Below are 96648 nucleotides of genomic sequence, written 5' to 3' on the forward strand. Positions count from 1 at the left end.
ACCCTGCAGTACTTCGACGGCTGCCCGAACTGGGAAGTACTCGACCGCCGGCTTGCTGAGCTGCTCGACGGTCGATCAGATATCCGCGTCACACGACAGTTGGTCGAGACCGCCGAGGACGCCGAGCGCCTCGGATTCCACGGGTCACCGACCGTCCTCGTCGACGGCGTCGATCCCTTCGCCGACGAGCACACGCCGGTCGGGCTCGCCTGCCGGGTGTTCCGTACCCCTGCCGGGCTGGGAGGCTCTCCGACCGTCGAGCAACTGTGCGAAGCGATTTCCGGCCCGGCTCTGACGGGTGATGCTTGATCAGGGGTGGGTGGAGCGGAGAGCCGGGTAATCGGACCACTCGCCACCGGCGAGACGCGACCATGAGGCAGCGGATGCCGTCGTGATGCCGAGGAGATCCGAGACGATCCGGGGATGCAGTTGCCGGGTGAGCTCGATGAGCGCTGTCGTGCGGGCGCTCCCGGCAAGCAGGCCTTCGGCGCGAAGGCTACGGCTGAGCGGCCCCGGGGTGAGGTGACGGCCCGGGTTCCGGCCGGGGAAGGGCCATCCCTGGGGATGCCTCATGGATGCGTCGACGAGGTTGACTATCGCATTCGCGAGGATTTCGGGGAGTTCGATAGGAAACTGGCGTTGGCGCGGCTGGCGGTCGAGCGACTAAGCGACTAAGTGGCCGCTTCCGGGGGAAGCTTCGACTGAGCGTTCGCACTTGAAACTAGCGGCCCTACTTCATCCAAGAGGTACTCTCGGCTGCGATGGCGAATGGAGGGCTGAGACGATTATGGCGATGCGATTCTACGTCGGCAACAACACGAGTGGTGACCCAAGTTGGTGGCTGTTCGGAGCAAACGACGAAATGGCCGCTTGGGCTGGGGAGACTTTCGCTTCGGAGTCGAACGCCAGGAGGGCAGCACTCGCGTTCAAAGCGGGCGCTGCCACGGCAAGTTACGAGGTCTACGCCGACACCGGAGGAAACTGGCGTTGGCGCGCGCGGCGGGCGAGCGACAAAGTGGCCGCCTCCGGGGAAAGCTTCGACTCGAAGTCCAACGCGGAGCGGGCCGCTGTGAACGTGAGAGACAACGCACGATATGCGCCTGGGCCCTAACGCTGGCACCTACTGCGCTCATGGCATCGGGTTTGAAGCCCCGAGGCCCAACTAAGAGATCTTCTCGATTGCGGCTGTGGCACCATGCTCTGAAGGTCTAAATGTTTCTTTGGCCATTTATGTTTCGATAGTTGCGACCATGTTGGTAGCCGTTTTCGGGAGAATTTGCCGTCCATAGAACCCGGGGCGATTCCGTATTCGACTCTCAGCCGCTTCGGATCCACGATCGTGGCCCTCGCCGTCGAGACCGCCGCGCATCAGGTTCGTGCTGTAGAAATGTAGACATGATGCTCAAGACGCTGGCCGAGTGGGACGATCAGCAGGTGTCAAAATTGGACTTGTTCGGTACCTTCTCCGAGGAGCACGGCCTGGACACGGCCGCCTCCGATCAGACCGTCGCCGACACTGCCACGACCACTCGGATCGGGGAAGATGTCGCCGAGGGGAATGCGATGCAAGTACGGGGCACCTCGATGTTTTGCGTGGACGGCGAAAAGCGCGAGCTGAACTCCCTCACCGATGTCACCGATGTTCTCAGCCGCGCCATCGCCAACTGACACGGCCCACCCCCCAGCAGTGACGGCCCTTGCCCGCCCCCTGCTGCCATGGTGGGCGGCTGTGCTGGTCTCGGCTGTCGCGGGGTTCTCGTTGGATCTGGCGACCCCCGCGGTTGGGTGGTGGCCGCTCACTTTCGTCAGCGTCACCCTCGCCCTGATGACACTGATCGGCCGCAGCGCCGGTGGGGCGATGCTGGTCGGTACCGTATATGGCGTCGTGTTTTACGCCACCCACTTGGTGTGGGTCGGCGTCTACCTCGGCCCGGTCCCCTGGGTCGCTCTCGCGGGCCTAGAAGCCGTCCTGTTCGGATTCGGCGCGATCCCGATCGCGCTCGCCTACCAGTGGAGCGCACGCTACCGGGAGCGGGGCACTGTGCAGCTGGTCGCAGTTCCCGCGCTGATCGGCGGGTTGTGGACGGCCAGGGAAGTGGTGATGGGTGCATGGCCGTATACGGGGTTCCCGTGGGCCCGGCTCGGGATGACTCAAGTCGACGGGCCGTTCCCGGAGGTAGCGTCCTGGACCGGCGTCACCGGGCTGTCGTTTCTCATTGCGGTTGGGTGCGCCGCCCTTCTGCAGTGGGGCCGCGCAGGCGGCATCCACCACCCGGCCAGCGCGCTACCCGCCGCCGTGATTGGGATGGGTCTGCTGCTAGTGCCGGCGTTCCCCACCAGCGACGCCGGATCGTTTCAGGTTGGGTGGGTGCAGGGGAACGGACCCACCGGTTACTTTGACGACCGCTCATCTGGTGACGTGCTCACCGCGCAGACCGCCGCGACCGTACCCGTCCTCGGGCAACCTATGGACCTACTGGTGTGGCCGGAAGGCAGCGTCGACAGTGACCCGCTCCAGGACCGCCGCACCGCGGCGGCGCTCGACGAGCTGACCGCTAGGGCGGGCGCCCCTGTGTTGGTGAATGCCGCCACCGCCCGAGGGGGCAACGTGTTCAACACCTCGATTCTGTGGACCCAAGGCGACGTGGGGCGGCAGCTGCACGACAAGGTAAACCCGGTCCCGTTTGGAGAATATGTACCCGACCGCTGGTTTTACGAACTTCTCGCCCCCGACCTGATCGGTCTCATCCAACGCGAATACACCCCCGGCACGAACCCGCCCGCTGTCACCGTGAACGGAATCGGGGTGGGATTGGCGATTTGCTTCGACGTGATCTACGACTCTGTGATCTGGGAGGGTGCCCGTCAGGGTGCGCAGGTGTACGTGTTCCAAACGAACAATGCTGACTTCCGCGGCACCGACGAGAACCTCCAACAGCTCGCCTTCGCGCGCATGCGCGCGATCGAGACTGGCCGCTCCGTCGTCAACGTCTCCACCGTGGGCACCAGCCAGGTCATTGCCCCCGACGGCACCACTATCGCCTCCGCCGGAGTGGACATTGCCGCCGCTGCCGTGACAACCGTCCCCTTGCGCACCGGACTGACCCCCGCCAGCATCCTTGGACCTGCGATCACCACCGGAATCACCCTCATGGCGATCGGCGGACTGATGGTGTTCGGCATCCTGCACCGCATCCCACGCCCGAATGCCTCGACCCCGAGAAGACGAATCGCACGCCCGCACCCGATGCTCGGTCTCTCGACGGAATCGACCTGCTGACCTAGTTTGCAGCGCCCAGGCAGGTTGTACAGCCGTGTGATGGGTGGGGCCTTGCTGATCGCAGGCCCAATGCCCCTGCTCACGTGCCACTGAACGACGGAATCTTGTTCGAAAGTGCTGGTACTTGCGTCGACCGATGCCTGAAAACTGAAGGCGGCTGGAAGATCGCCCATGGAGCGGCAGGGCGTGAGGAACGAATCGGTGACAACTGATCGTTAGTGCCGCAGGGCTCTGACGGGAAGGATGTCATCATGCCCAGTCCCTATCCCAGAGAGTTCCGCGAGGACGTCGTCGCGGTCGCCCGACGCCGCGAAAGCGGCGTCACGCTCAAACAGATCGCCACTGATTTCGGTATCAGCGAAGCGACGTTGCAGAACTGGTTGCGCCAAGCCGACATTGAAGAAGGCAACCGCCCCGGTCAAACGGCCGACGAGGCAAGCGAGATGCGAGAGTTGCGTCGCCGGAATCGTCTCCTCGAGCAGGAGAACGAGGTCCTGCGCAAGGCTGCGGCGTATCTGTCGCAGGCGAATCTGAAACTCGGTGGCTCCCCAAAATGATCTACCCGCTCGTTGCTGAGCTCGCCGAAGCGGGGATCCCTGTGACGGTGTCGTGCCGGGTCTTGAAGCTCGCCCGCCAGCCCTACTACCGGTGGAGAAAGGATCCCGTCCGGGATGCGGACGTGGTGCGCGCGTATCGGATCAATGCGCTCCACGACGCCCACGCTGAAGACCCGACGTTCGGCTATCGATATCTCGCTGACGAGGCCCGTAGGGCGGGCTGGCGGATGAGCCGGCGGACGGCGTGGAAGTTGTGTTCCCAGGCCGGGATTCTCTCCTCGGCACAGCGACGCAGGCGCGGCAAAGGCAAGAAGGTTGGCCCGCCGGTGTTCGACGATCACGTGCAGCGCGTGTTCCGTGCGGACGCTCCGAACCGCCTATGGCTGACCGACATCACCGAGCACCGCACGATGGCCGAGGGCAAGCTCTATTGCTGCGCGATCAAGGATGTGTTCTCGAACAAGATCGTCGGCTACTCCATCAGCGAGCGAATGACGGCGAAGCTTGCCGTCGACGCTCTGCGCAATGCCGTCGCCCGACGCGGGGACGTCGCGGGCTGCATTCTGCATGCCGATAGGGGCAGCCAGTTTCGCAGTCGAGCGATGGCCAGGGAGTTGCGCCGTCACGACATGGTCGGCTCGATGGGTCGCGTCGGTGCCGCCGGGGACAACGCAGCGATGGAGAGCTTCTGGTCGCTGCTGCAAACGAACGTCCTCAACCAGCAACGGTGGGCGACAAGGCAAGAGCTGCGCCTGGCGATCGTGGTCTGGATCGAGCGGAAGTATCACCGGCAACGCGCCCAGGACACTCTCGGAGGGTTGACCCCGATCGAGTTCGAAGCGAAGCTAACCGAGTCGCGATCCTTCGCGGCCTAAACCGAACCTGTCACCGATTCGTTCCTCACGCCCGCACGCGTCCAATCGCGATCAAGAGGTGTCGAGCGTAGTGACGCTCCTATTGGCGATTCCCACCCTGGAAACCAGGGAAAAAACCGAACGTGCGGGATCTAGTTGCCAGTACTGCCGCTGACTGTGGGGGATTGGGAACCACGAACGAGTGCTGGCACCAGCCGCACGAATAGCACCATGACGACAAGCTCTACGAGAGTCTGGGTGACGACGGCCAGCGGAGCGATAGCCAGCTCCACGGGGAGCGCGAGGGCAAGTGGGAGTACGACAAGTGAGTTTCGGGTCACACCACTGAAGATCACTGCTCCCGTGCCCGGAGTGTCGAGCTTTGCAACCCGGCTCGCACCGACTCCCACGAGGAGCATGATGATCGCGAAACCCGCGTACAGCGGCAGCAACCTGAGAAGCGTGAGCGCCTCGCTACCGACTGCGGCGATCTGAGATCCGATGATCACGGCGAGGGTCAGCATCATGAGGGGTACCATCGCCGCCGCCATCACCTCTTCGATTCGGCGACCGATCGCAAAGCGACGAGCAATGGCTTGCACGTAGGCCGCCCCGACGAGCGGAATGACAATCAGAACGACGAACGCCTCGACGAAAGGCTCGATCTCTACCAGTCCGGTGAGGTCCGGGCCGGCGATCACCAAGAGATAAAGCGGCAGCAACATGATCTGCAAAAGCATCAGCAATGGCGTAGCTGCCAACAATCGAGCTTTCGATCCCCCCGCTAAACCAGTGAAGACGATGACGTAGTCGACGCACGGCGTGAGCAGCACCAGCAGCAGCCCGAAAAACAGCCCCTGGTCATCTTCCACAAACCGAGATAGCCCAAACACAACAATCGGAACGACGACAAAGTTGACGACCACCACAGTGCTGAGGAACTTCCAGTCACGAAAGGCCCTACCGAGCTCGATGATCGGCACGCCAAGGAAGGTCGCGAAGAGGAGAAGAGCAAGCACCGGGTTCGTCGCGTCTCGAGGACTGGCGCGACGCCCGGCGTGACAAGTCCGATGATGCCCCCGACAGCGATCGCCAACAGATAGAGCGCGACCTGATGTGAGTCCCACCAAGAGATCACGCGGCGTAGCGACACGGTGGTCACATCACGAAAACGTAGGGAAACCGCACGACGATCGTCACGACGATGAGCGCGTAGTTCGCGACGATGACGGCCACCACATACGGCTTGAGGGCGAGACCAAGAGTGCGCGTCGCTCCTCCGCTCCACTGCCCGTTGGCCATCGTGACCACCAGGGCGGCCCACCACAGAGGAATTGTCGCCGCCCACACCACCAAGCAGTAAGGGCACAGCACTCCGATGACGAATGCGCTCTGCACGAACAGCCAGGTGACGAAGGCCCACGCTCCGAACAACCCCAGAACTACGATTCGCCAAAACCACGGCGCGAACCTGGCACCAGCAAGCAACGCGAGGCCGACCACGATCGGGGCGACGAAACCCGCCACCCCGATCACAGGGTTCGGAAATCCGAGCAGAGATGCCTGCCAACGGTCGAAGAGAGCACCGCACGACACGAAGGGGCTGATGTCACACGCAAGAGCCTCCTGCGGGTTCTGCAAAGAACGAACCCGCTCGATCAACAGTGCGGTCGATGCCAACCAGCCGATCGCTCCACCAATGATCAACAAGATTGACAATGGAAGCCATGAGCGCACGTCGCTCGCGGCTCGAACATCAGCCTGAAGATCGACCATCGATGGTTCTCTCGTTGTGACCACTCGCCACCTCACCTCTCGCTTCGAGTCTAAGGTTTGCCCCTCCGCAGACGACTCGAAGGTCCACGGGTACGATAGAGCGGTGGAAGCCTTGAACGGAGAGCGCCGTGCGGCGCACGAAGCTTTCGTCTTCGCTCGTCGCCTGCTTCTGGTTTTTGTCGCAGGGATCCTGTTCGCTGTCGGAGCTATGACAGCCGACCACATCGAAAACATCGGCGCATCAGTTAGCCCCGGCTCTGCGACGGTCTTTGACGTTCGAGACGCGAGTGGCGTCAAAACCGACTTGTCGATGTCGACGGCCGGCGCCGCCAGTGAGGGCAATGAGTGGTCCACCGGTGACTTGGTACTCCTGACGTGCTCGATCGTCGCCCTGCTCGTGTTGCTTGTCCACATCTTTCGAGCTGGATCGACTGTGGGCTCACCGCGACGACGCATACACGAGCACGCAACTCATCTGCTGTCCGCGCGCCTTCGCATCAATATCGACGGACCTGACCGACTAGCACTCTGCGTCATTCGCACTTAAGAGCCACCGGGCCGTCCGTCGTCGCTCATCACGTGACGCCAGCGGCACCCTCCTCTCGCGCCGTCGAAGTCGGCGTCTCTCTTTCGTGCGCTCTCCATACTCTGAAAGGTTCTTCCGTGAACGCCAACACCAACGTCAAGATCTCCCTCTTGCTGACAGGCCTCATGATCGTCGTCGTCGTCGCCTTCATCATCGTCGCCATCGTGCAAGCGCCCTCTCCCGCCGCGGCGCCCGGCACCGACGAGGTCACACCGAGTGAATCTGTCCTCCAACCCGACACCCACATTCTCGATGACGCCGGCGAGGGCGCTGCGACCCTCGTCGAGTTTCTCGACTTCGAATGCGAGGCATGCGGCGCCTTCTACCCCGTCGTCGAAGAGCTTCGCGAGGAGTTCGCGGGCGAAGTGACATTCGCCTTCCGCTACTTCCCTCTACCGGGCCACGTCAACTCGACAACCGCAGCGCTCGCAGTGGAAGCGGCCGCGCAGCAGGGCAAACTTGAAGAGATGTTCGCCCGTATGTACGAGACGCAGACCCAGTGGGGCGAATCGCAAGAGTCGAAGGCGGATCTCTTCCGCCAGTACGCCGACGAGCTCGGACTCGACCTGGTCGAGTACGACGTGGCGGTGGCTTCACCCGAGACACTTGAGCGGGTGAAAGCAGACTTCGAGGACGGCGTTTCGCTCGGAGTGCAATCGACCCCGACGTTCTTCCTCAACGATCGGCCAGTGCAGCTGACATCGTTTGACGACCTCCGGGCAGCCATCGAGGCCGAGCTGCAGCGATGACGATCAGGCGACTACTCTGATGACCCTCGTGACGACTCCCCTGGCGCCCCCCGGCCTTGACGAGTTCTTGGGCCTGTCAGCGACGACGTCCTTCGCTCTTCCGATCGCGGCGATGACGATTGCCGTGCTATACCTCATCGGCGCGATCGGGATGTGGGCTACTGGCCGACGTTGGTCGGTCGCACGCACCATATCTTTCGTCATCGGGTGTGGGGTGATCGCGGCCACGACGGGTTCGGCTCTTGAGGATTACAGCCAGGTGATGCTGTCGGTGTTCATGTTCGAGCAGCTGACACTGATGATGCTCGTTCCGCCGCTTCTGGTGCTCGGCTCGCCCGGGCGCCTGTTGCTGCGGAGCGTGCCGCACCGCGGGCTGGGCAGAGTCGTGCTGGCCGTGTCTCTGTCATCGCTGCGCAGCAGGTCAACGCGATGGCTGCTGCACCCAGTGTTCAGTGTCTCGATCTTCCTGCTGCTGTTCTACGGCCTCTACCTTGGGGACCTTCTCGATCCCATCCTCGGGCTTCCCATCGGGCACGCTTCTCTCGAACTCGTCTTCTTGATTGCTGGCATCGTGTTCACCATTCCCATCCTCAGCGACGGTCCGCTTCCGATCCGCATGTCGTACCCGGCGCGAGCGTTAGACCTCGCAGCCGAGGTGGCCCTGCACGCGTTCTTCGGGGTCTTCCTGATGATGAGTCCAACGCTCTTCACCGACTATTTTGCCAACCCGCCGGCATCACTCGGTATCGATCCTCTTGTCGACCAGGGGGTGGCCGGCGGTTTGGCGTGGTCGTACGGCGAGGCGCCGACTGTGCTCGTGCTCATGTATATCCTCCATCGATGGTTCCGAGACGACACCGACAAGGCGACAGCGGCGGATGCTCGCGCAGACCAGCACGGAAATGCCGACCTCGACGCCTACAACGAGTACCTGGCGCGTCTGCGCAGCCGCGGTGGCTCAGATTCCTCTCCTGCTGGTGAACCCGGATGACACGGTCGCAGCGCGCGAACGAGCCTGAGCCTCTCCGCCGCATGGCGCTCGCACCCGGCCTGCTGGGGGCCATCGCAGCTATTGTCGGGGTCTTCGCCATCGGCAATGAACTGTTTTTCGTCGTCAGTTTCGTGATCGCCGTGCTCGCGCTCATTATCGGATGGTTTGCGGTCCAGTCGCGCCAGTGGTGGTGGTTGCCACTTCCGGCCGCGATCGCAGTGGTGTGGAACCCGGTGATTCCGCTCGCACTCGCGGATGCGGTCTGGCTCCCGTTGCAGTACGCGGCTGCCGCCGGGTTCATCGTCGCTGGTCTTGTCATTCGCGTGTCGGACCACGATCGATAGTGAGCAGATCGCGGAAGTCACTCTGATTTGGGGCAACGAGCCTAGCATCGGGCGGGGTCGGTCTCGCGCTAATGGTGTTGCCTCCTTTATGGGCAGGTTGGCGACGAAGTTGGTGTTGTTGCCGCCCAGAGACCCGGAGGCCAAGGGCATCGTGGAGCGACGCAGGCGTCACGCCGCCACGGGCTCGGGCTTCTTGCGCGGTGGGGCATCCTCGTGGTCGATGCCCTGGTGCTCCTTATCGCGCTCGAAGTTCAGCAAGCGCAGCGCATTGGCGACCACGATGAGGGTCGAGCCCTCGTGGATGAGCACGACGGCGCCGATGTTGAGCCCGGCGAATGTGGCGATGATGAGGAACGCCACGACGGCGAGGCTCGCGATCAGGTTCTGGCGAATGATGCGGCTCGCGGCACGGCTGAGGCGTACGGCGAACGGCACGCGGCCTAGGTCGTCGCTCATGAGGGCGATGTCGCAGGTCTCGAGGGCGACGGTCGAACCGGCGGCACCCATCGCGATGCCGACGTCGGCCCGGGCCATGGCCGGGGCGTCATTCACGCCGTCGCCGATCATCGCGATCGGTCGCGATTGCTCGGACAGCAGGGTGATGTGGGTCACCTTGTCCTCTGGCATCAGGTCGCCGAGCGCGGTGTCGATGCCCACCTCGCGGGCGACGGCGTCAGCGACGCGCTGGTTGTCGCCGGAGATCATGACGAGCTGGTTCACTCCGGCGGCGCGCAGAGCAACCAGCACCTGCGCGGACTCGGCGCGCGCGACATCCATCACGCCGACGATGCCGAGGAAGCGGTCGACGCGGCGCACGATTATGATGGTCTGCCCGGCGTCGAGTACGCGCTCGTACTCGGCGCGCAACGGCTGCGGCAGAGTGAGTCCCTGCTCGTCGAACATGCGGAGGTTGCCGACCTCGACCAGCTCGCCCTCGACCGTCGCGCGCACGCCACGGCCGACGACCGACGTGATGTCCGTGACCTCGAGGCGGTCGCGTTCGCCCAGCTCGGGAGCGAGATCGCGAAGGATGGCGGAGGCCAGCGGATGATCACTGAGCGCCTCGACCGCGACGAGGGTTGGCACCAGCAGCTCGCCAGCTTCGCCTTCGGAACGGATCACCGAGCTGACGCGCGGTTCGCCCCAGGTGAGGGTTCCGGTCTTGTCGAAGGCCATAGTCGTGACGCGGCCGAGTGTCTCGAGCGGGCCGCCGCCCTTGACGAGCACACCGGCCCGCGCGGCGCGCGCGACCCCGGCGAGCACGGCGCTCGGTGTGGCGATCGCGAGCGCACACGGGCTCGCGGCGACCAACACAGTCATAGCGAGATAGAACGCGTCGGGGAACTCCTGCCCGAACCCCCAGAGCGATGCCCCGAGCGTGACTGCCACTCCGACGATGACGATCGGCACGTACCAGCGTTGGAACGTGTCAATGAACTGCTGAGTCGGCGACTTCGCCTGGTCCGCGGTGCGCACCATCTCGATAACTTTGCTGAGCGTCGAGTCGGCGGCGGTAGCCGTCACCTCGATCTCGAGCGCTCCTGCGCCGTTGACCGTGCCAGCAAACACGCGGTTTGCCGCCGGCAAGGTGTTGGAGTTGCGCAACGCGCGCTCGGGGTCGTCGACCGGCGATTTCTCGACCGGGATCGACTCGCCGGTGACGGCGGACTGGTCGACGGCCGAGACGCCCAAAACCACGAACCCGTCGGAGGGGATGCGCGAGTTGGGGCGCACCACCACGATGTCGCCGATATTGATCTCTTGCACGGGCAACTCGACGGGCTCACCGCCGTTGCGTCGCACCAGCGCCGTGCGCGGTGCGAGTTCGGCGAGGGACTCGATCGACTTCTTCGCCCGGCTCAGCGCATACTCCTCGAGCGCGTGACCGAGGCTGAAGAGGAACAGCAGCACGGCACCTTCGGCCCATCTTCCGATCAGGGCGGCGCCGATCGCTGCGACCAGCATGAGGAAGTCGACCTCGAACTTACCCCGCAGAGTCGAGGAGATCGCGCCGCGGATCGTGAAGAACCCGCCGAAGAAGTAGGTGCCGAGGAAGAAGGCAAGCGGCAGACCGACCGTGGGCAGGCCGAACGCTAGTTCTGAGATCATGCCAGCCCCGTAGGTTGCGCCTGCGGCGATAGCGAACCACAACTCGATGCGGGAGGAGCCGTGAGCATGTTCTTCGTCGGGCTTCGCCGCGGCGGTGGTCGTCGTGGTGGATCTGGGTCGCGTCATGATTGCCACTATACATCACAACATCTTGATGTATTGGGAGTAATCACTCCCGTCACTGGCTCGTCGGGCAGAATGGTGCGTGTGAGAACGCCGGAGGCAGCACACCAGCATGATCTGCTGAGCAAGTATGACGCGGAACGACTTGCCGAGCTTATGCAGGCCCTCGCCTCACCGGTGAGGCTACGGATTCTGAGCGCACTGCGCGGGGGACCAATCACCGTCACTGAGCTGACCGAACGGCTCGGAATCGGGCAGACGACGGTGTCGAACCACCTGCGACTCTTGCGGCACCTCAGCCTGGTGGACGGCGACCGCCAGGGGCGCCACATCTTCTATTCGCTGTTCGACGAGCACGTCGTCGACCTGCTCGACGACGCGGTTGGTCACGTGGTGCACCTACCGCGGATTGGCGAGCGAGGCTCCGGCGGTCTATCGATTTAGTCCGAGGGTCCAGACCCGATTGTCGGTCCCTGCACGACGCTAGTTCAGTCCGTATCGAGCTCGACCGCGCGCCACGACCTCATCGAGGTCACTGCGACCAGCGGCGTACTCTTCACCGTGTGCGCGAGTAGCCGCCGGGGAGGGGCTCGGGTCTGATCGCGCTCGGCTGAGTCGTCCCTCAACCACTGCAATCTCTGCGCGGGACTCACCCGTTTTGTAGCCTGTCGCACGAATCCAAATAGTCTGATTTCTGCTGGGGAAGCGCGTTATCTGTTTTCACGATAGAAGGCGGCAGCGAATCACGCTGAGACGGCGTCGGCATCGCTTGACAGTTTGCGAACCGACCAGGCCGTCTGCCGTCACCGTGAGTTGCTTTTGCAGAGGTGAAGTGGTCGCGGGGCCCTCTTGCCGTCGACCGCAATCGATGCCGTGGGGAAACTGATCTTCGGCGTGGCGGCAGCCTCCTCGAGCTTCTCGGTGGCTTCGGCCTATTTCTCGCGAGCCGCTTTCGTCTCGGTGAACGGCCTGTCTATTCGAGCTTGGAAGCCCGCATTGCGGGCGGCGTCACTTCGAGTCTTCTCGGCCGTGTCGTGGTCAATTTTCGCCACGGACCGCTCCTCAATGGAGGGCCAGCGCATCGCCATGGTCGACGATGACTCCCGGCAAGATGGCGTCACGGTCGCACAGCAGTGCGATGCGGTGAGAGCGTCTCGCTACAGCCCCAACAGTGCCCGCCGGAATCGGGACCTCCAGCCGCGGCAGTGCAGTTCAGCTTCGGTGTCTATAGGCCCGAATACGAGTGCAACCCCTTGAAGAAGAGGTTGACGATCGTGTAGTTGAAGATCACGGCGGAGAAGCCGACGATCGCCAGCCACGCCGAGCGCTCACCACGCCAGCCACGCGTGGCACGTGCGTGAATGTAGCCGGCGAAGAGTGTCCAGATGATGAAAGTCCACACCTCTTTGGTGTCCCAGCCCCAGTAGCGACCCCAGGCGCGCTCGGCCCAGATCGCTCCGGCGATGAGGGTGAAGGTCCAGAACACGAATCCGACGACGTTGACGCGATAGGCGAGCGACTCGAGCGTCGTCGCCCCGGGCAGCGTGTCGAGAAAGCGCAGGCCTTCGGTCTTGTGCGCGGCGCGGCGAGCGCTCAACAGTTGCATGATCGAGAGCCCGGCGCCAATAGCGAAGAAGCCCGTCGCTAGTGAGGCAACAAAAACGTGGATGACGAGCCACACAGACTGCAAGGCCGGCGGAAGCGGGATCACATCAACGTAAAAATTCACTGTCACGATCCCGAGTGCCAACACGGTCATGCCAGTGATGTAGGCGCCGAGGAAGCGAAGGTCTTTCCAGACTTGTGCGATCAAGAAGACGCCCATGCCGATCGCGGTTGCGGTCAGGCCGAACTCGAACATGTTGACCCACGGAACACGACCCGCGGCGACCCCCCGCAACACAGTCGCGCCGACGTGCAGCACCCAGCCGAGGAGCGCGAGTGCGAACGCTACGCGCTGGAACCGGGTCGCGCCTGTCGGCGGGGCGTCCATCGTCGTTGTCGCCCGGACCGCTGTAGAAACGGTGCCCGCCTGCCGCACCGACGCCTCTGATTCGGTAACCCTCGCGGCTGGCGCGGGCTGATCCGCGCTGCGTTTCGCGAGATCGAAGGTAAAGAGAATAAACGCGAGGGTATACACGCCCATAGCCGAATACACGGCGACGAGCGAGAGGGCAGCGAAAGTTTCCATGAGGATCCTATTCTACGCGCGGGATGCTGGGAGCTGGGTCGACTGAGCTGCTCGTTCGCCGCTCACATCACGAAGCGTGGCCACGTGCGCGTCGGCGAGCTCGCCCACGGCTCGCTCGAGCCCGGGGTCGTCGCCGCGCGCGAGCCCCGCGTACTGCAGGCGCACGCCGCCCTCGGTGCTCTCGGCCACGATCCACAAGCGACGGCGCGGCACGAAGAGGCTGGTGAGCAGGCCGAGGAAGGCAAGCACGACGGAGATCAGTACACCGACTTGCGTCGGATCGTGATGCACTTCGAGACTCACGAACCGGGGGAGGCTCGTGAACTCAACCGAGCCAAGTCCGTCGGGCAACTCGACTGCGTCGCCCAAACCGAGAACAAGTGACTCGACCCCCGTGTCGCCGCCCGTGATTTGCGTCAGTTCGTCCGTCTTGAGCGAGTAGACACTGCGCGGCACCCCCTCGTTCAACTTGAGGTCGCCGACGAAGGCATTGAGCGTCAGCACCGGCTGGTCTGGCTGCGGAAAAATCGATGTTAGGGCGCCCGATTCCAGCGGAACGGCGGAGGGATAGAAGAACCCGATCATGCCGAGTTGTTCGTCAAGCCCATCAGGCACTTTCACGACACCGAGACTCGTGAGATTCGAATCCTGTGGCAAGAACGGCACGGGTTGACTGAAGACCGCGATTCCCTCAGCATCATAGACCGTGATCCACGGCGCGAACCCGTTGCCCAGCAGGTACGTCGTCGTCCCGGCGATATCGATCGGCTCGTTCACCTTGATGTCCTCGGTGCGTTCGACTCCGTTCTCGACCACCGTCACTGATGCGGTGAAGTCGAGAGCGATTGGGAAACCTGTCGTGGTATCGAGGTCATAGACGGGCACGAAGTCATCAAGCCGAATCGAGAAGGGATCGAGCCTTGTCTCGTCAAAAAAGCGACCGGGGCTGAATGAGTCGAAGCTCGTGAGTTGGTTCGTGAAGCTCTGGCCTTGAACAATGACCCGCTGACCGTTGTAGCCGAACCCTCCAGCGACCCCCACGGTCACCAGAACACCGAGCAGTGCGAAGTGGAAGACGAGGTTGCCGGTCTCGCGCAGATAGCCCCGCTCGGCGCTGATCGAGTCGCCATACCGCGCGACACGGAAACCCTCTCGACGCAGCACCCGTTCGCCGGCCTCAAGAGCCGCCGCGACATCGCCGGCCGCCTGGCGCTCGGTGTACCCGACCAGCCGGTTCAAACGCGCAGGGGTCGCGGGCGGTGCGGCCCGCAGCGCCCGCCAGTGGTGCTGGGTGCGCGGGATCACGCAGCCGATGAGCGAAACGAACAGGAGCAAGTAGATGGACGAGAACCAGACCGAGCTGTAGGTGTCGAAAACCTGCAGGGTGTCCAAGACAGCGAACAACTCGGGGTTGTTTCGCTCGTATTGCACGACGCCGTTGGGGTCGGCCGAGCGCTGCGGCACAAGCGACCCAGGAATCGCCGCGACCGCGAGCAGCAGCAGTAGTACGAGTGCCGTGCGCATGCTCGTGAGCTGACGCCAGGCGAACCGCAACCAGCCGAAGGCATTCAGCTTCGGCTGCGCGATCGTCGCCGACCGTGTCGGTGCCTCGCTGTCGAAATGGTCAGAGGGGCGTAACGGTTCCACTGATCACCGCCCCGAGGCTCGAAATGAACTGCTGCCAGAGGCCCGTGACCATGGCGATACCGATGACAATCAACAGGGCGCCGCCGACGATGTTGATGACTCGGATGTTGCGCTTGAGCCAGTCGGTCGCGCCCGCCACCCAGCGGAAACCGAAGGCGACGAGGAGAAACGGGATACCCAGCCCGAGACAGTAGGCGAGCGCGATGATCGCTGCGCGCCCGATATCGCCCTCGTTGATGACGAGCGCGTTGACCGCGATGAGCGTGGGGCCGATGCACGGCGCCCAGCCGAGCCCGAACACGATGCCGAGCAGCGGGGCGCCTCCGAGCCCCGTGGCGACCTGGATGCGCGGCGCGAGCGAGCGCTGCAGGAACGACACCTGTCCGATGAAGACGAGCCCCATGAGAATCACGATGACGCCCGCGACGCGGGTGATGACATCGATCCAGGGCAGCAACAGCAGACCCGCTGTGGCGAAGACGATCGAGAAGCTCACGAAGACGAGGCTGTACCCCACCACGAAGAGCATCACACCCAGCAGCAGGCGGCCCCGCCGTTGCTCGAGTTCGCTGCTGCTCGTGACGCCGCCGATGTAGGCGAGGTAGCCAGGTACGAGTGGCAGCACACACGGCGAGGCGAAAGCGAGAAACCCGGCGGCGAGCGCGATGGGCACGGCGAGTAGGAGGTTGCCGCTCAGCACGATCGCACCGATTGGGTTGACCGCGCCCGCGAGAGTGCCCGCGATGCCGATCACGAGTCTTCGGCGAGCACGTCGGTGATCATCGAGCGCAGCACACTCGGCTCGCTGATGACCCCTGAGATACGAGCGGCGACGCGGCCCTGCTGGTCGAGCACGAGCGTGGTCGGCACGGCGTTCGGCGCGACCTGCCCCGCGAACGCGAGACGCACCGACCCGTCATTGACGTCGAGAATCGAGGGGTAGGTCACCCCGAACTCCTCGGCGAACGACATCGCGGTGGGTGCCTGGTCGTAGATGTTCACCCCGAGAAAGCGCACACCGTCGGGCGCGAACTGCTGCGAGATCGCCTCAAGATCGGGGGCCTCAAGCCGGCAAGGCGGGCACGCGGCGTACCAGAAGTTCACAACGAGCACCTCGCCGCGATAGTCATCGCTCGAGACCGTGTCGCCCGTCTCGATGACGCCCTCGAACTCGATCGGCTCACCTCGGTCGGCCTCGGCAATGACCGTGTAGGCGCCGTCGCCCGAAATGTACCCCTGCCCGTTGCCTGAGCGGTACTGCTCGGCGAGGCCGTCGTTGGCAGTGCATCCAGAGAGCACGACGGCGCTCGCGACCGCGAAGGCGACGACGAGGCGGCGGGTAGGTCGGCTGGTGCGGGCACTCATACTTCTCCTAGATCGGTGGCCTTCGCGAGCAAGTTTGCGCCGCGCTCCTGATAGCTAGTCTCAGCAAAGCGGGACTCTGCCCACGCGAAGCTCGTGCTCGAATGCTTGAGGCCAGCAATGCGTCTCGAACCGCCCTCGCGCAGCCCGCACTTCATGATGTGACGAGCTCATGTCCTGCATGCCTGTGCGGCTTGGGCTGTTCACAGGCCGGCGAAGTTGTGCCGGACGAGCTTCCGCCACTTGCGCTGACGATGCCGATAGAACATCTCTGCGTAACACCAATACAGAAGCGTGAATACACCAGCGTCGATCTCAATCGTGTCGGAGTAGCGCGACCCGTCGCCCTCCGGCTTGACCGCGATCAGGTGGTCCCACTTCTTCAACCCGATCTCACCATGCTCGCGTGACTGAATTGTCATCGAGCGGTCATCGACGCTCTCGATGAGGATTGTCCTGGTCCCCACCGGGATGATCGAGAACATGAAGCTTCGGCCGTCATACGCCGTTCCGGGAATCCAGGCGCCTCGGGTTATCCCATCGAGGGGCGAGAACTTGCCCATCGGTGCGATGACGTAATGAAGCAACTCCTTGCGCTTAACCGTGCTCCACACCGTGGTGGGACTCGCGTTGAGGAAGGTAGAAACGTGGACCTTCATCTGCGTGCCTCCGAAGTGTCGCGCGCAGCGGCGGTCTTAACGCTGCCGGCGATCCGATCGATGATGACCTTGGCATCGGTGCCGACGCCACCAATGAGGGCAGAGTTTCGTGAACGAAGCCATCCCAAGCCGAGGAAGTACAGCCCGCTGACGGTTTCGGACTGTCCACCCTTGTGTGAGGGCATGCCGTTCTGATCGAGAGCGTCCGGGATCTGCATCCACCCATAGTCAGCGGTAAAGCCGGTGCAGTAGATGATCGTGTCGTACTGACCACTCGTCTTGTCAGCGAAGAACACCGTTCCCTCTGTCATGGACATCGCCGCAGGCTTCAGCCTGACGGCACCGCGCTGCAGGAGGCGCTTGAGGGATGTGCCGATGACCGGGTCTCCCCGTCGTCGAAGCGTCGTGGCCCTGAAGCTGTCAGAGGGGGCGTTGAGGACGCCCAGTGCGTCGAGCCACCAGAACAAACTCTTGCCGAGTATCTTCGCGGGCATGAACCGCGTTGGTGCATTGACGGCCATATCAATCTCGTACTCAGCGGCCAGCTCCTCAGCAATCTGAGCTCCGGAGTTTCCACCACCCACGACCAGTACTCTCTTGCCCTGGATCTGAGCGGCGTTTCGGTAGGCCGAGCTATGCAGCTGCCGTACGCCGTCGGTTAGTGAAGCCCATGCCGGTACTCGAGGCGTCGGGAAAGGGCCGGTGGCAACCACGACGGCCGGTGCGGTGTAGGTTGCCGACTGCGTCGCGACGGTGAACTGTTCGCCATCTTTCGTGACCTTGCGCACTGGCTGATCAAGTACGACATTGAGGTCGAAGCTTTGGACGTAATGCTGCAGATAGTCGACGACTTCGTCCCTGGTCGGGTACCCATCCTGGTCGCCGGACAACCGAAGGTCAGGAAGGCCACTAAACGATCGTGGGGTGAAGAGAGTCAGGCTGTCATACCTTTCACGCCAGGCACTCCCGACAGCGTTGCTCGCTTCCAGAATGATGTAGTTCAGTCCCTGCGACTGGGCGTGACGGCCGGCGGCGAGCCCTGCCTGACCTCCCCCGATAATGACAACTTCGTGATCGTGAATCATTAGCGTTATTTTTACTCGCAGTTCTAGAGAAGTAGATGAGTTGAATTCCGCGCCCACGGATAAACAGAGGTTACGGGTGCGCGATATCGGGTTTGTCAGTGCATGTCGTGCGCCTGGACCGCTCCTGCTGGTTCGAGCTGGAATGTTGCATGGTCGATCGCGACCGGGAAGTGCTCGGCGACACAGCGCTGCAGCGCTTGAGTGATCTCGGGTGCGTGGCCGTCGTGGAAGCAACCTGCCTCCACGACAACGTGGGCAGTCAGTACGGGCAGCCCAGTAGCAATTTGCGTGATGTGCAAGTCATGAACGTCGACGACATGCTCCTCATCCAGCAGGTGCTGTCGCACATCGTCGAGGTCGATGCCGCGCGGTACTGACTCGAGCAGAACATCGACGGCGTCCCGGAGCAGGCGCAACGTGCGGGGAATAATAAGCACGCCCACCAGCAACGCAGCGATCGAGTCAGCCTGCTGGAACCCGGTCGTCATGATCACCACAGCAGCGACGATGACGGCGAAGGATCCCAGGGTGTCGTTGAGCACCTCCAGGAATGCGGCCCGCATGTTGAGGTTGTCCCCGCGTCCGCCGGGGAGCACCACGATCGCGACGATGTTCGCGACGAGGCCAACGATGCCGAAGAAGAGGAGCTCGACGCTGGCAATCTCTGCCGGTTGGCTGAATCGCTGCACAGCTTCGATGACTACGAAAACACCTACGCCCAGCAGGACAGCGGCTTGCACGGTGGCAGCGAGCACCTCCGCACGACGGAGGCCCCAGGTGCGGCGTGATGTTGCGGGTCGTTCCATAAGCTTGGCCGCGAAGAGTGCGACAAGCAGTCCACCCGCATCGGTCAGCATGTGGGCCGCGTCCACGAGCAGCGCGAGCGACCGGGTGATGATCGCCCCGATCACCTCAGCGACGAGAACGCTGGCGGTAAGGCCAAAAGCGATCGCCAGGCGCCGACGATTAATCGTGCCGCCGGCATGAGTGTGCTCGTCGGCGCTCACGGGTGGATTTCCTCATCGTGGTCGTGCTCGTGAGTGGTGGAGCCTTCCATGAGTTCGCCGATCGCGGTAGCGCAGGTGTCACCGTTCCACGCCTCGACGCCTTCTCGAATGGCGAAGGCTCCGATCACCAGGGCAGCAAGCGCATCGGCCCAGGTCCATCCGAACGCGGCGTTCGCGACGAGGCCGAGCAAGACCGCGGCCGAAAGCAACGAGCAGATCAGGGTCTGCTTGGAGTCGGCCACCACAGTGGCCGAGCCGAGGTCTCGACCGGTGCGTCGTTCAAGAACCGAGAGGAAGGGCATCACAATCACGCTGACGGCAGCGAGCACGATTCCGACGTTGCTGGATTCGGGAGTCGTCACCCCGGTCAAAGAGAGGGTGGAGCCCACGATCGTGTAGGCGGCGAGAGCGAAGAAGGCGAACGCGATCACGCGACGCACCGGCTTCTCATATCGCTCGGGGTCGCGACGCGTGAACTTCCAAGCTACCGCGGTCGCCGAAAGCACCTCCACGCCAGAGTCGAGCCCGAAACCAATAAGCGCAGCCGAGTCTGCGGCGGCGCCGGCAAGGAGGGCGATGATGCCTTCGATCACGTTGTACCCAATGGTGACGGCAACGATGATCTTCACTCGTCGGCGCAAGAGAGCGACGCGACTCGCCTTCGGCTTCGCTCCAACCATGGCCGTCACGCGCGCGTCACCAGCTCGTTCTCGTTCGTGTCCAATGCGTCGACCGGATTGACGGCGAGGACGACGCCTACGAGATCCTGAAGCGCGTGACGCAACCGAGCATCCGAAATCTCATACAGAACCCGTCGACCAGATGGCTCGGCAACTACAATTCCGCAGTCGCGCAGGCAGGCGAGGTGATTCGACACGGTTTGCTTCGTGACACCCAGCTCGTCCACCAGCTCCGCCGGGTAGCGAGACCCATCAAGGAGCGCCAACAGGATGGCGGCACGCGTCGGATCGGCGAGGGCTTTGCCGACCCGACGGATCGCGTCAAGTCGAACAGCAGTCGAAGTGATCATCGTCTCATGGTGCACCCTGCGATGTACCCAGAAGCCTTCGCTTCGAGTGCGATTGGTGCGACAGCTAGCCGATCGTGAGCCCTTTGTTGCGCAGGTACGTCACCGGGTTCGTCGCAACCCCGTTCTGACGCACCTCGAAATGCAGATGATTGCCCGTGGAGTACCCCGTGGTACCCATCCGCCCAATATTCTGACCCACCGTCACCTGCTGCCCCACACGCACCAAGATGCCGCCGTTCTGAAGGTGCGGATACCCCGTGGTCACTCCATTGCCGTGACTGACCCGAATGTAATTGCCGAAGCCACCACTCCACCCCGCAAACTCCACCACTCCGCTCGAGGCCGCATAGACAGGTGTTCCGGCGGAGTTGGCAATATCAACCCCGGCGTGAAACCTGACGGTGCCGCTGATCGGGTGCACGCGGTTGCCGAAGTGCGACGAGATCCATCCTGTAGTCGGAACCGCCCACCCGTTCGAGATCTGCCCCGCGCTAAGGCTCGAGCCCGCGCCGTACTGCGCGGCGATGCCGGCTGCGTAGTCTTTCTCGGTCGCCGCGCGGTTCTCGACGAGCACGGCGAGCTGGGCCTCGAGCCGCGCCTGGTTCTCTTGCTGCGCGACGAGAGCGTCTTGCGCTTGTTGGGCCGCGGCCTGCGCCTCTTCATAGGCGGCCTGCGCTTCGATGCGCAGCTCGTCGCGAATCTCTGTGGCGACGTTCGCCTGGTCGGTGAGCGACTGCGCGGCGTTCTGGTCTTGCAGCGCCGCGGCGTAGATGCCGTCGGCCTGCTCGGTGATCTTGCTCGCGAACCCGAGTCGCGAGAGCAGCGAGTCGGCCTGCCCGGGGTTGGTGAACAGGGCTGCCGAGATGTCGCTGCCGCCCGAGCGCGCGAGCTCGGCGACGAACTGGCCGGCGCGCTGGCGCGACTCGTCGGCGCGGGCCTGCGCCTCGTCGGCCTGCAGCTGCAGCTGCTCGGCGTTGTAGGCGGCCTCGTCGAAGGCGAGCTGCGCCTCGTAGTAGATGGTGCCCTTTTCTTCGGCGATCGCCTGCGTGCGCTCGACCTCGGCGGTGATGGCTTCGATGGCGGCGCGAATCTCGCGGATCTTGGCCTGGGCGGCCGCCACATCGCGCCGCGCTTCGAGCACGTCGTTCCACGACGGATAGTCGACGGCGTAGGCGGGCTGTTCGGTCGTGGCGATGGAGCCCGTCACGAGCAGAGCGATGGCCGCGATCGCAGCGGTGAACGCGCGAGGTCCCCGTAGTCTCCTACCTCTCGCCTGAGCGACCATCGTTGCCCTTTCGGCTCCTGTCGACTAGAACAAGCCAACTAGACCACGTGATCTCACCAGGTTGCTGTTGCCACACTCGAGTACCCGCAATATTCAGCTTCAAAACCAACCGCTTTCCGAAGACGGAGAATTCGCTAGCTTGCGTTGGATTGCAACCAAGCGAACGGATCGATGGCGATGTCGTCGATGTGAATCTCAAAGTGGAGATGGGCACCCGTAGTAACTCCCGTGTTCCCTACGGTCCCGACTAAGTCGCCCGCGCGTACTTCTTGCCCGGCGACGAGCGGCGAGCTGCCGCCAGTCATGTGAGCGTAAATGCTTTGAACGCGTTGACCATTGATCGTGTGTTCGATTATCGCGTGTTGACCGAAGCCACCGCTGTACTCGGACTGAATCACAACCCCATCAGCAATCGAGAAAATCGGACTTCCTGATCCCGCGCCAAAGTCAAGCCCCTGGTGGTAACTCGAACAGGAACGACATGGAGCCACACGCTCGCCAAATCCCGAATTGATCGGCACTGGCGCGGCAAAAGGCCAGCGCACTGCGCCGGAGCCGCTGGTCGAGTAGGAGAAGTCGCGGCTACCGTACTTCAGGCGCAGCATCTCCGCGTACGAAGTGACGCTCCAGTCGTCCCGCGAGGCGTCCGGAGTGTTCAGTGCAGTGCTTGCCTCGAGAGTGAGGACCTGCTCGGCGGCGAGCGTGAGGTCGGAATCATTGTTGGCCGATGAGGCGATCGACGCCATGACAGTGGAGGCCGGAGGGGCATCGGGGTCGAATAGTGCCGTCGCGGGCAGTGAGGTGCTGACTAGCAGGGCGGTTGCGGCAACCAAGACGACGGGCGGAAAAGCCTTCTGGGCGACACGGAGATGTATCGGCGCCCGCTCAGCGGCGCTGAGCGCCACCAGGGTCCTCGCCGCAGGCGCGGCGACCGGACGCGGCAAGGCTGCCGTCGCGACTTTCTGGGCCACGCTTCCGATCGGTGATGCCGCCACGACGGGTGCGCTTTCCGTCCTGCGGGGAGCACGGCGGTTCGTTCGCAGCGAGCGCTCTGTCTCGCGCATTTCGCGACGGCTTTGGGTCTGGAAGTCGGTCGAGTGGCTGGAGGGCGACTGGCTTAATGCGAGGGTCTGCGCCTCGTCGGAACTCATCACCGCTGGCACGTGATTGAAGGAGGGCGGAGTGTGGGAGGAGCCGGGCACCTCGAGCGCGTCGTTCGTAGTTGTCGAGGGACCCTCATTGGAGCGGGTCGCCGCCCAGGGGAATTCGTTCGTCACTGTCGTTGTCAGCCTCAGATGTCAATTGTTGGGTTTAGCGATCCTCTTGAAGGTCTCGATTGTAACAGATTGGTAACTTCAAGGGCTGTGCGTCGGCTACCCGAATCAGCGAGCTCGATTCACGGGTCGCACTGTGATGCTATGGCGACTCGACTGTGCTTGCTAGTGAAGGCACCGCGGCCGTTGAGATCGATGGCCGAGCCACGCGACCGACGTCGGGCATCTTGAAAATTACGAGCCGTACACTCGAGAGTCGCCCTGGTGACCTGTCCCGGGTTCATGCACCTAGAGCCCAAGCCCCGCGTTTCACGAGGGCGATTCGCACGCGGCATAGCGGGATCGAGTGTGTTCTCGCCGTAGGTCGCCCAGAGCGCGACCGTGGCCGTCTGGCTACGCTTCGATGTCATGAAAGCATCACATGTTGTTTCGGCAGCGGCCCTCGCAGCGCCCGCGTTGGTGTGGTTGGGCATTCATGCTCACTCTCCAGAGGTTCGATCCTGGCAACTGGGTAAGGGAGAGCGCGCCCGGATTGCGAACCTCGGTGTGCGCATTCATGGCAAAGGCGAAGTGGTCGTCGTGCTCCTTGCGGGCCTTGCCTCAAGCGAGCGTTTTTGGGGAAGAGCCTACGACGTTCTTGGACAGCATGCCCGCGTGCTAGCCATCGAACCGATTGGATTCGGCGCCTCGATCCACCATCCAGCGCTTAGGGCGACCGTTGACGCTGATGTGCACGTTGACGCGGTGCTGGCGACTCTAAGGGCGCTCGGTGTGCACACAAATCCGGTCGTGATTGTCGGGCATTCCATGGGCGCATCTCTGGCTCTCAGGGTTGGTGCACGACACTCACCTACACGCGCTGTTGTGGCCTTCGACGCTCCACTGTATCGATCCGTCGACGAGGCCAGCGACCGGATTCGGCACATGGGTTGGTTCGAGGCGCTGCTCGCCCAAGGCCCGCTTGCCGAACGGGTATGCCAGTGGATGTGTCACAACCGAACGGTGGCTCGCGGGGTTGCCATTGCGATCAGCCCGGGACTCCCGGTGGCGGTCGCCCGGGACTCGGTCGAACACACCTGGTCGGGGTACATCGCAGGGTTCGACTCGCTGGTGCGCGATCCGGGCTGGTCGGACGCGCTTGGAGACCTAGCTGCGCGCAATGTGCCCGTTCACTTGGTCGACGGTGAGAAAGACCCGGTGCAAGTTCCCGGTCGCGCCGAGGAGCTCGAACGCACGCACCCGAACATCACCGTCACACGCCTGCCCGGCGGCCATCGCTTGCCCCTTAGCGACCCGGAGCGTTGTGCATCGATCGTGCGCTCTGTTCTCAGCGAATACGCTATTTCGACTGAGGGAGATGTGAGACCATACCCCCTGGAGGTATGAGTGATGCTTCGGCGTCTAGGGTACGTGGTGCTGATCGCGACATTCACGGTCGTCGGAATTGCCATGGGCGCCCACGGCTCGACCCCCGTCGGTCACTCCACTGCCGTGACGAGCTCCGCGGCTGGGTCTGCAATGCCCCTGGAGCACGACCACTCTGCGCCTGTCGCTCCTCATCTCGACGCGAACTTCTCTGACGACGAAAACTCCACGTGCGTGGATTGTGCTGGCGATCACGCCGGGCTGTTGATGGCGTGTGTGTTCCTGGCGCTCATTGTGGTCATCAGCCTGGTCCTGCCACTCGTTGCCTTTCGTCATGGGCTGCTAGCGCCGGGAGTGTCGAGGGTCGACACCACACCCCGTCGGCTCGCTGAGCCGCGCCCGCCTGAGCTCACGGAACTCTGCATCATTCGTCAGTGATTCGCCGCCCGATGTCTGCGTGAATACGCACCATCACTGCGACCGAACAACCAACACTGACGAAAGAAGTAGAACCATGAAGAAGTCATTCGGCATCCGCGCGCTCGCGTCTGGTGCCTTCGCCCTGATCACCGTGATGGGGCTTGCTGCATGTTCGACCACTACCGAGCCGTCCGAGAGTTCCGGCGCCAACATGGCAGACGTCATGTTTGTTCAGATGATGATTCCGCACCACGAAGGAGCCATCGAGATGAGCGACGTGTTGCTTGCCAAGTCGGGCGTCGACCCTGAGGTTGTTGAGCTGGCTGAGCAGATCAAGGCTGCCCAGGGTCCCGAGATCGAGCAGATGAAGCAGTGGCTCGATGACTGGGGCATGCCCGGCATGAGCGACAGCATGGACGGAATGGATCACGGCGGCATGGGCGGAATGGACGGCATGGCAGGCATGACCGAGGAGGACATGCGGGCACTTGAGGACGCCAGTGGACCTGAAGCCGGGGACCTGTTCCTCGAGCAGATGATCGTGCACCACGAGGGCGCTATTGAGATGGCCGACGATGTTCTTGCTGATGGCGAGCACCCCGGTGTGCGCGAGCTGGCGGAGAACATCATCGCCAGCCAAACGGCGGAGATCGAGCTCATGCGCTCGATGCTCAACTCCTAATGCAGCGGACAGGAGCGGCGGCCGCGATGGCGGTCGCCGCCCTCTCCGTCACCGTTGCGGGATGCACATCACCGGCAACGGACGTGCCCATTGCTGAGGAGCCCATCGTGGTGTCGCACGTGCACGCCGTCGATCTTGACCAGCGAACGGGAGCGGTGTACGTGGCGACTCATGACGGAGTTCTGCATGTGGCGGCCGACGGGTCGGTGGAACGTCTCGGCGAGTGGGGAGGCGACGTCATGGGAATGGCGCGACTCGGAGACACGATCTACTTCTCTGGCCACCCAGCGCTCGACGAGAATCTCCCAGCGAACATCGGCGTCTACGAACTCGACCTCGTAGGCGAAGGGTTCGCCCCGATCTCCCTCGTCGGAGACGTGGACTTCCACAGCATGACCATCAAGGAATCACCGGGGGGATCAACACTGGCGGGCATTGATTCGGCGACCGGTCAGGTCATGGTCAGTCGAGACGGAGCGGGAAGCTGGATGACTGGCGCGTCGATTGGCGCCCGCTCACTCAGTTGGGATACCGCCGCCGAGGCGCTCTATGCAACGACAGAACAAGGCCTCCTGGTCAGCAGAGACGATGGGATGACGTTCACGCCACTGGACGAGGCGCCGCTCCTGGTTTTGATTGCGTCAAGCCCGGAGGGCGCGTCGACTGATGCGTTCCTCGTCGGAGTTGATGTCGATGGATACATCCACACCAGCGCTGACGGCGTGACTTGGACATCGATCGGGTTGCGCCGCCCCTCACGGATGCCCTCTCTGTCGGAAGTGATGGCGCGATCGTTTCGGCTGGGATCAGCGGTGTCAGTCGATCCGATGATGGCGGGGCAACTTGGGACGTGATCGCTGGGTTCTAGCTGACCTGGGGTGCGGCGGTTCGCCGTACCCCAGGTCGGAATGTACTTCACGCCAGCGCCGCACGATAACGAGGCAGTGGTGCCGCTCATTCTGGTCTTCGGTAGACATGCGTAGACGCTTCGACGCGGTCTTTGATAGCGGAGCGGAAGCCGTGAAGCGGGGTGCTGGATAGTGCCAGCGGGGTTCGCACGCAAAAGCATTGAACGCTTCACACTCATTGCTCGACGCACCTCTGACCGCTCTTGGACTGGCTTAGGAGCGGCGATTGCTTCGTCGCAGGTGCGTCCGTGGCGGCCCGGCGGCACTGTCGTTCCCACGCCGGTGGTCGATCCCGGCGCGCGACGCGCTCGGAAACTGTGCGCGGGGTACCGCAGTGTTGGGGTGATGTCCACCCCTCGTCCTTGCTGCTCGATCTGCATATCGTGGCGCATGATCACGCCATCAGCACTTCCAGCGGAGGGGAGAATTCATGTCGACCGACCATAGCGAACATGATTCCACAGGGGAAACGCCGGCGAAGCAGTACTGGCGTTTCGCGGCAATGGTGCTCACAGGAGCCGTCGTCATGTACGCCACCATGTACGCCGGCACCTGGGAGTGGAGCCACGTGCGGTTCAGCGAGAGCCGGGTCTTCATGGCGCTGACGATGGCGGGCACGATGGGGCTCGTCATGCTCGCGTGGATGCTGCACATGTACCGCAGCACTCGCCGAAACATCGCCGTGGTTGTCATCAGCCTGCTCGCGCTCGGGGTCGGCATCGCACTTGACCGAAGTCAGGTGACCGTGGACGATTCCAGCTTCATGAACTCCATGATCCCGCATCATTCATTGGCGATAACCCGGTCAGAACGTGCCGGCATCACCGACGTGCGCGTCTGCGAACTCGCGAAGGAGATTAGCGAGGCACAGCGACGCGAGATTCTAGAGATGGAGTGGCTGATCGACGACATCGCTCGCAATGGCGAGGCGACGACGGTCACTGAAGCGGAAGCTCGTGCTGTGCCCGACTTTGATCGACCTGCACTGCGCGCCTGCCAAAGCTAGCAACGCATCAGTCCGCACGAGGCGGCGTGTGCGATGGCCACTAGCTAGTTGCCTCTCCAGACCAAAGATCGCAGTGGCAGGGCGGCGGGAGTTTCGCAGGTCGACTGCCCGCATGCGGCCGTCACGCGTCAGCTGCACGATGGGGATCGCGCCGGGGCGCTGGCAAACACCGGCCCGGGAGCGCTCCGGCAGAGGTGCCTGAAGGTGGTTTGAAATCATCCATCGTGTTCGTCGCCCGACTTCTAGATTGATCGGGTAGATCACCCCCAAGAAGAAGGCGTTCCGAATTGCCAATATCGTCCGCTTAGTTCTGAATCTTGACCGGGATCGAGCTGTCTCGGCCTATGTGCATTGTGCATTGGATGTCTCGCCGTAGGCCCTCTCAAGGGGGCATGCAATCTGCGCGCTCCTCGACATCTCCGTGTAGGCGGAGGCTCACACGTCGTGAGCCTCCATATCTACGTGGAGGAGTGCTTCGGTGGCTCGCAGGCGGGGTCCGAATGTCGGTGACATGCAGTTGTCTTTCGACCTGTGGGGGCTCGAGGACTCAGCTCCCGATGACGCAGAGCCGGCAGTCGCGGGCGATGAGGAGAGGAATGTCGATGAGCGATCAGTTCAGTCCGGACCCGCAGCGGGTGCGGCAGGTGGAGATCGACCTGAACCGTCGAACGGTGTCGGCCGACGACCCGTATCTGAAGCGGATGGGGTTGTTCACGAACGACCGGATGGTGGCGAACGAGATCGGGGCCGCGGAGCAGACTGCGGAATACTCCGAACTTGGGTACTGGACCACGAAAGCGGAGCGCAACTACTTTCTGACCGCGAGGCCGACCGCGTTGGAGGCGTTCCAGCTGCTGTATCGGCACGCGAGGAACGCGCCGATCATGTCGAGCCCGATCGCGGTGGAGCTGCTGGAGTACGTGGAGGACTCGGAACAGATGGACGAGCTGAAGTTCTCCAGCGAGTACCGGTCGCTGAACCTGTTCTGGCTGTCGAAGGAGCAGGAGCAGTCGCTTCGGAAGGCGCCGGAGGTGGAGGTGGCGCTGGCGAAGGTGTTGGAGCCGGTAGCGAAGGCGCAGGGGCTTTCCTGGCCGATGAATCCGATGCAGTTGCGCGTGCTGTGGCGGATGCTCCGGCTGTGCGAGGACGAGCGCGCGTTCGGTTGGGAGTATCTGCAGGACGTGTGCTCCAGCAGCTGGTTCTTGAATCTCGAGCGCCGACCGAAGAAGAGCGGCGTCTTCTAGCCCGCTGGCCGGGGTGGGGTGCCACCCCGGAACTGTTCGACGAGGACGACGCCCGCTACGCCGACGAGCGCGCACAGCTGAAGTCGATCTGGACGGACGGCGAGTGGGCGGCAGCACGCCGCACGGTCTTGAACGCCCACTACACCTCCCGCGACTTCGCCCACGGCATCTGGGAAGCGCTCGCGGAGAGCGGCTTCACCACCGGTGAGGTGCTCGAGCCTGGAAGCGGCTCGGGCAACTTCATTGGCACCGCCCCTGCCGGCGTGCACATGGTGGGTGTTGAGGTGGACCCGACGACGGCACGAATCAGCCAGCTGGTGTATCCGCAGGCGCAGATTCGCATCGAGTCATTCGCTGACACGCAGCTGACCGCGGACGGGTTCGACGCGGTGGTCGGCAACGTGCCGTTCTCCAACGCAACCTTGTACGACCCGGCGTACAACGCCGAGAAGCTGTCGATGCACAACCACTTCATCGCGAAGTCCTTGTCCATGACCAAGCCCAGCGGATTCGCTACCCTCCCCACGAAAGTTCAGCGAAAGATTCTTAAGAGTATCTTGAGTTCTCGAGCTCCTACAATCGGGGCAGTCGCCGACCTGGCCGCGACCGATCGTGACCCGTTCGCTGGGCTCGCAGCGAGCATCCACGCGACCAAGAATGTCGGCACGTGGGTGGCCGGCCGACGCGTCTTCGCGTGATCTGCGGTACTTCGGCGGCCCCTTCCACAGTCAGGTGCTACCGTGTAGCACATGGATCGGATCGGTGTGCGCGAGCTGAGGCAGAACGCGAGCAAGTACCTTGAGCGCGTGAAGCACGGCGAGTCGATTGAGGTGACCGAGCGCGGGGTGCCGGTCGCGATCATTAGTCCCGTGCCGACGGTGAGAAAGTCACGCGTTCAAGAACTGATGGACGAAGGGCGCATGACGCCAGGGCGCGGCGATGTCGCAGCGTGGCTCGCGGCGAATCCTCCGGTGCCGGTCAACCCGGAGTACACCGGGCCCTCGATCGCTCAGGTTCTTGACGAGCAGCGCGAAGAGCGGCTCTAGGTGCTCTATCTCGACACCTCTGCTGCGGTGAAGCTGCTGCTCGTTGAGGGTGAGACGCTGGCGCTAAGGGCCTACATCGGCGATCAGGACTGGGCTTCCAGTGCGCTCATGAGAACCGAACTAATTCGGGCCATTGCTCGCGTCGACTCCTCGGTGGTGCCACGGGCGCTCGACTTGCTGTCGCAGCCCTACCTTCTGGCCGCCGAGGCGCGGGTACTCGACACCGCGGCTCGGCTAACGCCGCCATCAGTGCGCAGCCTCGACGCGATTCACCTCGCGAGTGCCCTGGAGCTTCGCGACGAGCTGACTGCATTCGTTGCGTACGACGATCGACTGCTCGCCGCGGCTGCCGCGCTGGGGATGCCCATCGCATCGCCAGCGCCGTGAAGCCCGTCAGCGGTGAATTGGCGAGGTCATGAGTGCCTGAACGATCGACTCGTCGCCGCTGACCGTGAATCGGTCGCGCTCCTCGAGGGCGTCGGCGCGCTCCCACAGCAGCAGGAGGAGCGCGGCGGCTGTCGCCTCGACCTGCGAGTCGGCCTGCTCGCCGTCGTCGACGTGCCAGTCGGGCGTGATGTGCCACGAGCGGTCAGCATCCGTCGCGATGATCCGGAGGCCGCCGGGCAGAGGCGCGAGCGTCGAACGGCTGTGCGCCAAGAACACGGCGAAGAACTCATCGATGCCGTCGACCGCGAGCTCGGCGTCGAGTTCTCGCGGCACCGCGAATTGGTCGTCGGGCGTGGTGCGCACGTCGAGCAGGTGCTTCATCGTTTCGAGCACCATGCGTCGGCGCCAGAACGCAGTCGTTCCGGTCGAGCCGCCGAGGACCCAGCAGTCGACATCGTCGGCCTGCAGTCGCTCTGCCAGGTCGTCACGTGCACGGCGGAGATCGAGGGCCGGCTTGGCGAGCGGCACCTCGACCCGCTCAACGCGCTCGCCCGACTCGATGATGACCGACACCCAGGTGTAGATGCTCGTGACGTGCGCGGCGATGTGGGCAACCGTCGGCCAGGCGGTCGACTTCACGGGTTGAGCATTGTTGCGCGACTCAACGTCGGAGATGAGACGCTCAGAGAGTGTCTCGAACCGAAGGAGATCTCGGCGCGATTCTTCGGTCATGGCGGCAGACTATCGGGCTGCTCGCCAGCTGCTAGCTCGCGAGTTGCTTCCGGATGCGCTGCACCGAGATCGGGCCCTGCGCGCCGAGCGGCTGGGCGAAGAGCGACAGGCGCAGCTCTTCGAGCATCCAGCGGGCGTCGCGGATGCGCGGCTCGGGGTCGGCGCTGAGCGGCAGCGTGCCGCCGGCCTTAGTGTAGAGCTCGACGGCCTGCTGCACCTCGAGCATCCAGGCGCGGTCGCGGCCGAGGTTGTCGGCGAGGCGTTCGACGCGATAGGTGATGCCGCGCAAATAGACGACCAGGCGGGGGAGGCGGGCGAGGCCGGTGCGTCCGATGAATCCGTCGAACACGAGTGCGTTGAGTTGCTCGCGCGCCTCGGCGAGCGGCGCCATCAACTGCAAGCTTGAGCTGCGCGAGATCAGCACGTCGACTTCGCGCGCCGCCGCCAGCACGGCCGCCGCCGTCGCCACGATGCCGAACAGGCGGTCGGGCAAGCCGGCGTTGACGCGGTCGCGCAGAGACTCGAAGGCGACGCGATCCCAGGGCAGGGCATCCGCCCCGCCGTCGATTTCGGCATCGATCACTGCACGCAACGCATCGTCGATGAGCGCGGCAGTCGAGCGGTAGGGCGAGGCGCCGAGGCTGAGCTTCTCGGCACTCGTCAGGTGCTCTTGGATATAGGCGAGCGGTGACGGCACCCCGAGCTGCACGAGCCGGCGCACTCCGGCGCGATGCGCGGCCACCTGGTCGGCGATCGAGGTCTGCAGCTTGAGCGCGACCGACGAACCTTCGTCGGTGAGCGCGGGAAACGCCCGAACGGTCGTCTCGCCACGGCGCATCTCGAGCTGGCGGGGTAGCGAGCCGCCCTGCCCGAGCGTGTCGTCCCACACTGTAATGCCGCCCCGCTCGATCGGGCTCCTCGCCGCGGCCGTCGCCACGCGCGCGACCGAGTCGCGCCCACGGTCGCGCAACTTCTGCTGCAGCGCCGTGAGGTCGGTGCCGCGCGCGAGGCGTCCGCCGCGATCGTCGACCACGGCGTAGCCCATGCGCAAGTGGGCGGGCAGGCGGTCGAGGTCGAAGTCGTCGGGGTCGACAGGCGTGAAGGTCTGGCGGCGAATCTCGGTCGCGAGAAACTCGGTGACCGAGAGTTCGCGAAGGTCGGCCTCGGTCGGAACGGCGGCGAGCAGCTTCGTCGCCCAGTCGGCGGCGGGCACGACGTTGCGGCGAATGGGCTTCGGTAGCGTCTTGAGCAGCGCGGTCACCAACTCGTGCCGCAGGCCAGGAACGAGCCAGTCGAACCCCGCCGTGTCGAGCCGGGGCAGCAGCGGCAGCGGCACGGTGACGGTGACGCCGTCATCGGCGGCACCGGGCTCGAAGCGGTAGCCGACACTGAGCGTCTGATCTCCGAGGGTGAGCCGCGTCGGGTACGAACCGTCGTCGTCGGGCAGCTGCTCGGCTTCGACGAGGTCGTCGCGCGTGAGGGTGAGTGCGTCGGGATGCTCGCGGCGAGTATCCCGCCACCAGCGCTCGAAGCGGCGCACGTCGGTGACGTCCGCGGGGATGCGTGCCTCGAAGAACTCGACGATCTTTTCGTCGTCGAGCAGGATGTCACGGCGGCGGCTGCGCTCTTCGAGCTGCTCGAGTTCGCGGCGCACGCGCGCGTTGTCGCGCAGGAAGGCAGTCAGTCGCTTGTCGAGCCGGGAGGTATCCCACTCGCCCTCGACGAGCGCGTGGCGAATGAACAGCTCGCGCGCGAGCGCCGGATCGAGCCGGGCGAGCTGCGCCCGACGGCGCGGGATGATCGGCACCCCGAACAGCGTCACCTTCTCATCGACGACCGCGGCGCCCTGGCGCTTCTCCCACCGGGGCTCGCTGTACTGCCGCTTCGCGAGGTCGCCCGCGAGCGGCTCGGCCCACGCGGGGTCGATGACCGCGACCGTGCGCGCGAACAACCGACTCGTCTCGACGAGCTCGGCAGCCATGACGGCGTCGGGCTGCTTCTTCGCGAGGCCCGAACCGGGAAAGAGTACGAAGCGGCGCTGGCGGGCGCCGAGGTAGTCGCGCTTCGCGGCGTCTTTCAGGCCGATGTGGGAGAGGAGGCCGCTGAGGATGGCCTTGTGGATCGTGTCCGCGTCGATCGGACGATCCTCAGTGACCCGACGGCCGGGACGGCCGTCGGCGCTGGCGTCGCGGCGGCGGCCAGAAATGGCCCCCGCTTTTCGCTCCAGCGCGCTGATCTGCCGCTCAACATCAGCCCACTCGCGAATGCGCAGGTAGTTGAGAAACTCGCTGCGCACCTCTTTGCGAAACTGGTTGCCGCTGAGTTCGCGCTGCCGCTTCTGCAGGTGGTTCCAGAGGTTGAGCAGCGAGATGAAGTCGCTCGTCGGGTCTCGGAACCGGTTGTGCAGCTGGTCGGCGCGCTCGCGCTTCTCGACGGGGCGTTCGCGCGGGTCTTGGATGCTCAGCCCCGCGACGATCGCGATGACCTCCCGCGCCACCCCGAGCCTCTGGGCCTCGACGACCATGCGCGCGTAGCGCGGGTCGAGCGGCAGCTGCGCGATCTCGCGACCGATGCGGGTGATGCGGTGCGCCCCGTCTTTGAGTTCGACCGCGCTCAATTCCAGCAGCAGGACGAGCCCGTCGGCGATGCCGCGCTTGTCGGGCGGCTGCAGAAACGGAAACTTCTGGATGTCGCCGAGCCCGAGCGAGATCATCTGCAGAATGACGGCCGCGAGGTTGGTGCGCAGAATCTCGGGGTCGGTGTACTCCGGACGCTTCGTGTAGTCGAGCTCGCTGTAGAGCCGAATCGCGATGCCCTCGCTCGTGCGCCCCGAGCGCCCCGATCGCTGGTTGGCGCTCGCCTGCGAGATCGGCTCGATCGGCAGCCTCTGAACTTTCGCCCGTGCGCTGTAGCGACTGATGCGCGCGGTTCCGGTGTCGACGACGTAGCGAATGCCCGGCACAGTCAGGCTCGTCTCGGCCACGTTGGTGGCCAGAATGATGCGTCGACGGATGCCCGCAGGCGCCCGCTCGAACACCCGATGCTGCTCGGCCGCACTGAGCCGGCCGTACAGCGGAAGCACTTCGGTACCCGCGCCGCGCGGCCCCTGGCGGGCGAGGTGCCCGGTGAGGGCATCCGCCGCGTCGCGGATCTCGTTCTCGCCGCTGAAGAACACCAGCACGTCGCCGTCGCCTTCGCGACCGAGCTCGTCGACCGCGGCGATGACGCCGTCGATCATGTCGATGGCTTCGCCCGGGGTGCTCGGGCCGTCGCTCTCGTCGTCGTCGGGGTCGGTGAGGTTCTCGGTGTCGGCGCCATCGGGGATGAGAGGGCGGTATCTGATCTCGACGGGGAACGTACGCCCGCTCACCTCGATGATTGGCGCGGGGCTGCCGTCTGCGGCGGCGAAGTGCTTGGCGAAGCTCTCGGGGTCGATGGTGGCGGAGGTGATGATGAGCTTCAGCTCGGGGCGGCGGGGGAGCAGTTGCTTGAGGTAGCCGAGCAAGAAGTCGATGGTGAGGCTGCGCTCGTGCGCTTCGTCGATGATGATGGCGTCGTAGTTCTTGAGTTCGCGGTCTCCACGCAGGGCGGCGAGCAGGATGCCGTCGGTCATGAGCGTGACGCGCGTGTCTCGCCCGACCTGGTCGGTGAACCGCACCTTGTATCCGACGAGCCCGCCGAGCTCGGAGCTGAGCTCGTCGGCGACGCGTTCAGCGATCGTGCGGGCGGCGATGCGGCGCGGCTGCGTGTGGGCGATGCGCTCTCGGCCCAGCTCGAGCAGAATCTTGGGCAACTGGGTCGTCTTGCCCGAGCCCGTCTCGCCCGCGACGATGACGACCTGGTTCGCGGCGATCGCGGCGGCGATGTCGTCGCGCCGCTGCGACACCGGCAGGTCGGGCGGGTACTGGATGCTCAAGCCTGGCCGCGCACCCACCGGGCTCAACCCCGCCGTGCCGGCTGCACCCGCTGACCCGGTCGCGGGCGCTGCCGGCGGGCTAGCGGGCGAGGTGTCGTCGGGCGTGGTCATGAGCCCTTCAGTCTAGGTTCCCTCGCCGAGCGAAGCACCCAGGGTGTCGCGCCTTCTCCCGATCCCCTTCCAGAACAGCGGAACGCCTGACGCCGATTCACTCGTTCCGTTGTTCTGGAAGGGGGCCGCGCGGGGATGCCCACCCTCGCAGGGGAGCGGATCTGCGCGGGGATGCCCCCCTCGCAGGGGGAGGGGACACTCTCCGACGACCCTCTGTATACGAAAACTGCCTAGAATCAGAGATAGGTAGCGGTGAAGAGAGCGAATGTATACATTGGAGAGATGGCGACGGAAGCGGCGGTGACGACGCCCGGCGGGCTGACGTCGGCCGACCGCGCCTTCGAGTCGCTGCGCACGCAGATCATCAACGGCGAGCTGGCGCCGGGCGCTCCGCTCACCGAGGTCGAGCAAGCCACCAGGCTCGGCGTCAGTCGCACTCCCGTGCGCGAGGCCTTCGGCCGCCTCATCGCCGCAGGGCTCGCGACCGAGCGCGGCCCCCGCACACTGCACGTCAGCCACATCGCACCCGACGACGTCAGCGCGCTCTTCGACCTGCGCCGCGCGCTCGACGAGCAGGCCGCACGGCTGGTCGCCCAGCGCGCCGACGACTCGGCACGGGCACGCTTCCGCGAGCTCGCCGAACGATTCGGCGCGGTCGACGCGACGGCCCTGGCCGCCGACGACCCCCAGCGCCAGGGCTACTATGCCCTCGTCGCCGAGTTCGACGGCGCCCTCGACGACAGCTTGGCCACCACCCCCTACCTTGCCGCGGCGATCGCCAGCACCCGAGTGCACCTCGCGCGCGTGCGGCGCCTCGCCCGAGACGACGACGCACGCCTCGCGGCGAGCGCCGCCGAGCATGCAGCCATCGCCCGCGCCATCGCCGACGGCGACCCCGAACGCGCAGCCGCCGCAACCCGGCTGCACCTGCATGAAGCCCTCACGAGCATCCACCGCCACCTGAAGGAGAAGCCATGACGACCACGCACCCCGTGCGCACCTACAAGAGCAGCGAGCCCCTCGCCGCCGCCGACCAGCTCGCCGGCAGACTCGCCGCCCTCGCCGCCGAGCAAGACCGACCGCTCGACGAGAAGAGCGTCGACATGGTCATCAACCGCGTCATCGACAACGCCGCCGTCGCCACCGCGAGCCTCGGACGCGCGCCCGTCATCGCAGCCCGCGGTCAAGCCGAAGCGCACCCCTACACTCCGGGAGCGACCGTGTTCGGTCTGGCCCCCGAGCGCACGGTCAGCCCGGAGTGGGCCGCCTGGGCCAACGGCGTCGCCGTGCGCGAGCTCGACTACCACGACACCTTCCTCGCGGCCGACTACTCGCACCCCGCGGACAACATTCCGCCGATCGTCGCCGTCGCGCAGCACACCGGCCAGAACGGCGCGCAACTGCTGAAGGGTCTGCTCACCGGCTACGAGATTCAGATCGACCTCGTGCGCGCCATCTGCCTGCACGAGCACAAGATCGACCACGTCGCCCACCTCGGCCCCAGCGCCGCGGCCGGCATCGGCACGATGCTTCGGCTGCCGTCCGAGACCATCTTCCAAGCCATCGGTCAAGCGCTGCACACGACCACCGCGACGCGGCAGTCGCGCAAGGGTGAGATCTCGACCTGGAAGGCGCACGCTCCCGCCTTCGCCGGCAAGATGGCCGTCGAAGCCGTCGACCGCGCCATGCGCGGCCAGACCAGCCCGAGCCCCATCTACGAAGGCGAAGACGGCGTCATCGCGTGGATGCTCGGCGGCCCCACCGCGCGCTACGAGGTGCCCCTGCCCGACAGCGGCGAACCACTCACCGGCATTCTCGACAGCTACACGAAAGAGCACTCCGCCGAATACCAGGCGCAGGCCTGGATCGACCTCGCACGCCGTCTCGGCGCAGAGCGCCCCGAGCTGCGCGACCCCGCCAACATCACGAGCATCGTGCTGCACACGAGCCACCACACGCACTACGTCATCGGGTCAGGAGCCAACGACCCGCAGAAGTACGACCCCACGGCCAGTCGCGAGACGCTCGACCACTCGATTCCGTACATCGTCGCCGTCGCGCTGCAAGACGGGGCGTGGCACCACGTCGACTCCTACGCCCCCGAGCGCGCAGCGCGCCCCGACACGGTCGCGCTGTGGCAGAAGATCACGACCACCGAAGACGCAGAGTGGACCCGCCGCTACCACTCGCTCGACCTCAGCGAGAAGGCGTTCGGCGGCCGCATCGAGATCGAGCTGAGCGACGGCTCGCGCGTCGTCGACGAGATCGCGGTGGCCGACGCGCACCCCCTCGGCGCCCGGCCCTTCGGTCGCGCCGAATACGTGGCGAAGTTCAGGATGCTCGCGGAGGGCATCCTGCACCCCGACGAGATCGACCGCTTCCTCGATGTCGCCCAGCGACTGCCCGAGCTGACCCCCGACGAGGTGCGCGCTCTCACCGTGACTGCCGCGACACCCGTGCCGGCCGCCCCGAAAGGTCTCTTCTGATGCTGTCGACGAGCACCACGCCGAACCAGCGCAGGCAGGCCCTTCGCGCCGGGCTCGCGAGCGGGCGCCTGCAGGTGCTGCCGGGCGCCTTCACGCCGCTCAGCATCCGGCTGATCGAAGACAAGGGATTCGACGGGGCCTACATCTCGGGTGCCGTCATGGCCGCCGAGCTGGGGCTGCCCGACATCGGCCTCACGACGCTCAGCGAAGTCGCCCAGCGCGCGCACCAGATCAGCCGCATGAGCGACCTGCCGACCCTCGTCGACGCCGACACCGGATTCGGTGAGCCCATGAACGTGGCCCGCACGGTGCACGAACTCGAAGATGCGGGTGTGGCCGGGCTGCACCTCGAAGACCAGGTCAACCCCAAGCGCTGCGGTCACCTCGATGGCAAGGCGGTCGTCGACACCGACACGGCAGTCAAGCGCATTCGCGCGGCCGTCGACGCCCGCCGTGACGCCGACCTCGTCATCATGGCGCGCACCGACATTCGCGGGGTGGAGGGCCTCGACGCCGCGATCGACCGCGCGAAGGCCCTGCAAGACGCCGGCGCCGACGCGATCTTCCCTGAAGCGATGGCGAGCCTCGACGAGTTCGCCGCGATGCGCGCGGCCGTCCGTGTGCCGATCTTGGCCAACATGACCGAGTTCGGCAAGAGCGCGCTCTTCACACATCGGCAGCTCGCCGACGTCGGGGTCAACCTCGTGATCCATCCCGTCTCGCTGCTGCGCATTGCCTTCGGCGCGATCGAGCGCGGGCTCGAAACTCTGCAATCGACCGGAACCCTCGACTCTGAGGTGCCCGGCATGCAGACTCGAGGCAGGCTCTACGAATTGCTCGATTATGAGGCGTACAACGCGTTCGACTCGAGCATCTATACCTATAACGGCCGCTAGACGCGGCCTCGCACCTACACCGGTCAGTAACCCAAGGAGACCCCATGACTGAGACCGAGATTCGCAAGGGCCTGGCCGGAGTCGTCGTCGACTCCACCGCCATCAGCAAGGTCAACCCCGAGACCAATTCGCTGCTCTACCGCGGCTACCCCGTGCAAGAACTTGCCGACCGATGCACCGCAGAAGAGGTGGCATACCTGCTCTGGCACGGCGAGCTGCCGACGCCCGAGCAGCTCGCTGAGTTCGAGTCGTTCGAGCGCTCACTGCGCCCAATGCACCCGAGCGTGAAGAGTGTCATCGACGAGCTGCCGCTCAGCGCGCACCCGATGGACGTCGTGCGCACGGCGGTGAGCGTGCTCGGTGCCCTCGACGAGACCCTCACGACCGATGCCAGCTGGATCGATGCCGACCTCACGCTCGAGCGCAGCATCCGACTGTGGGCGCAGCTGCCGGCGATCGTCGCTTACGCGCAGCGTCGTCTGCGCGGCGAGCACCTCGTCGAGCCGCGCGACGACCTCGGGTATTCGGCGAACTTCTTGCACATGGCCTTCGGTGAGGTTCCCGAACTGGTCGTCGTCGAAGCCTTCGACGTGTCAATGACGCTCTACGCCGAGCACTCGTTCAACGCCTCGACCTTCACCGGTCGCGTCATCACCTCGACCCTGAGCGACGTCTACAGTGCCGTCACCGGTGCGATCGGCGCTCTCAAGGGCCCCCTTCACGGCGGAGCGAACGAAGCCGTCATGCACGTCTTCCGCGAGATCGGCACGGCGGATGCTGCGCCGAAGTGGCTCACCGAATCACTCGCGGCGAAGCGCAAGATCATGGGTTTCGGCCACCGGGTCTACAAGAACGGAGACTCGCGGGTTCCGACGATGAAGGCCGCTCTCGAGACCCTCGTCGCGCACTACGAGCGGCCCGACGTGCTCGACCTGTATGACGCGCTCGAGAAGGCGATGGACGACGCGAAAGGCATCAAGCCGAACCTCGACTACCCCTCGGGGCCGGCTTACGACCTCATGGGTTTCGACACCACCATCTTCACGCCGCTCTTCATCGCCGCGCGCGTCACCGGATGGACGGCGCACGTCATCGAGCAGCTCAAAGCCAACGCGCTCATCAGGCCGCTCAGTGCCTACACCGGGCCGGAGCAACGGGAAGTGCCAGGCGGCTGAGAGAGAATAGGTGCATGACTGAAGCGATCGCGACTCCGCACCTCACCCTCAACGACGGCACGAGCATCCCGCAATTGGGGCTCGGAGTCTTTCTCGTCGAGCCCGATGAGGCTGAGCGTATCGTCACCGACGCTCTCGAGATCGGCTACCGCCACATCGACACCGCGCGCATCTACAAGAACGAAGAAGGCGTCGGCCGAGCCATTGCGGCGAGTGCCGTGCCGCGCGAAGAGATCTTCGTGACGACCAAGCTGTGGAACAGCGACCAGGGGCGCGACACCGCGCGAGCAGCGCTCGAGAAGAGCCTCGAGCGGCTCGGGCTCGACCACGTCGACCTCTACCTCATCCACTGGCCCTCGCCGAAGCACGGCAAGCACGTCGAGTCGTGGGAGGCTCTCATCGAGCTGCGAGACGCGGGCCTCGCGACGTCGATCGGCGTCTCGAACTTCATGCAGACCCACCTCGACGACCTCGCCGCCGCCACCGATGTGGTGCCCGCGGTCAACCAGGTCGAGCTGCACCCGGCCTTCCAGCAGCGCGACCTGCGGGCCTTTCACGCCGAGCGGGGCATTCTCACCGAAGCGTGGGGCCCGCTCGGCCAGGGCAAATACGAGCTCGCTGAGTTGCCCGGGCTCACCGAGATTGCCGCGCGGCACGAGAAGACCGTGCAGCAGGTGGCGATTCGCTGGCACCTGCAAGAGGGCATCATCGTGTTTCCGAAGACCACTCGCTCTGAGCGCATGATCGAGAACGCGACCGTGTTCGACTTCGAGCTGAGCGACGACGAGATGGCGACGATCGCCGCGTGCGACCGCGAACTGCGCGTCGGCGCGCACCCGCTCAATACTGACTTCTAGTCCGATGTCGACGGCTCTTATCGACGAGGTGCTGGCCTGGAGCGACCGTCGACCAGACGCGCCCGCCATCGTCTCGACGCGGCTGAGCATGACCTTTGGCGAGCTCGGATCGGCGGTGCGCCGAACTGCGTCGCGATTGCGACAGCTCGGGGTGAAGCCGGGCGACGTCATCGGTCTGCATGCGGTGCCGGAATGGGAGGCCGTGCTCACGCTCGCGGTGCTGCACGAGGGGGCCGCGTCGTTGCACGCGAGTGCTCCGGTCGGGGCTGCATACAGCGACCGCATCGCGGTGCACCTCGGGCGAGCGCCGGGTTCGACCGAAGCTGCTGGACGCACGGTAGAGGTCGACGAGCGGTTCATCGCGTCGCTGGGCGCCGTGAACCCGTGCATCGACCCTCGACCCGTCGCTGCCGACGGCGTCGTGCGCATCGTCTTCTCGAGCGGCACGACGGGCACTCCCAAGGGCATCGCCTTCACCGAGAGCGCTCTGCGCGCGCGCACCAATTCGGCGAGGTCGAACTGGATGCCCGCTGATCCGTTCTTCTGCCTGCTCGGCATCGACACGGTCTCGGGTTTTCAGACTTTCGCCTGGAGCATGCTCCACGGCGAGCCGTGGATCGTGCCCGGCGACGGTCGTTCCAATGCCGAGCTCATGCGCCGGGGAGCCGTGCGCTCGATCAAGACGTCGCCCGCACGCTTGGCCGAACTGCTCGACGCCATCGAGCCGACGGGCGCATTGCCAGCGCTTGAGACAGTGCAGGTCGCCGGTTCGCTGCTGAGCGCGATCCTGATCCGTCGCTGCGAGACGCTGACGGGCGTGCGGCCGGTCTACCTCTACGGTTCGACTGAAGCGGGCACGATCACCTTCGGACCAGCAGATCCTGAATGCCCGGCGCGACTTGGCGCAGTGGTTGATGGGGCTGAACTGCGCGTGCTCGACGACAATGGTCGGCCGGTCGACGAGGCCGGCAGGATCGGCGTCATCGAGTACCGCACGGCTGCAACAGCCGACGCATACTGGGGGCGCGCCGTCGAGCCGTCGCCGTTTCGCGACGGCTGGTTCCGCCCGGGCGATCGTGGCTCGCTCGACGAGGCTGGCGTGCTCGAGCTCGTCGGCCGAACCGATGACCTCATCAATGTCGGTGGCTCAAAAGTGAACCTCGCCGACCTCGATCGGCGGCTCGCTGAGCTCGACATTCTGCGCGATGCTGCGACGTTTGCGTACGACCTGCCTGGCGGGGTCGCGGCCATCAGCGTCGTGTACGCCTCCGACAACGCCTTGACCTCTGACACATTCGCTCTGCGAATACGCAGCGCCATCCCCGGCGTTGACATCCGTTCCTTCATTCGCGTCGATACCATTCCGCGCAATCCGCGCGGTAAGGTCTCGAGACAGCAACTCGCCGCACTCTTGGGAGAATCATGACCGCTGCACGCAAGGCCGCCTCAATAGCGGGCATCGGAACCGTTGGTTTTGCTCTCGTCGGCTCGGCTGTGCCAGCCTTCGCTGCTTCTGTCGCGGGCTGCGGCGACGCACCCGTGGGCGGTGACCTCACTCGCATAGGCGACGTGTGCGAGCTCGACTTCTCTGTCTCGGGCTCGTACTCGTGGACGGTTCCGTCGGGGCTCTCGGGTCTGTACGCCGTCGTGGCAGGCGCCGGTGGCGGCGCGGAAGCTGACAGCGTCTCGTGGGGATACGCAGGCTCCGGTGGCGAAGTCGAGTACGTCGATCTGTCGTCGCAACCAGCGGGATCAACGGCGCAGATCGTCGTCGGCGCGGGCGGCGCAACTTCGGATGGCGGAGCTGCCGACGGCGAAGATTCGTCGATCGATCTCGGTGGGGTGACGACCGCGGCAGGGGGGGTCTCGGGCTCGACCTACGTGCAGTACTGCATCGCCGATGGCAACTTCTCAACGTACGTCGGCAACGGCAATGGGGCTGGCGGGCCTGCGGGAACGGCCGGAGACGACTGCGCGACCACCACGGCGCCTGGTGTGGCTCCGGCGACCGACACCGACTCGAGCGGCGACGCGGCTCTCGCCATATTTTCGACCTTCACTGAGACCCTCGGTGCCGGGGGGCGGGTGCTCGTCGCGCCCCTGGCGCTCGACCCGCAGCCGGCACTCGACGGCACGGGTCGCGGGGCCGACGTGCAGTACGTTGACCCCAGCTCGGTTCCGGAGTCGAACACGGCGGGCGGCGATGGTCGAGTGATGCTGCGCTACGCGGCTATTGATGGCGCCGATGTCGACAGCGAGCTCGCCGACACCGGAGGCGCCGACGCGACTGGCGCGGTCGCACTTAGCGGATTGCTCGCCGCTGCTGGCGCTGCAGCGCTCGTGCTCAGCCGTCGTCGCGCAGTGCTTCAGCGCGATTGAGGCGCGCTGTTCCGGTCAGGCCAATCAGGGGGCGCCCACTGAGTGGGAGTAACGTGGCCCGGCATGACGCGCCGACGCACTCTCAGTCTGTTGCTCGCCCTGCCGATCGTGCCCGCTCTTGCCGGGTGCGTGATGGTGGTGGAGGCGCCTGAGTCGGAGCCGAACACCGAGCCGACGGCGGTCTCGTCGTCGCCGAGTGACGGCTGCCTCGTCGAGGCCCGGCCCGAGCTGCAGACTTTCGGCGACTGCGATGAGCTCATCGTCGAGGGCACCGACATCACGATCGAAGTCGGAGCGGTCGGCATGGTCGTCGTGCGCGGCGACCGGGTGGAGATCGACGCTAACTCGATCGGATCACTCTCGATCTTCGGTCAAGATAACGACGTCGACATCGACGGCGACGTCGGGTCGCTCGACATCGCGGGCGACCGCAATGAGGTCGACGCCGACGGCGAGATCGGCAGTGTCACGATCGACGGCAATGACAACGAGGTTGACGCCGCACTCTTGGGCCCCCTGACCGACAACGGAGACCGCAACCGCGTCAACCGGTGACGGCTAGCGCACCTGCTTGCGGCTCGAGATGACGCCGGTGTCGAAGCCCATGAGGTAGAGCCCGCCGTGAAAGCGCGCGTGCTCGACCTTGAGGCAGCGGTCCATGACGACGGTCAAGCCCTTCGATTCGCCGTAGATCGCGGCCTCTTCGTTCCAGATGCCGAGCTGCACCCACACCGTCGGGGCTCCGACAGCGAGGGCGTCGTCCATGACCGACGGAATGTCACTTGCTTTGCGAAACACGTCGACGATGTCGGGCACTTCGGGCAGCGAGGCGAGGTCGGGGTAGGCCTTCTGCCCCAGAATCTCGGTGGCGTTGGGGTTCACGAAGTACACGCGGTAGTCGCTCGACTGCAGCAGGTAGGTGCCGACGAAGTATGAGCTGCGCGACGGGTTCGGCGAGGCGCCGACGATCGCGATGCTCTTCGCACGGCGCAGGATGCCCAGCCGCTGCTTCGCGTCTGGCCCCACCCAGGTGCGCTGCGACTTCAGCAGTTTCGCGAGCGGTGAACTCGCCGGAATCGAGCAGGTCAGCCCGTTCGCGAGCGTGACGGTGGCCTGGTCAACGGTGGTCGCATCCGTCACGATTCCGCCCCTTTCAGCGCAGCGGTGAGCGCCTGATCGAGATCGTAGATGATGTCGTCGACGTCTTCGATGCCGACCGAGAGGCGCACGAGCCCGGGGTGCACTCCGCCGTCGACGAGCTGCTGCTCGGTGAGCTGTGCGTGCGTTGTCGAGGCGGGATGGATGATGAGCGTCTTGGCATCGCCGATGTTGGCGACGTGGCTCGCGAGCTCGACGTTCTCGATGACACCTTGGCCAACAGCGCGCCCACCCTTGACGACGAAGCCGAACACCGAGCTTGGCCCGAGCGGCAGATACATCGCGGCTCGATCGTGGTGACGGTGCGTCGGCAGCCCCGCCCAGTTGACGGCCTCGACGCGGTCGTCGTCGGCAAGCCATTCGGCGACGACGCGTGCGTTGTCGACGTGCGCCTGCATGCGGTACGGCAAGGTTTCGACCCCTTGCGCGAGCAGAAAGGCCGAGTGGGGCGCGAGCGCTGGCCCGATGTCGCGCAGCTGCTCGGCCCGCAAGCGCGTGAGGAAGGCGTATTCGCCAAAGTTGCCGTGCCAGGTGAGTCCGCCGTAGTGCGGCACGGTCTCGTCGAAGAGCGGAAAGTTGTGGTTCGCCCAGTCGAAGCGCCCTGACTCGACGACGACGCCTCCGAGGGTGGTGCCTGCGCCGCCGAGAAACTTGGTCGCCGAGTGGATGACGATGTCGGCGCCCCACTCGATGGGCCGGCACAGGTACGGCGTGGCAATGGTCGAGTCGATGACGAGCGGAATCTCGGCGGCGTGCGCCACGGCCGCGAGCCCTTCGATGTCTGCGATGTCGCCGCTCGGGTTGGCGATCGTCTCGGCGAAGATCAGTTTCGTGCGGCCGGGAACGATCGCCGCTGCGTAGTCGGCAGGGTCATCGCTCGCGACGAAGGTGGTCTCGACACCGAAGCGCCGCAGGGTCACGTCGAGCTGCGTGATCGAGCCTCCGTAGAGGTTCGACGAGGCGACGACGTGGTCGCCAGCGCCCGCGAGCGAGGCGATCGTGATGAATTGTGCGCTCAGGCCGCTCGCCGTCGCGACGGCGCCGAGGCCGCCCTCGAGGCTCGCGACGCGCTCTTCAAAGCTCGCGATCGTCGGGTTGGCGAGGCGCGAATAGATGGTGCCGTACTTCTGCAGCGCGAAGCGCGCGGCGGCGTCTTCGGGTGAGTCGAAGACGAAAGCGCTCGATTGGTAGATCGGTATCGCCCTCGCTCCCGTCGTCGAGTCGGGCACGTTGCCCGCGTGCAGGGCACGCGTGCGGAATCCGTAGTCGCGGTCGGCCATCCCTCCAGGCTATCCGCGCGCTGGTGGCCGCGCCGAGACGCACGTTACCGGGCGTAACCTTTGCACGGCGACGTCGGCACACTCCGAGATCCGTCGCTCGACGGAGGCGCACCCGAGGTTGCCGTTCTATCGTGAAACCATGACGACGGATGTCCAACCATCGCCCTCACGACCCACGTTCACCCCGACCCCGCGCACGTCGCGAGCCCTCGCCCCCGATGCTGCGCGCGGCCTCGTGTTGCTCGGCATCGCCGTGGCGAACGTGCCCTTTTTTATGTATGGGCGCGAGTTGGGGCTGCTGTTCAAACCGGTGACGGATGCTGCTGCCGACCCCTGGGTTAACGCCCTCGTCGCGACGCTCGCCGACAACCGCAGCTACCCGCTCTTCGCCTTGCTCTTCGGCTACGGCATGACGCAATTGCTCACGCGTGAGCATGCGCGCGGCGTCGAGTGGCCCGACGCGCGACGGCTACTCGTGCGGCGCAACCTGTGGCTCATCGCTTTCGGTGCCGCCCACGGGGTTCTGCTTTTCTTCGGTGACATCCTGGGCACCTACGGCCTGCTCGGCCTGGCTCTGGTGCTACTGATTCGCGCGTCGGGCCGCACTCTCGCGATCGTCGGCTGGATCGCGTTCGGGTTTCTCGTACTGGTGGGTGCGCTCGAGGGGCTGAGCGGGGTCTTGTCGCAGGTGCCAGGCGGGGCACTCTCGACTGCCGCGCTCTTCGGGTCGTCCTCGGCCGAGACGTATCCGCTCGCGGTGCTGTTTCGCGCGGGGGAGTGGACGATCGCTCTCATCTCGGTACCGTTCGGGGGCCTCGGCCTGCTGGCCCCGATGATTCTGGGAATGTGGGCGGCGCGCAAGGGAATGCTCGATGCACCCCACCGCCACCGGCGTGCGCTGTCGATCACCGCGGGGGTGGGTGTTCCGATCTCGGTGCTGGGGGCTCTGCCGATCGCGCTCGCACTACTCGGCGTCATCGAACTGCACCCGCTCGTCGAGCCGTTCGCGGCGATGCTGCACGCGGGCACCGGGGCGATCGGCGGTGTCGCCTATGCGGCTCTCGTCGCCCTGCTCGTGGGGCGGCACGGGCCCGGGCGCGAGCTGGGCAGCCCCACTGCGAAGCCTGCGGGGCCGATTTCTCGAGGCTTCGCGGCCTTGGGCCAGCGGTCGCTCAGCGGCTATCTCGCGCAGTCGGTCGTCTTCGTGATCGTCTTCGCGCCCTACACACTGGGTCTCGGCGCGACCGCGAGTGTGGCGGTCGCGACGCAGGTCGCCGTCATTACCTGGCTCGGCACCTTCATCGCCGCCAATGTGCTCGCGGCCGTGAACCGGCCTGGGCCGGCCGAGTGGCTGTTTCGCCGTGCGGTCTACGGCGGTGCTAGATCCAGCTCGGCAGCCAGTAGTGCAGGCGGATGAATCCGACGTCGACGGGCCATCCCGTCCACATCGGCATGAAGAACACGCTCAGCACGATCGCGATCGCGACGAACCCGATCACGATGGCAGCACCGAGCAGCCGGCGATCGTTGCTCGCTGACGTCGGTGCGAGGGCCGTCGAGAGCACGACCGTGAGGGCGAGCACCAAGAACGGCGTGATGACGATCGTGTAGAAGAAGAACGTGGTGCGCTCGGGGTAGAGCAACCAGGGCAGCCAGCCTGCGGCAATGCCGGTCAGTATGACGGCGAGTGCCCAGCCGCTGGCGGGCAGGGGCGGGCCGCTCGCGCCGCGCATCCGGTTCGCCGCCACTACCACGAGCAGCACCACGAGCGTGATGACCGAGGCGACGGCGACCCACCAGATGAGCGGGTTCGGTATGCCGGTAATGGCTTCGGCAGTGCCGTCGCCGAGGTCGCGGTAGTGCATGTAGGTGGGGCGCAGCAGCAACGGCCAGCTCAGCGCGCCGGCCTCATAGTTGTGGGGGCTCGATTCGCCCACGTGATAGCCGTAGACGCTCACCTGATACGCCCACCAGTTCTGCAGGGTGTCGGGCAGACCGCTCAGGATGCCCGGCAGACGATTGTCGTCGGTGATCACCCGTTCGCGGCCGTAGCCGCCGGTCGTCGTGAACCAGCCCCACCAGGTGAGCAGGTGTGTGAGTGCGGCAGCCGGAATCATGAGCACGAACGACGTGGGGGCTTGCTTCAGCAGGGTTCCGCTCGCCCACAGCGCGACGCCTGCGCGTCGCCGGTCGAGCATGTCGGCGATGACGGTCAGCACTGCGAACGCCGCCAGTAGATAGAGCGCGTTCCATTTCACGGCGGTCGCGAGCCCGAACGCGATGGCGGCGGCGATGAGCCACGGGCGCGCCCAGAGTGCGGGGCCCCAGTCGGTCGAGAGCGGCGGATCGCTCGATCGTCGACGCTCGAGCCAGGCGGCGAGACGCCGTGCGACGTGTCGCCGGTCGAGCACGATGAAGACGACGGCGAGCACGACGAACAGGGCGAGTATGCCGTCGAGCAGGGCGACGCGGCTCATGACGATGGCATTGCCGTCGATGGCGATGAGTAGCCCGGCAAGCCCGGTGAGCACCAGTCGGCCGAGCAGCAGGTGCGCGAGCAGCATGACGAGCCCGACGAGCACGATGCCGGCCAGGGCAGTGCCGAGCCTCCAGCCTGCGGGGTTCTCGGGGCCGAGCGCAGCAAGGCCGAGCGCGATGATCCACTTGCCGAGAGGCGGGTGAGCGACGAATGACGCGATGCCGGTCGGGCTGCCCGGTGCGCCCGCCGCCCACAGCTCGTTCGCCCCGTCGGGCCAGCGCGACTCGAAGCCCAGCTGCCGCAACGACTCGGCATCTTTCACGTAGTAGGTCTCGTCGAAGACGAGTTCGCCCGGCTGCTCAAGGCCGATGAGCCTCGTCGCCGCGGCCACTGCCAGCACGGCCGCCGGAACTGCGATGCACACGACGCGTCGGCGAGCATCCGTCAAAGATGCTCCTGTCGACAATGCTCCTGTCGACGCGGGTGCTGTCACCCGCCCATCGTAGCCGCGCCCGTCGCGCGGCGCTGTGGCGGGCTGTGCGCTGCCGCGGGCCGGTCGACGCCTGTGCTCGTGTGTGCGGTGTGCTGTGCCTCGAGCCATGGCGGCCCGGGCAGCTGCCTTCCGCAGGCTTCAACAACTACGGAACATGGTGAAGTTGCATCATGTGCTTCCGTAGTTGTTGAAGTCTGCGCGTGCACACCATGACCCTCTCGAACAACGGGGTCGCTCGGCGCTGGAGAGAAAGGTCGTCGTGCCGACACGTGTCACAGTGCGCGGTGGGAGGATGGGCACATGATCGTGCTCGCGGCGACGCCCATCGGCAATCTCGGCGACGCCAGCAGACGACTCGTCGAGACGCTGCAGTCGGCCACGGTCGTCGTTGCGGAAGACACGCGCACGGCCACGCACCTCATGCGGGCACTCGGGGTCGAGAATCGTCCGCGCTTGATTGCTCTGCACGAGCACAACGAACGCGCGAAGTCTGCCGAGCTCGTCGAGCTGGCGCGCGAGACCGATGTGCTGGTGCTGACCGACGCGGGCATGCCATCGGTCAGCGACCCCGGATTCGTTCTCGTCGAGACAGCCATCGCCGCGGGTGTCGGTGTGACTACGCTGCCAGGGCCCAGCGCAGTGCTCACGGCCCTGGTGCTGAGCGGTCTGCCGACCGATCGATTCGTCTTCGAGGGGTTTCTGCCGCGCAAAGGTCGGGCAGCCGCGCTGCGGGCGCTCGCCGACGAGCCGCGCACGCTCGTGCTCTTCGAGGCTCCGCACCGCATTGCCGCGGCGCTCGCCGACGCGCGCGATGCGATGGGCCCCGACCGGCGCGCAGCGGTGTGCCGCGAGCTCACGAAGAGGTTCGAAGAGGTGGCTCGAGGCACCCTCGCCGAACTCGCCGACCGATTCTCGGAGGGCGCCCGCGGAGAGATCGTGCTCGTCATCGACGGCGCGCCGATGCGGTCGGGAGACCTGCAGACCGCCCTCGCCGATGTCGCGTCACGCGTCAGCGGAGGAGAACGCTTGAAAGACGCGGCGGCCGTGGTCGCCGAGTCGACCGGTTTCGGCAAGCGAGAGCTCTACGAAGCGGCCCTCGCAGCTCGAGGCGGTGCCCGCGGCTAGTGCGATCGAGGTTCCATTCCCGCGTCGCATTCACTGCCGAAGGGACCGAAGCCATAGACGTTGTCGTTCTGCGTCGAGCGGGGCCACAGAGCCCCGTCATACTCGACGCGCACGCCGCGCATGCCCGTCCGTTGATCAAGCGTGCCCGCAGTTCGGGCAACGATCAGTATCCACACCCGCTCCCCAGGCGCAACGGTGGCGCCGATCGGGTCGATGCGCGACTCCCACGCGTCGCGCATCGTGGGCCAGATGTCGTCGGCGATAGAGACGCCCCAGCCCAGGTCGTCGTCTCCCGGCCCGGCGAGTGCAATCTCTGAAATGTGCACAGTGTTCTGAGCGAGAACGCTGACGTCGGTGATAGTGATGTCACCATCGCTCTCGTTCACGATCCCGGCCCCGAAGACGGCTTCTTGACCAGGATAGGTGGGGCTGAAGCAACTGCCGCTGGTTCCGTGATCAGGCGCCCCGCCGTCGATCACGAGTCCGCCCGAGGGGGCGCAGCCCGCGAGTCCCAGCACAAGCGCGCTGGTGAAGACACTGAGCATTCGTCGGTCCATGACCTGACGCTACGCCAGTTCAGTCGTGGCCGACAACAACGACTCCTCGTCAGTCGCAGGCTTCGCCGAGGACGAGCGTCACCGGAACACCCTGCTGAGCGCCATCGGTCGTCACGACGAGGCTGGCAACCCGTGCCTCGCCGGGGCCGCTGCGGGCCACCTCGATGCCGAGATACGCCGACGCTCCGGGCTCGAGAGGGGCGCGATCGAGGTCGACCCCGCCAAAGGCGTCTCGGCCGCGGTCGCTGACGATGACGGCGGTCTCGCGAGCGGCGTCGTCCACTGCGAGAAAGCGGTCGGTCACGGCGACACCCTGCGACTCGCCGAGATCGATATTGCTGATCGCGATCGGGTCATTTGACGAGTTCGTCACTCCGAGGGCGATAGTGCCCCGGTCGCCCGACAGGCAGCCGTCGAGGTCACCAGAGCCGTCGGGCCCGGCTCCACTGCAGGCCGCGAGCGGCAGCGTCAGCGCGAGCGCGGTGAGGCAACCCAGCAGTCGAGAGGTGACGGGCATCATCGGCGACCAGCACCGCAGTGCGACCACGGTGGCACGAACCCCACGACGGTGTCAGAGCTGCTCGTCGCCGAGAACCAGCCGTCGTCATACTTCACGCGCATACCCTCGATGCCGGAATACTGCGTGAAGTCGCGAGCGTGCAGTTGCACGATGAGCTCAGCTGAACCGCCGCCCGCAATACGCACGCCGTCGATCTCAGTGCGAGCGTTCCAGAGTGGTCGTTGCTCGGGAGTGAGCTTGCCTCCAGGGGCGACCCCGAAGGTGCGGTACACCGAGTCGGTGACCACGATCGAGATGTCGCTTACCGTCGAGTTGACGAGCGTTAGTGGCCGTGCTTCGCGCAGAATCACGTCGTGGGCGGCGGTGTTGACGAGTGTGACGCTGACATATGCGAGGTAGCCCTCGGTCGACGTCTCGGGCACCGTGCGTGTGGAAAAGCAGAGGTCGACGAGGTCGCCGTGCACGTTCACGGCGGGTGCGCCGGTGCACCCGCTGAGAGCGACTGCTGCAGCCGCTGCGACGAGCCCCCCGGCGAAGACTCTAGTGATCCTCACGAGGGCCAAGAGTAGCGCGAAACACTATGAGCCACCCCCGTAGACTGGCCCATTATGGCCGCTGGCGACTCCTTCTACATCGCGACCCCGATCTTCTACGTCAACGATGTACCGCACATCGGGCACGCCTACACAGAGGTGGCCGCCGACGTGCTCGCGCGCTGGCATCGGCAGTCGGGAGTCGACACCTGGTCGCTCACCGGCACCGACGAGCACGGGCAGAAGATTCTGCGCACCGCGGTGGCGAACGGCGTCACGCCGAAAGAGTGGACAGACAAGCTCGTCGCCGAGTCGTGGGTTCCACTGCTCAAGACCATCGACATCGCCAATGACGACTTCATTCGCACCACCGAAGAGCGCCACGAGCGCGTCGTGCAGCAGTTCTTGCAGAAGCTCTACGATGACGACTTCATTTACTTCGGCGAGTACGAGGGCTACTACTGCGTCGGGTGCGAAGAGTACAAGCAGGCAGACGACCTCGTCGACGGCGCCGGCGAGTTCGAGGGTCAGCGAGTCTGCGCCATCCACGGCCGCCCCGTCGAAGTGCTACACGAAGCGAACTACTTCTTTCGCCTCAGCGCTTTTCAAGACCGACTGCTCGCGCTCTACAAAGAGCAGCCCGACTTCGTGCAGCCCGACAGTCTGCGCAACGAGCTGACCTCGTTCGTCAGCCGCGGCCTCGACGACATCTCGATCTCTCGGCAGAGCCTCGACTGGGGGGTTCGGGTGCCGTGGGATGAGAAGCACGTCTTCTATGTGTGGTTCGACGCGCTGCTCAATTACATCAGCGCTATCGGCTGGGGCACCGACGATGCCAACTTCTCGCGACGCTGGCCCGCCGTACAGCTCGTCGGCAAAGACATCGCGCGCTTTCACGCCGTCATCTGGCCCGCCATGCTCATGGCCGCCGGTCTGCAGCCGCCCGCACGTGTGTTCGGCCACGGCTGGCTGCTCGTCGGCGGCGAGAAGATGTCGAAGTCGAAGCTCACGGGCATCGCCCCGCACCAGATCACCGATGTGTTCGGCAGCGACGCCTTCCGCTACTACTTCATGAGTGCCATCAACTTCGGGCAAGACGGCTCGTTCAGTTGGGAAGACCTCTCGGCTCGGTACCAGGCCGAGCTCGCCAACGGATTCGGCAACCTCGCGTCTCGCGTCGTCGCGATGATCGGCCGCTACTGCGAGGGAGTCGTTCCCGCCGAGGGCGCGCTCACCGACGCCGAGTCGCGCATCCACCAGGTGACGACGGATGCTGTGGCCGCCGCCCAGCGCGCCATCGAGACGTTCGCGATCCACGACGCCATCGCGGCAGTGTGGACGATCGTCGACGAACTCAACGGCTACCTCACCGAGCAAGAACCGTGGAAGGTCGCGAAAGACGAGGCCCAGGTCGAGCGCCTGCACACCATCCTCTACACCGCGGCCGAGGGCTTGCGGGCGCTCGCCGTGCTGCTCTCGCCGGTGATTCCGCAGTCGACGCAGAAGCTGTGGACCGCGCTCGGCGCCGACACCGCGCTGGGCGCGCTGCTCGAGCAGAGCATCCCGAACGCAGCGAACTGGGGTCAGCTGCCCGCCGGAACCCAGACGCAGCCGCTCGACGCGCTCTTCCCGCGCATCGAGCAGGAGTAGGCCGCAAGAGTGTCAACCCCCGACCGCGCCCAGGTGAACGCGGTACGGTCGTAGGGGAGGCGATACCGTGAGCGACCAACTTGACCCGCACGTGCGTGCTCGCGCCGTGATGGAGGGTTCGACGCGCGACCTCAGCTATCCGCCGAGCCCTGAAGCGCTCGTGGTGCCCGTGTACGACAACCACACGCACCTCGAGATCGCCGACGGCGAAAACCCCATGCACTACCGCGAGCACCTCGACCGCGCCTCGGCCGTGGGCGTGCGCGGCGTCGTGCAAGTGGGCACCGACGTGCTGACGAGCCGCTGGTCAGCCGCCGTCGCTGCGCGTGAGCCGCGCGTGCTCGCTGCAGTGGCGATTCATCCGAACGAGGCTCCCGCGCTCGCCGAATCAGGCGAATTGGATGCCGCTCTCGCGGTCATCGACGAACTCGCCGCGCAACCGAGAGTGGTCGCCATCGGTGAGACCGGCCTCGACTACTACCGCACCGAGCCCGGCAGCGGACGCGACGCGCAGCTCGCCGCCTTCGAAGCCCATATCGAGATCGCGAAGCAGCACGGGCTGGCCTTGCAGATTCACGACCGCGATGCGCACGACGACCTCGTGGCGACGCTGCTGCGCGTGGGTGCGCCCGAGAAGGTCGTGTTCCACTGCTTCAGCGGTGACGTCGAACTGGCCACCGTGTGCGCCGAGCGCGGCTGGTACGCGAGCTTCGCCGGAACCGTCACGTTCAAGAACGCCCGCAACCTGCGCGACGCCCTCGACGTGCTGCCGCGCGCGCTGCTGCTCGTCGAGACCGACGCGCCGTTCTTGACCCCGCACCCGTATCGTGGGCGGCCCAATGGCCCCTACCTGCTGCCGTTCACGGTGCGCGCGATCGCCGACCACTTGGGCACCGACGTGTCGATGCTGTCTGCGCAGCTCGCCTCCAATACCGAGCTCGTGTATGGCTCGTGGGATTCTGAGCCTGTCGTTGCTCCGGGCGACCCGTGGGCCGATCAGGAGGTTCCGGGCGACCCCGACGATCTCGGCGACCTCGGCGGCGATCTGCCCGAGAACTACCCGGGCGAGCGGTGACCGTGCCCGCGGCACCGGCATGAGCGCACTGCTCGGCCCGGCCGAGGTGCGCGACCTCGCCGAACTGCTCGGGGTGAGCCCCACCAAGAAGCTCGGTCAGAACTTCGTGCACGACGCCAACACGGTTCGGCGCATCGTGGCGACGGCGGCGCTCGAACCGGGTGAGCCCGTGCTCGAGGTCGGCCCCGGCCTCGGGTCGTTGACGCTCGGGCTGCTCGAGGCCGGGCATCCGGTGGTCGCCATCGAAGTGGATGCTCGCCTCGCCGCCCAGCTGCCCCGCACCGTCGCCGAGGTGCAGCCTGAGGCCGCGCTCGCGGTGGTCACCGCCGACGCCCTGCGGGTGGCCGAGGTGCCCGACGCGCCGGGGGGCGCGCGCCCGACCGCGCTCGTCGCCAATCTGCCCTACAACATCTCGGTGCCCGTGCTGCTGCACCTGCTCGCGCTCGAGCCCGGCATTCGGCGCGTGCTCGTCATGGTGCAGGCCGAGGTCGGCCACCGTCTGGCGGCCGCTCCCGGCTCGAAGGTCTACGGCGGCCCCTCGGTGAAGGCGGCCTGGTACGGGCGCTGGAAGGTCGAGGGGGTCGTGAGCCGGCAGGTGTTCTGGCCGGTGCCGAACGTCGACAGTGTGCTCGTCGGCATGACCCGCGGCGAGCATCCCGGAACCGAGTCTGAGCGCGAGCGGGTGGGCGTGCTCGTCGACGCTGCTTTCGGGCAGCGCCGCAAGATGCTGCGGCAGGCGCTCAGCGAGGTGTTCGGTTCGTCGGCCGCGGCGAGCGCGGCGCTCGAGGCAGCGGGCCTCGACCCGACGGCTCGCGGTGAGCAGCTGGGCCTGCCCCAGTTTCTGGCCCTCGCGCGCGTCTAGGGTGCGCGGGTGAGCAGCGTGAGCACTTCGACGTGCTGCGACTGCGGAAACATGTCGACGACGCGAGCGCGCTCAATCCGGTATGAGGGCATCGCAGCGAGGTCGCGCGCGAGCGACTGAGGGTTGCAGCTCGAATACACGATGCTCTGCGGGCCGCGGCGCTCGAGCAGCTCGGTGAGCTCGACCGACAGGCCGCGCCGCGGAGGGTTGACGATGGCGAGCTCGGGCAGGGCATCCTGTGCCGCCGCCCACCTCGTGGCATCGCCCGCCACGAAGCGCACGCGCGAGCGGTCGGCCGCCGAAGGGTAGAGCGCATCACGGGCGAGTTCGGCGCTCTCGATCGCGTCGGCCGACACTTCGACTCCCGTCACCGTGCGCGCGGCACCCGCGACGTGCAGCGCGAAGCCGCCGACGCCGCAGTAGAGGTCGCACACCGACGTGGGAGCGACGTCATCGACCCAGGCCGCGGCCTGGCGGTAGAGCTCGCCGGCGACGGCGGTGTTGGTCTGCACGAACGATCGGGGCAGGGCGTGCAGGGTCACGTCGCCGACGCGCATGGCGAGACTGCGTTGCTCGGTGAGCACGTGCTCGATCTCTCCCTCGAGCACGGCCTTGTGCTCGGGCAGCAGGTTGACCGAGACGACGGCGATGCGGGGCAGCGCGTCGAGCAGCCTCGTCAGGGTGTCGCGCACGCGCGTCAGCCCGTGCTCGCTGCGCACGACGAAGCGCACCATGAGTGCGCCATCGGCGGCCTCGGTGACGATGAGGTGCTTGAGCTCTCCGCGGCGGGAGGGCACGTCGTACGGTTCGAGGTCAGCCTGCGTGATGGCGGCGATGAGGGCGGGAAAGGCGGCCAGGATGCCCGGGGCGATGACGCCGCACCCGCGCAGATCGACGCCGCGCCCCTGGCCGTCGAGAATGCCGAGGGTCGGTGCCTGCATAGTGCCGCCGACGACCATCTTGGCCTTCGATCGAAAACCGCGCTCGCTGCTCGCCACCGGAGGCGACCAGTGTGCCGAGTCACCGAACGGCGCGAGCAGCGCGCGCACGCTCACGTCTTTCTCGGCGAGCTGCTGCGCGTAGGCAACACCCATGAGGGTGCATGAGCGGCACAGCCCAGCATCGAAGTAGTCGCACTGCATGGAATGCCAATGCTAGCGACGACGCACCCCCTTCCCCTCACCTGAACCGGTTCGCCTCACCATCTAATCCGAAGTATTTGATCAGATCTGTAGGCTCTGGCGTAGCACAACACTGCACAGCTGACGTCATTCGCTCCGGGGTTGACTGCGATGGACTAATCAGTTCGCGCAAATTTGAACTCGAGGAGTGGATGCTCACTGAAGTGACGGTAGGTAGTCGCCAAGTATCGATTCAGTGCGGAGTGGGGCTACTAGAAAATGACGAGCGGGATGCGGACGGCGTGCGGACTGTACGGCAACCTTCGCTCTTGAAGGTTTTCCTCGTTACTCGCCTCTTTGCTCCCTCAACCAACGGAGTCGAGCCTGAACAAATGGAGTGATGTCCTTAGTGCGCTGAAGCCGTAACTTCGCCAGGTCATAGCCCACTGCGCGGATCGCTACGTGCGTTGCGCCGAGTTGGGCACTGCCCCACCAACCGTTCGGGAAGTCCCAAATCTTCACGGGACTCGGACTTCCGTCTACATCGACGAGGGCAACTCGATCTGGACTTGCCAATACGTCGTCGAGCTCAGTGCTATCGAGAATGTCCTCGAACGACCGCTTGAATGTAAGCATCGACTGTTCCGCGCCGGGCTCGGAAGCATCTTCTGTCTGAACCAATATCTCGACGCCACTCGCGAAGCACTCAAGCTGTCGAGGGCCTCCATCGAATTGCCAGGAGCCAATCATTACCTGACCGGGCGCGTCGAGGATCTCGTACGACACTTGCCTGCGTGAAACCAAGAGGACGCGATGGTAGGCGTCGTCGACGGTGCGCCAAAACGCTTCTGGTTCGAGCTGCCCAGTTACTTCCATACCCGCAGGGTTTCACAAACGTCGAGTGCCCTCAAGGCGCGGGGCGTGAGGAACGAATCGGTGACAACTGATCGTTAGTGCCGCAGGGCTCTGACGGGAAGGATGTCATCATGCCCAGTCCCTATCCCAGAGAGTTCCGCGAGGACGTCGTCGCGGTCGCCCGACGCCGCGAAAGCGGCGTCACGCTCAAACAGATCGCCACTGATTTCGGTATCAGCGAAGCGACGTTGCAGAACTGGTTGCGCCAAGCCGACATTGAAGAAGGCAACCGCCCCGGTCAAACGGCCGACGAGGCAAGCGAGATGCGAGAGTTGCGTCGCCGGAATCGTCTCCTCGAGCAGGAGAACGAGGTCCTGCGCAAGGCTGCGGCGTATCTGTCGCAGGCGAATCTGAAACTCGGTGGCTCCCCAAAATGATCTACCCGCTCGTTGCTGAGCTCGCCGAAGCGGGGATCCCTGTGACGGTGTCGTGCCGGGTCTTGAAGCTCGCCCGCCAGCCCTACTACCGGTGGAGAAAGGATCCCGTCCGGGATGCGGACGTGGTGCGCGCGTATCGGATCAATGCGCTCCACGACGCCCACGCTGAAGACCCGACGTTCGGCTATCGATATCTCGCTGACGAGGCCCGTAGGGCGGGCTGGCGGATGAGCCGGCGGACGGCGTGGAAGTTGTGTTCCCAGGCCGGGATTCTCTCCTCGGCACAGCGACGCAGGCGCGGCAAAGGCAAGAAGGTTGGCCCGCCGGTGTTCGACGATCACGTGCAGCGCGTGTTCCGTGCGGACGCTCCGAACCGCCTATGGCTGACCGACATCACCGAGCACCGCACGATGGCCGAGGGCAAGCTCTATTGCTGCGCGATCAAGGATGTGTTCTCGAACAAGATCGTCGGCTACTCCATCAGCGAGCGAATGACGGCGAAGCTTGCCGTCGACGCTCTGCGCAATGCCGTCGCCCGACGCGGGGACGTCGCGGGCTGCATTCTGCATGCCGATAGGGGCAGCCAGTTTCGCAGTCGAGCGATGGCCAGGGAGTTGCGCCGTCACGACATGGTCGGCTCGATGGGTCGCGTCGGTGCCGCCGGGGACAACGCAGCGATGGAGAGCTTCTGGTCGCTGCTGCAAACGAACGTCCTCAACCAGCAACGGTGGGCGACAAGGCAAGAGCTGCGCCTGGCGATCGTGGTCTGGATCGAGCGGAAGTATCACCGGCAACGCGCCCAGGACACTCTCGGAGGGTTGACCCCGATCGAGTTCGAAGCGAAGCTAACCGAGTCGCGATCCTTCGCGGCCTAAACCGAACCTGTCACCGATTCGTTCCTCACGCCCTGGTAAGTCATGAAGATGCATAAGGCTGTGCTTGCCATTTTGGCCGCGCTCACCGTGGCTTTGTCGGCCGCGAGCCCCGCGACGGCGGGAATCGCGAATGACGAGCGAGCGCTCGTGACCGAGTCATTTGCGCCACCCCAAGCCTACGAGTTGATCGAGATGACGACAGCGCCGATGGTGCCGGTTTGCGAGCTCCTTACAGAGGAAGCGACCGACTACATCATCGAGAATAATCTTGACCTGTGCGGGTACGGCCAGCCAGGTACTCACGGTGGAGCCACCCCGCTCGGGTACTCAAACGGTTTGTGCGGGAGTTCGGCACTTTTTCTGTACAACGGCAACTTTTCCGGTCAGGCGCGCATCAGCTATGGATTCACGTCAACGGCAGGTGCAGTCGTTGTCCGTTCGCTCGTGGTCAACTGGGCTGGAGCGACTTCCAGTGGCTCGTACACTGACTTCAGCGCAATGAACGCCGTTGGCTACAACAACAACATCTATCGGACTACTGGAGTGGGAACTGCCGCCGCCGATCTCGGTGGCACGGTGCTCACGTCGTGGGGTCTATGGTGCACCATCGGCACACCGTGGGATCAACGGCATATTTCGTAGCCACTTGGTTTGGTTGTCGATGGGTCGTATCGCACGAACGGCACAGCCCGGCATCGATACAGTTGCCCTGCATGGTGGGCGCGGGCCAGAATTGGGCGGCCAGGAGTGGCCATCGTTCTGACCTCCAGCGTGCTCACATAGGCTGGTGCCATGACGGGTTCGGGGGCTTCGCACGTGGTGCACGCTCGCGCACCCGGCAAGATCAACGTCTTCATGAAGGTGGGCTCGCTGCTCGACGATGGCTACCACGAAGTGGCCACCGCCTACCAGGCGATCTCGCTCTACGAAGAGGTCTTCGCTCGCCCGGCTGACGACTTCTCGGTGCGGTTCGGCGGGCCGATCGACTGCAGCGGGCTGGCCACCGATGGTTCGAATCTGGCCATCAAGGCGGCGCGACTGCTCGCCCGCACGGCCGACTATCGCGGCGGCGTGTCGCTCGAGATCGAGAAGCATGTGCCGATCGCGGGCGGTATGGGCGGCGGCTCGGCCGACGCTGCTGCCACGCTCGTCGCGTGCGACCACTTGTGGGGCACGGGGCTGAGCCGAGACGACCTGCACGACCTCGCCGCACAACTCGGCGCCGACGTGCCGTTCGCCCTCATGGGAGGCACCGCTGTGGGCACGGGCCGCGGCGACCGGCTGTCGCCCGCACTCGCGCAAGGAACCTTTCACTGGGTGCTCGCGCTCTCCGAAGGGGGACTCAGCACTCCTGAGGTGTACGCCGAGCTCGATCGGCACCGTGAACGGCACGTGCACGATATCGCGCCGCCGCCCGAGCAACCCTCGGTCGACATCGAAGTGCTGCAGGCGCTAAGGGCGGGCGACCCGCATCAGCTCGCCGAATACCTCTACAACGATCTGCAGGCGCCGGCGCTGCACCTCGAGCCCGAACTGTCGAAGACGCTCGAGACGGGTGAGCTGCAGGGCGCGCTCGCGGGCATCGTCTCAGGCTCGGGCCCGACCGTCGCCTTTCTAGCGGCCGATCAAGATCAGGCGCTCGAGCTGCAGGTGGCGCTCAGTGCGTCTCGGTTGACGGTGCTTCGAGCGACTGGTCCGGTGCACGGCGCTCGGGTGATCTCGAGCTGACGCCGACGAGGCTCAGCAGCACGATGGCGATCGCGCCGCCCACGAGCGCGATGTCGGCCACGTTGCCGACGAAGAACCCGAAGTAGTCGATGAAGTCGACGATCTCGCCGCGCGCGAAGCCGGGCTCACGAAACAGACGGTCACCGAGGTGGCTGATGGCGCCGCCGAGCAGTGCGCCGGCGGCGAGGGCCCACCGCACACTCGAGATGCGGGCGACGAAGATCGAGATGCCGACGACGGCGAGGGCTGCCACGAGAGTGAGCACCCAGGTGTAGTCGCCGCCGATGCCGAACGCGGCACCGGGGTTGTAGACGAGTCGCCACTGAATCCACTCGCCGATCACGGGCACCGCCTGGTAGGGCACGAGCGTCGCCTCGGCCCAGTACTTGGTCGCCTGGTCGATCATGATGATGCCGAACGCCCACAGCAGGGTGAAGGGCAGCACGCGGGCGATGGGGCGGGTGGGCGTGGCCGTCGGTGCGGTCTCGTCGGAGGGCATCCGTCTATTCTGCCCCGTTGCGATGCTGTGGTGTCGCGCTACAGGGCGCGCAGCACGATCGCCGAGCCTTGACCGCCACCACCGCAGAGGGCGGCCACCCCGAGCGATCCGGTGCCCTGCGCGGCGAGCGTGCGCGCGAGATGACCGACCAGTCGTGCGCCCGACGCGCCGATGGGGTGGCCCAGAGCGATGGCGCCGCCGTGCGCGTTGACGATCGACTCGTCGACGCCGAGCACATCGGTCGAGCGGATCGCGACAGAAGCGAAGGCCTCATTGATCTCGACGGCCGTGAGCTCGGTCAGGTCAAGGCCAGCGCGATCGAGGGCAGCGAGAATCGCGCGCGAGGGCTGCTCGAGCAGCGACAGCCCTGGGCCGGCCACGAGGGCGCGGCTCTCTATTCGCGCGAGAGCGGGCAGCCCTTCTGCGTTCGCGAGCGACTCGTCGACGATGACGAGCGCGGCGGCACCGTCTGAGATCTGCGAGGCGTTGCCCGCGGTGACCGTGCCGTCAGCAGAGAACGCCGGTCGCAAGCGCGCCAGGCTTTCGGCCGTCGTGTCGGCCCGCAGCCCGTCGTCGGCAGAGATCTCGCCGACGCTGGGCGAAGGGGTGAGAGGCACGATCTCATCGGCGAGCATCCCGTGGGCTTCGGCGAGACGCCGATGCGATCGCGCCGCCCACTCATCTTGCCGCTCACGCGAAATGCCGGCCTCTGCAGTGTGACCCTCGGTCAGCGCGCCCATCGAGGTGTGCTCGAACGAGTCGCTGAGCCCGTCGTGCTCGAGGCTGTCGACGAGCTGCATCGCGCCATACCGCTGACCCATGCGCGCCTGCACCAGATGCGGCGCTTGCGTCATCGACTCTTGGCCGACGACGAGAACGATGCTGGCCTCACCGGCCGAGATCAGGCGATCTGCCTGAGCGACCGCCTCGCTGCCCGAGAGGCACACGATGTTGATGGTCATTGCGGGCACATCGAGCGGCAGCCCGGCGCCGACCGCCGTCTGCCGCGCGGGGTTCTGCCCCGCGCCGGCCAGCAGCACTTGCCCGGCAAGGGTGATGTCGACGCGGTCGGGCGCGATTCCCGCGCGGTCGAGCGCGGCGCGAGCGGCGTGCGCCCCGAGGTCGGTCGACGAGAGCGACGAGAAGACTCCGCCGAACTTCACGAATGGTGTGCGGGCGTAGCCCACGATGACGGCGCTCATACTGCTGCCTCCTCGAGATCGACGCTGAATGCTGCCTCCGTGTCGGCGCGAATCGCGTCGACGGTCTCACCCTCGGCGAGTCGACGCAGCACGAGGCCTCCGGGGGTCACATCGAAGACGGCACGATCGCTGATGATGCGATGCACCACGCCTTTGCCGGTGAGCGGCAGCGTGCACTCGGCGACGATCTTCGCCGTGCCGTCTTTCGCATTGTGCTCGGTGAGCACGATGACGCGCGGCACGCCCGCGACGAGATCCATCGCGCCCCCCATGCCTTTGACGAGCCTGCCCGGAATCATCCAGTTCGCCAGATCGCCCGAACCCGACACCTGCAGTGCACCGAGAATCGCCAGGGCGACGTGCCCGCCCCGAATCATGCCGAACGAGGTCGCCGAGTCGAAGAACGACCCGCCCGGCAGCAGCGTCACCGTCTGCTTGCCGGCGTTGATGAGGTCGGCGTCTTCGTCGCCCTCCCACGGAAAGGGGCCCATGCCGAGCATGCCGTTCTCGCTCTGCAGCGTCACCGTCGCCCCTTCGGGAACATGGTTGGCGACCAGGGTCGGAATGCCGATGCCGAGGTTCACGTACTGCCCGTCGCGCAACTCTTCAGCGGCGATCGCCGCCATCTCGTCTCGACTCCAGCTCATGTCAACGGCCTTCCTGCGCTGCGGCGCGGGGTCGCACGGTGCGCTGCTCGATCGGCTTCTCGCGAGGCGCCGCGACGACGACGTGCTGCACGAAGATGCCGGGGGTGTGAATCTCGTCGGGGTCGAGCCACTCGCTCTCGAGCACTTCGGTCTCGGCGAACGTCACTCGCCCGCACATGGCGGCGAGCGGGTTGAAGTTGCGTGCCGTCTTGCGGTAGATCAGGTTGCCTTCGCGATCGGCCCGATGGGCTTTCACGAGGGCGACATCGGCAACGATGCCGCGCTCGAGCACATAGTCGACGCCATCGAACGCCATGGTGGGCTTGCCCTCGGCCACCGGCGTGCCGACCCCGGTGCGCGTGTAGAAGCCGGCGATGCCCGCGCCTCCCGCGCGCATGCGCTCGGCGAGGGTGCCTTGCGGGGCGAACTCGACCTCGAGCTCGCCCGAGATGAACTGCTCGGCGAAGAGTTTGTTCTCGCCGACGTAGCTCGAGACGACCTTGCGCACTTGGCGGCTCTCGATGAGCAGGCCGAGCCCGACTCCATCGACGCCCATGTTGTTGCTGACGATCGTGAGGTCTCGCACGCCCGTGTCACGCAGCGCCTCGATGAGGTCGCTCGGGTTGCCGCTGAGGCCGAACCCTCCGACGGCGATGGTCTGCCCGTCGCGCACAACGGCGCTCAGGGCGTCGATCGTCGATGATCTGACCTTGTCGTTCGCCATCGTGTCTCCTGTGACTCGGCGGTGCACGTGCTGCAGCAGTGCTGGCGCCCACATGCTGGATGCTCGGAACGCTACGACTGCCGGTCAGCAGCGTCAATCTTCGCTCTCAATGTGGAAACGCGGGTGCGCAACGCTCATAATGTGGACATGAGGGATGACACGCGCAGTGGAACCCAGGTCGTCGCACGAGTCAGCGCAGTGCTGAGGGCGGTCAGTGCGCGAGCTCCGCATCCGGTGCCGACGCGCGACGTCGCCGACGACACCGGGCTGACCCGCCCGACCGCTTACCGCCTGCTGTCTGCGCTCGCCGATGAAGGGTTTCTCGACCGCGACGGCGCGGCCTGGGTGCTCGGCCCCGAACTGTTTCTGCTCGGCGCCGTCGCGGCCGACCGCTACGACATCACCGACCTCGCGCTCGAGCACGTGCGAGAGCTCGCCAGGCTCACGGGTGAGAGCGCCTTCTTCTCGGCGCGTCGCGGCGACGAGACGGTGTGCCTGCTGCGCGAAGAGGGCAGCTTTCCGATCCGCTCGTTCGTGCTGCATGAAGGCATCAGGTTTCCGCTCGGCGTCGCGAGCGCGGGCCTCGCCATGCTCGCCTTCGTGCCTGACGACGAGCGCGCCGCCTACCTCGACGCGGTCGATCTCTCGGCGCAGTGGGGGCCGCAGCACGCGCGCGAACCGCTCGAGGCGCGGCTCGCGCAGACGAGGTCGACAGGCTGGGCCCTCAACCCGGGTCTCATCGTCGAGGGCAGTTGGGGCATGGGGGCCGCCGTCTTCGACGAGCGCGGCGCGCCCGCCTGGGCTCTGTCGCTCACCGGCATCGAGTCGCGGTTCAAGCCCGAGCGGCAGCGCGAGCTCGGTCGTGCGCTGCTGCAGCACGCGCACGCCTTGAGCCAGCAGGTGCACTCGCGCTCGTGACGGCGACGGTCATCGACACCGGCGGGCTCGCCGTAGGCTCGATGCAATGGCCCACTTGCTGGGAGCCGAGCAGCTCCGCGTTGAATACCCCACCCGTGTCGTTCTCGACGGCGTCACCGTCGGCATCGGCGACGGCGACCGCATCGGCGTCGTCGGCCGCAACGGCGACGGCAAGTCGACCCTGCTGCGCATTCTCGCCGGAAAGCAAGAGCCCGATGCCGGCCGGGTGACGCGCCGCGGCGGAGTCACCCTCGGCATGCTCGATCAGGCCGACGAGCTGCAGACGGGGCTGACCGTCATCGAGACGGTCGTCGGCGATCGGCCCGAACACGAGTGGGCGGGCGATCGCAATGTTCGGGATGTTCTCGCCGGGCTCATCTTCGACATACCCGGCCACACGCTCGTCGACGACTTGAGCGGAGGCCAGCGCCGCCGCGTCGCCCTCGCCGCGCTGCTGAGCCGCGAGTGGGACATCGTGGTGCTCGACGAACCGACGAACCACCTCGACATCGGCGGCGTGCACTGGCTCGCCGGTCACCTGAAGCGCCGCTGGTCGCCCGGCGCCGGCGCTCTGCTCGTCGTGACGCACGACCGGTGGTTTCTCGACGAAGTCAGCGCCGACACCTGGGAGGTGCACGACCGCATCGTCGAGCCCTTCGAGGGCGGCTATGCGGCCTACGTGCTGCAGCGGCTCGAACGCGACCGGCAGGCCGCCACCATGGAGGCCAAGCGCCAGAACCTCATGAAGAAAGAGCTCGCGTGGTTGCGCCGCGGGGCTCCTGCGCGCACAGCCAAGCCGAAGTTTCGCATCGAAGCCGCCAACGCGCTCATTGACGACGTGCCGCCGCTGCGCAACCCCGTCGAGCTCGCCCAGATGGCGACGGCGCGGCTCGGCAAAGACGTCATCGACCTGCTCGACGTCTCGGTGTCGTACGGCGACACGCAGATACTGCACGACGTCGAATGGCGCATCGCGCCGGGCGAGCGCACGGGCATTCTGGGCGTCAACGGCGCCGGCAAGTCGACGCTGCTCAAACTCATCGACGGCTCGCTCGAACCGACCACCGGTCGGGTGAAGCGTGGCAAGACCGTTGTCGTCGCGAGTCTCGACCAGCAGCTGGGCGACCTCACCGCCCTGGCCCACGAGCGCGTCAGCGCGGTCATCGCGAGCAAGCGCACGAGCTACACGGCGGGCGACAAAGAGCTCACGCCCGGTCAGCTGCTCGAACGCCTCGGCTTCACCTCGGCCCAGCTCTCCACCCCGATCAAAGACCTGTCTGGCGGTCAGAAGCGCCGCCTGCAGCTGCTGCTGATCTTGCTCGACGAGCCGAACGTGCTCATCATGGACGAGCCGACCAACGACATGGATACCGACATGCTCGCGGCCATCGAAGACCTGCTCGACTCGTGGCCAGGCACACTCATCGTCGTCAGCCACGACCGCTACCTGCTCGAGCGCGTCACCGACCAGCAGTACGCCGTGCTCGGCGGCCGGCTGCGGCACTTGCCCGGCGGGGTCGACGAGTATCTGCGCATCGCCGCGCACTCGGCGGCTCCGACCGGCTCGCACGACGCCGGCCGCGCCACCGTGGCGAGCGTGACGGCGTCGGCTCCAGCATCCACCGCCCCGTCGGCGCCCTCGCTCTCGGGGGCCGAGCGCCGCACGCTCGAGAAAGAGCTGTCGGCACTCGAGCGCCGCATCGCCAAAGTGCAGGGGCAGGTGGATGCTCTGCACGTGCAGCTCGCCGAGCACGACCCGAACGACTATGCAGGGTTAGGCGCACTGCACGACCAGGTGCGCGGCTTCGAGGCAGAGCTCGAAGCCGCAGAGACGCACTGGCTCGAACTGGGGGAGTTGTTGCACTGATGTCGTTGCTGCCCACCATCCCGTGGAGCGACTCGCGCACGGTCACCGCGCTGCGCTCGCCGCGGCTGCTCACGCGCGAAGTGCTGGCCGGGCTCGTCGTCGCGATCGCGCTCATTCCAGAAGCAATCGCATTCTCGATCATCGCCGGCGTCGACCCGCGCCTCGGCTTGTTCTCGTCGTTCATCATGGCGATCGCCATCGCCTTTCTCGGCGGGCGCGCAGCCATGATCACCGCCGCGACCGGAGCGATCGCCCTCGTCATCGCCCCCGTCGCCCGCGAGTACGGCACCGACTACCTCATCGCCACCGTCATACTCGGCGGGCTCATTCAGCTCGTCATGGCGGCGGCAGGCGTCGCCAAGCTCATGCGCTTCATTCCGCGCTCGGTCATGGTCGGGTTCGTCAACTCGCTCGCGATTCTCATCTTCACCGCGCAGCTGCCCTACCTCTTCGGTGTGCCGTGGGAGGTCTACCCGCTCGTCGTGCTCGGTCTCGTCATCATGATCGGCATGCCCCGCCTCACCACCGTGGTGCCTGCGCCGCTCGTCTCAGTCGTCGTCGTGACCGTGCTCGTCGTCGTGCTCGCCCTCACCGTGCCGACCGTCGGCGACCAGGGCGAACTGCCCGAGAGCCTGCCCTCATTGCTGTGGCCGGATGTTCCGCTCACGTGGGAGACGCTCGGCATCATCCTGCCGTTCGCGCTCGGCATGGCGGTCGTCGGCATTCTCGAGTCGCTGCTCACGGCGAAGCTCGTCGACGACATCACCGACACCCCCTCGCACAAGACACGTGAGGCCTACGGGCAGGGTGCGGCGAACATCCTGAGCGGATTCTTCGGGGGCATGGGTGGCTGCGCCATGATCGGCCAGACCATGATCAACGTCAAGGTGTCGGGGGCGCGCACCCGCATCTCGACTTTCATGGCGGGAGTGTTCTTGATCACGCTCGTGCTCGTGCTCGGCGATCTGGTGGCGATCATTCCGATGGCGGCGCTCGTCGCCGTCATGATCATGGTCTCGGTCGCCACGTTCGACTGGCACAGCATTCGGCTCAGCACGCTGCGCCGCATGCCCAAGAGCGAGACGACCGTCATGGTGGCCACCGTGGTCGCCGTGGTGTGGACCCACAACCTGGCCATCGGCGTGACGCTCGGCGTCATCGTGGCGATGGTGCTGTTCGCCCGACGGGTCGCCCACTTCGCCACCGTCGACCGCACCGTGCTCGCGGCGCCCGATGGCAGCAGCTATGCGCTCTACCGCGTCGACGGCGAATTGTTCTTCGCCTCGAGCAACGACTTGACGACCCAGTTTCGCTACCGCGACGACCCCGCCTCGGTGGTCATCGACCTGTCGGCTTCGCACATCTGGGATGCCTCGACAGTCGCGGCGCTCGACGCGATCGTCACCAAGTATGAGCGCTTCGGCATCAGCGTCGAGATCGTCGACATGAACGCCGAATCGCACGCCCTGCACACGCGACTCGCCGGGCACCTGGGCGAAGGGCACTAGCGCTATCGGGTGAGCCCCATCAGCAGGTCGACGCGGTAGCCGTGCTTGGTCTTCACGGCGGCGACCGGAATGCGCGGCTTCGACCCGCGCCCGTCGAGTCGGCGCACGGCTTCGTCGTAGGCGCTCTCGAGGCCGCGCGGCACCGTGCCGACGACGCCGCTCACGCGCCGACCCGAGAAGATGCGCACCTCGATGGGGGCGTCGACGCCCTCCTCCGCGGTGGTGCGCGCGGGCGTTGCCGTCGTCAATTCAGCTTCTTCGGCGGCGAGGGCGGCCAGTTCGTCTTGAGAGGGGTCGCTGCCCGCCAGCCGCATCGTCACCTTCGCGTTGCGAGGCATGAGCACGCCGACGTAGTTGCTGAGCGAGCCCGAACCGCGGTCGTTCTTGGGCAGCGAGTCGTCGGCTGAGGGCGGGTTGTTCCAGAACGGCATGCGGTGATCGTATCGGGCGAGAAGGCGCGCGCTCTGGCCCCGTACGATGAGGGGGTGAGCCTTCACGACGCCATCGCCGTCGCGGCAGAGGCCCTTGCCTGGCTCACTGTGCCGCTCGGCATCGTCATGCTCGGCATCTCGCTCGCTCGTCGCTCGTGGTCGCGACAGTATCGGTCAGTGAAGGGCGTCGTGAGCGGCGTGCACCGTGGCGACGCGACGGTGCGTTGGTTCAGCGACGGCGGCGAGGTGCATGAGGCGGTCGTCGACTTCGAGGCGCCACCGCCGGCTGAGGGTGACGCCCGAACGATCTGGGTGCATCCCTCACGACCAGACGAGGCCCGCACTGACGACCCTGCTCACGACGGTCGAGTGCTGCTGACCCTCGGGGCGGTGCTCACGAGCGTCGGAGTTCTCGGGCTCGTGCTGTCGTTCGTGCTGCCCCTGCTGTAGGCGCTGAGGCCGACTATGCGCTCTCGTCGAAGTCGGCGCCGAGCAGGCGCAGAAGTGCGGCGAGGCGTTCTTGATCGGCGCGGTTCAGCCGGCGCAGCAGCGCAGCCTCGCCGACCATGAGCTCATCCATGGCGAGGTCGACGCGCTCGCGACCCTCGGTGCTCATCCGCACGAGAATGCCGCGGCCGTCGTGGGGGTCGGTGTGCCGCTCGACGAGCCCGCGCGTGGTGAGCCGATCGATGCGATTGGTCATCGTGCCGCTCGAGACGAGTGTCTGCTGCAGCAGCGCTTTCGGGCTCAGCTCATAGGGGCTGCCCGCGCGACGCAGTGCCGAGAGCACGTCGAACTCCCACGGCTCGAGACCGGATGCGGCGAAAGCGTGCTTTCTCGCTCGGTCGAGGTGCCGCGCCAAGCGACTCACTCGCGACAGCACCTGCAAGGGTTCGACATCGAGTTCGGGCCGTTCGCGCCGCCACGCTTCGACGATGCGGTCGACTTCGTCGCGGGAGGTCATCTGTTCATTATCGCGGGCGAGACCGCACCCCCGGCTCTGGCAGACTAGATACTCGCGTTCAACGCGATCCGCCTTGGTGTAACGGCAGCACGACAGCCTTTGGAGCTGTTAGGTCCAGGTTCGAATCCTGGGGGCGGAGCGTCCAGTGGACGCTCCGCGCGTGGGAGTTGCTCGCCATATGGTGAAACTCATCGCCGACACCTCCCCGCTCCGGCGCCCACTCGCGCATCTAGGCCCGTTCTTCGCACTCGTGCCCGAATGTTCGGGCCGACATGCCACATTCGGGCCAGAACGATGAGTGGCCGTAGTGCGGCCGTTGTGCGCCACAATAGTCCCAGCGGTTCGACGGCGCCCGCTCGGGCTCTCGTCGTGCTGCTGGCCGACGCAGCGCCGCAACCCGGCGCTCGCCGATGGTCTGACACTGGCACGGCCGCGATCCGGCTCTGCCTCGAAGGAGCCGCCGTGAGAACCGCAGTCGCTTTGCCCGCACCGCTCGCCGCCAAGCCCTACATCTCGGCGCTCGACCTCTTTCGCGTCGGTATTGGTCCGTCGAGTTCGCACACGGTCGGCCCGCTGCGCGCCGCGAGCGCGTTCGTCGAGCAACTCACTGCTGCCGGCCAGCTCGAGCGCGTCGCCCGCATCGAGTGCGACCTGTTCGGCTCGCTCGGCGCGACGGGCATCGGCCACGGAACCCCCGGTGCCCTGCTCGCGGGCCTCGCCGGTTGCGCGGTCGAGTCGGTCACGCGCGACAACGTCGAGCGGGTGGTCGCTGACTCCAATGGCGGGATGCTCACCCTCGCCGGCACGCACCGCATCGTCATCACCCCCGAGTGGTTGCGCCTGGCGCCGCATGAGCGCCGTGCACGCCACCCGAACGCGCTCGAGTTGCGGGCCGTCGATGCCGAGGGTTCGGTGCTCGCTGTCGAGACCTACTACTCGGTGGGCGGTGGATTCATCGAACGCGACGGCGTCGCTCCCGCAGTGCCCGAGGGCGAGAGCACTGTGCCGCATCCGTTCTCGACAGCCGTCGAGCTGCTCGACCTGTGTCGCTCGACGCGGCTCGGTCTCGTCGGCGTCGCGCGTGAGAACGAGCACGCGCTGCGAGGTCGGGCGGCCACGACGGCGGGGCTGCGCGCGGTTGCCGCAGCCATGAATGAGTGCATCGATCAGGGTCTGGCCGCCGAGGGCACCCTCCCCGGTGGTCTGAAGGTGCCTCGCCGGGCGGCCGCGATGGCCGAGAGGCTGCGCGCGATCGACGCCGAGGGTGCCCGCGACACGAACGCCGAGTGGCTGCAGGCCTACGCGATCGCGGTGAACGAAGAGAACGCGGCGGGGGGTCGGGTGGTCACCGCGCCGACGAACGGCGCCGCCGGCATCATTCCGGCGGTCATGCGGCACGCGATCGACGTGCTGCGTCTCGACGACGAGCAGCGGGCGTGCGAAGAGTTCTTGCTCGTCGCCGCCGTGTTCGGCGCACTCATCAAGTCGAATGCGAGCATCTCGGGCGCCGAGGCGGGCTGCCAGGGCGAGGTCGGCTCGGCTGCCTCGATGGCTGCCGCAGGTTTCGCCCACCTGCTGGGCGGCACCCCCGAGCAGGTCGAGAACGCCGCCGAGATCGCGATGGAGCACTCGCTGGGCCTCACGTGCGACCCGGTCGGCGGCCTCGTGCAGCTGCCGTGCATCGAGCGCAACGCGATTGGTGCGGGGAAGGCCGTGGCGGCGGCCCGCATGGCGATGCACGGTGACGGCACGCACCTCATCAGTTTCGATACCGTGGTCGAGACGATGCGCCAGACGGGCGAGGACATGTCGACGAAGTACAAGGAGACGAGCGAGGGCGGCCTCGCCGTCAACGTCGTCGAGTGCTGACGCGAGGGGAGGGCTGTGGTCACCAGACGGGTCATGCGCCAGCCGATCTCGCGCACGGTGGGGCAGGTGATGGCGGTCGCCGGGCAGCTCGACAGACTGCCGGAGTGGGCCTACGGCTTCGCGCAGTCGGCAGAGAGGGTCGTCGTCGGCTCCGGCGACGACGACGATCGGGTTCACCGCGAACGCTGGGTGGTCGAGTCTCCGTTCGGCCACATCGAGGTGGAGTTCTTCGTCGATGTCGCCTCGGGCATCCTCGATCATGACGTGACGATGCCCGACGGCACTGTCGTGCACAATCGCCTTCGTGTCGAACCGGCCCCGCACGGCAGCGACGTGCTGTTCACCCTCGTGCGCCTGCCGGGAATGACCGACGATCAGTGGCGCGACGACGAGCGAGCGGTCACCGCCGACCTGCGCCGCCTCGCCGAACTGTGCGAGAAGATAGACGAATGACTGATTCGCGCCTCGCCGTCGTCGTGCTCGCCGCCGGGCAAGGAACCCGCATGAAGTCGCAGACCCCGAAGGTGCTGCACGGGCTCGCGGGCATTCCGCTCATCGGGCACGTGCTCGCCACGGCTCGGGCTCTTGACCCCGCGCATCTCGTGACCGTGGTGCGGCACGAACGCGACCGCGTCGCCGCCACGGTGCTCGAGTGCGACGGAGCCTGCACGATCGTCGACCAAGACGAGGTTCCAGGAACAGGGCGGGCGGCCGAAGCTGCGCTGGATGCTCTTCCGAACGACTTCGAGGGCGACGTGCTCGTCGTCTCAGGTGACGTGCCCCTGCTCGACGCCGACACCCTCACCCGGCTCATCGCCGAGCACCGCACGCAGGGTGCATCGGCGACCGTGCTCAGTGCGGTGCTCGACGACGCCACCGGTTACGGGCGCGTTGTGCGTGATGCGGCCGGAGCCCTCGACCGCATCGTCGAGCAGAAAGACGCCACCGAGGCCGAGCGCGCCCTCACCGAGGTGAACTCGGGCACCTACGTGTTCAGCGTGCCGGCCCTGCGCGAGTCGCTTGCGCTCGTCAGCACCGACAATGCTCAGCAAGAGAAGTACCTCACCGACGTCATCGGGCTCATGCGCAGTGCCGGGCGGCCCGTCGCCGCGTTGCCCGTGCGCGAAGGCTGGCTCGTCGCCGGAGTCAACGACCGTGTGCAACTCAGCGACGCTGCCCTGCGGCTCAACGCCATGATCGTGCGCGGCTGGCAGCTCGCAGGCGTCACAATCAGCGACCCCGCGAGTGTCTGGATCGACCGCACCGTCACCCTCGACGAAGACGTCGAGGTGCTGCCGGGCACGCAGCTCAAGGGTGCGACGAGCATTGCGCGCGGCGCCGTGGTGGGGCCAGACACGACACTCACCGACTGCGAGGTCGGTCGAGACGCGCGCGTGAGCCGCACCGACGGCACGCTCGCGGTGATCGGAGAGCGAGCATCCGTCGGCCCCTTCGCCTACTTGCGCCCCGGCACCGTCATCGGCGACGACGGCAAGGTGGGCACGTTCGTCGAGACGAAGAACTCGACGCTCGGCCGTGGCGCCAAAGTGCCTCACCTGTCGTACGTCGGCGACACGACTGTGGGTGAGGGAACCAACATCGGCGCGGGCACGATCACGGCCAACTACGACGGCGTGAACAAGCACCGCACCGAGGTTGGGGCTCACGCCCGCACGGGCTCGCACAACGTCTTCGTTGCCCCCGTTAGGATTGGTGACGGAGCGTACACGGGAGCGGGAACGGTCGTGCGAAAAGATGTTCCGGCGGGCGCCCTGGCAGTGAATGTGGCACCGCAGCGGAACGTCGATCGTTGGGTGGCCGTCAACCGCCCGGGCACAGCGGCGGCCGACGCAGCGGCGGCGGCACGAGAGTCGGTCGACGACCCCGACACCGCGTAGGCGACCGACAGACAAGCGTCGCCTCGGCGGCAGAAGGCGGGAACTCAGTGGCCAGCATCAAGATCACCGGCCAGAAGCGCCTCGTGCTGGTGACCGGCCGGGCGCACCCCGACCTCGCCGAGCAGATCGCTGCAGAGCTCGAGACCGAGATCGTGCACACCGACGCCCGCACCTTCGCCAACGGCGAGATCTACGCGCGCTACGACGAGAGCGTGCGCGGGTGCGATGCTTTCGTGCTGCAGTCGCACGCGAGCCCGATCAACGAGTGGCTCATGGAGCAACTGATCATGGTGGATGCTCTCAAACGTGCTTCTGCCAAGCGCATCACCGTGGTCGCACCCTTCTACCCCTACGCGCGCCAAGACAAGAAGGGTCGCGGCCGCGAGCCCATCTCGGCGCGACTCGTCGCCGATCTCTACAAGGCCGCGGGTGCCGACCGCATCATGAGCGTCGACCTGCACGCCGCCCAGATTCAGGGTTTCTTCGACGGGCCCGTCGACCACCTGTTCGCGATGCCGGTGCTGCTCGAGCACTTCAGAGCGCAACTCGACCCCGAGACGCTCACCGTGGTGTCGCCCGACATGGGGCGCGTGCGCGTCGCCGACATCTGGAGCCAGAAGCTCGGCGCCCCGCTCGCCATCATCCACAAGCGCCGAGACCCGATGGTGCACAACCAGGTGACGGTGCACGAGATCGTCGGTGAGGTCGAGGGCCGCGTCTGCCTCTTGGTCGACGACATGATCGACACCGGCCGCACGATCGTCAAAGCCGCCGAAGCGCTCAAGAAGAACGGTGCACTCGGAGTGGTGGTCGCCGCGACCCACGCCGTGTTCAGCGACCCCGCGTTCGAGATTCTGCAGAGCGATGCCGTCGATCAGGTGGTCGTCACCGATACCTTGCCGGTTCCGGAGTCGAAGCGGTGGGATCGCCTCACGGTGCTGCCCATCGCGCCGCTCATCGCCCGCGCCATTCACGAGGTATTCGACGACGGCTCGGTCACCTCGATGTTCGACGGCGCCGCCTAGGCGCCCTGCTCGACGCAGCCGCCGCCTCGCCCGACCCGCGAAAGTGCCCGTTTGTGGCATGAGTCGCGAAAATTTTCAGCACCAGTGCCACAAATGGGCACTTTCACGGCCACTCTTGCGGCCACTTTTGCGGCAACGGGTGCGGCTGCGCGCGCGGGATAGCGACACTCGTGCGGGGTGTCAAGGGGGTCACGCTCGACGCCACGACCACGTACCGTCGAAGTCATGACTGGAATTATCATCACTTTGCTCATCATCTGGGTCGTGCTGTCAGTGCTGGGATTCGTCGTCGAGGGGCTCTTCTGGCTCGCCGTCGTCGGCATCGTGCTGTTTCTCGCGACGGGCGCTTGGGGCTGGATCACGGGCCGCTCGCGCGCTTCAGGAACCCCGCGCGCGTAGCTACACCCCCAGCAGCTCGACGATGGCCGCCTCGAAGTGCTCGTGGTGAGCATCCACATCTGACCGGCTCGTCATCGGCGCCATGAGCGCCATGTTGTGAAACGGCGTGAGCATGATGCCGCGGTTCACGAGGTAGAGGTGCAAGAAGTCTTCGAGCTGGCCATCGGCAGCGAGAGCCGCCTGCGTGCCGTTGATCGGGTAGGGCCGCGCGAAGCGGTACTCGGCGCGCGCGCCCAGCTGGTTGATCGCCCACGGCAGGTCATACCGGTCGAAGAGCTCATTGACTCCGTCGGTGAAGTAGGTCGCCGTGTCGATCATGTGCGCGAAGGCCTCGTCGGTGAGCACGTGCTCGAGGGTGGCGCGCATCGCCGCGACCGAGAGCGGGTTGCCCGCGAGGGTTCCGCCGACGCCGCCCATGTCGACGAGGTCGAGGTCGGTGCGCGCCAGCGACCTCTCGGCAAACTCGGCCGAGAGGCCGTAGGCCCCGGTCGGGATGCCCCCGCCGATCGCCTTGCCGATGATCACGAGATCAGGCTCGAGGTTGTAGGCCTGCGTCATGCCGCCTGGCCCGGCCGAGAACGTGTGGGTCTCGTCGATGATGAGCAGCGCGTCGTACTGCCGGGTGAGCGCGCGCACGCCCTCGAGGTAGCCCGGCTCGGGCAGCACGATGCCGATGTTGGTGAGCGCGGGCTCGATGAGCACCGCGGCGACATCGCCGTGCGCGAGGGCGCGCTCGAGCCCCGGCAGGTCGTTGTACTCGGCGGCGCGCGAGGTCTCGGTCACCGGCACGGGGGCGCCGACGTTGCCGGGCCTCGACGCGCTCTCGCCGTCGGGCCCGACGACCACGAGCGACTCGTCGACCGATCCGTGGTAGCAGTACGAGTGGAAGACGATCTTCGGCTTCTCGGTGATCGCGCGCACGAGACGAATCGCCCAGCGATTCGCATCCGTCGCCGTCAACGAGAACGACCATCGGTCCATGCGGAATCGGCGTGAGAGCTCGGCGCCGACCCACTCGGCGTCTTCTGTCGGCAGCATCGTCGTGAGCCCGCCGAGCTCGCCGATGCGGCGCGTGACGGCGTCGACCACGGCGGGGTGCGAATGCCCGGCCATCGAGCCGGTGTCGCCGAGGGCGAAGTCGATGTACTCGTGCCCGTCGATGCACCACACGCGGTTGCCCTGCGCGCGGTCGAGGTAGATCGGAAAGGCGCCCGACTTCTTGTTCATCCAGGTCATGGGCACGCGGCCGAAGAGGTGCTCGGCGCGCTCGTAGGCGGCCTTCGACTTCGGGCGGGCGGCGATGAAGGCCTGCTGCTCGCGCTCGGTGAGCTCGGCCAGGCGGGTGCGATCGATGCTGATCATGCGCTCATTGTCGCAAACATCAACCACAGCAACGCGGTCAGACTCCCACGCGCGACACGAGGCGGGGCGTGCCGGGAATGAGCCCGAGCACGGCGACGAGCACTTCGGCGTTGCCGAGCTGGGCGTAGCAGTTCCAGCCGAGAGCGTCGGGCGACAGCAGTTCGAAGGCCACGCGTGACGGGGTGCGCTCGTCTGCGTAGAAGTCGACGGCGATGCGGCACGATTGCGCTGCCGTGCTGCGGGCTGTCGAGTAGGTGCCCAGCGCCGTAGGCACGAGCATGCCGACGAGAGCGATCAGGGCCACCCAGCGCAGCACCCGCCGCCGGCGTTGCCAGGCAGAGGCGCCGTCGCCTGACTCGTATTCGAGCAGCTCGCGCGGATCGTCGTCGTCCATCGCCCCCAGTCTCTCACTCCCGCCCGAACGCCTCGGTAGTCTGCGAGGCATGACTTCGATGGCGCCGCGACCGGGTGCGTACGTGTTCGCCCAGCAACTCGGATTGACCGGCGACCTCGCGATCGTCGGCCCCCGAAGCCTGGGCGGCTCATACCCGGTGAGCCAGTTCGCCGCGGCGGCAGTCGGCGCGACGGCGCTCGCGCTCGCCGACCTGGTCGGCACCGACGCGCAGGCCGAGGTCAGCACGCCTCTCGTCGACGGCTGGTTCAGCGCGGCAGTGCGACCCCGTGAGCCGGTGGCGTCGCCGTGGGAGGAGCTCGCGGGCGACTATGCGACCGGCGACGGGTGGATTCGCCTGCACACGAATGCTGCGGCTCACCGGGCGGCCGCGCTCGAGGTGCTCGCGTTGACGGGCACGGCGACGCGAGCGCAGGTCGCGGCGGCGGTGACCGACTGGCGGGCCGACGATCTCGAGTCTGAGGTCGTGTTCGCCGGGGGAGCCGCCGCGGCCATGCGCACCGCGGGCGCGTGGTCTCGCCACCCGCAGGGCGAGGCCGTCGCGGCCGAACCGCTCGTCGACGTGCAGCAGGGCGAGGCAGGCCGTGCGATGTCACCCGGTCTCGAGGGGCGGCCGCTCGCCGGCGTGCGGGTGCTCGACCTCACGCGCGTGCTCGCCGGGCCCGTGGCCACGCGCGTGCTCGCCATGCTCGGCGCCGACGTGCTGCGCATCGACCCTCCCGACTGGAACGAGCCGGCGCTCGAGCCCGACATGACGCTCGGCAAGCGGTGCGCGAGGCTCGACGCCCGCACCGTCGACGGCCGCGCCGAACTGCTCGCCCTGCTCACCGAGGCCGACGTGCTCGTGCACGGCTACCGGCCTGGCGCACTCGAGTCGATGGGCCTCGATGCCGACACCCGCCGACAGCTGCGCCCCGGCCTCGTCGAGGTGCAGATCAACGCCTACGGCTACACCGGCCCGTGGGCGGGCCGCCGCGGCTTCGACAGTCTCGTGCAGATGTCGAGCGGCATCGCAGACCGCGGCATGCGCGAGACCTCGGCGCAGCATCCCGTGCCGCTGCCGGTGCAGGCCCTCGATCACGCGACGGGGTGGCTCGCCGCGGCAGCCGCCCTGCGCGGCATCTCGACGGCTCGAACGCTCGGGAGCGGCTCGGTGAGCAGGCTGTCGCTGGCCCGCACCGCCGTCGAGCTCGAGCGCTGGCGCACGGCGTGGGGCGGCGGGCCCTTTCCGGTGACACCGCTCGAGCCTCTGCCGAGCCGGCCGCTCGACACCGTGTGGGGCACGGTCGACGTGCTCGACTCGCCCCTCGAAGTGAGTGCGCTCGCGCTCGAGACGCTGCAGCCCCCGCGGCGGCTCGGCAGCGATGATCCGGTGTGGCAGTCTGCCGCGGTGGCCGAGGTCGATCAGCGGCCGCGACCCGCCTTGCGCGCGACGCTCTCGCTCACCTGGTGGCGGGTGCTCGCGTGGGCGGCGGGCGCCGCACTGGCGACGTGGGCGCTGCAAGGTCTGCCCTCGACCATCGGCGCCGCTCTGCTCGCCCAGACGCAGACGGTTGTTCCGTGGTGGAGCACGCCCGCGTGGGCGATCGGCGCCGTCGCGCAGGCGGCCATCATCGCCGCGACGTGGATGCTCATCTCACCTCGCACGACCGTCGGCATCGCGGTGGGCACGGCCGCATCGGTCGGCTACGCAGCGCACCTCGTCGCGGCGACGGCGGCGCTGCTCGCGTCGGGCGCGTCGGCGCTGCCCGAGTCGTTCGCCGCTGCACTGCTCACGGTGAGCGTCATCGCCGTGACGAGCGGCGCAGCGCTCGTGGGTCTCGCGGCCCCGGTGCTGCTGCTCGTCACGCCGCTGTTTCTCGGGCGAGTGTCGGCCGGTGATCGCGTGCTCACCGTGCGGTACCTGCGCCGAGAACGCGGAGCGCGGCGACCGCGCTCGGCGCGCGGGAGCGGGGTCGCGCCGCAGTAGCGGCGGCGCGACAGGAGGCTCAGTGCGTGTCTTCGGCGCTGATCTCGCTGCGGTCGCCCGACCACAGGGTGTGGAAGGTGCCCTCGCGGTCGACGCGCTTGTAGGTGTGGGCTCCGAAGAAGTCGCGCTGCCCCTGCACGAGAGCCGCGGGCAGCCGTTCGGCGCGAAGGCCGTCGTAGTAAGCCAGTGACGAGGCGAAGGCTGGGGCGGGAATGCCGGCGAGCGCCGAGCCTGCCACCACGCGCCGCCACGCGGGCAGCGCGCTCGCCACAGCATCGGCGAAGTACGGCGCAGTGATGAGCGCAACGAGGTCGGGGTCGCTCGCGTAGGCCTCGGTGATGTGGTTCAAGAAGCGCGCACGAATGATGCAGCCTGCTCGCCAGATGCGCGCGATCTCGCCCTTCTTGATGTCCCACTCGTACTGCTGGGCTCCGGCGACGATGGCGTCGAATCCTTGGCTGTAGGCGATGATCTTCGAGGCGTAGAGCGCGCGGCGCACATCTTCGATGAACGCGTCGCGGTCGGCGACCTGCCACTCTTCGGCGCCCGCCGGCAGCGACGCGGCCGCGGCGCGCTGGGTGGGGTTCGACGAGAGCGAGCGCGCGAAGACGGCTTCGGCGATGCCGCTCACCGGCACCCCGAGGTCGAGCGCGGTCTGCACTGTCCACGCGCCGGTGCCTTTGGCGCCGGCCTGGTCGAGAATGACGTCGACGAGCGGCTTGCCGGTCGTCGCATCCACTTGGCGCAGCACCTCGGCGGTGATCTCGATGAGGTAGCTCTCGAGTTCGCCGGTGTTCCACTCGGCGAACACGTCGGCGATCTCGGCGGGGGTGAGCCCGCCGACGCGACGTAGCAGGTCGTAGCCTTCGGCGATGAGCTGCATGTCGGCGTACTCGATGCCGTTGTGGATCATCTTCACGAAGTGCCCGGCGCCGTCGGTGCCCACGTGCGTCACGCACGGCTCGCCTTCGGCGACGGCGGCGATCGACTCGAGAATCGGCTTGAGGGTGACCCAGGCTTCGGCCGACCCGCCCGGCATGATCGACGGCCCGTTGAGCGCGCCCTCTTCGCCGCCCGAGATGCCTGCGCCGACGAAGTTGATGCCGGTGGCGCGCACGGCCGCCTCACGGCGGATCGTGTCGGCGAACAGCGCATTGCCGCCGTCGACGATGATGTCGCCCGGTTCGAAGACCTGCACGAGCTCGTCGATGACGGCGTCGGTGCCTCGGCCGGCCTGCACCATGATGAGTGCGGTGCGCGGCTTCTGCAGGGCGGCGGCGAATTCGGTGTAGTCCTTCGTCGCGACGAAACCAGCTTCGGGATGCTCGGTGATGAGGGTCTCGGTCTTCTCCCACGAGCGGTTGTACACCGCCACGGTGTTGCCTTCGCGGCTGGCGAGGTTGCGGGCCAGGTTCGAGCCCATGACGGCGAGGCCGACGACTCCGATGTTGGCGACGGGTGAGGGTGCGGTGCTGGTCACGGGTGCTCCTGAGCGGGTTTGCGGCGCCTGCGGGCGCGGATCGGTTGACTCGATGAGGCGGTGGCACAACCGTGAACCAGCCTAGAGCGGTTTGCGGTGCGCTCGGCGACGACTGAGCAATCGCGGTCTCGAAACCTGAGCAACGCCTGCTCAGTCGCTCGGTCGTGCGCTGCGCGAAGCTCAGATCACCGCTTCTCCTACCGACAGAAAGGTCACCCCCATGAACATGTTCAAGAGCATGATCGACACCATCAACGCGGCGCCCGGCCTCATCGAGAGCGCCAACACGCTGGCCGCGCAGGCTCAGACTCAGGCGGCGATGAACCCCGCGGCCTACGGTGGCGCTGGCATGCCCGGCACCGTCGGCTCGCAGGCTGCAGTGAACATCATCAACCAGCAGGCGCACGGCGCCCCCTCGGCCGAGGCACTCGCCCCGATCGCCGGCGTCGACCTCGACACCTACGCCAAGGTGAGCAAGGGCATCGCAGCGTTCGGCTACGACACGAGCAAGCTCGTCGAGGTGGCGGCGACGTTCGGCATCTCCGCGACCGACTGGGCCGCCGCTCAAGAAGGCTGGGGCGCCCGCATCCAGGCCGATCGCGCTGTCGGCTCGCGCTTCAACGAGCTCTACACCTCGCTCTAGCCATGGGGTTCTTCACCAACTTCGCCAAGCTCACGGCGATGGGCTTCGAGAATCTCGTCACCATGGACACGGGTGCGCAGCTCGCGCAGGCGCAAGCGACGATGGATGCGCTCATCGCGCAGAACGCCCTGCGCACTGAAGCGGCCGAGGGCTTCGTGCCCGCTACAGCGACTGTGCAGCGGGTCACGAGCACGGGCGTCGTGGTGAACGACGGCGTGCAGGTGGCGCTCGAACTGACGGTGCTGCTGCAGGGCGGCGCCTCAGTGCCGGTGCACCTCACGACAGTGATTCCGATGGTGCTCGTTCCGCGAGTGCAGCCCGGCGCCACGCTGCCGGTGAAGGTCGACCCCACCAACCCGAGTCGGCTGGTGCTCGACCTCTGGTAGCAATCTCATCGCATCTCGAAGCGCACGTTTCGATAGCGTGGGGTCATGACCACCACCGATGCCGTCAATGTCGTCGCCATCTTCCAGCCTCTCGATGGTCATCGAGCCGAGGTGCTCGCCGCGCTCGACACCGCGATCCCGCTCGTGCATGACGAGCCGGGGTGCGAGCTCTACGCGATCACCGAGGCCGACGACGGCCGCATCGTCATGATCGAGAAGTGGACGACCGTCGAGCAGCTCGACGCTCACGGTGCGGGCCAGCCCGTCGCCACCCTCGTGGCTGCCCTCGACGGGCACCTCGCGGCACCCGTCGAGGTGATCCGGCTGACGCCGCTGCCCGTCGGCGATGCCGTCAAGGGCTCGCTCTGAACTCGACGCAGCGCTCGACCGAGCGATCGGTCGTGCTCATGGGCGTCTCGGGCGCTGGCAAGACCACGATCGGTCTCGCCGCGAGTGCAGTGACCGGGGTGACGTTTCTCGACGCCGATGATCGGCATCCGCCTCAGAACGTCGCGAAGATGGCAGCAGGCATCCCCCTCGACGACGATGACCGCGCCCCGTGGCTGGATGCCGTCGGCGCGGCTCTGCGCGATGAGGCGCCGTGCATCATGGCCTGCAGCGCACTGCGCCGGTCGTATCGCGATCGACTTCGACAGCACGCGCCCGGCACGCTCTTCGTGCTGCTGCAGGTGCCGCGCACCGAGCTCGAGCGCCGCACGGCCACTCGCGACGCACACTTCATGCCCGCGACGCTGCTCGACTCGCAACTGGCCACGCTCGAGCCGCCCGACCCGGCCGAGGGCATCGTCGTGCTCGATGCGACCCGGCCGATCGATGCTCTCGCGGCCGACGTCGCCCTGCTTCTCGACACTCGGGTAGACTGAGCGACTGTACTTCGGCGAGGGAGCGGCAATCGCTCCGTAATCGACGCGGTGGGCAAGGCATCAGGTCTTTCCTCACGCGATTCGCGCGTTCGAGTTGACACCCAGACCGGGCCGGGTGGCCCACCGATTCAAGGAGACATCAGCATGGCTGACGAGAACAAGCTCAGCGCCGAGAAGCGCACCTCATTCGGCAAGGGCGCGGCACGCAAGCTGCGCGCGGTCGGTCAGATTCCCGCCGTCATCTACGGTCACGGAACCGACCCGCAGCACGTCGCACTGCCCGGCCACGAGACCGCGCTGCTGCTGCGCAAGTCGAACGTGGTGCTCACCCTCGACATCGAGGGCGACAAGCAGCTCGCGCTCGTGAAAGACGTGCAGAAAGACCCCGTGCGTCAGATCATCGAGCACGTCGACCTCATCGTCGTGCGCAAGGGCGAGAAGGTCACCGTCGATGTGCCGGTGCACGTCGAGGGCGAGTCGTACCCCGGAACCCTCGTGATGGTCGACCACAACACCCTCACGATCGAGGCCGAGGCGACGCACATTCCCGAGTCGCTCACCGTGTCGGTCGAGGGCCTCGAAGAGGGCGCCCAGATTCACGCCGGCGACGTCACCCTGCCGTCGGGCACCACCCTCATCACCGACCCAGACGCGCTCGTGATCAACATCACCGTGCCGCGCGCATCGGCCGCCGACGTCGCCGACGAGGCAGCGGTCGAAGAGGCTGCGGCTGAGGCGTCGGCAGAGTCTGCCGCCGAGAAGGCCGAAGAGGCCGAGGCCGACGCAGCCGAGTAAGCATCGCGGCGAACGGAGGGCATCCGTTCGCCACCATCACCGACGAGCGAGGAGGTCGAGCCATGGCCGGCCTCTTTCGCCGTTCGGCGCCCGCTGCGAGCAGTGACACCTGGCTGGTCGCCGGGCTCGGCAACCCCGGGCCCGGCTACGCCGGCAACCGGCACAACGTCGGCGCGATGGTGCTCGACGAGCTGGCGAACCGGTTCGGCGCACGATTCGGGCGGCACCGCACGTCGACGATGCTCGCCGAAGCGCGGTTGCGTGCTGGCGGGCCGAAGCTCGTGCTCGTGCGCCCGCTGAGCTACATGAACACGTCGGGCGGGCCCGTCTCGAGCGCGGCCGCCTACTTCTCGATTCCGGCCGAGCGGGTCATCGTCATCCACGACGACCTCGACCTGCCGTTCGAGACCATCAAGCTCAAGGCCGACGGCGGTCACGGCGGGCAGAACGGCGTGCGCGACATCATCAAGGCGCTCGGCACGCCCGACTTCGTGCGCGTGCGCGTGGGCATCGGCCGACCGCCGGGCCGTCAAGACGCGGCGTCATACGTGCTCGGCGACTTTCCGTCGGCCGAACGGGCGCGCCTGCCGTTCGTGCTGGGCGACGCAGCCGACGCGGTCGAGCTGATCGTCGAGCAAGGCCTGCTGGCGGCGCAGCAGAAGGTGCACGCCCCTCGCGCCTGAGTGCGGCGAGCCGAGCGCGCGAGGTCGCCGCGCAGCCCGCCGACAGCCCTGCTCGGCCGTGTCGTGCACGAACGTCTGCAGAATCACGCGCGAGGGCCCATGTGACGAGCGGTCTCCGATTCTGCAGACGTTGTTGCCCATGCTGTGCGCTCAGCAGGGCGCGTAGACTCGTGCGACGTGAGTCTCGAGCGGTTAATCCCGGCGCTGTCGCGCGCCCGAACGGTGCAGAACGCCCTCGAGCATGCGAGCAGCAGCACCGACTTCTCGGTCGTCGAAGGCCTGCGCGTGCCGCTCGTGGCGGCGATGCTGGATGCCCGCCCCGGCCCGCAGTGCCTGCTCGCCATCACGGCCACGGGGCGCGAGACCGAGTCGGTGCAGCAGTCGCTCTCGGCACTGGCGCCGACTGCCGTGGTGCTCGACCTGCCGGCCTGGGAGACCCTGCCGCACGAGCGCCTCAGCCCGAGCGCCGAGACGGTCGGCCGGCGCATCCGAACGTTGCGGGCACTGCGAGCCTGGGCCGACAACCCGGATGCCGGCAAGCCCGACCTCGTCGTCGTCGCGTCGGTGCGGGCTGCGCTGCAGCCGCTCGTCGACGGGCTCACCGAGGTCGAGCCCGTGGTGCTGCGCCGCGCAGCGCGCGGCTACGACTTGGCGCGCGTGACCGAGAGGCTTCTCGACCTCGCCTATTCGAGGGTCGACATGGTGACCCGTCGCGGCGAGTTCGCGGTGCGCGGCGGCATTCTCGACGTGTTCGCGGCGGTGGCAGAGCATCCGGTGCGGGTCGAGTTCTTCGGTGACGAGGTCGAGCAGCTGCGAGAGTTCTCGGTCGCCGATCAGCGATCGCTGCCGACCGAGGTCGACGAGGTCGAGCTCCCTCCGACGCGCGAGCTGCTGCTGACCGAGAGCGTGCGCCAGCGGGCGCGCGAGATGCAGCACGAGTTTCCGAGTCTGGCGCAGCTGCTCGCCAAGATCGGCGAAGGCATTCCGGTCGAAGGCATGGAGAGCCTGGCGCCTGCGCTCGTCGATCGGCTCGTGCCGCTCAGCCACTACCTGCCCGAGCGGGCGGCGATCGCGGTGCTGAGCCCCGATCGCGTGGCGAGCCGCGCGGTGAGCCTGCTCGAGACGAACCGCGAGTTTCTCACCGCCGCCTGGCATGCCGCGACGGCGGGGGCCGAAGCGCCGATCGATCTCGACGGCGGCGACTTCGTGACGGTCACCGGCTTGCGCGAGGCCGCCGGTGATCGCGACTGGTTCACGATCAGCGCGTTCGACGCCGACGACGATGACGTGGTGCGCATCGAGGCGGTCGAGCCTCCCGGTTTCGCGGGAAGCAGCGGGGGAGCCGTCGACCACGTCGTCGACCGACTGCGCGCGGGCTGGACGATGATCGTGGCCGCAGCGGGTCACGGCCTCGTCGAGCGAGCCGCCGATGTGCTCGGCGAGCACGAGGTCGCCGCGCGCATCGTCGACGAGCTGCCCGATGAGCTCGACGCCGGCGTGGCCTACCTCGTGCAGGCGCAGCTCGAGCACGGCTTCGAGCTGCCCGAGCTGCAGCTGGGTCTGCTGAGCGAGGCCGAGTTCTATGGCCGGTCGGTCGGCTACGACTCACGCCAGCCGAAGAAGCTCGCGAGCAGGCGCACGAACGTCGTCGACCCGCTGCAGCTCAAGGCGGGCGACTTCGTCGTGCACTCGACGCACGGCATCGGCCGCTTTCTCGAGCTCGTGCAGCGCGAGGTCAGCACGGGCGGCCGCAACGCGGTGAAGAGCCAGCGCGAGTTTCTGCTGATCGAGTACGCCCCGAGCAAGCGCGGGTATCCAGGCGACAAGCTCTACGTGCCGACCGATCAGCTCGACCTGCTCAGCCGATATGTGGGCGGCGAGGCGCCGACCCTCAGCAAGATGGGCGGCAGCGACTGGGCGGCGGCGAAGGGCAAGGCTCGACGTGCGGTGCGAGACATCGCCGTCGAGCTCGTGAAGCTCTACAGCGCTCGCATGTCGAGCAAGGGTTTCGCCTTCGCGCCAGACACCCCCTGGCAGCGCGAGCTCGAAGAGGCGTTTCCGTTCGCCGAGACCCCTGACCAGTTGACGACGATCGACGAGGTCAAGCGCGACATGGAGTCGCCGATTCCGATGGACCGCCTGCTCGCGGGCGACGTGGGCTACGGCAAGACCGAGGTCGCGGTGCGCGCGGCGTTCAAGGCCGTGCAGAGCGGCAAGCAGGTGGCGATGATCGTGCCGACGACTCTGCTCGTGAAGCAGCACGTCGAGACCTTCGCTGAGCGCTACGCCGGGTTCCCGATCCATCTCAGAGCTCTCAGCCGCTTCCAGTCAGACCGCGAGGCGAAAGAGACGCTCGACGGCCTGGCGAGCGGCACGGTCGATGTCGTCATCGGCACGCATCGCATTCTGAGCCAGGGCGTGCAATTCAAAGACCTGGGGCTCGTCATCATCGATGAAGAGCAGCGTTTCGGGGTCGAGCACAAAGACGCCCTCAAGAAGCTGAAGACCAATGTCGACGTGCTCGCAATGTCTGCCACGCCGATTCCTCGCACGCTCGAGATGGCGGTGACGGGCATCCGTGAGATGTCGACGCTCGCGACCCCGCCCGAAGACCGTCACCCGATTCTCACCTTCGTGGGCGCCTACAGCGACAAGCAGGTGGCGGCCGCGATTCACCGTGAGATGCTGCGTGAGGGGCAGGTGTTCTATGTGCACAATCGCGTCTCGAGCATCCAGCGCGTCGCGAGCCACTTGGCCGAGCTGGTTCCGGATGCGCGCATCGCCGTCGCCCACGGCCAGATGAGTGAGTCGCTGCTCGAACAGGTCATGGTCGACTTCTGGGAGCGCAAGTTCGATGTGCTCGTGTCGACGACAATCATCGAGACGGGCCTCGACGTGGCCAACGCGAACACGCTCATCATCGATCGAGCAGACAAGTACGGGCTGAGCCAGCTGCACCAGCTGCGCGGTCGTGTCGGTCGTGGGCGCGAGCGGGCCTACGCCTACTTCTTGTACGACGAGACCAAGCCGTTGACTGAGACGGCGCACGACCGGCTGCAGACGATCGCGGCCAACAGCGATCTCGGCGGCGGCATGCAGATCGCGCTGAAAGACCTCGAGATTCGCGGAGCCGGCAACCTGCTCGGCGCCGAGCAGGCGGGCCATATCGCAGGCGTCGGCTTCGACCTCTACTTGCGCATGATCGGCGAAGCGGTGAGCGTGTTCCGCGGCGACGCGATCGAAGAGCAGACCGAGCTTCGGCTCGAGCTGCCGGTCGATGCGCGCATTCCGGATGAGTTCATCGAGAGCGAGCGCTTGCGCTTGGAGGCGTATCAGAAGCTGTCGACGGCGAGTGCGCCGACGAGCGATGATGCGGCGCTGGATGCTGTGCTCGACGAGCTCGCCGACCGCTACGGCGACCCGCCCGCGTCGGTGCTCACGCTCATCGCCGTGTCGCGACTGCGCCGCCAGGCCCAGAAGCTCGGACTCAGCGATGTCGTGGTCATGGGCACGACCCTGCGGCTCGTGGGGCTCGACCTGGCCGATTCTCGCCAGTTGCGGCTGCAGCGCATGTACCCGGGGTCGAAGTGGTTCGCGCAGCAGCGCACCGCGACCGTGCCGATGCCGGCAGCGGCGAGCGACGACGACCTCATCGCCTGGGTCGGGCAGACGCTGCAGAACCTCTATGGCGCTGAGTCTGTGACGTCCTCGGCCTGATCCGCGGCATCGATGGCAGCGGCAACCGCGAGCGGCTTCGGAAACTTCACGGTGCCGGGCACCTCGTGCACGCGATACACCGCCATGGGGATGACCACGAGCGTGCGCAGGTCGAAGAGCGCGTGCACGAGCATGGCGAGAATGATGCTGCCACTGACCACATAGAGCACGGTCATGAGCAGGCCGACGACGGTGGTGGCGGCGACGCCGACCCAGCCCTGGTAGGCGTGCAGAGCGCCGAAGACGAGGGCCGCGAGCGCGAACGCACTGAGGGGCTCGCCGGTGACGATGGCGAGCAGTGCAGGCAGCGCGAGCCTGAACAGCGCCTCTTCGACGACTCCGGCGTTCACCGACAGCGCCGCGCCCCAGCCGAGCTCTGGCCGGTTGCGGGGAAGCAGGGCGGCGATGTTGCCGAGCATGATGACGCCGCCCTCGCGCCGTGCGCTGCGGGCGCCGATGATGGTCAGGATGCCCACTGCCAGCAGCCCGCCGACCAGCAGCCCCGTGCCGAGGCCGCCCCCGAGGGCTTCTCGAAGCCACGCGATGGGGGCCACCGCTTGCGCTGCCTGCAGGAGGGGAGTCACGACGGGGGAGACGAGCAGCAGCACGAGCAGTGACGCCCCGCCGAAGAGCACGAACGACTCGATGAGCCACTTGCGCATCATCGTCTGCCGTCGTGCTGTCGAACGGTAGCGCCGAAAGCGCACGAGCTCGCGGCGGTCTCGCTGCACGGCGCGCGCGGCGAAGAGGGTCAGCAGCCCCGCGGCGAGCAGCGCTGCTGCCACGCGCATCGGCCAGTCGAACTCGGGAAGCATGCCTCCAGTCTCGTCCACCGTCGGCTGCGCTTCTGCCGATGGCCGTGCTCGTACCCCGTGCTCGTGCTCGCCGCAGGCAACCGTCTGCCCCCCCCCCCCCCGAAACGTTCCCGAATTGTAGGAACATCCCGACACCCGGTCGCGGAAGAGTCGCTCCGGGCTCCTACAGTTCGGGAGTGAAACGCAGGCAACTGTGCGCTCCTGGCCTGTCGTTCCTGACGAGATGCTCCTGACGAGTCGCTCCCGACCCGACCCGGCGCTCCCAACTCGGCAACCCCAACTCGGCAACCCTGACCCGGCAGTGCGCAACGGCGCGGCGCAGGGCGGCGTTGAACGGCACAGAGCCAGGGCGGCGTCGAGGGGGCCGCGCCAGGGCGGCGTCGAGGGGGCAGGATGGTCGCATGACGCCCGACCAGTCGACCCCCGCGCTTCCTGCACCGAAACCGCATCCGAACCTCGATCAGTTGATCGCCGTGCTCGAGTTCTTGCGGGCGCCGGGCGGCTGCGCCTGGGATGCCGAGCAGTCGCACGACAGCCTCACCCGATACCTCGTCGAAGAGACGCACGAACTCATCGAAGCGATCGAGTCGGGCAGCAGAGACGACCTGCTCGAAGAATTGGGCGACGTGCTCTACCAGGTGCTGTTTCACGCTGACATCGCCGCGGCCAGCAGCGAGCATCCCTTCACGATCGATGACGTCGCCGCAGCGAGCGTGGCCAAGATGGTCGGCCGCCACCCGCACGTCTTCGGCGACGTCGTCGCCGACACGGCCGAGCAGGTCGCCGCCAACTGGGAGGGCTGGAAGCGCGACCAGAAGCCTGAGCGCGCGAGCGTGCTCGACGGCGTGCCCGCGGGCCTCACCGGGCTGTCGCGCGCGCAGAAGGTGCTCGACAAGGCTGACGGCCTCGGCATCGAGGTGGCGACCGAGGTCGCCGACGCCGCGGTCGCCGACGAGCAGGCGCTCGGCGAGGCGATGCTGGCGCTCGCCGCAGAAGCCCGTCGGCGCGGGCTCGATGCCGAACGAGCACTGCGGGCAGCGGTGCGCGACCTCGAGGGGCGGGTACGCGCCGCCGAGCAGGGCTCGGCCGCGTGACAGAATCGTGGGCATGGCTTCTGCTGTGACACCTCCTCGCGGCATGCGCGACTTCTTGCCCGCTGAGAAGGCCCACCGCGAGCGCGTGCTGCAGCGCATCCGCTCGGTGTTTCGCGCTCACGGCTTCGACGAGATCGAGACGCCGGTCATGGAAGACGCGTCTCGACTGCACGCCGGCCTCGGCGGCGACAATGAGAAGCTCGCCTACGCGGTGATGAAGCGCGGACTCACCCTGGATGCCCTCGCCGAGGCGTCGAGCCCCCTCGACCTCGCCGACCTGGGGCTGCGGTTCGACCTCACGGTGCCGCTCGCGCGCTTCTATGCGACGCACCGCGGCCAGTTGCCGAGCGTCTTCCGTGCGATTCAGATCGCTCCGGTCTGGCGTGCCGAACGCCCGCAGAAGGGGCGCTACCGGCAGTTCATGCAGTGCGACATCGACATCATCGGCGAGCCGGGCATCATCGCCGAAGCCGAACTCATGACGGCCACGGTCGCGGCGCTCGACGCGCTCGGGGTGCCGGGGTGCAGCATCCGCGTCAACGATCGTCGGCTGCTGACGGCCTGGCTGGCCGCGTTCGATGTGCCCGAGTCGCTGCGCTCTGCCGCACTCATCTCGATGGACAAGCTCGACAAGATCGGCCTCGACGGCGTCGTCGCCGAACTGCAGTCGATCGGCGTCGAGCGTGCTGGCGAGATGTTCGAGGGCGTGCACCCTCCCCTCGACGGCGATGATTCGTGGCGGATGCTCGACCACACCGTCTTCGCCGATCAGGCCGCGGCGGCCGACCTGCGCACTCTGCGCGCTGCCGCGGGCGACGTGCCCCTCGTGTTCGACCCCTTTCTGGTGCGGGGCATGGGCTACTACACGGGCCCGATCTTCGAAGTCGCGCACCCCGAGTTCGGCTACTCGCTCGGCGGCGGCGGCCGGTACGACGGCATGATCGGGCGTTTTCTCGGCACCGAGGTGCCCGCATGCGGCTTCTCGCTCGGCTTCGAGCGGCTCATCGACCTCGTCGAACTCGGCGACGAGGTCGGCGAAGGCTCCGCGCTGCTCTTCGAGCGCGATGCCGACCTGCCCACGCTCATGGCGCTCAAGGCGGCGCTGACGAGCGCCGGTGATCGCGTGCGACTGCTCGCGCGGCCGAAGAACATGAAGGCGGCGCTCGAGCAGCTGCACGGTGAAGGCTTCACGCGATTCGCCGTCATCACCGCCGAGACGGCGGCCGACGTCGAGACTCTCGACTGGCGTAGGCTCGACAGCGCCTGACCCCCAGCTCTCTGCACTCACCCACCACCACTGAACGCTTCACCAGCATCGAAGGAGACACCCACATGGCTGCAATCGAGGCCGTCGGCGCCCGCGAGATTCTCGACTCGCGCGGCAACCCCACCGTCGAGGTCGAGGTGCTGCTCGACGACGGAACCGTCTCGCGCGCCGCAGTGCCCTCGGGCGCCTCGACGGGTGCCTTCGAGGCTTATGAGCTTCGTGACGGCGACAAGAGCCGCTACCTGGGCAAGGGTGTGCTCAAGGCCGTCGACGCCGTGCTCGACGTGCTCGGCCCGGCGATCGAAGACATGGATGCGAGCGACCAGCGACTCGTCGACGCCGAGCTGCGCGCCGCCGATGGCACCGACAACAAGTCGAAGCTCGGCGCGAACGCCATCCTCGGCGTCTCGCTCGCCGTGGCGAAGGCCGCCGCAGACTCGGCCGACCTGCCCCTCTTCCGATACCTCGGCGGGCCGAACGCCCACGTGCTGCCCGTGCCGATGATGAACGTCATCAACGGCGGATCCCACGCCGACACCGGCGTCGACGTGCAAGAGTTCATGATTCTGCCGATCGGAGCTGAGAGCTACAGCGAAGGCCTTCGCTGGGGCGTCGAGACCTACCACGCGCTCAAGGGCGAGCTCAAGGCCGGCGGCTTCAGCACGGGCCTCGGTGACGAGGGTGGTTTCGCCCCCGACCTCGCCGGCACGAAGGCGGCCCTCGACTTTCTCATGGCGGCCATCGAGAAGGCGGGCTTCACGCCCGGCACCGACATCGCGCTCGGGCTCGACGTCGCGGCGACCGAGTTCTTCGAGAACGGCATCTATCGCTTCGAGGGGGCCGAGCACACCGCCGAGTCGCTCACCGCATACTTCGGCGACCTCGTCGGGTCATACCCGCTGGTGACGATCGAAGACCCGCTGGCTGAAGACGACTGGGCAGGCTGGGCCGCGTTCACCGCGTCGGTCGGCTCACGCGTGCAGGTCGTCGGCGACGACCTCTTCGTCACGAACCCCAGTCGCCTTGCTGACGGCATCGCCCAGGGTTCTGCCAACTCGCTGCTCGTCAAGGTCAACCAGATCGGAACCCTCACCGAGACCTTCGACGCCGTCGCGCTCGCGCAGCGCAGCGGATTCACGTGCGTGCTCTCGCACCGTTCGGGCGAGACCGAAGACACGACGATCGCCGACCTCGCCGTGGCGACCAACAGCGGCCAGATCAAGACCGGTGCCCCCGCTCGCAGTGAGCGCGTGGCGAAGTACAACCAGCTGCTGCGCATCGAAGAAGAGCTGGGTGACGCCGCGGTGTATGCAGGCCGTGGCGCATTCCCGCGATTCAGCGCGTAGCGCAGCGCGAGCATCCGGCCCGCCGCCTCCCCACTCGGGGTGCGGCGGGTCGCTCGCTTAAGCTGGCACCATGCCCCGCCGACCTCGCGACCCGCGCACGACGACTCCCGTCGCGCTGCCCGTCGACGCTCCGGCGGCGACTCCGTGGTTTCGCAACCTGCAGATCTCGGGCTTCACGGTCGCAGTGTTCGTGCTCATCGTCGCCGGGCTCATCGTGCTCGCGCCCTCGCTGCGGCTGCTCGTCGAGCAGCAGCGCGAGATCGCGGCGCTCGAGCAACGCGTGGCCGAGCAGCAGGCCGAGGTCGACCAGCTGCAGACCGAGATCGATCGCTGGCAAGACTCCGCCTACATCGAGGCGCAAGCGCGCGATCGACTGCTCTACGTCTACCCGGGCGACATCAGCTACCTCATCATCGATGACGGCGTCACCCCCGAGCGCTTCGACGGCACTCCGGTGAGCGACGAGATTCAGACCACCCGCATCGACTGGGTGCGCGCGCTGCTCACCTCGGCCGTCACGGCAGGCCTCACCGACAAGCCGGCCGATCAGCTGCCGTCTCCGCAGTTCGGCGGCGGGGGATGAGCCGCCCGCCGTTCGCACCGTTCACCGACCGCGACGTCGACATCGTCTCGGCGCAACTCGGTCGGCAGGCGCGCGACGTCATCGGCATCGCCGCGCGCTGCGTGTGCGGTGCGCCGACCGTGGTCGCGACGAGCCCTCGGCTCGGCAACGGCACGCCATTTCCGACCCTGTACTACTTGAGCCACCCGGCCGCGACGGCGGCCGTCTCGACCCTCGAGGCCGAGGGCCGCATGGCCGAGTACACCGCGATGCTGCTCGACGACGTCGAACTGCAGAACGCCTACCGCGCGGCGCACGAGTCGTACCTCGGCGATCGGGAGGGCATCCTGAACGTTCCCGAGATCGAGGGATACTCTGCCGGCGGCATGCCAGTGCGCGTGAAGTGCCTGCACGCGCTCGTCGGGCACAGCCTCGCGGCAGGCCCGGGCGTGAACCCCATCGGAGACCTCGCCCTGGCCGAGTGCGGCTGGAGCCCCGAGGTGTGCGCATGCGACGCCGACCAGCGCCCCGCCTGAGGCGCGCGAGTGCGCTGCTCATCGCGAGCGGCCTGGCCGTCGGCGTGCTGCTGCCCGGCTCGCTCGCCGAGCCCGCGTTCGCCGATGCCGTGCGCGACCGGCAGTACTGGCTGAGCGAGCTCGGCATCACGCAGGCCTGGAGCACCACGCGCGGCGAAGGCGTCGTCATCGCCATCATCGATTCGGGGGTGGATGCCACGCATCCCGACCTGGCCGGCGCCGTCATCGGGGGCACCGATGTCTCGGGTCGAGGCTCGCCCTCCGGCACCGAGCCCCTCGGCCCCGACGGCCGCACGCACGCCACCATGGTTGCCTCGCTCGCCGCCGGTCGCGGAAGCGCGCCGGGAGTCGGCGTGATCGGTGCGGCACCCGCCGCCTCGATACTCAGCATCTCGCTCGTGTTCGGGCCGGGTGAGCGCAGCGGCGACGACCAGATCTCAGAGGGCGTCGTCTGGGCGGTCGACAACGGCGCCGACATCATCTCGCTCTCGCTGACCCGCAATCGCATCGACTGGCCCGAGAGCTGGGATGACGCGTTTCTCTACGCAGAAGAGAACGACGTGGTCGTCATCGCCGCAGCTGGCAACCGCGGCAGCGGCACCGACCAGGTGGCGGCGCCCGCCACGATGCCGGGAGTGCTCGCCGTGGGAGGCATCGACCGTGCGGGGCGGGCGAGCACCGCCGCGTCGACCGAGGGCATCACGATCGGAGTCATGGCTCCCAGCGAGGGGCTCATCGGCGCAGTGCCAGGGGGCGGCCACCGACTCTGGCAGGGCACGAGCGGCGCGACGCCCATCGTGGCCGGCATCGCGGCGCTCGTGCGTGCCGCGCACCCCGACCTCGATGCTGCGGGCGTCATCAACCGCATCATCAGCACGGCGCGCCCCGTGACCTCGGTCGTGCCCGACCCCGACTATGGATACGGTGTCATCGACGCCGCCGCGGCGGTGAGCGCAGAGGTGCCGAACGTCACCGCGAACCCCCTGGGGTCGCTCGCCGAATGGATCACCGTCAATCGTCGCGCAGACGCCGCGCCGCTCGAGGTGGCCATCGCTGCGGCCCAGCCGCCGCGCGCTCGCGCGGTCACGGCACCGCCCTCTCTGGTGCCGAGCTTCATCGTGCGGGAGGCTGCGGCGAGCATCCCTCTCGTGATCATCATCGCCGGAACAGGCACGGTGCTCACCGCGCTCGGCGCCGCGGCCGCCCTGCGGTTCGTCAGCCGCCGCCGTTCAGAGTAGATTGGGGCGGTTCCCTCTACCACCAAGGAGTGCTTTTCCCGTGCCCAGAATTCTTGTCGTCGGTGGCGGCTATGCCGGTTTCTACACCGCTCTGAAGCTCGAAAAGCAACTGCGCCGCGGTGAGGCCGAAGTCATCATGGTCGACCCGCTGCCCTACATGACCTACCAGCCCTTCCTGCCCGAAGTGGCCGCAGGCTCGATCGAGCCCCGCCACGCCGTGGTCTCGCACCGACGGCACCTGAAGCGCACCACCGTGATCACTGCGGCCGTCACCGGCATCGACCACGCGGCCAAGACCGCCACGATCGCTCCCGAGGTCGGCGAGCCCTACACGATCGACTACGATCACGTCGTCGTCACGGCCGGCTCGGTGTCGCGCACCTTCCCGATTCCGGGAGTGGCAGATGTCGCCATCGGCATGAAGTCGATCGAGGAGGCCGTCGCGGTGCGCGACCGACTCATCGACAACTTCAGCCGCGCAGCCCTGCTGCCTGCGGGCCCCGAACGCGACCGCCTGCTCACCGTCGTCGTCGTGGGCGGCGGCTTCGCCGGCATCGAGACCTTCGCCGAGCTGCGCAGCCTGGCGAGCTCGCTCCTCGCGCAGTACCCGGGCCTCTCGATCGACGACACCCACTTTCACCTCATCGAGGCGATGGGGCGCATCATGCCCGAAGTGTCGCTCAAGACCAGCCACTGGGTGCTCAAGAACCTCGCTCAGCGCGACGCCATCGTGCACCTCGACACGCAGCTCACGAGTGCCGTCGACGGCCGCATCGAGCTGTCGACCGGCGAGACCTTCGAGAGCGACCTCGTCATCTGGACGGCCGGCGTCATGGCCAACCCCGTGCTGCGCGGCACCGACCTTCCCGTCGACGAGCGCGGGCGCCTGCGGGCGCAGCCTGACCTGCGCGTCGTCGACGACAACGGCCCCCTCGAGGGTGCGTGGACGGCGGGCGATGTCGCCGCAGTTCCCGACCTCTCGGGCGGCGGAGTCGGCGGCTACTGCGTGCCCAACGCGCAGCACGCCGTGCGCCAGGGCAAGCAACTGGCCAAGAACCTCATCGCCGTGCTGCGCGACGAGCAGCCGCGAGAGTACAACCACACCAACCTCGGCGCCGTCGCCGGCCTCGGGCTGTGGGTGGGCGTGTACCAGTGGCGCGGCGTCGCGGTGAAGGGCTGGATGGCCTGGATCATGCACCGCGGCTACCACGGCCTCGCCATCCCGATGTGGGAGCGCAAGCTGCGGGTCTTCGGCGGCTGGGTCGGGCACTTCTTCCTCGGCCGCGACACCGTGAGCCTGTCGGCGCGCGAGACGCCCCAGGCCTACTTTCAGAAGTTCGCCTCGCGCCCCAAGGTCTGAGTCGATCTAGGCTGGTCGCGCGCCCCGGTAGCCCAATGGCAGAGGCAGGCGACTTAAAATCGCTTCAGTGTGGGTTCGAGCCCCACCCGGGGTACGGCGACACGGCGCGACGCTTGCGCGTCGCGGGGTTCGAGCCCCACCCGGGGTACTCAGCTCGACGCTGGGGCGATCGAGTCGCGCTCGACGATGGGCATGGGCACGAGTATCTCGCCCGATCGATCGTGGTCGAGCAGAACCTCGACCGCGGTGCGGCCCATCTGCTCGTGCGGCAGCGCGATGGTCGTGAGGCCGGGTCTCATGTAGGCGGCGATCTCGTCGTTGTCGAACGAGACGATCGACACGTCGTCTGGCACGGAGAGCCCGGCCTCGGTGAGTGCCTGATGCGCGCCGAAGGCCAGGCGGTCGTTGAGCGCCAGAATGCTGCGCACTGCTGACCTTCGGCGCTTCAAGATCTTCTTCATCGCGGCATAGCCGTGCTCGGGCTCCCACAACCAGATCGATTCGGTCACAGCGAATTTTAGGCCGTGGTCTCGCATGGCCTCGCCGATTCCGGCGATGCGCCGTGCGACGGTCATCGACCGAAAGAGGCCGCGTTCTGCTTCTTCGTCGAAGCCCAACAGCACGATGCCCTCGCGGTGGCCTCTCGACGCGAGAAGATCGACGGCAGTGCGTCCGCCTTGACGCTCGTCGGGCAGCACCGAGTTGGGGTACGAGTCGTTGGTGGCGTTGAGCAGCACCACTTGAGTGCTGTCGGGAATGCGGGGAACGTACAGTTCTCGAGATCGCATGGTGGCGAAGATGATGCCGTCGACTTGGCGATCGAGCACAGCCTCGATCGCTTCTGCTTCGCGGCGCGGGTCGCCCGCGGTCTCGAGCACGAGCAGGACGTGCTTGGCGTCGTGCGCGGCGTCGAGCGCACCCTTGATGAGCCCGCTGGCGAAGCGGGTCGTGGCCACGACGTCAGAGATGAAGCCGATCGTGTCGGTGGTCGAGGTGCGCAGGCCGCGAGCAGTCAGGTTCGGTCGATAGCCGAGTTCTTCGGCAGCTCTGATCACCCGGTCGTGCGCGTCTTGCGAGAGGCGTGTGTCTGGCCGACCGTTCAAGATCATCGAGGCGGCTGTCGACGACAGGCCAGCACGCCGTGCGACATCGCTCAACGTGACGCGTTTGCTCGGCATCGATCGGTGGCCTCCTCTTTTTCGAGTGTAGGCCGCGCGCGGCGGTCGGCGCTGTTGGCTTGACAGGAAACGGGAGAATGGTGCTAAATGGATTTAGCACCGATCCTGCCGGGTCGGGCGTGATCGTGGGCGTTGTGCCATGACACCCTGTCGATCAGCGACCAAGAGACAAGACAAAGGAGTCACACTGATGCGTCTTCACACATCACGGCGCGGGTCGACCCGCGCCGTGCTCGGCGCGACCGTCGCTTTCGCGATGATCGGGCTTGCCGGGTGCGCGCCCGGAGGCACGGGCCCCGCTCCGACCGGCGACACTGAGGTCAGCACGGTGCTGACCGACGAAGAGGTCGTTCTCACCATCGCCGACGAGACGGGCTTTCCCGTCACCGACGCGCTCACCGAAGAGTTCACGCGGCAATATCCGAACGTGACCTTCGAGGTCACGCGCGACACGTTCCAGAACCTCACCGCGAACGCGCCGCGACTGCTCGCGGGCTCGAACCCGCCCGACCTGATCCGCCTCCCGACCATCGGCGACACGGTGCGCGACGGACTCCTCGCGAACCTCGACCCCTATTTCGAGGCGTACGGCTGGGATTCGTGGCCCGCATCGCAGCTCGCGCCAATGCGCATGTCTGACGAGGGCGTGCGCGGTTCGGGCTCGCTCTACCAGCTCGGTCTCGGCTACAGCGTGACCGGCATCTTCATGAACATGGAGATCGCCTCGCGACTCGGCATCACCTCGACGCCCTCGACCATGGCCGAGTTCGAAGCGATGATGGCGACCGCCAAGGCCGCGGGCGAGCTGCCGATCATGGCAGGCGACTCTGACGGTGTCGTGAACTTCGTGGTGCAGGCCGCCATGAACCAGTTCGCCGACCAGGACGAGTTCTTGAGCTGGATGTTCAATGAGCCGGGTGCGACCTACAACACGCCAGGCAACGTGCAGGGCGCCGAGCTCATTCGCGACTGGGCCGACAAGGGCTACTTTCCGTCTGACATCAACGCGATCGACTACTTCTCGTTCGTGACGCGGTTCTCAGAGGGCGAAGGCCTCTTCACGTTCAACGGAAACTGGGCCGCAGCCGGCTACCAGGATGCGCTGGGTGACGACGTCACGTTCTTCCTCGTGCCTCCGATCAACGAAGGCGACCGTCACATCGCGATGGGCGCCGGCAACTCGTTCTCGGTGGCTGCCGGCTCTGACAACATCAACGAGATCGTGTACTTCCTCAACTGGATCCACACCGATCCGGCCGCGCGTCAGATCATCGTCGACATCACCGGCGCGTCGCCCGGCGGCGACCCCAGCCTGCCGCTGCCCGAGGTGGCGCCAGGTTCGCTCATCGAGCGCGCACTCGAGATGTCTGCTCAGATCGGCGCCGAGAACGGCCAGGTCGACTTCATGGCCAACACCACGGCCGGCATCTATGCAGGGTCGATCATTCCCGAGTCGCAGCTGCTGGTGACCAGCCAGATCACCGGTCGTGAGTTCGTCGAGCGCGTCCAGGCGTTCTACGAGCAAGAGCTGGGTCTCTGACGATGCTGGCGCTCGATGACGATCGGCGGGGACGCGTGATCCCTCGCCTGGGGGTGCTTGCGCCGTGACCGTCGTTCGTTCGTCGAGCGCACCTCGTCGGGGGGGGGGCGGGGCGGGCGCCCCCCCCGGCGCCCCAACCGGGGGGGGGGGGTTAGTTGGGGGG

General features: G+C 66.6%; 92 protein-coding genes, 2 tRNA genes and 2 pseudogenes (1 of these 96 cut by a window edge). 61 read left to right on the forward strand and 35 right to left on the reverse strand.

The window, feature by feature from the left end; genetic code table 11:
- The 5 genes and pseudogenes from KIT89_RS13095 to KIT89_RS13110 form a co-directional block, all read left to right on the forward strand.
- Positions 1–309, forward strand: partial view of a thioredoxin family protein gene (locus KIT89_RS13095; RefSeq protein WP_297602316.1) — the 3' portion only. 9 nt of this gene lie to the left of the window's left edge; only the last 309 of its 318 coding nucleotides appear in the window; its start codon lies off the left edge, out of view; it ends in the stop codon at positions 307–309.
- Positions 310–862: 553 nt separating this feature from the next.
- A complete protein-coding gene (locus KIT89_RS13610) occupies positions 863–1111 on the forward strand; it encodes a DUF1508 domain-containing protein (RefSeq protein WP_367275892.1) in 249 nt (82 codons plus the stop codon).
- A gap of 284 nt (positions 1112–1395) precedes the next feature.
- A complete protein-coding gene (locus KIT89_RS13100) occupies positions 1396–1668 on the forward strand; it encodes a hypothetical protein (protein WP_297602317.1) in 273 nt (90 codons plus the stop codon).
- A gap of 61 nt (positions 1669–1729) precedes the next feature.
- Positions 1730–3280, forward strand: a complete 1551-nt coding sequence (gene lnt, locus KIT89_RS13105) for an apolipoprotein N-acyltransferase (RefSeq protein ID WP_297602318.1) — start codon at positions 1730–1732, stop codon at positions 3278–3280.
- Positions 3281–3531: 251 nt separating this feature from the next.
- Positions 3532–4712 (forward strand): annotated as a pseudogene (locus tag KIT89_RS13110) (IS3 family transposase).
- Positions 4713–4843: 131 nt separating this feature from the next.
- Here the strand turns inward: KIT89_RS13110 and KIT89_RS13115 are convergent.
- Positions 4844–5710: a bile acid:sodium symporter gene (locus KIT89_RS13115; RefSeq protein ID WP_367275876.1), complete on the reverse strand. Its 867-nt coding sequence runs from the start codon at positions 5708–5710 to the stop codon at positions 4844–4846.
- A 139-nt stretch (positions 5711–5849) separates the two neighbouring features.
- Positions 5850–6467 (reverse strand): vitamin K epoxide reductase family protein, encoded by a 618-nt coding sequence (locus KIT89_RS13120; protein WP_297602319.1) that lies wholly within the window; start codon positions 6465–6467, stop codon positions 5850–5852.
- A gap of 103 nt (positions 6468–6570) precedes the next feature.
- Here KIT89_RS13120 and KIT89_RS13125 point away from each other — a divergent pair, with 103 nt between their 5' ends.
- The 4 genes from KIT89_RS13125 (at position 6571) to KIT89_RS13140 (ending at position 9137) form a co-directional block, all read left to right on the forward strand.
- Entirely contained in the window at positions 6571–7014 is a 444-nt protein-coding gene (locus KIT89_RS13125; RefSeq protein ID WP_297602320.1) for a hypothetical protein, read from the forward strand.
- Positions 7015–7130: 116 nt separating this feature from the next.
- The gene (locus KIT89_RS13130) at positions 7131–7802 is read left to right on the forward strand and encodes a thioredoxin domain-containing protein (protein WP_297602321.1); all 672 of its coding nucleotides are present in this window, start codon (positions 7131–7133) and stop codon (positions 7800–7802) included.
- A gap of 28 nt (positions 7803–7830) precedes the next feature.
- On the forward strand, positions 7831–8793 hold the full coding sequence (locus KIT89_RS13135) for a cytochrome c oxidase assembly protein (RefSeq protein WP_297602322.1): 963 nt from the start codon (positions 7831–7833) through the stop codon (positions 8791–8793).
- A gap of 41 nt (positions 8794–8834) precedes the next feature.
- Positions 8835–9137 carry a DUF6804 family protein gene (locus KIT89_RS13140; protein WP_246030953.1) on the forward strand — a complete coding sequence of 101 codons (303 nt, stop codon included), beginning with the start codon at positions 8835–8837 and terminating at the stop codon, positions 9135–9137.
- Positions 9138–9305: 168 nt separating this feature from the next.
- Here the strand turns inward: KIT89_RS13140 and KIT89_RS13145 are convergent, their stop codons facing one another.
- A complete protein-coding gene (locus KIT89_RS13145; RefSeq protein ID WP_297602323.1) occupies positions 9306–11372 on the reverse strand; it encodes a heavy metal translocating P-type ATPase in 2067 nt (688 codons plus the stop codon).
- Between the two features lie 81 nt (positions 11373–11453).
- On the opposite strand from KIT89_RS13145, the gene KIT89_RS13150 reads away from it, so the two are divergent.
- The gene (locus KIT89_RS13150; RefSeq protein WP_297602324.1) at positions 11454–11813 is read left to right on the forward strand and encodes a helix-turn-helix transcriptional regulator; all 360 of its coding nucleotides are present in this window, start codon (positions 11454–11456) and stop codon (positions 11811–11813) included.
- 781 nt (positions 11814–12594) lie between these two features.
- Here KIT89_RS13150 and ccsB read toward each other — a convergent pair.
- From ccsB to KIT89_RS13205, 11 genes are all read right to left on the reverse strand, one after another.
- A complete protein-coding gene (gene ccsB / locus KIT89_RS13155; protein ID WP_297602325.1) occupies positions 12595–13560 on the reverse strand; it encodes a c-type cytochrome biogenesis protein CcsB in 966 nt (321 codons plus the stop codon).
- Positions 13561–13572: 12 nt separating this feature from the next.
- Positions 13573–15207, reverse strand: coding sequence for a cytochrome c biogenesis protein ResB (locus tag KIT89_RS13160; RefSeq protein WP_297602326.1), 1635 nt, complete (start codon positions 15205–15207; stop codon positions 13573–13575).
- Positions 15185–15961, reverse strand: a complete 777-nt coding sequence (locus KIT89_RS13165) for a cytochrome c biogenesis CcdA family protein (RefSeq protein ID WP_297602327.1) — start codon at positions 15959–15961, stop codon at positions 15185–15187. Before KIT89_RS13165 ends, KIT89_RS13160 begins: the two co-directional genes overlap by 23 nt.
- The gene (locus KIT89_RS13170) at positions 15958–16572 is read right to left on the reverse strand and encodes a TlpA disulfide reductase family protein (RefSeq protein WP_297602328.1); all 615 of its coding nucleotides are present in this window, start codon (positions 16570–16572) and stop codon (positions 15958–15960) included. Before KIT89_RS13170 ends, KIT89_RS13165 begins: the two co-directional genes overlap by 4 nt.
- Before the next feature lie 200 nt (positions 16573–16772).
- Positions 16773–17228: a hypothetical protein gene (locus tag KIT89_RS13175; RefSeq protein ID WP_297602329.1), complete on the reverse strand. Its 456-nt coding sequence runs from the start codon at positions 17226–17228 to the stop codon at positions 16773–16775.
- Positions 17225–18313, reverse strand: a complete 1089-nt coding sequence (locus KIT89_RS13180; protein ID WP_297602330.1) for an NAD(P)/FAD-dependent oxidoreductase — start codon at positions 18311–18313, stop codon at positions 17225–17227. Before KIT89_RS13180 ends, KIT89_RS13175 begins: the two co-directional genes overlap by 4 nt.
- Before the next feature lie 95 nt (positions 18314–18408).
- Entirely contained in the window at positions 18409–19320 is a 912-nt protein-coding gene (locus KIT89_RS13185; protein WP_297602331.1) for a cation diffusion facilitator family transporter, read from the reverse strand.
- Positions 19317–20000 (reverse strand): cation transporter, encoded by a 684-nt coding sequence (locus KIT89_RS13190; protein WP_297603970.1) that lies wholly within the window; start codon positions 19998–20000, stop codon positions 19317–19319. Before KIT89_RS13190 ends, KIT89_RS13185 begins: the two co-directional genes overlap by 4 nt.
- A gap of 5 nt (positions 20001–20005) precedes the next feature.
- Entirely contained in the window at positions 20006–20350 is a 345-nt protein-coding gene (locus tag KIT89_RS13195) for a helix-turn-helix transcriptional regulator (protein ID WP_297602332.1), read from the reverse strand.
- A gap of 64 nt (positions 20351–20414) precedes the next feature.
- Positions 20415–21557 carry a M23 family metallopeptidase gene (locus KIT89_RS13200; protein ID WP_297602333.1) on the reverse strand — a complete coding sequence of 381 codons (1143 nt, stop codon included), beginning with the start codon at positions 21555–21557 and terminating at the stop codon, positions 20415–20417.
- Between the two features lie 212 nt (positions 21558–21769).
- Entirely contained in the window at positions 21770–22912 is a 1143-nt protein-coding gene (locus KIT89_RS13205; protein WP_297602334.1) for a peptidoglycan DD-metalloendopeptidase family protein, read from the reverse strand.
- 378 nt (positions 22913–23290) lie between these two features.
- Here KIT89_RS13205 and KIT89_RS13210 point away from each other — a divergent pair, with 378 nt between their 5' ends.
- The 8 genes from KIT89_RS13210 (at position 23291) to KIT89_RS13245 (ending at position 29967) form a co-directional block, all read left to right on the forward strand.
- Entirely contained in the window at positions 23291–24295 is a 1005-nt protein-coding gene (locus tag KIT89_RS13210; protein ID WP_297602335.1) for an alpha/beta hydrolase, read from the forward strand.
- 493 nt (positions 24296–24788) lie between these two features.
- Positions 24789–25376: a DUF305 domain-containing protein gene (locus KIT89_RS13215; protein WP_297602336.1), complete on the forward strand. Its 588-nt coding sequence runs from the start codon at positions 24789–24791 to the stop codon at positions 25374–25376.
- Between the two features lie 26 nt (positions 25377–25402).
- A complete protein-coding gene (locus tag KIT89_RS13220) occupies positions 25403–26230 on the forward strand; it encodes a hypothetical protein (protein ID WP_297602337.1) in 828 nt (275 codons plus the stop codon).
- A 484-nt stretch (positions 26231–26714) separates the two neighbouring features.
- Positions 26715–27290: a DUF305 domain-containing protein gene (locus KIT89_RS13225; protein WP_297602338.1), complete on the forward strand. Its 576-nt coding sequence runs from the start codon at positions 26715–26717 to the stop codon at positions 27288–27290.
- 602 nt (positions 27291–27892) lie between these two features.
- Positions 27893–28534, forward strand: a complete 642-nt coding sequence (locus KIT89_RS13230) for a hypothetical protein (protein ID WP_297602339.1) — start codon at positions 27893–27895, stop codon at positions 28532–28534.
- Positions 28474–29232 (forward strand): hypothetical protein, encoded by a 759-nt coding sequence (locus KIT89_RS13235; protein ID WP_297602340.1) that lies wholly within the window; start codon positions 28474–28476, stop codon positions 29230–29232. Before KIT89_RS13230 ends, KIT89_RS13235 begins: the two co-directional genes overlap by 61 nt.
- Before the next feature lie 51 nt (positions 29233–29283).
- Positions 29284–29580, forward strand: a complete 297-nt coding sequence (locus tag KIT89_RS13240) for a type II toxin-antitoxin system Phd/YefM family antitoxin (RefSeq protein ID WP_297602341.1) — start codon at positions 29284–29286, stop codon at positions 29578–29580.
- On the forward strand, positions 29581–29967 hold the full coding sequence (locus KIT89_RS13245; protein WP_297602342.1) for a type II toxin-antitoxin system VapC family toxin: 387 nt from the start codon (positions 29581–29583) through the stop codon (positions 29965–29967).
- A 6-nt stretch (positions 29968–29973) separates the two neighbouring features.
- On the opposite strand, the gene KIT89_RS13250 is transcribed toward KIT89_RS13245, so the two are convergent.
- Entirely contained in the window at positions 29974–30699 is a 726-nt protein-coding gene (locus KIT89_RS13250; RefSeq protein ID WP_297602343.1) for a maleylpyruvate isomerase N-terminal domain-containing protein, read from the reverse strand.
- A gap of 31 nt (positions 30700–30730) precedes the next feature.
- Positions 30731–34726 (reverse strand): ATP-dependent RNA helicase HrpA, encoded by a 3996-nt coding sequence (hrpA, locus tag KIT89_RS13255; protein ID WP_297602344.1) that lies wholly within the window; start codon positions 34724–34726, stop codon positions 30731–30733.
- Between the two features lie 282 nt (positions 34727–35008).
- Here hrpA and KIT89_RS13260 point away from each other — a divergent pair, with 282 nt between their 5' ends.
- The 8 genes from KIT89_RS13260 (at position 35009) to KIT89_RS13295 (ending at position 43074) form a co-directional block, all read left to right on the forward strand.
- Entirely contained in the window at positions 35009–35704 is a 696-nt protein-coding gene (locus KIT89_RS13260) for a GntR family transcriptional regulator (protein ID WP_297602345.1), read from the forward strand.
- A complete protein-coding gene (locus KIT89_RS13265; RefSeq protein ID WP_297602346.1) occupies positions 35701–37212 on the forward strand; it encodes an MmgE/PrpD family protein in 1512 nt (503 codons plus the stop codon). The genes KIT89_RS13260 and KIT89_RS13265 overlap by 4 nt, the downstream gene beginning before the upstream one ends.
- Complete coding sequence (prpB, locus tag KIT89_RS13270) at positions 37212–38108, forward strand: methylisocitrate lyase (protein WP_297602347.1); 897 nt, start codon at positions 37212–37214, stop codon at positions 38106–38108. The genes KIT89_RS13265 and prpB overlap by 1 nt, the downstream gene beginning before the upstream one ends.
- Positions 38109–38152: 44 nt before the next feature.
- The gene (locus KIT89_RS13275) at positions 38153–39283 is read left to right on the forward strand and encodes a bifunctional 2-methylcitrate synthase/citrate synthase (RefSeq protein ID WP_297602348.1); all 1131 of its coding nucleotides are present in this window, start codon (positions 38153–38155) and stop codon (positions 39281–39283) included.
- A gap of 14 nt (positions 39284–39297) precedes the next feature.
- Entirely contained in the window at positions 39298–40140 is an 843-nt protein-coding gene (locus KIT89_RS13280; RefSeq protein ID WP_297602349.1) for an aldo/keto reductase, read from the forward strand.
- Between the two features lie 4 nt (positions 40141–40144).
- A complete protein-coding gene (locus tag KIT89_RS13285) occupies positions 40145–41566 on the forward strand; it encodes a class I adenylate-forming enzyme family protein (protein ID WP_297602350.1) in 1422 nt (473 codons plus the stop codon).
- Complete coding sequence (locus KIT89_RS13290) at positions 41563–42519, forward strand: LPXTG cell wall anchor domain-containing protein (RefSeq protein ID WP_297602351.1); 957 nt, start codon at positions 41563–41565, stop codon at positions 42517–42519. The genes KIT89_RS13285 and KIT89_RS13290 overlap by 4 nt, the downstream gene beginning before the upstream one ends.
- Before the next feature lie 63 nt (positions 42520–42582).
- Positions 42583–43074: a DUF3060 domain-containing protein gene (locus KIT89_RS13295; RefSeq protein ID WP_297602352.1), complete on the forward strand. Its 492-nt coding sequence runs from the start codon at positions 42583–42585 to the stop codon at positions 43072–43074.
- A 3-nt stretch (positions 43075–43077) separates the two neighbouring features.
- Here KIT89_RS13295 and KIT89_RS13300 read toward each other — a convergent pair whose 3' ends face one another.
- A complete protein-coding gene (locus tag KIT89_RS13300) occupies positions 43078–43569 on the reverse strand; it encodes a CoA-binding protein (RefSeq protein ID WP_297603971.1) in 492 nt (163 codons plus the stop codon).
- Positions 43570–43655: 86 nt separating this feature from the next.
- Complete coding sequence (locus KIT89_RS13305; RefSeq protein ID WP_297602353.1) at positions 43656–44957, reverse strand: O-acetylhomoserine aminocarboxypropyltransferase/cysteine synthase family protein; 1302 nt, start codon at positions 44955–44957, stop codon at positions 43656–43658.
- Between the two features lie 139 nt (positions 44958–45096).
- Here KIT89_RS13305 and KIT89_RS13310 point away from each other — a divergent pair, with 139 nt between their 5' ends.
- Positions 45097–46374, forward strand: coding sequence for a DUF418 domain-containing protein (locus tag KIT89_RS13310; RefSeq protein ID WP_297602354.1), 1278 nt, complete (start codon positions 45097–45099; stop codon positions 46372–46374).
- Here the strand turns inward: KIT89_RS13310 and KIT89_RS13315 are convergent.
- A complete protein-coding gene (locus KIT89_RS13315; RefSeq protein ID WP_297602355.1) occupies positions 46337–47929 on the reverse strand; it encodes a phospholipid carrier-dependent glycosyltransferase in 1593 nt (530 codons plus the stop codon). The genes KIT89_RS13310 and KIT89_RS13315 overlap by 38 nt on opposite strands.
- Before the next feature lie 300 nt (positions 47930–48229).
- Between KIT89_RS13315 and rsmI the strand changes: the two genes are divergently transcribed.
- Positions 48230–49054 (forward strand): 16S rRNA (cytidine(1402)-2'-O)-methyltransferase, encoded by an 825-nt coding sequence (gene rsmI, locus KIT89_RS13320; protein WP_297602356.1) that lies wholly within the window; start codon positions 48230–48232, stop codon positions 49052–49054.
- Here the strand turns inward: rsmI and KIT89_RS13325 are convergent.
- The 3 genes from KIT89_RS13325 to KIT89_RS13335 form a co-directional block, all read right to left on the reverse strand.
- Positions 49051–49533, reverse strand: a complete 483-nt coding sequence (locus KIT89_RS13325) for a hypothetical protein (RefSeq protein ID WP_297602357.1) — start codon at positions 49531–49533, stop codon at positions 49051–49053. The genes rsmI and KIT89_RS13325 overlap by 4 nt on opposite strands.
- A gap of 127 nt (positions 49534–49660) precedes the next feature.
- A complete protein-coding gene (locus KIT89_RS13330; protein ID WP_297602358.1) occupies positions 49661–50131 on the reverse strand; it encodes a hypothetical protein in 471 nt (156 codons plus the stop codon).
- Positions 50128–50685 carry a hypothetical protein gene (locus KIT89_RS13335; protein WP_297602359.1) on the reverse strand — a complete coding sequence of 186 codons (558 nt, stop codon included), beginning with the start codon at positions 50683–50685 and terminating at the stop codon, positions 50128–50130. Before KIT89_RS13335 ends, KIT89_RS13330 begins: the two co-directional genes overlap by 4 nt.
- A gap of 54 nt (positions 50686–50739) precedes the next feature.
- Between KIT89_RS13335 and metG the strand changes: the two genes are divergently transcribed.
- From metG to rsmA, 3 genes are all read left to right on the forward strand, one after another.
- Positions 50740–52314, forward strand: coding sequence for a methionine--tRNA ligase (gene metG / locus KIT89_RS13340; protein ID WP_297602360.1), 1575 nt, complete (start codon positions 50740–50742; stop codon positions 52312–52314).
- Positions 52315–52423: 109 nt separating this feature from the next.
- A complete protein-coding gene (locus tag KIT89_RS13345; protein WP_297603972.1) occupies positions 52424–53389 on the forward strand; it encodes a TatD family hydrolase in 966 nt (321 codons plus the stop codon).
- Positions 53390–53408: 19 nt separating this feature from the next.
- A complete protein-coding gene (gene rsmA, locus KIT89_RS13350; RefSeq protein WP_297602361.1) occupies positions 53409–54251 on the forward strand; it encodes a 16S rRNA (adenine(1518)-N(6)/adenine(1519)-N(6))-dimethyltransferase RsmA in 843 nt (280 codons plus the stop codon).
- On the opposite strand, the gene KIT89_RS13355 is transcribed toward rsmA, so the two are convergent.
- Both KIT89_RS13355 and KIT89_RS13360 read right to left on the reverse strand, forming a co-directional pair.
- On the reverse strand, positions 54248–55393 hold the full coding sequence (locus KIT89_RS13355; RefSeq protein ID WP_297602362.1) for a methyltransferase domain-containing protein: 1146 nt from the start codon (positions 55391–55393) through the stop codon (positions 54248–54250). The genes rsmA and KIT89_RS13355 overlap by 4 nt on opposite strands.
- A 324-nt stretch (positions 55394–55717) precedes the next feature.
- On the reverse strand, positions 55718–56248 hold the full coding sequence (locus KIT89_RS13360) for a hypothetical protein (protein WP_297602363.1): 531 nt from the start codon (positions 56246–56248) through the stop codon (positions 55718–55720).
- A 110-nt stretch (positions 56249–56358) separates the two neighbouring features.
- On the opposite strand from KIT89_RS13360, the pseudogene KIT89_RS13365 reads away from it, so the two are divergent.
- The 3 genes and pseudogenes from KIT89_RS13365 (at position 56359) to KIT89_RS13375 (ending at position 59267) form a co-directional block, all read left to right on the forward strand.
- Positions 56359–57539: pseudogene (locus tag KIT89_RS13365) on the forward strand (IS3 family transposase).
- A gap of 60 nt (positions 57540–57599) precedes the next feature.
- Positions 57600–58181 (forward strand): hypothetical protein, encoded by a 582-nt coding sequence (locus tag KIT89_RS13370; RefSeq protein ID WP_297602364.1) that lies wholly within the window; start codon positions 57600–57602, stop codon positions 58179–58181.
- Between the two features lie 150 nt (positions 58182–58331).
- The gene (locus KIT89_RS13375; RefSeq protein ID WP_297602365.1) at positions 58332–59267 is read left to right on the forward strand and encodes a 4-(cytidine 5'-diphospho)-2-C-methyl-D-erythritol kinase; all 936 of its coding nucleotides are present in this window, start codon (positions 58332–58334) and stop codon (positions 59265–59267) included.
- On the opposite strand, the gene KIT89_RS13380 is transcribed toward KIT89_RS13375, so the two are convergent.
- From KIT89_RS13380 to KIT89_RS13395, 4 genes are read right to left on the reverse strand one after another with little or no spacing between them, the layout of a single operon-like run.
- Positions 59197–59766 carry a signal peptidase II gene (locus tag KIT89_RS13380; RefSeq protein ID WP_297602366.1) on the reverse strand — a complete coding sequence of 190 codons (570 nt, stop codon included), beginning with the start codon at positions 59764–59766 and terminating at the stop codon, positions 59197–59199. The genes KIT89_RS13375 and KIT89_RS13380 overlap by 71 nt on opposite strands.
- A 38-nt stretch (positions 59767–59804) precedes the next feature.
- Positions 59805–60968 carry an acetyl-CoA C-acyltransferase gene (locus KIT89_RS13385; RefSeq protein WP_297602367.1) on the reverse strand — a complete coding sequence of 388 codons (1164 nt, stop codon included), beginning with the start codon at positions 60966–60968 and terminating at the stop codon, positions 59805–59807.
- Positions 60965–61615: a CoA transferase subunit B gene (locus KIT89_RS13390; protein WP_297602368.1), complete on the reverse strand. Its 651-nt coding sequence runs from the start codon at positions 61613–61615 to the stop codon at positions 60965–60967. The genes KIT89_RS13385 and KIT89_RS13390 overlap by 4 nt, the downstream gene beginning before the upstream one ends.
- A 1-nt stretch (position 61616) precedes the next feature.
- A complete protein-coding gene (locus KIT89_RS13395) occupies positions 61617–62339 on the reverse strand; it encodes a CoA transferase subunit A (protein ID WP_297603973.1) in 723 nt (240 codons plus the stop codon).
- 147 nt (positions 62340–62486) lie between these two features.
- On the opposite strand from KIT89_RS13395, the gene KIT89_RS13400 reads away from it, so the two are divergent.
- Genes KIT89_RS13400 through KIT89_RS13410 form a run of 3 tightly spaced genes read left to right on the forward strand, consistent with a single transcriptional unit; the run spans position 62487 to position 66632 of the window.
- On the forward strand, positions 62487–63257 hold the full coding sequence (locus KIT89_RS13400; RefSeq protein ID WP_297602369.1) for an IclR family transcriptional regulator: 771 nt from the start codon (positions 62487–62489) through the stop codon (positions 63255–63257).
- A 46-nt stretch (positions 63258–63303) separates the two neighbouring features.
- Positions 63304–65124, forward strand: a complete 1821-nt coding sequence (locus KIT89_RS13405) for an ABC-F family ATP-binding cassette domain-containing protein (RefSeq protein WP_297602370.1) — start codon at positions 63304–63306, stop codon at positions 65122–65124.
- Positions 65124–66632, forward strand: coding sequence for a SulP family inorganic anion transporter (locus KIT89_RS13410; protein WP_297602371.1), 1509 nt, complete (start codon positions 65124–65126; stop codon positions 66630–66632). Before KIT89_RS13405 ends, KIT89_RS13410 begins: the two co-directional genes overlap by 1 nt.
- A 2-nt stretch (positions 66633–66634) precedes the next feature.
- Here the strand turns inward: KIT89_RS13410 and KIT89_RS13415 are convergent, their stop codons facing one another.
- Positions 66635–67063, reverse strand: coding sequence for a hypothetical protein (locus KIT89_RS13415; protein WP_297602372.1), 429 nt, complete (start codon positions 67061–67063; stop codon positions 66635–66637).
- Between the two features lie 54 nt (positions 67064–67117).
- On the opposite strand from KIT89_RS13415, the gene KIT89_RS13420 reads away from it, so the two are divergent.
- Positions 67118–67513, forward strand: a complete 396-nt coding sequence (locus tag KIT89_RS13420) for a hypothetical protein (RefSeq protein WP_297602373.1) — start codon at positions 67118–67120, stop codon at positions 67511–67513.
- 13 nt (positions 67514–67526) lie between these two features.
- Here the strand turns inward: KIT89_RS13420 and KIT89_RS13425 are convergent, their stop codons facing one another.
- Positions 67527–68027 (reverse strand): MarR family transcriptional regulator, encoded by a 501-nt coding sequence (locus tag KIT89_RS13425; protein ID WP_297602374.1) that lies wholly within the window; start codon positions 68025–68027, stop codon positions 67527–67529.
- A 67-nt stretch (positions 68028–68094) separates the two neighbouring features.
- Here KIT89_RS13425 and KIT89_RS13430 point away from each other — a divergent pair.
- From KIT89_RS13430 to KIT89_RS13455, 6 genes are all read left to right on the forward strand, one after another.
- Positions 68095–68166: transfer RNA gene (locus KIT89_RS13430), tRNA-Gln, on the forward strand.
- Positions 68167–68489: 323 nt separating this feature from the next.
- Positions 68490–69896 carry an L-serine ammonia-lyase gene (locus KIT89_RS13435; protein ID WP_297602375.1) on the forward strand — a complete coding sequence of 469 codons (1407 nt, stop codon included), beginning with the start codon at positions 68490–68492 and terminating at the stop codon, positions 69894–69896.
- Between the two features lie 15 nt (positions 69897–69911).
- Positions 69912–70349 (forward strand): SRPBCC family protein, encoded by a 438-nt coding sequence (locus tag KIT89_RS13440; protein ID WP_297602376.1) that lies wholly within the window; start codon positions 69912–69914, stop codon positions 70347–70349.
- On the forward strand, positions 70346–71794 hold the full coding sequence (glmU, locus tag KIT89_RS13445) for a bifunctional UDP-N-acetylglucosamine diphosphorylase/glucosamine-1-phosphate N-acetyltransferase GlmU (protein ID WP_297602377.1): 1449 nt from the start codon (positions 70346–70348) through the stop codon (positions 71792–71794). Before KIT89_RS13440 ends, glmU begins: the two co-directional genes overlap by 4 nt.
- A 47-nt stretch (positions 71795–71841) precedes the next feature.
- Positions 71842–72819 carry a ribose-phosphate diphosphokinase gene (locus tag KIT89_RS13450; protein ID WP_297602378.1) on the forward strand — a complete coding sequence of 326 codons (978 nt, stop codon included), beginning with the start codon at positions 71842–71844 and terminating at the stop codon, positions 72817–72819.
- Positions 72820–73044: 225 nt separating this feature from the next.
- A complete protein-coding gene (locus KIT89_RS13455; RefSeq protein WP_297602379.1) occupies positions 73045–73218 on the forward strand; it encodes a hypothetical protein in 174 nt (57 codons plus the stop codon).
- Here KIT89_RS13455 and KIT89_RS13460 read toward each other — a convergent pair whose 3' ends face one another.
- Together KIT89_RS13460 and KIT89_RS13465 are read right to left on the reverse strand one after the other, a co-directional pair.
- Complete coding sequence (locus KIT89_RS13460; RefSeq protein WP_297602380.1) at positions 73219–74580, reverse strand: transaminase; 1362 nt, start codon at positions 74578–74580, stop codon at positions 73219–73221.
- Between the two features lie 37 nt (positions 74581–74617).
- The gene (locus tag KIT89_RS13465) at positions 74618–74974 is read right to left on the reverse strand and encodes a hypothetical protein (protein ID WP_297602381.1); all 357 of its coding nucleotides are present in this window, start codon (positions 74972–74974) and stop codon (positions 74618–74620) included.
- Between the two features lie 49 nt (positions 74975–75023).
- On the opposite strand from KIT89_RS13465, the gene KIT89_RS13470 reads away from it, so the two are divergent.
- Positions 75024–76961, forward strand: coding sequence for a CoA transferase (locus tag KIT89_RS13470; RefSeq protein ID WP_297602382.1), 1938 nt, complete (start codon positions 75024–75026; stop codon positions 76959–76961).
- Between the two features lie 19 nt (positions 76962–76980).
- Here the strand turns inward: KIT89_RS13470 and gndA are convergent, their stop codons facing one another.
- A complete protein-coding gene (gndA, locus tag KIT89_RS13475; protein ID WP_297602383.1) occupies positions 76981–78441 on the reverse strand; it encodes an NADP-dependent phosphogluconate dehydrogenase in 1461 nt (486 codons plus the stop codon).
- A gap of 220 nt (positions 78442–78661) precedes the next feature.
- On the opposite strand from gndA, the gene KIT89_RS13480 reads away from it, so the two are divergent.
- The 7 genes from KIT89_RS13480 (at position 78662) to mfd (ending at position 85549) form a co-directional block, all read left to right on the forward strand.
- Positions 78662–79084: a hypothetical protein gene (locus KIT89_RS13480; RefSeq protein ID WP_297602384.1), complete on the forward strand. Its 423-nt coding sequence runs from the start codon at positions 78662–78664 to the stop codon at positions 79082–79084.
- A 2-nt stretch (positions 79085–79086) separates the two neighbouring features.
- Complete coding sequence (locus KIT89_RS13485; RefSeq protein WP_297602385.1) at positions 79087–79470, forward strand: hypothetical protein; 384 nt, start codon at positions 79087–79089, stop codon at positions 79468–79470.
- A 45-nt stretch (positions 79471–79515) separates the two neighbouring features.
- On the forward strand, positions 79516–79839 hold the full coding sequence (locus tag KIT89_RS13490) for an antibiotic biosynthesis monooxygenase (RefSeq protein WP_297602386.1): 324 nt from the start codon (positions 79516–79518) through the stop codon (positions 79837–79839).
- 38 nt (positions 79840–79877) lie between these two features.
- Complete coding sequence (locus tag KIT89_RS13495) at positions 79878–80354, forward strand: gluconokinase (RefSeq protein ID WP_297603974.1); 477 nt, start codon at positions 79878–79880, stop codon at positions 80352–80354.
- Positions 80355–80498: 144 nt separating this feature from the next.
- Positions 80499–81149 (forward strand): 50S ribosomal protein L25/general stress protein Ctc, encoded by a 651-nt coding sequence (locus tag KIT89_RS13500; protein WP_297602387.1) that lies wholly within the window; start codon positions 80499–80501, stop codon positions 81147–81149.
- Between the two features lie 62 nt (positions 81150–81211).
- Complete coding sequence (pth, locus tag KIT89_RS13505) at positions 81212–81832, forward strand: aminoacyl-tRNA hydrolase (protein WP_297602388.1); 621 nt, start codon at positions 81212–81214, stop codon at positions 81830–81832.
- A gap of 177 nt (positions 81833–82009) precedes the next feature.
- Positions 82010–85549 carry a transcription-repair coupling factor gene (gene mfd, locus KIT89_RS13510; RefSeq protein WP_297602389.1) on the forward strand — a complete coding sequence of 1180 codons (3540 nt, stop codon included), beginning with the start codon at positions 82010–82012 and terminating at the stop codon, positions 85547–85549.
- Here the strand turns inward: mfd and KIT89_RS13515 are convergent.
- Entirely contained in the window at positions 85516–86364 is an 849-nt protein-coding gene (locus KIT89_RS13515; protein WP_297602390.1) for a CPBP family intramembrane glutamic endopeptidase, read from the reverse strand. The genes mfd and KIT89_RS13515 overlap by 34 nt on opposite strands.
- 401 nt (positions 86365–86765) lie before the next feature.
- Here KIT89_RS13515 and KIT89_RS13520 point away from each other — a divergent pair, with 401 nt between their 5' ends.
- From KIT89_RS13520 to KIT89_RS13555, 8 genes are all read left to right on the forward strand, one after another.
- Entirely contained in the window at positions 86766–87458 is a 693-nt protein-coding gene (locus KIT89_RS13520; protein ID WP_297602391.1) for a MazG family protein, read from the forward strand.
- A gap of 13 nt (positions 87459–87471) precedes the next feature.
- On the forward strand, positions 87472–88725 hold the full coding sequence (hisS, locus tag KIT89_RS13525; protein WP_297602392.1) for a histidine--tRNA ligase: 1254 nt from the start codon (positions 87472–87474) through the stop codon (positions 88723–88725).
- 65 nt (positions 88726–88790) lie between these two features.
- On the forward strand, positions 88791–90071 hold the full coding sequence (gene eno / locus KIT89_RS13530) for a phosphopyruvate hydratase (RefSeq protein ID WP_297602393.1): 1281 nt from the start codon (positions 88791–88793) through the stop codon (positions 90069–90071).
- 70 nt (positions 90072–90141) lie between these two features.
- On the forward strand, positions 90142–90654 hold the full coding sequence (locus tag KIT89_RS13535; RefSeq protein ID WP_297602394.1) for a septum formation initiator family protein: 513 nt from the start codon (positions 90142–90144) through the stop codon (positions 90652–90654).
- Positions 90651–91169, forward strand: coding sequence for a DUF501 domain-containing protein (locus tag KIT89_RS13540; protein ID WP_297602395.1), 519 nt, complete (start codon positions 90651–90653; stop codon positions 91167–91169). Before KIT89_RS13535 ends, KIT89_RS13540 begins: the two co-directional genes overlap by 4 nt.
- Positions 91142–92407, forward strand: coding sequence for a S8 family serine peptidase (locus tag KIT89_RS13545; protein WP_297602396.1), 1266 nt, complete (start codon positions 91142–91144; stop codon positions 92405–92407). Before KIT89_RS13540 ends, KIT89_RS13545 begins: the two co-directional genes overlap by 28 nt.
- Before the next feature lie 40 nt (positions 92408–92447).
- Positions 92448–93767, forward strand: a complete 1320-nt coding sequence (locus KIT89_RS13550) for an FAD-dependent oxidoreductase (protein ID WP_297602397.1) — start codon at positions 92448–92450, stop codon at positions 93765–93767.
- Between the two features lie 21 nt (positions 93768–93788).
- Positions 93789–93861 (forward strand) — tRNA-Leu (locus tag KIT89_RS13555).
- Between the two features lie 55 nt (positions 93862–93916).
- On the opposite strand, the gene KIT89_RS13560 is transcribed toward KIT89_RS13555, so the two are convergent.
- Positions 93917–94945: a LacI family DNA-binding transcriptional regulator gene (locus KIT89_RS13560; protein WP_297602398.1), complete on the reverse strand. Its 1029-nt coding sequence runs from the start codon at positions 94943–94945 to the stop codon at positions 93917–93919.
- Positions 94946–95135: 190 nt separating this feature from the next.
- Between KIT89_RS13560 and KIT89_RS13565 the strand changes: the two genes are divergently transcribed.
- Positions 95136–96485 carry an ABC transporter substrate-binding protein gene (locus KIT89_RS13565; RefSeq protein ID WP_297602399.1) on the forward strand — a complete coding sequence of 450 codons (1350 nt, stop codon included), beginning with the start codon at positions 95136–95138 and terminating at the stop codon, positions 96483–96485.
- The last annotated feature ends 163 nt before the right edge of the window (positions 96486–96648 follow it).

The organism is Microcella sp. (assembly GCF_025808395.1).
Lineage (GTDB): Bacteria > Actinomycetota > Actinomycetes > Actinomycetales > Microbacteriaceae > Microcella.

What these genes read in the sequence shown, in the direction of transcription:
- KIT89_RS13535 (WP_297602394.1), top strand. Translation starts at nt 90,142, where the DNA reads ATGCCCCGCCGACCTCGCGACCCGCGCACGACGACTCCCGTCGCGCTG.
- KIT89_RS13310 (WP_297602354.1), top strand. Translation starts at nt 45,097, where the DNA reads ATGACGACGGATGTCCAACCATCGCCCTCACGACCCACGTTCACCCCG.
- KIT89_RS13470 (WP_297602382.1), top strand. Translation starts at nt 75,024, where the DNA reads ATGACTTCGATGGCGCCGCGACCGGGTGCGTACGTGTTCGCCCAGCAA.
- KIT89_RS13220 (WP_297602337.1), top strand. Translation starts at nt 25,403, where the DNA reads ATGGCGGTCGCCGCCCTCTCCGTCACCGTTGCGGGATGCACATCACCG.
- KIT89_RS13380 (WP_297602366.1), bottom strand. Translation starts at nt 59,766, where the DNA reads ATGCCCTCCGACGAGACCGCACCGACGGCCACGCCCACCCGCCCCATC.
- KIT89_RS13390 (WP_297602368.1), bottom strand. Translation starts at nt 61,615, where the DNA reads ATGAGCTGGAGTCGAGACGAGATGGCGGCGATCGCCGCTGAAGAGTTG.
- KIT89_RS13120 (WP_297602319.1), bottom strand. Translation starts at nt 6,467, where the DNA reads ATGGTCGATCTTCAGGCTGATGTTCGAGCCGCGAGCGACGTGCGCTCA.
- rsmA (WP_297602361.1), top strand. Translation starts at nt 53,409, where the DNA reads ATGAGCGCACTGCTCGGCCCGGCCGAGGTGCGCGACCTCGCCGAACTG.
- KIT89_RS13610 (WP_367275892.1), top strand. Translation starts at nt 863, where the DNA reads ATGGCCGCTTGGGCTGGGGAGACTTTCGCTTCGGAGTCGAACGCCAGG.
- KIT89_RS13285 (WP_297602350.1), top strand. Translation starts at nt 40,145, where the DNA reads ATGTCGACGGCTCTTATCGACGAGGTGCTGGCCTGGAGCGACCGTCGA.
- KIT89_RS13520 (WP_297602391.1), top strand. Translation starts at nt 86,766, where the DNA reads ATGACGCCCGACCAGTCGACCCCCGCGCTTCCTGCACCGAAACCGCAT.
- KIT89_RS13400 (WP_297602369.1), top strand. Translation starts at nt 62,487, where the DNA reads ATGAGGGATGACACGCGCAGTGGAACCCAGGTCGTCGCACGAGTCAGC.
- KIT89_RS13180 (WP_297602330.1), bottom strand. Translation starts at nt 18,313, where the DNA reads ATGATTCACGATCACGAAGTTGTCATTATCGGGGGAGGTCAGGCAGGG.
- KIT89_RS13265 (WP_297602346.1), top strand. Translation starts at nt 35,701, where the DNA reads ATGACGACCACGCACCCCGTGCGCACCTACAAGAGCAGCGAGCCCCTC.
- KIT89_RS13225 (WP_297602338.1), top strand. Translation starts at nt 26,715, where the DNA reads ATGTCGACCGACCATAGCGAACATGATTCCACAGGGGAAACGCCGGCG.
- KIT89_RS13460 (WP_297602380.1), bottom strand. Translation starts at nt 74,580, where the DNA reads ATGATCAGCATCGATCGCACCCGCCTGGCCGAGCTCACCGAGCGCGAG.
- KIT89_RS13145 (WP_297602323.1), bottom strand. Translation starts at nt 11,372, where the DNA reads ATGACGCGACCCAGATCCACCACGACGACCACCGCCGCGGCGAAGCCC.
- KIT89_RS13405 (WP_297602370.1), top strand. Translation starts at nt 63,304, where the DNA reads ATGGCCCACTTGCTGGGAGCCGAGCAGCTCCGCGTTGAATACCCCACC.
- KIT89_RS13230 (WP_297602339.1), top strand. Translation starts at nt 27,893, where the DNA reads ATGAGCGATCAGTTCAGTCCGGACCCGCAGCGGGTGCGGCAGGTGGAG.
- KIT89_RS13330 (WP_297602358.1), bottom strand. Translation starts at nt 50,131, where the DNA reads ATGATGCCCGTCACCTCTCGACTGCTGGGTTGCCTCACCGCGCTCGCG.
- KIT89_RS13355 (WP_297602362.1), bottom strand. Translation starts at nt 55,393, where the DNA reads ATGCAGTGCGACTACTTCGATGCTGGGCTGTGCCGCTCATGCACCCTC.
- KIT89_RS13565 (WP_297602399.1), top strand. Translation starts at nt 95,136, where the DNA reads ATGCGTCTTCACACATCACGGCGCGGGTCGACCCGCGCCGTGCTCGGC.
- KIT89_RS13275 (WP_297602348.1), top strand. Translation starts at nt 38,153, where the DNA reads ATGACTGAGACCGAGATTCGCAAGGGCCTGGCCGGAGTCGTCGTCGAC.
- KIT89_RS13175 (WP_297602329.1), bottom strand. Translation starts at nt 17,228, where the DNA reads ATGAAGGTCCACGTTTCTACCTTCCTCAACGCGAGTCCCACCACGGTG.
- KIT89_RS13195 (WP_297602332.1), bottom strand. Translation starts at nt 20,350, where the DNA reads ATGATCACTTCGACTGCTGTTCGACTTGACGCGATCCGTCGGGTCGGC.
- pth (WP_297602388.1), top strand. Translation starts at nt 81,212, where the DNA reads ATGGCCGGCCTCTTTCGCCGTTCGGCGCCCGCTGCGAGCAGTGACACC.
- KIT89_RS13260 (WP_297602345.1), top strand. Translation starts at nt 35,009, where the DNA reads ATGGCGACGGAAGCGGCGGTGACGACGCCCGGCGGGCTGACGTCGGCC.
- KIT89_RS13515 (WP_297602390.1), bottom strand. Translation starts at nt 86,364, where the DNA reads ATGCTTCCCGAGTTCGACTGGCCGATGCGCGTGGCAGCAGCGCTGCTC.
- KIT89_RS13395 (WP_297603973.1), bottom strand. Translation starts at nt 62,339, where the DNA reads ATGGCGAACGACAAGGTCAGATCATCGACGATCGACGCCCTGAGCGCC.
- ccsB (WP_297602325.1), bottom strand. Translation starts at nt 13,560, where the DNA reads ATGGAAACTTTCGCTGCCCTCTCGCTCGTCGCCGTGTATTCGGCTATG.
- KIT89_RS13540 (WP_297602395.1), top strand. Translation starts at nt 90,651, where the DNA reads ATGAGCCGCCCGCCGTTCGCACCGTTCACCGACCGCGACGTCGACATC.
- rsmI (WP_297602356.1), top strand. Translation starts at nt 48,230, where the DNA reads ATGATCGTGCTCGCGGCGACGCCCATCGGCAATCTCGGCGACGCCAGC.
- KIT89_RS13360 (WP_297602363.1), bottom strand. Translation starts at nt 56,248, where the DNA reads ATGGAAGTAACTGGGCAGCTCGAACCAGAAGCGTTTTGGCGCACCGTC.
- glmU (WP_297602377.1), top strand. Translation starts at nt 70,346, where the DNA reads ATGACTGATTCGCGCCTCGCCGTCGTCGTGCTCGCCGCCGGGCAAGGA.
- KIT89_RS13500 (WP_297602387.1), top strand. Translation starts at nt 80,499, where the DNA reads ATGGCTGACGAGAACAAGCTCAGCGCCGAGAAGCGCACCTCATTCGGC.
- KIT89_RS13410 (WP_297602371.1), top strand. Translation starts at nt 65,124, where the DNA reads ATGTCGTTGCTGCCCACCATCCCGTGGAGCGACTCGCGCACGGTCACC.
- KIT89_RS13560 (WP_297602398.1), bottom strand. Translation starts at nt 94,945, where the DNA reads ATGCCGAGCAAACGCGTCACGTTGAGCGATGTCGCACGGCGTGCTGGC.
- KIT89_RS13100 (WP_297602317.1), top strand. Translation starts at nt 1,396, where the DNA reads ATGATGCTCAAGACGCTGGCCGAGTGGGACGATCAGCAGGTGTCAAAA.
- metG (WP_297602360.1), top strand. Translation starts at nt 50,740, where the DNA reads ATGGCCGCTGGCGACTCCTTCTACATCGCGACCCCGATCTTCTACGTC.
- KIT89_RS13485 (WP_297602385.1), top strand. Translation starts at nt 79,087, where the DNA reads ATGGGGTTCTTCACCAACTTCGCCAAGCTCACGGCGATGGGCTTCGAG.
- KIT89_RS13455 (WP_297602379.1), top strand. Translation starts at nt 73,045, where the DNA reads ATGACTGGAATTATCATCACTTTGCTCATCATCTGGGTCGTGCTGTCA.
- KIT89_RS13240 (WP_297602341.1), top strand. Translation starts at nt 29,284, where the DNA reads ATGGATCGGATCGGTGTGCGCGAGCTGAGGCAGAACGCGAGCAAGTAC.
- KIT89_RS13480 (WP_297602384.1), top strand. Translation starts at nt 78,662, where the DNA reads ATGAACATGTTCAAGAGCATGATCGACACCATCAACGCGGCGCCCGGC.
- hisS (WP_297602392.1), top strand. Translation starts at nt 87,472, where the DNA reads ATGGCTTCTGCTGTGACACCTCCTCGCGGCATGCGCGACTTCTTGCCC.
- eno (WP_297602393.1), top strand. Translation starts at nt 88,791, where the DNA reads ATGGCTGCAATCGAGGCCGTCGGCGCCCGCGAGATTCTCGACTCGCGC.
- KIT89_RS13375 (WP_297602365.1), top strand. Translation starts at nt 58,332, where the DNA reads ATGACGGGTTCGGGGGCTTCGCACGTGGTGCACGCTCGCGCACCCGGC.
- KIT89_RS13280 (WP_297602349.1), top strand. Translation starts at nt 39,298, where the DNA reads ATGACTGAAGCGATCGCGACTCCGCACCTCACCCTCAACGACGGCACG.
- KIT89_RS13190 (WP_297603970.1), bottom strand. Translation starts at nt 20,000, where the DNA reads ATGGTTGGAGCGAAGCCGAAGGCGAGTCGCGTCGCTCTCTTGCGCCGA.
- KIT89_RS13425 (WP_297602374.1), bottom strand. Translation starts at nt 68,027, where the DNA reads ATGACCTCCCGCGACGAAGTCGACCGCATCGTCGAAGCGTGGCGGCGC.
- KIT89_RS13305 (WP_297602353.1), bottom strand. Translation starts at nt 44,957, where the DNA reads ATGGCCGACCGCGACTACGGATTCCGCACGCGTGCCCTGCACGCGGGC.
- KIT89_RS13250 (WP_297602343.1), bottom strand. Translation starts at nt 30,699, where the DNA reads ATGACCGAAGAATCGCGCCGAGATCTCCTTCGGTTCGAGACACTCTCT.
- KIT89_RS13345 (WP_297603972.1), top strand. Translation starts at nt 52,424, where the DNA reads ATGGAGGGTTCGACGCGCGACCTCAGCTATCCGCCGAGCCCTGAAGCG.
- KIT89_RS13495 (WP_297603974.1), top strand. Translation starts at nt 79,878, where the DNA reads ATGGGCGTCTCGGGCGCTGGCAAGACCACGATCGGTCTCGCCGCGAGT.
- KIT89_RS13415 (WP_297602372.1), bottom strand. Translation starts at nt 67,063, where the DNA reads ATGCCGTTCTGGAACAACCCGCCCTCAGCCGACGACTCGCTGCCCAAG.
- KIT89_RS13385 (WP_297602367.1), bottom strand. Translation starts at nt 60,968, where the DNA reads ATGAGCGCCGTCATCGTGGGCTACGCCCGCACACCATTCGTGAAGTTC.
- KIT89_RS13215 (WP_297602336.1), top strand. Translation starts at nt 24,789, where the DNA reads ATGAAGAAGTCATTCGGCATCCGCGCGCTCGCGTCTGGTGCCTTCGCC.
- KIT89_RS13545 (WP_297602396.1), top strand. Translation starts at nt 91,142, where the DNA reads ATGCGACGCCGACCAGCGCCCCGCCTGAGGCGCGCGAGTGCGCTGCTC.
- KIT89_RS13170 (WP_297602328.1), bottom strand. Translation starts at nt 16,572, where the DNA reads ATGAGTGCCCGCACCAGCCGACCTACCCGCCGCCTCGTCGTCGCCTTC.
- KIT89_RS13290 (WP_297602351.1), top strand. Translation starts at nt 41,563, where the DNA reads ATGACCGCTGCACGCAAGGCCGCCTCAATAGCGGGCATCGGAACCGTT.
- KIT89_RS13140 (WP_246030953.1), top strand. Translation starts at nt 8,835, where the DNA reads ATGGCGCTCGCACCCGGCCTGCTGGGGGCCATCGCAGCTATTGTCGGG.
- KIT89_RS13465 (WP_297602381.1), bottom strand. Translation starts at nt 74,974, where the DNA reads ATGGACGACGACGATCCGCGCGAGCTGCTCGAATACGAGTCAGGCGAC.
- hrpA (WP_297602344.1), bottom strand. Translation starts at nt 34,726, where the DNA reads ATGACCACGCCCGACGACACCTCGCCCGCTAGCCCGCCGGCAGCGCCC.
- prpB (WP_297602347.1), top strand. Translation starts at nt 37,212, where the DNA reads ATGCTGTCGACGAGCACCACGCCGAACCAGCGCAGGCAGGCCCTTCGC.
- KIT89_RS13490 (WP_297602386.1), top strand. Translation starts at nt 79,516, where the DNA reads ATGACCACCACCGATGCCGTCAATGTCGTCGCCATCTTCCAGCCTCTC.
- KIT89_RS13295 (WP_297602352.1), top strand. Translation starts at nt 42,583, where the DNA reads ATGACGCGCCGACGCACTCTCAGTCTGTTGCTCGCCCTGCCGATCGTG.